Here is a 107347-nt window from a genome sequence, read left to right as displayed (position 1 = left end):
CCACAACCTGCAGAAACACAACAACCTGCAGAAACGCAGCAACCTGCAGATACACAACAACCTGCAGATACGCAGCAACCTGCAGAAACACAACAACCTGCAGAAACGCAGCAACCTGCAGATACACAACAACCTGCAGATACGCAGCAACCTGCAGAAACACAACAACCTGCAGAAACGCAACAGCCTGCAGAAACGCAACAACCTGCAGATACGCAACAACCTGCAGATACGCAACAACCTGTAGATACGCAACAACCTGTAGACATGCAACAACCTGCAGACACACAACAGACTGCAAATACACAGCAAGCTACAGATGCACAAAAGCCCGCAGATGCACAACAAACTGCTACTGCTGGTGAAACGCCAGCACAACCGGCTAATGATAAACCCAAACCAATTGATATTTGGCGTCAACAGCGTCCGGCTGAAGATACTTTATCAAAAACAGAAACGCAGTATGATGATAAGACTGTAGTAAGTGTGGATGTTACAGGTATTGAAACTTTGCCCCCAACAACTGTAAGTGATGTAATAAAATTGAAGGCGGGAGATAGCTTTAAGAGCAGTGCGGTAGAAGCCGATCGGCAAGCTATCTATGATACAGGTTTATTTTATGATAATTATCCTACCTTTGAAGTGGTACCAGAAGGGGTAAAAGTAACATACCATGTTATGGAAAATCCTGTACTCAGTAAAGTAAATATATCTGGCAACAAAGAGCTCTCTACTGAAAAAATAAGATCAATGCTGACTGTAAAAGAAGGCGAAATTTTAAACAGTAAGACTTTGAGCAATGATATAAATAATATTGAAGCGGAATATAGAAAAGAAGGTTATATTCTCGCTAAAGTTGATGATATGGCTATAGATGAAAATGGAGTATTAACGCTTAAATTTAATGAAGGGATACTTGAAGGTTATTCGGTAAAAGGGAATGATAAGACTAAAGAAAAGGTTATAACCAGGGAAATGCGCATGAAACCGGGCGATACTTTTAATGCAAAGCTTGCCAAACGCAGTATGCAGCGTATTTATAATTTGGGCTTTTTCGAAGATGTAAATATGAAACTTTTACCAGGACAAACCCCTAATGGCGTAATTATTGAAACTACAGTAGTAGAAAAGCGGACAGGGTCATTTGGTATTGGTGCAGGCTATAGTAACAGCGATGGTGTAATTGGTATGATTAGCTTGAGCGATAGCAATTTCCGTGGAACTGGGGACGCGACTAAATTAACTTACGAATTTGGCGGCAACGATGATGATGACCATGGTATTACTTTTAGTTATCGGCACCCATGGCTTGATTCCAAAGAAACTTCAATGTCATTAAATTTGTACAATCGTACATATGAATATTATGATTACAATACAGACGGACATGAAATCGAAGGCTATAAGCGTAAATATGAGGGCGGTGAAATTACCTTTGGTCGTCCGGCAAATGAATATACAACAAATTATATAACGTTAAAAAATAGAAAAGATGAATATGATGGACATGAAGAAGGGGACTATGACCGTAGTAATGAAACTGAATGGCTCAACAGTAATTTTGGCACGACACGTAGTATAACCTTCACACATGCCCTTGATACAAGGGATAATGTTTATAATCCTAAGCAAGGCAGCAGTTATAGTGTGGCTGCGGAATTTGCTGGGCTGGGCGGCGACTTTAATTACAATAAATATACGTTTAGCGGCCAGCGGTTCTATGATTTAGGCCATTCACATGTTTTAGCACTGCGTTTGGACGCAGGTTATTCTGACAATGATTTACCAGAAGCCGGCCAGTTCCAAATAGGTGGACAAGGGTCCCTGCGTGGTTATAAAGATAACCAGTTTAAGGGGAACAGTATGGTTACGAGTTCTATTGAATATAGGTTCCCAGTGGTCAATAAGGTGCAAGGCGCACTTTTCTTTGACATGGGCGATGCATGGAGCGGCAAGGATTGGGCATGGCAGTCCGTTGAAGATTCTTTTAGTCTCCATCATAGTTATGGTATCGGCATTCAAATCGAAACTCCTGTTGGACCGCTTCGCCTTGACTATGGTATAGGTGAAGATGGTGGACGGACGAATTTCTCTGTGGGCGGAACTTTTTAAAAGTTTAAAGGCAAGCTTATGAATTTTAGGAAGATATTTTTGCTTTTGCCAGTATGCGTATTTTTGTTCAGCTTCCATAATGTCAACGCTGCAGTAACGGATGATAGCAATATTGCGGTAGATGTAGTTTCGGCAGGTCCTTTGCCGGTAATGATAAAAAACAGGATGCAGGCAAGCGTTACTGTGATTGCCGAACAACTTATGGATGGGAAAAGTCCCGATGAAATCAATGCGGGAAAAGCGCAATACGAGACAGTAATAAAAGAAGTTTTTGACAAAATCCTCATAGGTTATACAGTGGATGGAGTTACTATAGCGACTAGTGATGAACAGGTCAATGTAACGGTTAATTTGCTACCATGGGATGACACTATAACGGCTGTTGATGTGCAAATAAAAACAGACGGGGTGTCACCGGAAATAGCTGCGCTGGCTATGGCCGATATAAAAGGCATGCATGATTTGTTCGCGGAAAATTTGTGCGGGCTGCCGGTGGATGCTGTCGATTGGAGTAATGGTGTCCTCAAACACAGCTTAGATGATTTTATGGAGAAAAATTTACCAGAATTCAGGGCTGATTTTGAGATGCAGCCAGGTGCAACGGCAAAAGTAGTGGTGACTATTTACCCGCGTATGCCGGTTATCCGCAATATTGATTTGATGATGAGGTCGGATACTGTGCCCAATATTTATCTGTTACAGGAACGGGTATTTTTCCAAAATCAGATAAATATACTTTTAGGTGTTCCAGTAGCTTTTGTTGATAGGCATAAGGAGTATTTCGCACAGAAATTTGCAGAGGCATTAGATAAGCGGTCATCCTTTTCATTGCTTGGCATGCACACAGATGTGGACATAAAGACAGGTGAGCAGACGACAATAACCAGTCACTCAAATACAGCTAAATATAATATTGGTATTGAAGGATGGGCAGATTTTGGCCGCCATAATAGTGAAGATGAAAATATAACGTATAGAGTTCACCTGGGGAGGTTTTTGACACCTAAAAATGAATTTTTTACGCAAATATTTTTTAAACCACAAGAAACCGAAGTTGATTGGGCAGCAGGATATTACTATCACTTTGATAAAAAATGGCGCCTTGGCGGACGCTACTTTTTTGAAGACCAATATTGGAGTATTGATGCACAACGTGTATTTAATAAAAAATGGCTGGCACGGTTTGAGTATGCACCCGCAAAAGATAGCTGGGAAGGTGCTATTAGATATAATTTACATGATTTTGTAAGTCTGGAATATGTATGGCAGCAAGCTGACCATGAGAAAGATAGGTGGCTGCGCTTGATAGGGCATTTCTAATGCGTTGCTTGAATAAAAAAGTTTTGTTTGCTATAATGAGTCTGTCCTTACGGACATATATAATACGCTTGAACAAAGGGAGAATAGTTGATGATCAATTTTGAGAAGAAACAGATAAAAATTATAAGCTTTATCATCGCGGCTGTGTTCGTGTTGAGTATCGTGGCAATTGGTGTGTCACAGTACGATACGGGGACGGCTTGGGCTGCATCTTCATCTAATGTAGGAGTGGTTGATTATCGCCAGCTTGTTTCCAGTTCACCGCAGTTGGCACAGGTACGCCAACAAATGCAGGATGAACAGAAAAAGGCAGAAGATGATTTTAATGCCAAGGCTGCCAGCATGAGCGACCAAGAAAAGAGCGATTATGCTAATAAAGTAAGAACAAGTATGATGGAAAAGCAAAAAGAACTGCTTGATCCTATTATGGAAACAGTAAAAGCCAATGTCCAATCTGTCGCAGATGCAAAAGGGCTGGCTGTCGTACTTGATAAAAACAGTGTAATTTATGGAGGACAAGATATAACGCAGGATGTAATGAGTAAAATGAAAAAGCAGCAGTAATTGAGGCATAGAAATTTATTTGCTGTGCCCAAATATTCATTTCAGCATTATTGCGGAAGGGGGAGGCGGTCACGGCTAAATATCAGTTAAAAAATAGAAAAAATGCTGTTGTCGGGATAATAGCGATTGCCATTGTTTTATTAGCAGCCTTTTTTTTGCTAAAGTATTTTCATAAACCGGCTGTAAAGACTTCCCCCACTTACAGTGCCGGTGTCATAAAACTCAATGAGGTGCTCAAAACGCATCCGCGCTATAATGATTTATTAAAGCTTTATAGTGAAAGAGAAAGCATTGCTGCAGAAATGAGAGCTTTACCAGCAGACCCTTCAGCGGCAAAGTTAACGGATGACATGGAAAATGCGTTTGTTGATTTTGCTCAGCAAAAAAATGATATGGGTATACAGATTATGAACAGTAATCTGCAAGATGAGATGATTGCTAAGGAAAAAGATCTGCGTGCACAAATTGCGGATAGCATGAAGGCAGACATAAAAAAAGAAAATGATAAATATGAAAATGCGATCGTCAACTGTTCTTTAAAATTGGATAATGCAGAAAGTTTGCGGCTCACTCCTGATGAAGTGAATAATCTTCAAGGGGAGATGGCCCAGTTGAAAAATGAGCGTGCTGCTAAAGTAAATGCTGTCGTTGGAAAATATGAAAATTATGTACAAGCGGAGTTGCATAAGTATTATGCAGAACGTGTGAAATATTTCCAGGGTGTTCTGGCGCAAAAAAATGCAGATAATTTAGCAGGTGTTGATGCTCAGCAAACAGCTTTCAAAGATAAAAGAGATGCCATGATAAAAGAGCAAACGGATGAAATTGCTGAACGTAAAAAATCGTATATTGCCCTTTGGAAAAAACTTGATGATAAAAATAGCGAAATAAAGGCATTGCGGGAAAGCATGATTAATGATATCGCTTCAAAAGCGTCAATGTTTGCGGTCATGTATCATTTAGATGTCATTTATGCTGATCCAGAAGATGAACTAAATGAAATATTTTCCACAGATGATGAATGGGACAGCCTTTTTGATAACCATGTGGTCACGACAGCATCCGTGCGTGATATTACAAGCGATGTCATAAAACAAATGCAAGATGCCGACTGAAACCGGCAGGGAGGAATAAGATTTTGAGTCATAAAATGAGATACATCTTGATATCATCTCTATTGGTTATAGCAATGAGTGTCCTATTGACGGGATGTTCCAATAAAGCCAAAATAGGTTATATTGATATAGATCGGGTAGCAACGGAAAGTCCACAGCTAAAAACATTGAACGATGCTTTTGAAAAAGAATATAAACCCTATAATGACCAAATGGAAGATTTAGCCAAAAAACAGGATAGTATGTCTAAGGACGATTACACAAAAGCAGCGCAGGATCTTCAGCGTAAAGCTTCTGGTGTACAGCAAAAATACAATGCCCAAAGAAAGGCAATAGTAGATAAAGTAATGGAACAAATTTCCAAGGAAAAAGATCTATCCGCTGTGACAGTTAAATCTTCAGTGGGTATTGACCCAACAGCACCGGATGACAACGCAGCAAATATTGATGGCGTTGTGGTGCAAGGGGGAATCGATATAACAGATGAGGTTATACAGAAGTTACAGTAAGGGGATAATTGTCTATGGAAAAGACATTAGGTGAGTTGGCAAAAATTGTAGAAGGACGGCTGGCAGGCGATCCAACAATTGTTATTAACGGAGTAAACAGTATTGATACTGCTGTGGATGGTGATATTACATTTGCTGTGGATGGGCATATCAGTGAAGCAGAAAAATGTAAGGCATCAGCAATAATACTGCCTAGCACAGTTAATGAATTTCCTTTACCGGCTGTTTTTGTCGATAATCCGCGGGAAGTATTTATAAAACTCATAAAACTTTTCACTCCCCCGTTGCAGATAAAGCGCGGCATAAGTGATAAGGCGTCAATTGGTGCTAATGTCACAATTGGCAAGAATGTTGCCATAATGCCCTTTGCAGTAATAGATGATAATGCTGTTATCGGTGATGATGTTATATTATATCCACATGTTTATATCGGACAGCACGTAAAGATTGGCAGTGGTACTCTGCTTTATTCTAGCGTGACAGTGCGGGAATTTTGTGAAGTGGGTAAAAATGTGATCGTCCATAGCTCAGCAGTAATTGGCTCGGATGGTTTTGGTTTTGTTACGAAGAACGGAAAGCATATAAAGGTTCCTCAGATTGGTAATGTAGTTATAGAAGATAATGTTGAAATAGGGGCACATACAGGAATTGATCGTGCTGCTATGGGATCTACTTACATTCGGCGAGGAACAAAGATTGATAATCTTGTACATATCGGTCATAGCTGTGATATTGGCGAAAATGTTTTGGTCGTGGCGCAGACAGGTATATCAGGGTCCACTAAGGTCGGTAATAATGTAACTTTTGGTGGGCAAACAGGTGTAGTCGGCCATATAAATATTGGTGCTGGCTCGGTGTTTGCGGCACGGTCGGGAGTTATAAACAACACACCGGAAGGTGTGTTTTATGCAGGTTTTCCAGCAAGACCACATCAGGAGTGGTTAAGGATTATAGCAGCTTCAGTGCATCTTCCCCAAATATTAAAAAAAATAAGGAAACGGCAGCGTTTGGAAAACACGGAAAAATGATTGTCTTTATAGTACATCGTGTTTTTTAAAAGTGTTTTATAAAAGCTTATTAAAAGTGACGCAGTCTTAGTAAGAGAAAAATTTAACGGGAATAGTGTTAAATAATGATTTCTAAAAAAAACGGCGAGTGCCGTTTTTTTTAGTTTAAGTGTATTATTATATACAGTATAAGAGATGATGGTATTGTAATCTGAAAGGACGTTATAATGACGCGGAAAATATGTATGCTAACGTTGATTTTAACAGCAATCCTGTTGCACGGGATACATGCAGAAGCGGCGCCTACAACATATGGTTCAACAGGTCTCATCGATATTCCCACGGCTGATGTCATAAGGACTGACCAGTTAGAGCTCGGCTATTATAGTATGGATAGAAAAAATTATGAAGTTTTTGCAGTGCCTTTGACGAGAAGTATCGAAATGAGCGGCTCATTGCGCGATGAAAATGAAGATCGTACATTGAAAACGTTGAGTACTAAAATAAATCTTAAACAGGAAAGTATTATTAGTCCCGGGGTAGCTGTGGGTGTGTATGATTTGATGAACAATGATAAACGTTCAGTGTATATCTCAGCGAGTAAGGCAATGCCTTTTGGCCTTAGGCTGACGGCAGGAGTGGGGACGCAGTATTACAAAAATGGTTTTGTGGGATTAGAAACAAAATTGATTCCATTATCAAAGGGCGGTTCCTTTCCCGATATGTCATTAATGATAGAACGTATTGATAAAAAGACATCGTATGGTTTGCGTATGGCAACAGCCAAAGGTTTACAGATAACGGCAGGGTGGCGTGACAGAGAACCTTTTTGGGGTATTACCTATACTATGCCATAAAAACAGGAAACATATCTGGCATATAGCAAAAGGACTTGCAGGAAGGAGAATTGTCTTGTAAAATATAATAATATCAGGCAGGAGGATTTTTAATGTGTTATCAAACAACTTTGGACCGGAAAATCTTGTGTGAAGGGATAGGCCTTCATTCTGGGAAAAATGTCAGTATGGAAATTTTACCAGCCCCTGAAGATACTGGTATTGTTTTTATACGGACTGATCTCCCCGGAGCACCAGAGATCCGTGCTGTGGCAGAGAATGTTACGACGACTCTTCGCGCGACGACTATTAGCAGCGGTGATGTGCGTATTTTTACTATTGAGCATTTGTTGTCAGCTTTGCATATTTATTCTATTGATAATTGCTATGTAAAAATAGATGGAGAGGAGCCTCCGGTCAAAGACGGCTGCGCTGCTTATTTTTTTGCTGCCTTACAAAAAGCAGGCCGCAAACGACAGCAGAAATTGCGCAAAGAAATAATAATAGATAAAATATATCGTATAGATGACGGCGAACGTTTTGTTGTGGCATTGCCTTATGACGGTTTTAGGATAAGCTTTACATCTTTAAATGAGCACCCTTTGATAGGGATACAATATGCGGATTTTATGCTTAATGAATCGGTTTATGCAAAGGAGATTGCACCAGCGCGCACTATTGCCTACGAAAAAGAGATAGAGCAGCTGCGTAAAATGGGACTTGGGCTGGGTGGTACGCTGGAAAATGTGATTGTTTACAATGATAGCGGCTGGCTGAATCCATTGCGTTTTCCCGATGAATTAGTTCGTCATAAAGTATTGGACATAATTGGCGATCTCAGATTGAGCGGAGGAATCGTAAAGGGGCATTTTATTGCCGTTAAATCAGGCCATCAGCTTAATACAGGCTTGGCAAAAATGATTAGGAGACATAGTCAGCAACTTTGACAAGTGGAGGAAAAAAAATGATTGATATAAATGAAATTCAGAAGGTACTGCCGCATCGGCCGCCTTTTTTACTTATTGATCGCATATTGGAAGTCGTTCCTTTTAAAAGTGCTATTGGCATAAAGAATATAACGATGGGAGAATCTCAGTTCCGCGGCCATTTCCCTGGACATCCGATTATGCCTGGCGTCTTGATCCTGGAAGCAATGGCACAGGTAGGCGGCTTTGCTATGCTGTATCCTGAAAAAAACCGTGGTAAGCTTGCTTTTTTTGGCGGCATGGAAAATGTTAAATTTAAGGTGCCGGTGGTTCCTGGTGACCAATTGGTGATGAAGGCAGAGCTTATAAAAGTACGCGGTGATTTTGGCAAACTTCATACAGAGGCCTTTGTTGATGATAAACTTGTAGCACAGGGGGATTTTACATTTGCTTTAAAAACGGTAAATGATGCTGATAAATAGTTAACTTGAGCAGGGAAAAGCTAAAAATAGATGAAAATTTCCTGAAAATGATCATTTTCGAGGAAATATGAAGGGTGGAATATTTTTCCTCATGTGGATTTTATCCATATAAAAGACGACAGGCAGGTTTTGGCGTCAGTGAGGAGTAGGATTATGAATGCAGAAAATAAAGTAATTGCATATATACATCCAACCGCTGTTATACATCCCCATGCGAAAATCGGTAAAAATGTTCAAATAGGGCCATATGCAGTAATTGATGAAAATGTTGAAATCGGAGATGGCACGAAAATAATGCCACATGCGATGGTAACAGGTTGGACCGGAATTGGCGAGAATTGTGTTATTTATCCAGGAGCCGTTATTGGAACAGAACCACAGGATCTGAAGTTTAAAGGCGAAAAATCTTATGTCTTTATAGGTGACCGTACTGTTGTCAGGGAATGCGCAACTGTTCACCGCGGCTGCGGAGCGGAAACTGAGACTCGCATCGGTGATGACTGCTTGCTGATGGCCTATACCCATGTTGCCCATAATTGTGTCGTTGGCAATCATGTAATAATGTCTAATTCCGCTATGATTGCTGGACATGTAGTGGTTGAAGACCGGGTGGTAATCGGCGGAATAACCGGTGTCCACCAATTTGTACGCATTGGTCGTAATGCTATGATAGGGGGCGCCTCGAAGCTGGTACAGGATGTTGTTCCTTATACCATCGTTGATGGACATCCTGCTAAGGTAAGCGGCTTGAACAATGTAGGAATTTCCAGAGCCGGCATATCCATTGACGCCAGACGTAATATCAAGAAAGCATATAAAATATTATACCGTTCAGGGCTTAGTCTGTCACAAGCTATAGAAGTGATAGAGCAGGATGTTGAATCATGCGAAGAAATAGAACATTTTCTGCGCTTTTTACGCAATGCAGAACGTGGCATATGCCGTACGCGTAAAGAAAATGTGGAATAAAAGGGGATTTGTATGGAAGCTGTAGGGTTATTAGCCGGGGCGGGCAGATTGCCCGTAGAATTCGCGGCAGCAGCCAGGAGCATAGGATTAAAAGTTTTTGCTGTAGGGTTATTAGCATCTGTCGATGAAGAATTGGCAACTACAGCGGAATGCTTTGTAAGAATAAATGTAGCAAAGTTAAATGAAATTATAAAATTTTTTAAAGATAATCATATAAATAAGGTAACAATGCTCGGAAAAGTGACGAAAGAATTATTATTTAATGGGCAGCATGAACAAATGGACAGCAGAATGATAAAAGTGCTGTCGTCACTAAAAGACCGCAGCGATGATACCCTGATGCTGGCGTTTGTGAAGGAACTTGCCGCAGAGGGAATAGAAACAGTGGAGCAGACGGCATTATTAAAAATATTGATGCCGGATGCAGGAGTATTGTCTAAGAGAAAACCGACGGAAACTGAAATTGCTGATATTCGGTTCGGTTTTTCTATGGCAAAAAAATTGGGGGAACTTGATGTCGGACAGACTGTAGTAGTTAAGCAACAGGCTGTTATGGCATTGGAAGCTATAGAAGGTACTGATGCCTGTATTTTGCGCGGTGGGGCACTTGCCCAAAGCGGAGCAGTAGTGGTAAAGGTTGCTAAACCACAGCAGGATAATCGCTTTGATGTACCGGCAGTAGGAATAAAAACGATCGAATCTATGCTCACTGTCCACGCTGGGGTATTGGCTGTCGAGGCTGGCAAAACTATTATAGTGGATAAAGAAAAAGTTTTGTCATTGGCAAATAATAATGGGATAGCAGTAGTGGCCTTATGATAAATAGACGCGGTGGATTTTCAAAATGGATTATCCTCGCGTCTTTTTCTGCTTGCTGCGTTTTTTAATGAGTCTGTTTGGTTGGAGATATGGATGCATAAAATAATGTTTTCCGCTGGTGAAGTATCCGGCGATATGCATGGGGCTAATCTGGCACTTGCTTTAAAAAAAATAGAACCTGATATAAGGATGTTTGGCTTTGGCGGGACAATGATGCAGCAGGCTGGGGTTGAATTGGCTGCGGATATGGCACAGTACAGCGTCATGGGATTTTATGAAGTTTTGCTGAATTTGCGTAGGCTGGTTAAGCTTCGCAATAAGTTAGGCGCTTTGATGGAACGGGAAAAACCGGATGTGCTGGTACTTATTGATTATCCAGATTTTAATTGGCGCTTGGCTTCAATCGCCAATAAGTTGAAAATCCCAGTATTTTCTTATATACCTCCCTCAGCGTGGGCATGGCGCAAAGGACGGGCTAAGAAAGTGGCCAAAATGGCTGATATGATTGCGGCAATTTTTCCCTTTGAAATGGCAGTGTATGAAAAAGCTGGAGCAAATATTGAGTTCGTTGGTAATCCGCTGGTTGAAACGGTAAGAGCTTCCATGCAGAAGGAAAATGCATATAAATATTTTTCTATAGATGGCACGAAAAAAAACATTTTGCTTTTACCGGGAAGCCGCCGTCAGGAAATAAAGAGTATATTGCCTGTAATGCTTAAGGCTGCACAACTGTTTGCCACAAAAAATGGCAATGCCGTCTTTCATATGGTCGCAGCGCAAAATATCGAAGTGCAAGAATTACATAAGATGACATTGAAGTATGGTTTAAAGATAAATTTTCATAAGGATAAACTTTATGATTTGATGAAAATTTGTGATATTGCTTTTGCCACGTCTGGAACAGTGGTTTTAGAAGCTGCATTGATGGGACTTCCTTCTGTTGTCTTATACCGTATGTCAAGAGTGACATACTATATTGCCAAAATGTTTGTTAGTGTGCAGTTTTTCAGCCTGCCGAATATTTTGGCAGGAAAAGGAATAATCCCGGAATTGTTGCAGAATAAAGTCACGCCAGAAAATATCGTGGCGGCAGCAGATTCCCTTATACAAAATGGCCGGGCAAAAAACAACGAAATGCTGGAGAGTATAAGATATAAGCTTGGTAAACCAGGAGTGTCAGCCCGCACGGCAGAACTGATAATAAAAACAGCGGATGGGCGGTTTACTCAGGCATAAAGGATAGTTAGCACAAAATCCAATGAATAGGAATAAAGAATAACGAATGAATAATAATTATAAGCGGCTTTTACTATTTATAAAACCTTATGTCCCGCGATTAGGGATGGCAGTTGTCTGTATTATTATGGCAGCGGCGGCGAATCTTTATGTCCCATGGATCATAAAGGATTTGATTGATAAGGTGCTGGCGCAAAAAGATATGATGACGCTTAACCTGCTGGGAATAGGAATTATTGTAGTCTTCTTTTTCCGGGGGATATTTTACTATGGGCAGACATATCTTGTGTCCTATGTTGCGGAAAGAGTCATTATTGATATAAGGGAAGTTCTTTATAAAAAGTTTCAGGAATTTCAACTTGCTTATTATGAAAAACAGCAAACTGGCACGATAATGAGTTATATAACTAATGATGTGGCTGCTTTGCAAGCAGCATTAGTTAACAGCTTGATTGATATGGTTACGGAGCTATCGATTTTTATTGGTTCTGTCTGCATGATGTTTTATCTTGATTGGAAGCTTGCGTTGGTAACGATAATAGTAGTCCCGCTCATCGGCAAAGCCATGAAGATTTTCGGCCGCAAGCTTAAGGATAATGGAGCAATAGTGCAGGAAAGGACAGCCGATATAACTTCACTTCTGCAAGAAACGATTTCAGCAGTGCGTGTCATAAAATCTTTTGTGCGTGAAGATTATGAGATAGAGCGTTTCCAAAAGCAAAATTACCTAAACTTCAAAGCTAATATGAAGGGTGTACAATTGATGTCGCTGCTCACTCCTACGGTGGAATTTTTAGCAGCCGTCATCGTCACCTTGATCCTCTGGTTCGGCGGTTATCAGGTAGTACATGGCAGTTTGACTGCCGGATCTTTGGTGGCTTTTTTAACATATGCCGTCAACTTATCAAATCCTGTAAAGCGTATCAGCCGTGTCTTTGGTAGTATACAGGCGGCTATGGCAGCAGCTGACCGTGTATTTAGTGTGTTGGATACAAAAGAGAAAATAAAGGACAAGGAAAATGCAATAGTACTTCCTGAGATTACGGGGAAGGTAGAGTTTAAGCATGTAGGTTTTTCTTACAATCCAGGGCGCGCTGTGATCACTGATTTGTCGCTAAAGGCAGCGCCAGGACAAGTGATTGCTATTGTAGGTCCAAGTGGAGCGGGTAAAACCACAATTGTTAATCTAATCCCGCGCTTTTATGATGTTACAGAAGGCGCTGTATGCATTGATGACATGGACGTACGTGATGTGAAAATCAGCTCATTGCGTGAACAAATTGGGATAGTCCCACAAGAAACGATGCTTTTCAGTGATACAATAATGCACAATATACGTTATGGCCGGCTCGATGCCACTGATGAAGAAGTTATAACTGCGGCAAAGGCTGCTAATGCGCATAATTTTATTTTAGAATTGCGCAATGGCTACGAAACGCAAATAGGTGAACGGGGCGTAACTTTGTCCGGCGGGCAACGGCAGCGTATTGCGATCGCCCGTGCCATATTAAAGAATCCACGTATATTGATCCTTGATGAAGCAACATCTGCCCTCGATACGGAAAGTGAAGAACTTGTCCAAGAGGCTTTGGATAAGTTGATGGTAGGGCGGACTTCATTCGTTATAGCCCATCGATTGTCTACTATTCTGCAGGCTGATAATATAATCGTCATGGAAAATGGGAAAATGGTCGAATCGGGTACGCACCGCGAATTGTTGGGAAAAAATGGCTTATACAGCCATCTGTACAATATACAGTTTAATGATAAAAAATCTAGGCAGGTGTGATTGATGCAGATACTATATGACATTGTAGTTGTAGTGCTCATAATTATACTGATGCCGTATTTTCTTGTCCGGTTGATAAGGGAAAAAGGATTTGGCGAGCGCATGAAGCAAAGTTTTGGCTTTTTGCCGAAACATGCGCTTGACAAGGTAGCAGGGAAGGACTGTATTTGGGTACATGCGGCGTCTGTTGGTGAAATTGTTGCTACAAGTCCGTTAATAAGAGAATTCCGCAAGGAATTTCCAGATACGCCTATTCTGATATCGGTAGTTACCTGTTCAGGTTACACTATGGCTAACCGCATAATAGATGATGCTGATAGTATAATATATTTCCCTCTTGATCTGCCCTTTTTAGCGGCAAATACTGTCAAGAAAATACGACCACGTATTTTCTTACCAGTGGAGACGGAACTTTGGCCAAATCTTCTCAAAGCAGCACGGCGTTATAATGTGGCAGTAATGATGGTAAATGGCAGGATTAGCGATAAAAGTGTCAAGAGATATCAGTATATGTTCAGTTTGCTCAGCGATATGATTGGGACAGTAAATAAATTTGCGATGCAGTCAGAAATAGATGCATCCTATATAATACAGCTTGGTGCTGATCCTAAATTGGTCGCAGTGACAGGTAACACAAAATTCGACCAAACTTATACCAATGTATCAACTGAGGAGAAAAAAGAGATTATTGAGGAAATGTGTTTGGCGGATGCAGAGGGAATAGTGATTGCGGGTAGCACACATAGAGGCGAAGAAGCTTATGTATTGAACGCATTCGCTAAACTGAGGGCGGAGTTTCCTAAAATAAAGTTAATTATTGCACCGCGTAAAATTATACGCAAAGATGATATAAAATCGATTTGTGAACAAAGTGGTTTTAAAACAGCATTTCGTACTGAATTGAAAGAAAAAGCAGCATATGGACATGATATTGTTATTCTTGATACAATAGGCGAGTTAGGCAAGATCTATAGTGTCGGGGATGTCATCTTTGTCGGTGGTAGCCTTGTACCACATGGCGGACATAATATACTTGAGCCGGCAGCCCATGGTAAAGCAATAATTGTCGGCAAGCACATGTTTAATTTCAAGGATACGTACATGCTTTTTAAAAACCGTAATGCTTGTATAACAGCAGAAGATGGTAAAATGCTGACAAGTGAAATGCTTGAGCTGTTCCGCCATCCGGAAATTCGTCATAGAATGGAAACGACAAGTCTGGCGATAATTCATGAAAATCAGGGAGCATCGCGTCGTTCGGCAATTATTTTACGGGATGTGTTGGACGAACTGGGGAAAAACCATAAGACCTTGGCAGTTCCTTCAACAGAAGCAATTGAAAATTTTCAGACGTATTTATTTGAATTAGTGCATGGTAAGAGGAAAAAAACTTTTTCCGGACGTATTTTAATTGCTGTCCTGCGGTTCTTTTCTTTTATCTATGAACAACTGGTAAACTTAAAATTATGGCTTTATCAATGTAATATTTTGAAACAGAAAAAAATTGATTGTTATGTGATCAGTATTGGTAATATTACTGTCGGGGGAACAGGAAAGACACCAACTTCACAGCGCTTGGCAAAAGAGATAAGGGCATTAGGCTATAAGGTCGCTATTTTAAATCGTGGTTATAGAGCTAAATGGCATGGCGATGTAGGTGTGGTATCTGATGGGAAGAAGTTGCTGATGACAGCGGCGCAAGCGGGGGATGAAGCTTTCCTGCTCGCTAAGAATTTACCAGATGTACCTGTACTTATTGGTGCGGACAGAGCTATTACAGGACGGTACGCCATTGAACATTTTGGCATAGAAATAGCTATTTTGGATGATGGATACCAACATTGGCAGTTAAAGAGAAATTTGGATATATTATTGGTTGATTCAATAAATATTTTTGGTAACGGGTATGTTTTACCGCGGGGAACCTTACGGGAATCCTTGACGCATCTAAACCGTGCAGATGTCTGTCTCTTGACAAAGGTGGACCAAGCGGCACCACATTCCTGTGAATATATAAGAAAAACCTTAGCTCAAAATAATAATCATGCTATGGTAGTTGAAAGTATACATAACCCTAAAGGTTTTGTAGAAATTGGTGATTGGTCAGATAATATTGGCAGTACAGGCAAGAAAATAACGGAAATGGCAGGTTGTAAGATAATAGCCGTATCGGCTATCGGTAATCCGGCTTCACTTGAGCAGACCTTGCAGAGTATAGGCACGATTATTGTAGAGAGCATCCGTTTCCCTGACCATCATGATTATACGGCGGCAGAGATAACGGCTGTGATGCGGCAGGCTGCCTCGCGTGGTGCAGAAGCTATCATCATAACTGATAAGGACGCGGTTAAGTTCCCGCGGCAGATTATTGAACAGAAGGATAGAATCCCAATTTATATAATCAGTATTGAAATAAAATTTAAAAAGGGTGCAGAGGAGTTTGACCGATATCTCAGAGAACATTTGCCACCTTTGAAAAATAAATGAAAAGTATGTGTTTTACCCAGTATAAATAGATTTATTCGTGGAGGTTAATGGACAGATGAAAATAATTTGTATAATACCAGCACGCTTTTCATCGACACGCCTGCCGGGAAAACCACTCGCCGACGTTGCAGGAAAACCACTTATAGTGCGTGTCTATGAGCAGGCGATAAAAGCCAGTGTTCCAACTGATTTCATTGTAGCAGTAGATGATGTGCGTATTTTTAAAGCGGTGGAAGCAGCAGGTGGAAAAGCTGTTATGACTCGTCAGGACCATTTGACGGGCACAGACAGGCTGGCGGAAGCGGCGGCACATTATCCGGATGCGGATGTTATTATAAACATACAGGGGGATGAACCGCTCATTGACCCTGAACTGATAGACCGATTGGGTAATTTGTTTATTACAAATGAAAATCTTGATATGGCTACGGTAATGACGCCTATGCTTGAAGAAGAGAAGAATGAACCGGGAAACGTTAAAGTGGTAACAGACCAGAAGGGTTATGCAATTTACTTTTCCAGGGCATTAATACCATATCCACGGAACGATACTGCAGTACCAGTATATAAACACATAGGCATATATGCCTATAAAAGAGCGTTTTTGCTTAAATATGCACAGATGGCTCCTACTCCGTTGGAAAAAACGGAATCACTTGAGCAGCTTAGAGCTATTGAAAATGGCTATAAAATAAAAGTAATAACTTCAGATAAACGGTTTATTGGTGTAGACACACCGGAAGATCTTATCAAGGTAAACGAATATTACAGAACAAAAGAGGGAAGAAAATAATTATGAATAATGTTAAAATAGCAGATTTTGAAGTAGGACCGGGAAATCCGCTGCTTTTATTGGCAGGCCCATGTGTGTTAGAAGGTTACGAGCGCAGCCTGTATATTGGGAAAAGAACAAAAGAAATAGCGGATAGGCTTGGTATTCCTTATGTTTTCAAAGCATCCTTTGATAAGGCAAATCGTTCATCATATAAAGGATTTCGTGGCCCCGGTTTAAAAGAAGGATTAGCTATTTTGAAGAAAATAAAGGAAGAATTAAATGTTCCTGTTATCAGTGATGTACATACAGAAGAACAGGTGGGACCAGCAGCGAAAGTATTGGATGTAATCCAGATACCGGCGTTCCTTTGCCGGCAAACAGACTTGCTTTATGCAGCAGCTAAAACAGGAAAAACTGTCAATGTAAAAAAGGGGCAGTTTATGGCACCTGGAGATATGAAAAACGTAATAGACAAAATAAAAAGCGCTGGCAATGAACGGATTATGCTTACAGAAAGAGGCGTTTCTTTCGGGTATAATAATCTCGTAGTAGATATGCGTGCTTTCCCTATAATGAGATCATTTGGTTATCCAGTGATTTTCGATGCTACACATAGCGTGCAGCTGCCTGGTGCTGGTGGAACATGTTCGGCTGGAAATAGTGAATATGTAGAATATTTAACACGTGCTGCCGTAGGAGCAGGGGTAGACGGCTTGTTTATGGAAGTGCATGATAATCCGAAAGAAGCACTTTCTGACGGACCTAATATGGTACGGCTTGATGATCTGGCTGGTATTTTAGAAGATGCACTGGCAATACATGAGATTACCAAAAAGCATTTTTGAATTATTGGTAATAGTTAACTGGCGTAAAAATTTTTAACTCAAAATTGGGATTGTCAATATAGATGAAATTTAATCGATGGCGGGCAGTTTTTGGTAAAACGTGGTATAAATTAAAAAACAGACAACCATCGAAGAAACCGGGAGGTTCATAATATGAAAGGGACAATAAAAGATAAAGCACGTGAGACACTAGCAATAGAAGCAGATGCCGTAAAAAATCTCACTTCGCATATAGATGATGAATTTGAAACAGCAGTAAAAGCTATTTTACATTGTAAGGGTCGTATAATATTGACAGGAATGGGCAAATCCGGGCATATTGGCAGAAAGATTGCCGCTACATTGGCCAGCACAGGAACACCATCCTTTTTTATGCATCCAGGAGAAGCTTTTCATGGAGATTTAGGCATGGTCACTGATGAAGACATTGTTATGGCATTGTCACACAGCGGTGAATCAGCAGAGGTTATAAATATACTGCCGATAATCAAAAGAATAGGAGCTTCTATTATCGCTATGTGTGGTAAAAGGGACTCTTCTCTTGGTAGAAATGCTGAATATTACATAGATGTGAGTATTGAACGGGAGGCTTGTCCGCTGGGATTGGCACCGACAGCCAGCACAACGGCAACATTGGCCATGGGCGATGCCGTGGCGATGGCTCTTTTATCAGTGCGTAATTTTACAGCGAAAGATTTTGCAGTCTTTCATCCAGGCGGTGCATTGGGACGGAGATTGCTCTTGACTGTGGAAAATGTTATGCATAGCGGAAAAGACAATCCAGTTATTGCTAAAGATAAAACAGCAAAAGAAGCATTGTTCCTGATGACCGATAAAGGGCTTGGTGCCACTTCGGTAGTCGATGCTGCAGGAGTGTTTATTGGTCTTATTACGGATGGTGATATTAGACGCGGTCTTTCTAAAGGGATTGAATTCCTTAATGAACCGGTTGAACATCTTATGACAAAAGCACCGCTTACTATTACCAAAAATAAAATGGCAGCGGAAGCGTTGAGGATTATGGAAAAACATAAACCACGCCCCATTACCGTTTTACCAGTAATCGATGAAGCCAATAATCCTATTGGTATTGTCCATCTTACTGATTTACTGCGGCAGGGTGTGATGTAATGCTTTTGAAAGAAGAGGCAGTAGCACATGCGGCAAAGGTGCGCATGATCATATTTGATGTCGATGGTGTTTTAAGTGATGGAAAATTATATTATGGTAGCGACGGAGAAATTTTTAAAGCCTTTTTTGTAAGGGATGGATTGGGTATAAGCCTGGCTAGACAAAGTGGCATAAAATTGGCTATAATAACGGGGCGTGCATCAGCTATAGTAGAGAAACGCGGTAAAGAATTAAAATTTGATGCGGTTTATCAAGGTAATTTATATAAGCTGAAAGCCTACGGAGAAATAAAGGAAAAGTTTTCTCTTAACGATGACCAGATCGCTTATATTGGTGATGATATAGTGGACTTACCAATTATGACAAAAGTTGGTTTCCCGTCTGCAGTGGCAGATGCAGTGCCGGAAGTAAAAAATACTGCTTATTTAGTTAGTGATTTTGCCGGAGGAGAAGGAGCTGTACGGCAAATAGTAGAATTTATCCTTAAAGCCCAAAAAAAATGGCAGCTTATAATAAAAAACTATCTTAATGATGGTGGCAGCTCAGCAGGGATGCTGGATAATCGCTCACAGTAAAGCAATTACTGGATAGATATAAGCAGTTATCATAATAGATGAAGAAACGGTTGGTTTGTCTGCACCGCTTACCGGAATAATGGCTGCAGTCGTGCAGAGGTGACTGAGAGGGGAAAGCGCCATTGCAATACTATATTTTAAAAATTTTAAGTTTTTGTGTGTGTTTGCTACCACACAAAGCCTTACTATATATGGGTAAAGTTTTGGGAATATTGTACTTTCATTTGATAGCCAAAGAGCGCAAAAGGGCAATTGCGCAAATGCGTGCGTCATTGTCTAATAGTGAAGAAGAGGCGGCAAGGCTTGTTCGTGAATCATTTATAAACATGGGCAGGACGTTTATGGAGATACTCTATATGCCGCACCTCAATAAGAATAATATAAATGATTTCGTTGATCCGCGGGGACTGGAAAAATTGCGGGAAGCCCTAAAGGAAGGACATGGCGTCGTTGTTTTGACGGGGCATGTTGGTAATTGGGAATGGATGGCAGCGTCAATGGCGTTTAATGGCATTCCGACGACAACTATTGTAAAACCACAACCCAATTCACAACATACACGAATATTGAATGAATATCGTGAAATGGTCGGAGTAGAGGTTTTTGCCCGTGGGACAAGTGAGTTGCTGGCTGCGGCCAGGGCACTGAAAAAAGGAAAAATCTTGGGCTTTTTGGCTGACCAGGACGCCGGCCCCGGTGGTGCATTTATTGATTTTTTTGGCAAACCGGCTTCAACCCCGCTGGGGCCTGCTGTATTTGCCCGTAAATTTCAATCACCGGTGGTTCCTTTATTTATTGTTCGCCGTAAAGATGGCAAACACAGGCTTATTGCTGGTGATATTATGCATTGTGAGAGCACGGATAATGCGGATGCGGATTTGCTGCAATTTACAATAAAAATGACAAAATTTGTTGAAGATGTTATCAGAGAAAATCCAACTCAGTGGTTATGGTTTCAAAAGAGATGGAATACAGCACCAGATGAGAAAAAAACAAAACATCATGTATCAGGAAGACGATAACATATGAAAATTTTAAGTGATAATAAAAATAAAATAGCGATATATGCATTCATCATAGCTGTAATTGCGATTTGTGTATGGGCAGTGACCACTAAGCCGGCAACACAAAAAAAAGCAGCTGATGACACTCCCAAACAACAGACTATGGATTATACAGGAAATACGATCGTTGAAGAGCGTGATGGCAAAAAAATCTGGGAAATAAGCGCGGACAGTATAGTGATGGACCCGCAGACGCAAAAAGCCGAAATGCAGAATATAACCGGTAAGTATTATGATGAAAATGGTTATACGCTGACATTAACGGCAGCACATGGTATTTATGATGATAAAGCAAAAAACATCACAATGGATACAGGCGTGCATGTAGAACGGGATGACGGCTTGACTTTTGATTCACAGTCACTGTCTTGGGACAATGATAGTCAGGTGTTTACTGGTGAGGGCAATGTAAAGATAGTAAAAGGTGACATGCAGGCTGAGGGTAATAAGATAGAAAGCAGTAATGCTTTTTCACAGTTTAAATTGTCAGGAAATGCTCATATCGTAAAAGGAAGTGCAGCAAAATGAAAATAGACTATGTAATAAAAATGTCAGTAGTGGTTCTTACAGCAGTTGCCTTGTACACTGGGACGGTTTCTGCTGATGCGGGTAAACCAACAGAGCTGAATGCAAATACTATTGAATATAGCACGTCTTCAGGTGTTATAACAGCTACGGGAAATGTTGTGATGTCACAGGAAAGCGCACGTATTAGTGGTGCCCAGGCAGTTTATAATTCTAAGACAGGCGAAGGCCATATAACTGGTAATGTCGTTGCAGATAAAGGTAATTTGCATATGACTTCTGACGAAGTATTTACGCAAGGCGCAAATATGCTCATTGCCAATGGTAATGTTGTTGCCCATCAGCTTGATAAGACGGTGACAGGTTCGAGGCTGGAATATAATACGGATACGGATTATGCGCTCATGCCAAGCGGTGGGACTATCGCGACTGGTGATGGCACTATAACAGGAAATCGTATTGAAGCTTATATGCAGGAAAATCATTTTATTGCGACAGGAAATGTCCATATAGTAAGTCAGACACGTAATATAGATGCATATAGCGATAATGCCAATTATTATGGCAATGACAGCGGTAAGGTCATTTTGACTGGTAATGCTGTGGCTATGCAGGATAATAATACATTACGCGGTGAAAATTTGACATTATACTTAGATGATACTGGCCAGGCTGCGGTAAAATAAACAGCTCTAAACAGCGGCGCGTTTTGCGCCGCCTTTGTATATAAAAAATACAGTTTTGTTGTAGCATTAGTAATTTATAATGGCACGTAGAAAAATGATTTCAAGTAAATTTGCATTTTGCATTGCAAAATTGATCATATTTGTTTATATTAAAAGTGCATATTCTATATGCACTTTTTAAATGAGTTTATTCCTGGCGGCTAAACTATCTGGAGGTACAAACTTGAATATAGAGGCGAAAGAGCTCATAAAGACTTATAAAGGGCGTAATGTGGTAAATAATATATCACTTAATGTAGAAAAAGGTGAGATTGTAGGACTGCTTGGACCAAATGGGGCTGGCAAAACAACAACTTTTTATATGATCATAGGTATTGAACGGCCGACTAAAGGACATGTTTTTTTATCGGATGTGGATGTTACGAAAATGCCTATGTATAAAAGAGCTGAGTTGGGGATCAGTTATCTGGCACAGGAATCATCTATTTTTCGCAAATTGACAGTAGAAGATAATTTAATGGCAATTTTAGAAACGACATCATTGACAAGAAAGGCCCAGCATAAAAAAAGAGATGAATTGTTGAAAGAATTTGGTCTTGAACGCGTTCGTACGCGCAAAGGGCTGCAACTTTCCGGTGGAGAACGCCGGCGGGCTGAAATCGCAAGGTGCCTTGCATTGGAACCGCAGTTTATTTTATTGGATGAACCTTTTGCCGGGATTGATCCGCTGGCAGTAGCTGATATTCAGGAAATAATAGCATATCTGTGCAAACGTGGTATGGGAATTTTAATTACAGACCATAATGTACGTGAAACTTTGAATATAGTTCATCGTGCGTATATAATGAATGAAGGGAAAATTCTTGTTGCCGGTGATAGCAAAACAATAGCCAACAGTCAGATTGCCAAAAAGTTTTATCTTGGCAATAATTTTACGTTATAGGAGCAGTTGTACATGCGAATTTTAGACCGATATATATTGAAAGAAATAATAGTAGCATTTTTATTTGGTATTTTTGCTTTTTCCGCTGTTTTTATCGGTTCAGGTACTTTGTTAAGAATTGCGCAGTATGTTACTCAATATGGTGCGTCCTTTTCATCGGTAGTGCGCTTGTTCATTTACAGCATGCCAGCAATAATGCTCTGGACCTTTCCAATGTCGATGCTTTTAGCGTCTCTTTTAGTCTTTGGTAAGTTATCAGGAGCAAGTGAAATAACGGCAATGAAGTCATGCGGTATAAGTCTTTACCGTATTATGCGCCCTATCTTAGTAATGGGTATTGTTGTCAGTATTTTTGCTATAGCTTTTAATGAGTATGTTGTTCCTTGGGCAAATCAAGCATATACGGATGTTATTAATTATGAAATAAAAAATAATACGGCTCCACAGTCAAGGGAGCATATAATTTTAAAGGAAATTAAGGACGGTAATATTCAACGGTTGGTTTATGCCCGTCGCTATGATGCAGAAAAGAACCGTATGGAATGGATTACCATGCAGGATTTTGAAGAAGGTAAACTGGTCAGGGTAGAAAATGCCGATTATGCCGATTGGGGCGATAATGAATGGCTGTTACATAATGGTGTTATATATTCAATTACTGACGGGGAAATGTCCCATACGATGCATTTTGACACGCAGAAACTGCCTGTACAGGAAAGTCCGGATAGTATTATTCGGGAACAGAAAAAACCAGAAGAAATGACAATGAAGGAACTGGAAGCACAGATTAAAATAATGCGCGGCCAATATGTTGATACGACAGATTTTGAAATTGAACTGTATCAGAGAATTACAGTACCGTTAGCAAGCTTTATCTTTACCTTAATCGGGGTACCTTTGGGACTTCAGCCTAACCGGAACAGCTCGTCTATAGGTTTTGGCCTTAGTATAATTATAATATTTATATACTATACACTTATGACGGTGTCCAATGTTATTGGTAGGGCTATACCGCCAGCTTATGCTGTATGGCTGCCAAATTTGGTAGGTGCTATCATAGGCTGTTATCTGATCAGAAAGGCAGGGAGAACGTAATAGACGCAAATTTGGGACAGTAAATTTTAAGGTTAGGATTTAAAAAGGAAATTGCTGCTAGAATTACTTAAAGATATTTAGAAAGGGGGAGTTTTGATGCATGGTATCGTGTTAATTGTAGTATTGGTTATAGTTGGCGGGATCATTGCATTCATTGGAGACCGTTTGGGTAGTAAGGTGGGAAAACGGAAGATGTCACTGTTCGGGCTTAGGCCAAGGCATACATCAATAATAGTGACAATAATCACGGGGATAGCAATCACAACTATGACTTTCGGCATTTTGGCCGTTACTTCTAAAGATGTCAGAACTGCCCTTTTCGGCATGGAGAAACTCCAGCAGAGAATACAGATGACACAGGAAGATCTTAATAGGGCGGATAATGACCTAAATGATGCGCAACAGAAACAAAAACAAATGCAGGCAAACTTAGAAGATACGCAAAGTGAGCTCACAAACGCCAAAGAACAGACTAAAAAAATGAAAGACCATCAAGCTAAATTACTTGCCGATAATGATGCACTTGAAACACAAAACACGGACTTATCAGGACAAAATGTTTATTTGAACGAAACAAATAACCAACTGCAAGTATATAATAATGGCTTAAAAGACAGCAATAATGAACTTAAAAATAATAATAGTGAGTTACAAGCGCAAAATAATGATTTAGTTAAGAGAAATGGTGATTTGAGCAGTAAACGGATAGTTTACCAGGCGGGTGAATTGATTTTTGGTGGAGTCGTTCCGGCAACTGTAGATCGTGCAGTAGCACAAAATGCCTTAGCAAAACTTATTGATATGGCAAATACAAAGGTTTCGGGAGTAACTGACAGCAACCAGTCCGGCCAGATCGGCATATGGACATATCCTGAAGAATACGAAAACGCAATTAATGAAATTTGTAGGGAAAATAAGGATATGGTCATAAGGTTTATCGCTGCGGCTAATTTGGTAAAGGGCGAACCTGTCAGGACTAATATAGAACTTTATCCTGATAAGGTTGTTTATCAAAATGGCAAAATGATCACAAGCAGGGAATTTGTCATGGACGGCAACCAAGGCACAGCCCAGAAAATACTTTTGGAATTCCTGCATGATATAAATGTCATAGCTTCTGCCAACGGGATTTTACCTGATCCGTTGCGAGGATCTATAGGTGTTATCAGTATGGATCAGTTATATACTGCAACCGAGTCGATGGCTCGTGTAAACGGCTCTATCCGTTTGACTGCTTATTCAAACGGTGATACGGATATACTGGGACCATTGCGTCTGATTTTACAGGTAGATGATTTGGGTAATAATGGATATTAAGCAGAAATGTATAATCGCCGTGGACCCGGGACGGGAAAAATGCGGTGTGGCTGTCTTGGCTTTAGATAAGGCAATGCTTTTTCATAAAACGGTGACTACCAAAAGCTTGCCTGCTGTTTTGCAGAAATTGGAACGGGTATATGCGGTACAAACTTTTGTGATAGGCAGCGGCACTACAAGTAAAGATAAAAAAAAGCTTATTGAAGAAACTTTTCCGACAATACAACTGGCTGTAATTGACGAATACAGGACGACAGATGCAGCTAGAAAAAGATATTGGCAGGAGAACCCACCCAAAGGAATTAAAAAATTTTTACCGCTAGGGATGCTTGTTCCGCCGGTACCGGTTGATGATTTTGCGGCAGTGATCATTGGCGAGCGGTATCTGGATGCTGGCAAGGATAAATAATATTATTGTTCTGTCAGATTTAGCCAGGGCTAAAAGCTGTTATAGCAGGAGATGAATAGTGTGCCAGAAGAAAAGAATTTAAAAAAATTGATTGATATAGCAGCAGGCAGACAAAAAGCAGAGCTGGTGCTGCGCAACTGTCGTATTGTCGATGTTTACAGTGCAAAGCTGCTTTGTGCCGATATCGCGATAAGTGATGGTATGATTGCAGGGATAGGCAGCTATAAAGGCCTTGATGAAAAAGAGATGGATGGAGCGATAGTTTTACCGGGGCTGATCGACAGCCATATCCATATCGAGTCCTCCTGCGTGAGCCCAGAGGAGATAGGTGCGCTGCTTGTTCCCCACGGTACGTCGACAATTATTGCCGATCCGCATGAAATCGTTAATGTTTGCGGGTTGACAGGCTTGGAATATATGCTGAAAGCCGCTGAGAAAACAAAGCTTGATATAAAATACGTGATGCCGTCCTGTGTACCGGCAACGCCTTTTGAGCATGCAGGTGCTGAAATTACCGCGGCAGTTATGGCAGAGGCGATGGCTTCAAAAAGAATCCTCGGTTTGGGTGAATTTATGAATTTTCCCGGTGTAATAAATAATGATAAAGCTGTTTTGGCTAAATTGATGACGGCAAAGCAAAATGGAAAAATTATCGACGGACATGCACCGGGACTTTCTGGATATGGCCTTAATGCGTATGTTGCCGCAGGAATAAGCACTGACCATGAGTGTTCCACTGTAGAGGAAATGCAGCAAAAAATAGAACGTGGTATGTACATAATGTTGCGCAGCGGTTCTGCCTGCAATGATTTGCAAAAGCTGGTCAAGGGTGTAAGAAGTGATAATGAACGGCGCTGTCTGCTTTGTTCTGATGACCGCCAACCCAAAACAATTTTTGCAAAGGGTCATTTAGAAGACCATTTGCGGCGCTGCGTACAGGCTGGTCTTAGCCCGTTTACTGCTGTGCGTATGGCATCCCTTAATGCTGCCGAATGCTATGGCTTGTCTGATAGAGGTGCGGTGGCACCGGGAAAAAGAGCCGATCTGACTATTGTAGACGATCTTGAACATTTTAATGTTTCACAAGTTTATATTGGCGGTATATTGACAGCAGTAAATGGTAAATATTTGCCTAAAATAGAAAAATATCCAATTGACAGTGTGGCCGGGAGTTGTCATGTGAAGGACTTTTCTGCCCAAAAATTAATTTTACATTTACGTTCAAATTATGTAAAAACTATTGATATTTTACCTGGGGGCGTGGTTACGGCAAAGGGAACTGCCAAAGTTAATCTGGATAAAAACGGCAACTTTTTATATTCACCGGCGCTTGATGTTGTCAAAATTGCCGTTATAGAAAGACATAAAAATACTGGTAATGCGGCAGTGGCATTATTGCGCAACTATGGTATAAAACAGGGAGCTATTGCAATTTCCATTGCGCATGATTCACATAATATCATTGTTGTCGGCACAAATGATACAGATATGGAATACGCGGTAAAAAAACTTATCGGGCAGCAGGGTGGCATGCTTTTAGCTTGTGGACAAAAGACACTTGCGGCAATGGCTATGCCCATTGCTGGCATTATGAGTGATAAAGACGGCGAATGGGTAAATGAAAGACTTACGCAAATCCATGAAATAGCACATAAAAAGCTGGGGGTCAGTAATGATGTTGATCCGATAATGACGTTATGTTTTATGTCTTTGCCGGTCATTCCTGAATTAAAGCTTACAGATATGGGACTGTTTGATGTTACCAAATTCGCTTTTACCAGTGTGGAAGCTTGAGAAATTGGTGCGAATAATATAAATGCTGATGTCCGGGGAATATGGAGTGATATTGATGAGAGAACTGGTAATGCTGGGCACGGGTAATGCGATGGTGACAAAGTATTATAATACGTGCTTTGCCATAATAGATAATGGACAAATTTTTTTGGTCGATGCAGGCGGTGGCAATACTATTTTGCGCCGGATGGAAGAAGCCGGATTAGCTTTTGCTAATGTACACCATATGTTTGTGACGCATGGACATACAGATCATGTACTCGGCGTGATTTGGGTGATACGCAAAATAGCTACACTTATGGGGAAAAACAAATACGAAGGAAATTTTTACATATATGGGCATTCGGAAGTACTGCATATCATAAAAGAAATAGCAGAACTCACACTTAAGAAGAAAGATCTTCAAAAAATGGGAGAACGTATTATTTTCCGTACAGTGCAGGATAAAGAGCAGTTGCCTATTCTCACCATGCAGGTGACCTTTTTTGATATACTTTCCACCAAAAAGAAACAGTTTGGTTTCAGTGCAGTTTTCCCTGATCACTACAAACTTTCCTGTCTTGGGGATGAACCTTATAATGAACATTGCCGGGATATCGTCAGTCATAGTGACCTTTTGATGTCAGAGGCATTTTGTCTTTATGCTGATCGGGATAAATTCAATCCATATGAGAAAAACCATAGCACGGTAAAAGAAGCCTGTACCGTAGCGGAAGAGCTGCAAGCACAGGCGGTTTTACTGTATCATACTGAAGATAAAACCTTTCCGCAGCGGAAAGAAAAATATATGGCAGAAGCCAAAGAATTTTTTAAAAAGACTATTTATATACCGGATGATTTGGAAAAGATTTCTTTTTAAGAAAAGATTTTTACATTGGAATAGGGGTAGGCTTAACCAAATGAAGTGTTCACAGCGATGTGGCAGCAGTTTGTCTGGTTGGTTCGGGAGAAAACGTATTGGTTGAATAACCGATGCGTTTTTTGTTTTTTTATAGTAAAGAATATGTTGATTATTTACTGTGTTTAGTGTATAACTATAGTATAGTTTTTTATTCGATAAAGACTTAACGAGAGAAAACATAAAGCTGTTAGGGAGGACTATTTGATGAGTAATCCAAAATTAAAAGATGAGCTAAATGATCACTTATGTGAAGCAGTGCTAAGTTTGAAAAATATTGAAGAATGTTATCAGTTTTTTGAGGATATTTGTACCATAAGCGAAATAAAAGCGATGGCCCAACGATTGGAGGTCGCGGCAATGCTCAGGCAGGGACATATTTATGAAAAAATCGTGTCCCGTACGGGAGCCAGCACAGCAACTATAAGTCGTGTGAAGCGGTGCCTGAATTATGGTGCTGATGGTTATAATTTGGTGTTGGACAGATTGGGTGTAGAAAAAAATATTATCGGGCGGAACGGAGAGAAAAAATAAGTGTGCAGGGATAAAAATTTTTTGTTGGAAATACCTTACGGCATGAGAGATTTTTTACCGCATGATGCTGCTATTAAGAGAAATATTGAAAATGTATTGGCTGATTTATTTAAAGTGTGGGGCTATGATGAAGTAATCACACCTACGGTAGAATATCTTGACACTTTGACGATTGGCAATAAAAATAGTATGCAGAGGCATATGTTTAAATTTTTTGATAAAAATAATAGAACATTGGCGTTGCGTAATGAAATGACCACTTCTATAGCGCGGCTGGTGTCAAGCCGGTTGCAGAATGAGGATGTACCGTTCAAGCTTTCTTATATTTGTAAGGTTTACCGTTATGAAAAGGCACAGACGGGTAGACAGTGCGAGTTTTACCAGGCCGGAGTAGAATTGATGGGGAACGGCGAACCGACTGGGGACGCAGAAATTGTTGCCTTGGCTATAAAAAGTATGCTGAAAGCAGGCTTGGGTAATTTTCAAGTCTGCATGGGGCAGGTGGCATTTATTAATGGGCTTATGCAACAATGGAATTTGTCAGCGGAAGAACAAAAATGTATTCGTACAGCATTAGAAAAGCATGATTTGGTGAAATTGGAAAAGGCCGTTTCTGAAGCCGCGCTGACAGATGATGCCAAAGCATTTTTGCGCTCACTACCAATGCTGCACGGTGATAAAACTGTTTTGGCAAGGGCGAAGGCTTTTGCTGTTAATGAACAAAGTCGGCAAGCTTTGCAAAATTTACAGAAAATCTATGAAGCATTGCAGCTTTATGGCGTTGCTGAATATGTCGTGTTTGATTTGGGGGTTATCCGTGATTTCAGTTATTATACGGGAATGGTTTTTGAAATATATGCGCCGGGTTTAGGCAGTCCTTTGTGCGGTGGAGGACGCTATGATAATCTTTTAGCAGACTTTGGTAGGAAATGTCCGGCTACAGGATTTGCCCTGGGCTTAGAAAGACTCATGCTGGCACTTAAAAATCAGGGTAAGGCAGAATGCCTTACCAACAACAAGGAAAACTATGTTGCCTATGCGGCAGGCCATCTTGCTGAAGCTGTGGAAAAAGCAATGGTCCTCCGGGCAGCGGGAGAAATAACCGAACTTGCGGGAACAGCGCAAAAATTGGCTGAAGCGGAAGCATATTGCCAGAAAAAAGGTTATGTAAATTTGGTTTATATTCAATGATACAAAGAATAGTACAATTTTTTCGTGCGCTTAATGCTACACTTTCGGCAGAAGACAATGCTTTTATTGCCGAATATTTGCATGACAAGGAATTGGCACTGTTCACCCAAATGAATGTATATGACAAGCGGCACGCAGTCCGTACAGCCTATACTGCCGTAAATTTGGCACAGCATATTGAAGTTGACAGGCAGCTTTTGATAAGGGCAGCATTGCTGCACGATATAGGACGGAGCGCGGCGGGCGTTTGTCTTATCGATAAAATATTGTTTGTGCTGTTATCTTCATTATCAGGTAGAATGACTGTTTATATTGCGCAAAATGGCCGAGGCGGCATTATTGGCAGGCGGCGCAATGCTTTATATATATGTATGCACCATGCAGCTATTGGCGCTGAAAAGCTGGAAAAAATAGATGAACAGGTTGTTGCGCAGTTAGTAAAGCGGCATCATGACAAGCCAAAGAAAAATGATAGCCAAGAACTCGTGCTGCTGCGTCAAGCTGATGAGATTAACTAAAGACAATAATAAATGAAATTTGTTTTGACAAAACTTTTATCCTATCTGGAGCTTGGTAATTATTTATGGAATATTTAGGTGGGATGGGTTATCACTACGAAAGAAAGGCGTTGGCTTAATGTCTGCAGAGAATATGGAATATTTAACTATTGCCCTGCCAAAAGGAAAAGTTTTTGGCAAGGCAGCTGAATTATTTAAGAAAATAGGTTATACGGCAGAAGGTTTGTCAGATAAATCACGCAAACTCATAATAACAAATGAAAGCAAAAAAATACGGTTCATCATAACGAAAACAGCAGATGTCCCCGTTTATGTCGAATATGGTGCGGCTGATATAGGCGTGATCGGTAAAGATGTATTGATGGAATCTGCTAAAGATGTATATGAATTGTTGGATCTCCAGATTGCGAAGTGTCATTTGATGATGGCTGTGGCCAAAAAAGCCAAAAGGAAACATCTTGCTGATTATGCAAATACAAGGGTAGCCACTAAATTTCCGCATATAGCAGCGGCATTTTTTAATAGCAAGGGCATGCAAATGGAGTATATAAAATTGCATGGCTCAATAGAATTAGGGCCTATTGTGGGATTATCGGAAAGTATTGTGGATATTGTGGAAACGGGCACTACCCTTCGGGAAAATGATCTGGTGGAATATGCTTTTATAGCAGATGCAACAGCACGGCTTATAGCTAACAGAGTGAGCTTTAAAATGAAATTTGCCAGAATCAGTAAATTGACTGAAGCACTTCGTCAGGTGGTAAACAGCGCGGACTGAAAAATGAGCGGGCAGCTACCGGATACTTTGGGGAGGAAAAGTTTATATGTTGAAATACCGTGCAGAAATAAAAAAATTGCCAACTTATGATGTTATTGAACGAGATTGGAATATTAAAATCAATGCAAATGAATGTAATATGAATCTACCGCCTATAGTGGAAGAACGGGTTATGGGACGCTTGTCACGGCTTGCTTTTAACCGCTATCCCAACACGGAAACTGAGTCGTTGGCCGAACAGCTGGCAGCTGCTTATCATGTACAGCGCCGTAATATACTTTTGGCTAATGGTTCCAGTGAAATTCTGGAAAAAATGTTTTTTTGTTTCGGCGGCCGCAATCATAAGATTGTTTATCCGCAGCCATCTTTTTCAATGTATAAAATTTATGCGGAATTGAGTAATTCAATAAGTATTCCCTTTGACCTTGATGAAAATTATTGTCTGGATGCAGAAAAATTTGTCGCGACTGTAAATGATAATAAGGCACATTTAGCGGTAATATGTGCACCTAATAATCCGACAGGGACGCATATACCGTTGGCAGATATAGAGTATATAGCAAAGAATATTAACTGCGCATTTGTAGTTGACGAAGCATATATAGAGTTTGACGGCAGGTCAGCCATGGAAATATGGCATAAGTATCCGCATATGATAATAGCACGTACTTTTTCAAAAGCGTATGGTTTGGCGGGAGCCAGAGTCGGCTATATGATAGCTGACGAAAAGATAACAGAAATAACTGGAAAGGTGTTTATGCCATATCATTTGAATATACTTTCAGCAGTTACGGCCGATATTGTCTACCAAATGAGGCATGAATATGAACCACGGATCGCAATGATGCGGTCGGAACGTGATCGTATTGCCGAGCAGCTAAAAAAAATGTCAGTTATACAGGTATATCCTTCGGCAACAAATTTTGTATTGATGAAGTATGATAAAGCTGTCGGCCTCAACGAATATTTGGCAAATATTGGTATTGGTGTACGCAGTTTTGGTGATGCCCCCAGACTAAAAAACTGTATTCGGGTTTCTGCTGGTTTGCGGGAGGAAAATGATACCTTCATGAAAGCCGTTAAAGATTTTGTAGAAACCCATACTGAGGAGTGAGAAAATGCGTCAATTTACAATAAAGCGCCAAACCTTGGAAACTTCCATAAAGGTAGCATTGGAGCTCGATGGAACTGGTAAGGCAGCGGTGAATACTAAAATCGGTTTTTTTGATCATATGTTGACACTGTTGAGTGTCCATAGTTTGATTGATCTTAATGTAGAATGTAACGGTGATATAGAGGTAGATGGGCACCATAGTGTGGAAGATACCGGCATCGCCATGGGGGATGCATTTCGTGGCGCTATTGGCGATAGAAAAGGCATCAGGCGTTATGGCACTTTTTATATTCCCATGGATGAAGCGTTGGCAATGGTTTCCCTTGATATAAGCAACAGGCCTTTTTTAGTTTTCGAGACGGGAGAATTAGCGCCGATGATTGGTTCCTTCGATACCCAGCTGGCTGAAGAATTCTTTCGGGCTTTTGCTTTTCATGCAGGAATAACGCTGCATATAAAAGTGCTATATGGAAAAAATTCACATCATAAAATTGAAGCGATTTTCAAGGCACTCGGCCATGCCTTGCGGCAAGCTATAGAAAAAGACCCGAAAGTGGACGGCATACCAAGCAGTAAGGGGGTATTGTGATGATTGCGATAGTAGATTACGGCCGGGGAAATTTGTTTAGTGTACAAAAGGCTTTCGCTTTTTTAGGGGCGGATGCTTGTATTACTGCTGATAAAAAACAGATAGAAGAAGCTGATAAAGTAGTTTTGCCGGGAGTAGGAGCTTTTGGCGACTGTATGGATACCTTGACAAAAACAGGACTCGTGCCTACTTTGCTGGCAGCAGCGGCGAATAAACCGTTCCTCGGTATCTGTTTGGGACTGCAACTGATGTTTGAAAGCAGTGAAGAAAGTCCCGGCGTGCAGGGCTTGGGGATTTTTAAAGGCATAGTAAAAAAAATAAATGCGCCGCAGCTGAAAATTCCACATATGGGTTGGAATAATATTTTTGTTAAAGAAGGTACAGCGCTGCTGGCAAACTTACCTGAACGTCCCTATGTTTATTTTGTACATAGTTATCATGCGGTTCCTGCTGACCAGTCGATAATAACCTCATGGACCGAATATGGAGAAAAGGTAACGGCTTCTGTAGGTAAAGGCCGTGTCGCAGCGACACAGTTCCATCCAGAAAAATCGGGAGAAGTCGGTTTGCAGATTTTAAAAAATTTTATACAGGCAGTATGAAAAATTGTTTAAAAACACTATGCGAAGGAAAATAGCGTTATGCTATAATAAAGATAAATATAAAGGTGAAATTTAAAAGGGGGTCATTTAGTCATGTCTGAAATTTACGAAATAAAAGAGCGCAGTGATGATAAAAAGCTGGAAGTATTTTTTGATTATACTTGCCCATACTGCTATCGCGGCCATAAAAATCTACAGGAACTTATGAAAAAATATCAGAATCTGGATATTATCTGGCGTCCTTGTGAAGCCCATCCGCGACCAGAAGAACACGGAGTGCATAGTGACCAGGCAATTTGTGGAATGTATTTTGTGCTGGAGCATGACGGTGATTTGCTAAAATATCATAAATTAGTTTTTGAAGCAGTTTTTGAGCATAACTTGGATATTTCGGATATTGCCGTTTTAGCTGATATTGCCGAAAAATGTGCTGTCCCTAAAAAGGCATTTGAAGAAGCTTTACAAAAAGGTATTTACCAGAAGTTGGTGACACGTGGCAACGTGTATGCATGGTCGGAAAAGGACTTTGATGCTGTTCCCAGCTATGCCAGAGGTAAGAAAAAAATTGGTTCGGGAAACGGCGTGATGGTGACAAAGGACGAGCTGGAAAAATTCATCAATGCTTAGGGACGTATGAGTAATTGTCCTTAAAAGTACAATAAATAAACTTTAGGAATACATAAAGATTGTGAGGTTATATTTATGTTGATTTTGCCTGCTATTGATATACGGGGCGGCAAATGCGTCAGACTTTTTAAGGGAGATTTTGCCAGAGAAACAGTATTTTCTGAGCAACCTGTGCAGACGGCAAAAAAATGGGCCGACATGGGAGCAAAGTATCTTCATATTGTGGATTTAGACGGTGCGCTTGCTGGTGCGTCGAAGAATTTACCGGTTATAAAACAGATCGTTGACGCACTTGATATCCCGGTTGAATTGGGAGGCGGCATACGCACAATTGAAAATATCGAAAAGATTTTGCAGATAGGTGTCAGCCGTGTTATTCTCGGTTCAGTGGCAGTACAGCATCCGCAGCTGGTAAAAGAAGCGTGCAAACTTTTTGGCGATAAAATAGTCGTTGGCATTGATGCTAAAGACGGTATTGTAGCAGTTGAAGGCTGGGGCGTATCAGGTAATGTGCATGCTGTAGAATTGGCTAAACGGATGGTCGCGGCAGGAGTCCAGAATATAATTTATACGGATATCTCAAGAGATGGCACATTGCTGGGAATCAATGTGCATGCGACAGTAAATTTGGCAAAAAACAGTGGCGCAAAAGTTGTGGCCTCAGGAGGATTGTCCTCCCTTGAAGAAATTAGTGAATTGAAAAAGTATGAAAATGACGGTATAGTGGGTGTTATTGCCGGTAAGGCTATCTATACGGGCGCGCTTGATTTGCAAGATGCGATAAAAATTGCCGAGGGTGAATGAAAATGTACACTAAAAGAATTATTCCCTGCCTTGATGTGAAAGAAGGCCGCGTTGTAAAGGGAACAAATTTTGTCTCTTTGCGTGATGCTGGTGATCCTGTAGAACTAGCGTGCCTTTATGATAAAGAATGTGCTGACGAACTTGTATTCCTAGATATTACCGCGTCCAATGAAAAAAGGAATACGATGGTAGATGTGGCATCAGGATGCGCGTCGCAGGTCTTCATCCCCTTTACTGTAGGCGGAGGAATACGTTCTACCGAAGATATGCGCAATATGCTGAAATCTGGAGCCGATAAAATATCACTTAATACAGCGGCCGTAAAAAAGCCCAGTTTGATAAGTGAAGGGGCAGAAAAATTTGGCAATCAATGCGTGGTGTTGGCTGTCGATGCTAAAAGAAACGGTGAAGATAGCTGGGAAGTATATATAAATGGCGGACGTACACCTACCGGCCTTGACTGTTTGGCATGGATAAAAAAGGCGGTTGCCTTGGGAGCCGGTGAGATATTATTGACTAGCATGGACGCTGACGGAACAAAGAATGGCTACGATATAGCCTTGACACGGGCGGTATCGGAAGCAGTGTCCGTCCCCGTCATTGCTTCAGGCGGGGCAGGTGAATTATCACATTTTTATGATGTGTTGACAGAAGGAAAAGCTGATGCTGTATTAGCTGCATCAGTATTTCACTATGGCCGGTTTCGGATCCGGCAGGTGAAAGAATATCTGTTGTCGCGCGGTGTGGAGGTAAGATTATGATAGATATAAGTAAAATAAAATTTGACGCAAACGGGCTGGTTCCCGCAGTAATTCAAGAAATTGACAATGACCAGGTATTGATGCTGGCCTATATGAATGAAGAATCACTCAAAAAAACTATAGATACAGGTTATACGTGGTTCTTTAGCCGCAGCAGACAAAAACTGTGGAATAAAGGAGAAACCTCCGGCAATAAGCAAAAAGTCGGTGAAATATTCTATGACTGTGACGGTGATACATTATTAGTGCGTGTACATCAGACAGGTTGCGCTTGCCATACGGGAACATATACTTGTTTCAGCGGCAGAAGGCTCCTTACTTCAAATAAGGAAATCGCTGTTGTAGAGGAACATCAGACATCAAGTTTGACGAGAGTATTGAATGAATTATATGATGTTATTCAGGACAGGAAAATCCATCCTGTAGAAGGTTCCTATACGAATTATCTATGGCGGCATGGGCAGGATAAAATTCTTAAAAAATTGGGTGAAGAAGCGGTAGAAACTATTATTGCCTCTAAAAATAACAATAAGAAAGAAATTTTATACGAAATGGGCGATCTGTGGTATCATTGCTTAGTGGCTTTGGCTTACCATAATATAGCACCTAAGGAACTGCTCGGAGAACTTTTGAGCAGACGCAGCGGCGGTGAATATCACAGCTTTATTGATCCTGATGATTTAGACCCGGAAGATAAGTAAGAATTACAGCAGGCAGGCTGAGGCCTCCCTATTTTATTAATTAATAAATAATGATTGCCAATTATGGAGGGCAAAATGGATAATGTAAAATCTGCGCAGGATTTTCTGCGGGAATCTGCATGGGAGCGAGGAAATGTAAAGCCGCAAGTGACAGAAAGGCTGCCGCTTGAACTTCCAGCTCTGGTAACAGATAAGATAATAGAGCTGCCGGAACCGGATTTGCTTGACGACCGTAATATTAATTTTCTGGAAATGGTGGAATTGCGCGCATCGGTTCGCCACTATAGCGATAAACCGCTTGCTTTAAAAGAACTGTCATACCTCCTCTGGTGTACGCAAGGCGTAAAAATGGCTAATGACAAAGCTACGCTTCGTACAGTTCCGTCCGCAGGAGCAACTCATTCTTTGGAAACATATATTTTAGTGAATAATGTAGAGAAGTTAGAAGCAGGTGTATATCGTTTTCTGCCTATTGAGCATGCGCTAGTCAAAATAAAGGCAGACAAAACGGTAATAAGCAATTGTTTTTCCACATATCAAGTAGTGCTTGGCAGTGCCGTTACTTTTATATGGAGTACTGTTATCAAAAGAGTGGCCAGCCGTTATGCTTCAAGGGGATACCGATATGCCTTTTTGGATGCAGGCCATGTGTGCCAGAATCTTTATCTTGCAGCCCAGACAATAAGTGCAGGTGTATGTGCTCTCGGTTCTTTTGATGATAAGCAGATAAATAAAGCACTTGATTTTTTACCGAAGGAGCAATTCGTTGTCTATGGTGCTGCCTTGGGAAAAGTATAATAGGTGAATGGTACGAAAAAAACAGCCATTATACTTATTCAGTATAATGGCTGTTTTTGTTTTGCTTTTAAAGGTGTGGGGTTATTAATTATTGCCCGCGAAAAATTCGTTGATACCGTTATAAATACCGGTCGCAAATTTGGTGGTGCCATCTTCAGAGGTGAGCAGAGCCTGCTCCGCAGGATTAGAAATGAAAGCAACCTCAGCAAGAATAGCCGGCATATTGGTATTCTTGATTACATAAAAATTAGCTGTTTTAGTACCTCTGTCGGGCGTGTGTACACTGGCAATAATACCTTCTCGGACACAGTCTGCGAGTTTCTTACTGTAACTACTGCCGCCTCCGTAGTAATAAGTGGATGTACCGTCAGTAGAAGTATCCGTGAATGAGTCATTATGGATACTGATGAAAATATCAGCATTAGCCTTATTAGCTATGTCACAACGGGCTTGCAGTTCTTCAACATCACTGGCTGTAGGAGCAGCAACAGAGGTATCCGTAGTTCTGGTCATAATAACAGTAGCACCGGCATCTTCTAACATTTTCTTTAGTTTCATACCAATGCGAAGGGTGGCATCCTTTTCTTCAGACTTATTATAACCAATTGCACCAGAATCATTTCCACCGTGTCCAGGGTCAATGGCAATTTTTTTGCCTTTTATGCCAGGCGTGGTGAAGATATCAGAACCTGGTGTGTCAGGTGTAGCAGGAACTACAGGCGCTGGAGCAGGCTGCACGTTACTACTGCCATTGTTACTGATCTTACCAAAATCCATTACGACGCGATAAGGATTGCTACTGTCAGCAGGAATCGAAAATACATCGTAAGAATCACGTTTTAGCGAAGTGTCAATGACTACACGGACTGTATCAGGAGAAAATTGGGCTACGCGGATATGGTTAATGTTTTTGTTGGAAACTGTGAAATCTTTTTTTACGGACGGGCTAAGCCAGGCACCCTTTAAATCGATGACAATACGGTTGGGTGAAGATAAACCAAATGATTCATAATCTACTTCTTTGTTAGCGTCAGCAACAAGACGCACTTTATCATTCGTAGAACTGATACGTATCGCCGAGATTTTTGCCAGAGATGCTGAGGCCGTAATAAAATTTCCGGCATGGGCAGTTTGTGTGAAAAATAAAGAAAAACTGAATATACATATATTTATCAGAAAGTAAGATACTGCTTTTGGCAAGAAAATCCCCCCTACCATGTTTTGCTGTGGAATAAGAAACAATATGGCACATAAACCCCATATTCTAATATTCTACAACAAAGCTACAAAAAACACAAAATAAAAATCTATTACTTGATATCTGGCACTGTCAATGTATATAATAATAATAGATTTATTATGCAGGAATAAAAGTTCATATTGTTATATACTAGTTTAGTATAGCAAAAATGGGGCAATGTTGTTAGTTTCGATGAAGTCAGTGGTAGAACCATGTCTTTCAATAATGAATATTGTTAAGGAAAATATGTACATAGTGCGAACATCGTCAATAAATGGATGACCTGATACAGTAGTGCTATGGTGTTTTTATATCTACCCACGGTGATAAGGGGGGATTTTTTTGCAGAGAGAAAATATACAAGGAACAGTTGTCAATATAAAAGTTGTCGGTGTTGGCGGCGGTGGTAATAGCGTTTTAAAACGTATAGCTGAGGGGGATCATCCCCAAATGGAGCTCATTGCTATAAATACTGATAGGAAACAGTTACAGACGTTGGAACGAAGTGGCATTAAGGTCCTACAGATTGGCGATAATTTGACACGTGGGCTTGGCAGCGGCGGCCGGGTTAGCCTAGGACAGGAAGCTGCGGCAAGCGAAGAAACTGCCATAAAGGAACTTTTGACTGGTGCTGACTTGATCTTTATTACGGCTGGCATGGGAGAAGGTACAGGAACAGGTGCTGCACCTGTGGTTGCCGAATTTGCCCATGCTATGGGAATACTCACCATTGGTGTCGTTACAACACCTTTTTCCTTTGAAGGATCACGTAAAAAAAAGACGGCTGCGGCCGGCGTTGATGCCATGCGTCCTTTCCTTGATGCGCTTATTGTCATTGAAAATGATAAATTGCTGGAATTACGCAGCACAAATAAACATATGTCTTTACTGAATGCTTTTCATATGGCGGACAGTGTTTTAAGACAGGCTATACGTTGCGTATCAGAGTTGATTTTGACAGTAGGCGTAATAAACGTTGATTTTGCTGATGTACGCTCTATCTTTAAACAGAATGGCAATTCCGAGGCACTGCTGGGGATAGGAGAAGGTAACGGGGCTGTAGATGCTGTAAAAATGGCTATAGAAAGTCCGCTGATAGAGCGCTCGGTAAACGGAGCCAGAGGTATTATACTCAATATAACGGGTGATCAAACTTTGAGCCTATTTGAAGTAAATGAAGCCACTAAATTTGTTTACGAAAGTACTAGTTCTGATGTTAACATAATACTGGGGACAGTAATAGATGAGCACCTGGACGGGAAAGTCAGGGCGACGGTCATTGCTACTGATTTTATGGATGATGAGATCAGGACGCAGCCAAAAGAAAATAAGGAAAAGGCTGAAAAAAAAGAAAAGGTGATAGCCGCCCCAGAGCTACCTGTTTTTATGCAAAAGAAAAATACTGATAATATTGATAAGCTGATTTTCGATATTGAAAAAATTAATAAAAAACATTGATTGTTAAAGCTGTGTTTGTGGCTTAAAGGGTGAGGTAAATACTACCCTTCCTGCATTTCAAAATAAAAGGATCCCTTAGTAAGGTAATCTTATAAATTGCCTGCTAGTAGGGATCCTTTTATTTGGGGATTTGTTTGGAAATAGTAATTTACACAGGTGTCTGTCGGTCTGGTATAAATTTAAACTTTAAAAACATTTATATCGTCGGCAAAATAACGTGCCAGTTTTTTAAATTCACCTATTTTGTCCATAAGGCCTTTAATTTTTTCGTTGTATATATGGATAGAGGCGTTAATTTCTTCTGTGGAAGCGGAATTATCCTGGGCAATATCAACAATGGATTCAATTTTTTCATACACATTGTTCATGCTGGTCATTTCTTGTTCTAATTGACCTATTATTTCTACTATGTTGTCAGAAACTGTTCGTATTTTTTTCAGATAAGCAGCATTTTCATTTACGACTGAAACCAGATTAGCATTTTCATCTGAGAGAATATCGTATTCAACATCAACATGTTCTACTACTTCTTCAATTGTTTTTGTTATTGTCTGCACATCTTCAGAAATGATTTGGGATTGTTCCTGGGACTGTTCGGCAAGCTTACGCACTTCTTCAGCAACTATGGCGAAGCCTTTGCCGTGTTCACCGGCGCGGGCAGCTTCGATGGCCGCGTTTAATGCGAGCAGGTTGGTTTGGCCGGCAATGGCAGCGACTGTGTTGGTAATTTCGGTGATCCGTTTTGTCTGGTTGCGCAACCCTTCGACGGAAGTATTGACCTTGGCGAAGTTAGCCATACTGGAGTTGATCTTTTCGCTTGAATCATGTACATTAGAGAAACAATTTTCGATTTCCTCTACAGCTGATTGTAAATGCGTGTTATTGTTAACCTGTTTTTCAACGACACTTTTCAAAGTGGAGATATTGTCATTTAAAATATTAACTGCCTGCGAGATTTTTTCAGAGGCGGTTACCGAGGCTTCTGCACGGCTGTTTACAACTTGGGCAATGGCATCAGAGGTTGTACTCATTGTGTTACCAAACTTATTAAAATCGTTGCCATAGCGGGCTAACTCATCATTGCGTCCCTTAATGCCGGTGAAGCTGCGGCGCATACTCACATTGTATAATTCTATTTGGTTGGCAAGCCGTTCAAATATATCCTTAGATTTTATTTTTACAGTAGTGGCATACTTGTGTTCGCCAAGTGTATTAAGTAATTTTTCGATAGTGGAGAACGGACGCAAAAATAAAGAAGCTGTCATTCCAGAAAAAATGCCGGCAAGAATGGGAATCCATAACGGAAACGAACCGTCAAAGGCTTTGGTGATAAAGGCAACGATAAATAAACAAAGTGCAGTCAGCAGACCAATCTTTGCTGAAAGGGAAGGCAAAAACCCAAGCAGACAGTTGGGACGATAGGTGTAATCACTTTGTATTTTATAGGGAAATTGCAGTTTAAGCTGCAAGAAATCACTGCCTTTTGCAAGTTCAGTAATGCCTAGTTTTTCATGATAATGTTCAGCTGCTCCATCCAGAAGGCCGCGGAAGTAATTAAATTTTTTTCGTTTAGAGCGATATGTAAAGACAGACTCAGTAGTGGATATGTTTTTTATTTCAATCACAGGTGGATTAGCACCAGGAATAAGCCTGGTTATTTCTACATGTATATCGTACAGGGAAGACAAAAAAGCGTGGAGGTTCTCTCGTTGGAAAAAACCGGGATAAAATTCAAAGAATGTTGTAATATTATCTTTACCGATGGCATGCCAGATCTCAGCAGATGATTTGCCCAATTTCTTGGCAAGAGTGTCACCGAGCGATTGTGCCGCTGTATCACTTATATCTTCACTGGGCATAAAAATATGGCCAGATCCGATTCCTATCTCATCCATGACATCCTTTACTAATTTGTCACCCCAAAGTTTTTTGCAGGTGCGTACCCATGTGCTTACTATTGTACCCTTCATAATATGCAATCTCCTTATGCAAATTCCTCTTCATCCTTATGCAGATAATTATATACTGTTTTGTATGGGGAGTAAATGATTATCTGTGCTAATCTTAGCCTAATCATCAAGGATAAAAATACGCAAAAAGCATAGAGAATGGTTAATTTAAACTTGAAAACAAGAAAAAAGCTTCTTTTTAGTGCTTTTGCACTATAAAAGAAGCTTTTGAAATAGCTGTCATCTAAAAAACTACAGCAAAAAATCTATGCAGAATGTTGTATCAGCACACAGATATTATTCAATATTTATATGTTTAGAATTGTCTGTAGGAGTGGTTTTCGGCAATTTTATAGTCAAAATACCATCCTTAAATTCTGCTTTGGCTTGAGCATCGTTAATGTTATCTATATAGAAAGACCGGGACATGCTGCCGCAACGACGTTCGCGACGAATATATTTTCCCGTGTCATCTTTTTCTTCATTTTCGTCTTTGGTGTTTGCTTCAATGGTCAAATAACCATTATCGTAGCTCAAGGAAATGTCTTCTTTTTTTACGCCGGGAAGTTCAGCGGATAGTTCATAGGAATCACCCACATCCTTTACATCAACTTTGAAGGAAGCAAAACCTGACATTGCGGTCTGCACTGGTGCAATGGCCGAATTAAAAAATGGTTCATTAAAGAAATCAAACAAACGACCGAAAGCATCATCTTTTTTAGCTGCATTGTTTTTTGCAAAAGGAACTAAACCAAACATAAGAAAACCCCCTTAAAATATACTATTGTAATTATAAAAGGTTGAGAAGCTATTTTCCAACGGCTCCTTCAAACCTTATATTTATATTATACTTATAAAAGTCAAAAAGTCAATATCAAATAAAAGAAAATTTTATTTATTGGCAATGGAAAAACTTTCTGTTAATATTATATGAAAATATATTTGTGGATAGGTGATTGGTATGGGTAAAATGTTGGGGCAATTGCTTATCTTCCGCGATTTTGCGAAAGATAAGGTGATTAGAGCATATGATGCAGCTGAAAATAGTGGTGATGTCAAAGAAAGACATGTGTTTTTTCATGAGCTGATCAGTAATGGTGAACTGCTGGGGTTGTCAGGTAAATTATTTCCAGCTTATCTGATATATTTACTTGCTAAGGGAAATAACATGATTGCCGATAATATCCAGCGCTATGGGAACGCAGGGGAAAGCATGGAAAGATTGCTGGAAATGGATATGCAGAGTATTTATCCTCATCTTTCGAGAAAATTGATAGAAGAAGGAGAAATAAATGAAATCCTAAATGAATATAAACCGGCAAAAAAATGTCATTTCGATGCCTATAATGAATTGCTTCGTACAATGGAAACGGCCAGTTCTGCTAATGAGGCAGCAAAACTGCTGATAGAACATTATAAAAGATTTGGGGCAGGGAAATTAGCATATTATCGGGCTTTTTGCTGGTCAACCAACACAGGACTGACGGGCATAGATTATTTTGAAAAAATTAATATGCAAGACCTGATCGGTTATGATAAACAGAAAAAAATGCTTATCAATAATACACTGGCTTTTTTGGCAAATAAACCTGCTAATAACATTTTGCTGGTGGGCGCACGTGGTACGGGAAAATCATCTGGTGTGAAAGCACTGGCCAATGAATATTATCAAAAGGGCCTGCGTCTTGTACAGATAACACGCGACCAAATAAAGACAATCCCTGCCCTTATGAAATGCCTGAGAAGTTTAGCGGGCTATAAATTTATTGTTTTCCTTGATGATTTATCTTTTAATGAAGGCGAACTGGATTATAAGTATTTGAAGTCCGTCATAGAAGGTGGCGTTTCTTCTGTACCACAGAATGTGCTTTTATATGCTACGTCTAATAGAAGGCATCTGATTAGGGAAACATGGCAGGATAGGGATGATATGCAGGAAGAAATTCACCGCAATGACAGTGTCAATGAATCTATTTCGTTATCTGACCGATTTGGTCTGATAATAAATTATGATGCACCTGACCAAGAAGAATATTTATCCATTATCAAGCACTATTTACAAAAGGCGGGAATTGAACTTAATAGTGAAGAGCTGCGCATTGAAGGACTTCATTGGGAATTAACACATTCAGGAAGAAGCGGACGCATTGCACGGCAATTCGTTAATTGGTATTTGGGACAACATAAATAAAAAATGTGTACAATTACAAGTGACAGTTGAATTTGTAATTGTTTTAATTAAAAATGTGCAGCAGTACTGTTTTATAGTCCATGGAGACTTGAGCAGGTACTGCTGTAAAAACTTGCGGATATGGTAAATTTTTGGTTAAAAACTTTTTATAAAAATGTAAAGAAAATGTTTACTTTTTGTTTTATAAGAGTTATAATTTGTATATAATCGTAAACGTTTACGGTATAAAAGTTTAATTTTTGGAAAATTATCAATGCAGTAAAAATAATTAAAATTTATTGGGCTTTTTGGTATTGATAGTTTTTAATTAAAAGGAGGTACTGTCGTATGTCAGAAAAAAGCCAACATATTCGGTCTCGACTTGCTTACTCGTTTGGTGCGTTTGGACATGACGCGTTTTATGCTACATTGTCCACATATTTTATAATGTTTATTACCTCACATCTATTTGATAAGGATAGTGGCGCAATGGGGGCTAAAATGATTGGGTATATTACCTTGATCATTATGGCTCTGAGAATTTTGGAATTGCTTATAGATCCATTTATTGGCAACGCAATTGATAATACTCGTACGCGACTTGGGCATTTTAAACCATGGATTCTAATCGGTGGTACTATTGGTTCTGTCGTATTAATGATTTTATTTACTAATATGGGTGGATTAAATACAAGTAATCCGTATTTATATTTGATTTTGTTCGCTGTTTTATACATTATGATGGATATCTTTTACTCTTTTAAGGATGTCGGTTTCTGGTCAATGATCCCGGCTATATCATTTGATTCAAGAGAACGGGAAAAAACAGCAACGTTTGCCCGTGTAGGATCTCATATAGGGCAAAATATTGTCGGCATCGTGGTTATGCCTATAGTACTGCTCTTTTCACAATATAGTAACCACGGACAGGGCGATTCACAAGGTTGGTTTGCTTTTGCCGTAGTTATCGGCTTGGTTTCGTGGATTTCAGCAATTGTTGTTGTTATTGGTACTAGGGAAAAGGAATCCAATTTACGTAAAAATAGAGAAAAAACGACTTTTAAAGATGTGCTAAAGGTTCTTGTCCGCAATGACCAGTTAATGTGGGTAGCCTTAGCTTATTTGTTCTATACTGCTGGCATCCAGATCGTTAATGCCGTTGAATTATATTATTTTACTTTTATCCTCGGAAATGCTGCACAGTTTAGTATTTTAGCTACAATTAATACAACTATCGGCATATTTATCGTCTTAACATTTCCTTCATTGGCGAAAAAGTTCAGCCGCCGCAATGTATTTTTTGCTTCGGTAGCTGTTTTATTGATAAGTATTTTGCTCTTTACCTTCGCAGGTAAGTCTTTACCTTTAGTTTTAATCGCGGGCGTATTATTCTATATTCCGCAGCCGTTGGTTTTCCTGTGTGTTTTAATGATTATGACAGATTCTGTTGAATATGGACAATTAAAATTTGGTCATAGGGATGAATCCTTGACATTGTCTGTGCGTCCACTTATAGATAAATTTGGTGGAGCTTTGACAAATGGCTTTATTGGTATCGTCGCTGTATGGGTAGGAATGACTTCAGGTGCTTCTGCAGAATCAATTACTGCGCATGGCCAGATGATTTTTAAACTGATGCTGTTCGGTGTACCGGCAGTCATGTTATTGATAGCATGTGTATTTTTCTACAAGAAAGTCACACTTACGGAAGAAAAACATGCAGAAATTGTTGATCAGCTGGAAAAGACATGGGCTAATAAATTAAAGAACGAACAAGCTGCGCAATTAGAAATAGGCAACATTGATCTGCTTATTCATGCTCCAGTAAAGGGAATGTTAATGCCATTGGACAAGGTTGCAGATAAAACCTTTGCTGCTGGAAAAATGGGACGTGGCTTTGCTGTAAAACCTACGGAAGATAAAGTATATGCGCCTTTTGACGGCACAATTGAAACGATTTTCCCTACTAAGCATGTTATGATTATCCGTTCTAGTGAAAATGCTTTAGTGCTTATCCATATTGGCATTGATACTGCACAGATGCACGGCGATGGATTTACCACACATTGTGGGCAAGGTCAGCATGTACATGAAGGCGACCTGTTAAGCACATTTTCTCGGGAAAAGATACAAAAAGCTGGTTTTGACGACACAGTGATGGTATCACTTACTAATGATAATGAAAAATTACATTTTGAAATGTTGAAAAATGATGGTGAAGTTGACCATGGCAGTCCTGTCCTTAAGCTGCGTTCATAAAAATTAAATAAAAAACTTGATGGGAGGGTGTATGATGGCAATTACAGTAGAAGAGAAGACGGGAGTCTTTCATTTACAGACGGATAATACCAGCTATGTTTTTCAAGTGATGGAAAACGGTGAGTTAGGGCAGTTGTATTATGGGAAAAAGATACATGTTCGTCCGCAATATCCTGATTTAACTATTCGTGAGCAGAGAAATATTACGCCTGCGTGGAAATTAGACAAGCCAGATTTTCAACTGGATGTGTTGAAACAGGAATATGCTAGTTTTGGTAAAGGCGATTTTCGTTATCCGGCATATAAATTGGTCTTGAAAGATGGCAGCCGTATTTCAGAATTTGGTTACGATCGGTATGAAAAAAGAAAAGGCAAGCAGCGGCTGCCTGCTTTACCGTCTACCTTTGATGAAATTGGGGATGATGCAGAAACTTTAACTATTTTCATGGAAGATAAAATGGCTAAGTTAGAATTGAAAATAGTTTATAGTGTTTTTCCGCATCAGGATGTAATTGTCCGGAGTGCATGTTTTGTTAATTCGAGCGAAACAGCAGTGCATTTAGCGACTGCTTACAGCGTACAATTAGACCTCCCAGATGATAGGTATGATCTACTGCAATTCTCTGGGTCTTGGGCAAGAGAACGTCATTTGCTCCGCACACCGCTTCGGCCGGGAGTGCAAAGCGTCGGCAGTTTGCGGACAGCATCAAGCGCCCAGCATAATCCTTTTATGATGCTGGCGCGTCCAGAAACAAATGAGGACAGTGGTGAAGTTTTTGGTTTTAATCTCATCTATTCCGGTAATTTCTTGGATCAGGTTGAAGTAGACCAATTTAGTACAGCCCGGATATTGATCGGTATAAATCCTGCTGAATTTTCTTGGAATCTAACACCGGGTCAATCTTTTCAAACACCGGAATGTGTACTCAGCTATACTGCAGAAGGAATGAACCGTCTCAGCCAACAACTGGCGCGTTTTTATAGACGGCATTTGCTGCCGGCTCGCTTTGCAGAAAAAAACAGACCTATTTTGATTAATAACTGGGAAGCAACTTACTTTGATTTTAATGAAGATAAATTATTGGGAATAGCCAGTAAGGCGAAAGATTTGGGTATAGAGTTATTTGTGTTAGATGATGGTTGGTTTGGTAAACGCAATGATGATACGACATCTTTAGGCGACTGGTTTACGGATGATGCTAAATTTCCTTTGGGACTGGGCCATTTTGCAAAGCAGCTTCATGCGATGCAATTGGCCTTTGGCCTATGGTTTGAACCGGAGATGATTTCCCTTGACAGCAAACTATACCGGCAGCATCCAGAATGGGTTATCCATGTGCCGGGACGGTCAATGTCTCCTGGACGCAATCAGTTTGTGCTTGATTTTACGCGGCAGGAGGTAATAGATTATCTTTTTGCAGCGATCAGTAAAATTATTGAAGGAACACAACTGGATTATATCAAGTGGGATATGAACCGCCATATTACGGAGATGTTCAGCACTCAGCTGGCTGCCGAACAGCAGCTGGAAATGCCGCACCGTTATATTTTGGGAGTGTACCAGCTTTATGAACGGTTGACAAGCAAATTCCCACATGTCCTCTTTGAATCGTGTGCATCAGGCGGCGGCCGCTTCGATCTGGGCATGATGTATTATGCGCCGCAGGCATGGACTAGTGACGATACGGATGCGGTAGAACGGATGTTTATTCAGTTCGGAACGTCATATGGTTATCCGCAGTCAATGATGGGTGCCCATATTTCAGATGTGCCAAACGGTCAAACAGGGCGGATGACACCAATGGCAACGCGGGCTGCTGTAGCATTCTTTGGTATTTTTGGCTATGAACTTGATATTACCAAGTTATCAATACAAGAAATCTCGCAGTTGCAAGATCAGGTTAAGTTTTATAAAAAGTATCGGCGTCTATTCCAATTTGGGACGCTGTATAGGATAGATAATCCCTTTGTTAATGGGGGGAATGTAATGAGCTGGCAGGTGGTCAGCGACGATAGACGGCAGTCCATCGCTTGTCGCTACCAAATTTTAAACCATGCTAATCCAGCGTATAAACGAATATATTTTAAGGGATTGCTCCCTGATCAAAAATATACTGTAAACAACAGCGTTGAGCGCTTTTATGGTGATGAATTAATGAATGCAGGCCTTTTTGTACGGCAGTTGATTGATGCATGTAAATGTGCATCGGCTTCTGTTGATTTTCATGCAGCCTTATTTGTAATTGAGGCGGTAGATTAGATATAGAAATTTACTTGCAAAAAGAATTTATTAAGAGAAAAGAGGTCGGTTGTTTTGCAGGCGGATATCAATTGGTTGGATGATCCAGAAGTATTTCGAAAAGGGCAGATACCGGCACATAGTGACCATCAATTTTATAAAGATTATGATGAGGCGCAAAATGATAAGAGTAGTTTTGAGCAGAGCTTAAACGGTGAATGGCAGTTTTGTTTTTCTTCAAATCCCATGGTACGGCCGCAAGGCTTCTTTGCTGAAGATTTTGACAGCAGTAATTTCGATACTATTAAAGTACCGGGTCATATTGAGTTGGCCGGATATGATAAAATCCATTATATTAATACACTTTATCCATGGGAAGGACATATTTACCGTAGGCCGGCATATACCTTAGGCGCAGACGAAACAGGCAAGGGCATGTTCAGCCAGGCGGAGGATAATCGAGTCGGTTCTTACCGTAAAAAGTTTATATTGCCACCGGAGTTTTATGATAAAAATGTTAGGGTACGGTTCGATGGTGTAGAAAAGGCAATGTATGTTTGGCTTAACGGTCATTTCTTGGGTTACGCCGAAGACAGCTTTACGCCGTCAGAGTTTGATCTGACACCTTTTATCAAAAAAGGGGAGAACTTACTAGCTGTCGAGGTGTTCAAGCACAGCACGGCTTCTTTTCTGGAGGATCAGGATTTCTTTAGATTCTTTGGGATTTTTAGGGATGTTACCTTGCTTGCCCAACCCCAGACACATGTTGAGGATCTGTTGATCAGGCCGACGGTGACAGATGACTTTAAAGACGGTCTGCTTGATGTGCACTGCCATTTATCCAGCAGTAATATTGATGCAGTAGTCAATGTTATTGTCAAGGATAGCGAAGGTACAGTACTTTTTCAGACGAAACAGCAAGCTGCGGAAAAAATAAAGGTAAATGGTATTCGTTTTAAACAGATACATCTATGGAGTAATAAAACCCCTTATTTATATCAGTTGATTGTTGAAATAAGCAAAGCGGATGGTACCGTATTGGAAATTGTTCCATACCATTTCGGGTTCAGGCGGATCGAAATAAAAAATAAAGTTATTTTATTTAATGGTAAGAGATTTATTATCAACGGCGTGAACAGACACGAATGGAATGCCCGTTCCGGAAGAGTCATAACAGCTGTTGATATGGAAAAAGACATCAGTATAATTGAAAAAAATAACATCAATGCTGTCCGTACATGCCACTATCCTGACCAGAAACTTTGGTATCGTCTTTGTGACCAGCACGGTATTTATGTGATGGCGGAAAATAACCTGGAATCGCATGGTTCATGGCAGAAATCGGGTGAAATTGAACCGTCTTATAATGTACCGGGGTCGTTACCAAAATGGCGCGATGTTGTCTTAGACCGGGCAAAAAATAATTATGAATTATTAAAAAACCATCCGAGCATTGTATTTTGGTCACTGGGAAATGAGTCTTATGCCGGTGATAATATTGCGGCGATGAATAAATATTATAAAGAGGTTGATACGTCAAGGCTTGTCCATTATGAAGGCGTGGTAAGGAACCGCAAATATGAGAGTGTTATTTCTGACGTCGAAAGTCGGATGTATGCTTCACCTGAAGAAATAATAGAATATCTGCAAAATAAACCGCAAAAACCATTTTTATTGTGTGAGTATATGCATGATATGGGAAATTCATTAGGCGGCATGAAATCTTATATGGACTTGCTTGAGCAGTTCCCTATGTACCATGGTGGTTTTATATGGGATTTTATTGACCAGGCTCTATTGGTTAAAGATGAACTTACCGGCCGGGAAGTACTGCGTTATGGTGGCGATTTTGATGATCGGCCGTCTGATTATGATTTTAGCGGTGATGGATTATTATTCGCTGACAGGACGGAGAAACCCGCGATGCAGGAGGTGAAATATTATTATGGAAAATACAAATAAAAAATTGAAAATAATATATGGTGATGCAACCTTGGGTATTGCCGGGAATCAATTTCACTATATCTTCAATTATGCAAGAGGCGGTCCTGAATCATTGGTCATAAATGGCAAAGAGTGGCTCTATAGGGAAGCAAAACCGACTTTTTGGCGGGCAGCGACGGATAATGACAAGGGAAATGGCTTTGTGAAGAAGTCTATTCAGTGGTTGGGCACAGATATGTTTATTGATACGGCAAGTATAGCCGTGCGCATAAATGAGAAACCGATAGCATTTCCTAAACCACCGGTAAACAATCAATATTCAGATGCTGAATATGCGGATAAAGTAGAAATAGTATATGTGTATCAAACACTTACTAAGCCTTCTACGAAGGTTAGTGTCAGTTATGCTATTGTACCGGGCGGTACAATAACTGTAAAAGTCCATTACTATGGGAATAATGAGCTACCGGAATTGCCAGTATTCGGTATGCGCTTTATTATACCTACCAAGGCTGATGGTTATGAATATGAAGGATTATCAGGTGAAACATATCCTGATAGGATGGCAGGCGGGGGATTTGGTACATACCAAATAAAAGGACTACCTGTAACACCATATTTAGTACCGCAAGATTGTGGCGTCCATATGAATACCAATTGGGTAAAAGTAATTCGTAGCACCACGAAAAATAATGCGGATAATTCACATGACCAATTTGGTATAAAAATATGCAGCTTGGATAAGCCGTTCGCATTTAGCTGTTTGCCATATACTGCTGAAGAATTGGAAAATGCTACTCATGTTGAGGAATTGCCACTGCCTAGAAGAACAGTTCTTTCAATTCTTGGTAAGGTCAGGGGCGTAGGTGGTATTGACAGCTGGGGAAGAGATGTAGAAAAACAATACCATATTCCAGCAGGGCAGGATATTGATTTTAGTTTTTCAATTGTAAAAGCTTAAAAATAGACATGCAGATAAAGAAGAGGAGAATACAATGGATATTGTGGAAGAAATAAAAAAAGTGTATAAAGAGAAATTTAAGGAACAGGCGCAGCATATATTCTATTCACCTGGAAGAGTAAATCTTATAGGTGAACATACAGATTATAACGGTGGACATGTTTTCCCATGTGCTATATCATTGGGAACATATGGAGCCGCATCGCTGCGAGAAGATAAAAAAATATGCTTTTATTCACTGAATTTACCGGAAAAGGGAATAATAACGGCTGATGTAGAAAAAATAGCGAACGATAAGGCTAATGATTGGGCCAATTATCCATTGGGGGTAGTGAAGACATTCCAAAACCACGGTTTTAAAGTCAATAAGGGCTTTAATCTGGTAATATATGGGAATTTACCGGACGGAGCAGGGCTTTCTTCATCAGCATCGCTGGAAATGCTTACGGCAATGGTATTAAAAAAATTCTTTTCATTTGTTATCGACACTTTGGATATGGTGAAGTTTTGCCAGGAAGCAGAAAATAAATTTGTCGGTGTGAATTGCGGTATATTAGATCAATTTGCAGTAGGCATGGGTAAAAAAGATAATGCCATGCTTTTAGATTGCAATACACTAAAATATCGTTATGTAAAAATATTGCTTAAGGGATACAGTATAGTCATAACCAATACTAACTGTAAGCATAGTCTTGTTGATTCGGCTTATAATTTGCGCCGCAGCCAGTGCGAACAGGCTTTAGCCGATATTCAGAAAAAACGGAACGTGAAGAGCTTGGGTGAACTTAATGAAGACGATTTCGCGCAGTTACAGACAGCAATAAAAGATCCGGTATGTATGCGGCGTGCCCGTCATGCGGTATTTGAAAATCAAAGAACAATAAAAGCAGTAACTGCACTGGAAAATAATGATTTGGAATTGTTTGGACACCTTATGAATGAATCGCATAAATCACTGCGGGATGATTATGAAGTAACCGGGCCGGAACTTGATGCCTTGGCTGAATTAGCATGGCAACAGGACGGAGTGATCGGCTCGCGCATGACAGGAGGCGGTTTTGGCGGTTGCACAGTCAGCATTGTGCGGAACGATTGTATTGATGCATTTAAGAAAAATGTAAGTAAAGGGTATGTACAGAAAATAGGTTACAAGCCGGACTTTTATATTGCCAATATAGGTGATGGCACAAAAGTCATTGAATAATGAAGAAAAGTCGAGTAGAATAACCTTGTAGTAAAAATAGAATTTGGTTTCGATATTGTAGCGGGTATTAGCCATTGCAATACCGAAAAATAGAAAATGTGAAACAATAAAACGCGGAGGTTTAAAATGGCAATTTTAGTATGCGGCGGAGCCGGTTATATAGGTTCACATATGGTGGATGAACTATTAAAAAACAATGAAACACCAATCGTAGTGGATAATTTACGCACCGGGCACAGACAAGCTGTACCAGCACAAGTAAAGTTTTATCAGGAAGACATTCGTGACAGCAAAGCAATGGATAAAATATTTACTGAAAACAAAATAGAAGCAGTTATTCATTTTGCAGCTTGTTCACTCGTGGGTGAAAGCATGGAAAAACCACTTTTGTACTTAAATAATAATGTATATGGCATGCAGGTATTGCTTGAAACTATGGTAAAGCACAAAGTAGATAAGATTGTTTTTTCTTCTTCCGCGGCGACTTACGGAGAACCGAAACGAATCCCTATAAAAGAAACAGATACTACAGAACCGACCAATCCATACGGCGAATCTAAACTCATAATGGAAAAAATGATGAAATGGGTGAGCTTAATACATTCTGTACGGTATGTATCCTTGCGTTATTTCAATGTAGCAGGGGCATCTGAAGACGGACATATCGGTGAAGACCATAAGCAAGAAAGCCATTTGGTACCAATTATTCTGCAAGTACCGTTAAAAAAACGTAAAGCTATAACGATATATGGACAGGATTACCCGACTAAAGATGGAACATGCATACGGGATTATGTTCATGTAGTGGATCTGGCTGATGCACATATGAGAGCGATAAATTATCTGCGCAAGGGTGGCAGCAGTGACATATTCAATTTGGGCAGCGGCAATGGTTTTTCCGTAAAAGAAATGATTGAAGCTGCACGGAAAGCTACAGGGGAAGAAATCCCGGTAATTGTGGGAGCACGCCGTGCTGGCGATCCGGCTAAACTTGTCGCTTCTAGTGAAAAAGCAGGAAAAATTTTAGGCTGGAAAGCAAAGTATACAGATATGGAAAGCATCATAAAAACGGCTTGGAAATGGCATAAAAAACATCCAAACGGATTTGATGAGTAACCGGGGATTAACTTATGGATATAAATTATGAGATAAATAGACTGCTCAATTTTGCACAACAGCAAAAGCTTATAGAAAAAACAGATAAGATTTATGCGGCTAATCTTTTGTTAGATGTTTTACGGGTAGATGCCTTTGCGGAAGAAGTAGTAGATGAACGTTTAGATGAAGCATCGGCTATTCTGACAAATATGCTGGCATACGCAGTAGAAAATAAACTTATTGAAGACACAACAGAACAAAAAGACCTTTTTGATACACGCATCATGAATTGTGTAATGATGCGCCCTTCAGAGGTTATTGGAAAATTTACAGGATTGTATGACCAATCGCCTAAAATGGCTACGGATTTTTTTTATAAATTGAGTATTGCCTCGAATTATATAAGAAAAGCGCGTGTAGATAAGAACATTATTTGGCAGACAAAGACAGAATACGGCGATTTGGATATAACAATAAACCTTTCCAAACCAGAAAAAGATCCACGTGATATAATAAAAGCGAAAACGGCAAAGTCATTATCCTATCCTAAATGCCTGCTTTGTCGCGAAAATGAAGGTTTTGCCGGAGGCATAGGGCATCCGGCAAGACAGACGATTAGATTGATTCCGTTGGAGTTTGGTGGACAGGAATGGTTCCTGCAATACTCACCATACACATATTATAATGAGCATTGTATAGTGCTAAATAAAAAGCATATACCAATGCAGATCACACAGAAAACGTTTCAAAATCTGTTGTCTTTTGTCAGTCGTTTTCCGCATTATTTTATAGGCTCAAATGCGGATTTGCCAATAGTCGGCGGCTCTATCTTAGCGCATGACCATTATCAGGGCGGTAATTACACCTTCGCAATGGCTAAAGCTCCTGTGGAAAAAACGTATACAGTTAATGGCTTTGCAGATGTAACTGTCGGCAGAGTAAAATGGCCAATGTCCACTATTCGTTTAGCAGGGAAAGATAGAAAACGTTTAACAGAACTGGCTGCATATATTTTAAAAACCTGGCGGCAGTATTCTGATGCGAGTGTCCAAATATTGGCTGAAAGTGATGGTACCCCGCATAATACAATTACGCCTATAGCCCGCAAACGCGGAGATTTATATGAGCTGGATTTAGTATTGCGCAATAATCGTACTACTAAGCAATACCCATTGGGTATATTCCATCCGCATAATGAAGTGCATCATATAAAAAAAGAAAACATTGGCCTCATCGAGGTTATGGGATTGGCTGTATTACCGGCCAGACTTAAGTCAGAGCTGGCGAAAATAAAGGAAGAATTACTGCGCGGCACAGCTGATATAAGTGGTGATCCTGAAATAAAAAAGCATGCTGAATGGTATAAAAAAATGCATGAAAAGTACAATAGTTCTATTGACAAAAATAATATTACTGATATCCTTAATAACGAAGTAGGTAGTATATTCATGCAGGTACTGGTTCATGCAGGTGTCTATAAACGAAACAGTATCGGCTTGGCAGCTTTTGATAAGTTTATGGCTGTCCTATAATTTTGTTTTGAGGATGATAAGTTGATGAAATCTACGACGATAATAGATGTGGCAAAATGTGCTGGTGTATCAGTAGCGACTGTTTCGCGTGTAGTGAATGGTAACTATCCCGTAAAAGAAGAAACTAAGAAAAAAGTATTGGACGCAATTAAGGAACTTCATTATGTGCAGAACATTCAGGCTCGCGAACTTAATACAAGACAATCCACTACTATCGGTGTAGTTGTCCCCAGCTTATTTAATATGTTTTTTGCCGAAGTTTTTGATGGCATTGAAGAATATATAAAGCACTATAATTATTCTATGCTCATTACTTGCGCAAAAGACAATCCGCTGAAAGAAAAACAATGTATGCAGGAGCTTTTATCACGCAATGTCTGCGGCATTATCAATATATCGCCTAACACATATGCAGTTGAAGCTGCTTTTTATGACCAGATAGCAGCCAGGGTGCCACTGGTATTTATAAACAGCTATGTAAAGAGGCCGGGAATATCATATGTTTCTAATGATGAGGCTTCCGGGACGAAAATGGCACTGAACCATTTATTGAAATTAGGGCACAGGCATATACTCTTTATTCGTGGTATGAGTAGTGACTCTTATGAAATAAAAGAAGAAATTTATAGAAAAATGATGTTTGAGTATAAAGTAAAACCATATGTGCTTAATATTGGTGAAGGCAATATTGAAAAAACTGTGGATAATACTTTAGCAAAAGTGATGATGGCGATACAAAGCGGCAGGAAGATAACCGCTATATTCGCTTGTAATGATTTGATGGCTGTAGGGGCGATTAACGGTTGTCATCGCTTGGGAATAAACGTACCGGAGGATCTTTCCATAGTTGGTTTTGATAATATTTCGATAAGCCGTTTTATTGAACCAAAACTCACTACGATAGACCAGAATATGTCTTTGCTGGGACAGTCAGCTACAGCTTTATTGATGGAGAAAATAGAGTCGCAAAATACTGTCAGCGATGAGATTATTTTGGAAAATACATTGATAAAGCGAAATACGACTGCACCTATAAAAACGGTATAAAGATGCTTAGTTAAAAAATGCTGCCATAGCTTCTAAAGCTATGGCAGCATTTTTTAGTACGATCATTTATATCAACGTGCAGATGCACATTCATCAACAAGATAAGCGATGGATTGATAACATATACCGCTCTTGGCAGCCAAGCCGACTTCACAAGTACGGCTGTTGGAGTAACCATGTGTACAACCGGAAGGAATTTCTTCATTGAGATGGTCAAGGGCAGATTCGTTCAATTCAGGCAGACTAAAGCCTTTGTCACCAGCAAAACCGCAACAACGAACTCTTTCTGGAATGACTACCTTTGTCGCACAAGCTTCTGCTATGGTGCGGAACTTTTCAATTAAGCCCATCTTTCTGGCACTGCAGGTAACATGAACCATGACAGTTTCATCAGTTTTTTTCAAAGCCAATTTATCAAGCAAGAAATCATGGATGAATTCTACAGTATCATAGATTTTGAGGTGTTCGCCCATTACTTTCTTCATGCGATATACGCAAGGACTGGTGTCGCATAAGATAGGATATTCGCCGTTATTGCTACAGGAGAGCAATAATTTTTCCAACTGTGCGCTCATACGGTCTGCTGTTTCAAACTGGCCTTCACTTTCAAATGGCATACCACAACAATATTTATCCATGTTTTCAGGTAATATTACATCGTAGCCTGCTTTTTGCAGTAATGAAATCATAACATCACCGAGCTGTCTTTGGTCATCGTCATTTTTAGCTGGTCCCATCATACGGGTAACACAGCTTGGATAATACACCACTTTAGGACCTGCAGCATTATTGCGTGAAGTTTTTGGTGTACTGCCGCTTTTCGGCATCCATTTTGTCCAGCGAGGCATTTTACCACCGCTGATATCACGCAGTTTACCTGTTATATATTCCATGGCATGTGTGCCGACTGTCGCATGTGCAATGTTAGCGCCAGTAAGACCAAGTTTTACGACACTGCTGACACCAGCAAAATGATCAGAGATAAAAGCTGCCGTGTTCTTTGCCCGAGGTGTGAGTGCCAAGGAACGTTTATATTTTGTAAAATTACCTGTGTTTATAGAAACTGGACAGGTAGTCTGGCATAAACCATCAACAGCACAGGTTTCGTTGCCGAAAAATTCGTAGTCCTTTTCAAAACGTTTTAACAAAGCCGGATCTTCTTTGGTAGCCTTGAGTCTTGCTATTTCACGCTGTGTGGCAATGCGCTGGCGCGGCGTGAAGGTGAAATTCCGGGAAGGACAATTGACTTCACAATAACCGCATTCAATGCATTTATTGATGATATCGTTTGTAGGCAGCATTGACTTGATGTTTTCGATGAACAAATTCCCGTTTTTAGTAATGATTACATCAGGATTTAAGAGGTTGTCCGGATCGAAAGCTTTCTTTAAACGGGTCATAATGCTATAAGCCTTTTTGCCCCATTCAAATTCAACAAACGGAGCCATATTTCTGCCTGTTCCATGTTCAGCTTTTAAAGAACCAGTGTATTTTTCAACGACAAACGAACAAATGTCTTCGATGAATACTTTATAACGCTCTTTATCTTCCTTAGTATTGAATGCCTGGGTGAAAACAAAATGGACATTACCATCAAGGGCATGACCATAGATAATGCCATCGCCATAGCCATGTGAGTTCATACATTCACGCAGTGTCATAACAGCATCTGCCAGTGTTTCCTTAGGAAAAGCAATATCTTCAATGATTACAGTCGTACCTATTTCACGAATTCCGCCTACAGCAGGGAATATGCCGGCACGTATATTCCAAAGGCGTTCGTATTCTTCTCTTACATCAGTAAACTCGATCGGCATTAACGTGGTCATTGATGAGAGTTTTTCTTTTACCTGGGCAATTTGAGTTGTCAAAGCAGCTTGATTTTCTGCGCGTATTTCTACGAGCAATGCCGCTGCGTTTTTGGGCAGGGTCTTTATATATGAAGGCACACCGGGCCAATCTTCAACAGATTTTAAAGAGATACGGTCAAGTAATTCAGCTGCGGATACAAGCGGTCGATAAAGTTTCATAACAGCCAGGCAGGCATCTCTCATGCTGGGGAAGAACATAAGTGCTGAAGCTTTATATTTATGGTCCAGAACAGTACGGTAAGTGATCTCTACAATGAGAGCAAGTGTTCCTTCTGAGCCAATAAGAAGATGCTTTAAGATATCAAACGGATCATCGTAGTCCACAAAAGCATTAAGACTATAACCGGTAGTATTCTTTATTTTGAATTTATGGGCAATAAGTTCTTTAAGTTCATTATCAGAATGAATTTCATCATGCAAATCCGTCAGTTCCTGTAACATCTTTTTATGGTTGGCATCAGCTGCCCAGCTTTTTCTGGAAGCTGCATCTGCCGTGTCAAGCAGAGAACCATCGGCAAAGACCAGTTTCATATCTTCAACGGTCTTATAGCTGTTATCTGCTGTACCACAGCACATCCCACTGGCGTTGTTAGCGGCCATGCCACCAATACGTGCATAGTTAATGGATGCTGGGTCAGGACCTATTTTACGGGAATAAGGACGTAGATACAAATTAGCTTCTGCTCCTATAATACCAGGTTGCAGAGTGATCTTATCACCATTATTGGTAATAAGGTGATCTTGCCATCCTTCTGAAATTACGACAAGAATGGAATCTGTCAAAGCTTGTCCGCAAAGACTGGTTCCTGCTGCCCTAAAGGTAATAGGCAGTTTTTGTGTTTTCGCTTCTTTTATAAGAACTGATACTTCCTGAAGGTTTCTTACCTTTACTACTACTTTTGGCGTTATATGATATAAGCTTGCATCAACGCTGTAAGCATACGTACGTACAGGATCGATAAAGATTTGTTTCTCTGGTATATGCTGAAGAATATTACGACAAAACGTTTGATATTGTGTAGGCAAATTGGAAAAATCGCTTTTGTCTAGTTTAAATTCCATAAAAGTTCACCCCTGAGTTTAAAGTTTACGACTGGATCGATAATTATCGCTGGGGAACAAAATAATCATTAATCAAAATTATCTATCCAGTATATAATTAAAAATATATTTAATACCTTAATGCTAGTATAATTCCCCTTTGATTCTAAGGTCAAGTGAAAGTTTTTACATAGTTTTTTTATGGCATGAAAAATGTACTTAGGCTGCAAACCAGTAAACAAAAGAATTGGAACGTTTTTGGGGGTGTTCATATAGAAGTAAAATAACAGTTATTTCACCTTTATATAAAAAAAATAAATTAATATATAAAAAAAAATCATATTAAATTGCTCATAGTGATAATAAATTTCCTATAATATACAATAGGAAACTTATTTACTTTGTAATATATTATGATAAAATAGAAGAGCCTGTAAAAAAGGAAGAATCATTTTAAGGAAAGAGATGAGTAAATTGAAGTTAAAATCACAGTCTGTAAAAACAAAACTACTTATATTTGTTCTGCCGATAATTATCATTGGTTTGATAATACTATCAGTAATAGCGTATAAATACATGGGCAATGTTTTACAAGAAACCTTGCTTGATAATGCGACTAAGCAAACGGCGGATGTGAGCCAAAACATAGATGCATGGCTTGATGCACGATTGCTTGAAACGGAACTTACTGCATCGAACCCGGTATCCCGCCATATTGCTGATGATCCTGGAGCAGCCCGGCAAAATAATATATATAGGTTGCAACTTTTGCAAAAAAGATATCCTGGTGTTTATGACAGCGTAAGCTGGGGTAATTTTGACGGTTCTGGCGTCTTGTGGGGACAGGCTTCTGACGGCCCTAAGGAGATGTACAATCAGGAAAAGGCGTGGTATAAGGACGCAATGAGCGGTAATAAAGATTACTTTATATCCTCGCCAGTTATATCACAAGCTACAGGAAAGATCATCTTCAATGCTATTTCTTTGATTAAGGATGATAGCAACAAGAATGTGGGAATGGTCTTAGCGGCTATTTATGTCGATGCTGTAAGCAAAAAGGTAGAAGATTTTAAACTGGGACAACAAGGCTATAGTATCCTTGTCGCCAATGACGGTACATATATTAACAGTCCAGATAAAGACCTGATCATGAAAAAGAAAATTACTGATGGTGACGACAAAGAATTAAGCGGTCTCGGACAAAAAATGCTGACCGGTGAAGCCGGGATGTATCGGTTTACTGATTCGTCGGGAGCAAATAAGATAGCTTTTTATGAACCAGTTCCAACCGCGGGCTGGAGTATGGCGGCTGTCGCTGATGAAAATGAATTCTTTGCACCGGCTAGGCAGGCGCTCAAGATAATGGCAGGAATATCCATAATTATTATTCTGCTGGTATCCTTGTGCGTCTTATGGGCGATACGGCGGCTGCTTAAACCTCTTTTACCGATGCTTGATGAAGTGGATGCTTTGTCGCAGGGCGATTTTGGCAAACGTGCAGCACAGATACATACTGATGACGAAATTGGTGCATTGGCTAAGGCTTTATATTATATGCGTGACAAAGTCAGAAATGTGCTGGTTTCTGTTTGCGAGTCAACAGAAACCTTAGCTGCTTCTGTTGAGCAGATTAATGCGACTACAGAACAATCTGTACAAGCATCAGACCAAGTAGCAAAATCAGTTAGCGATATTGCGGTAAGCGCGACGAGCCAGTTGAAGACGCTCAAGAATGTTGAACAGTCGGCAGTAAATCTGGCAGAAAGGATCCATCATATTTCTGGCAGGGCAGATGGTGCTGTTGTCAAAGGTAAAGAAGCGGAAAAAGCGGTAAATGCAGGTAAAAGTGAAATTGATGAAGCCGTATCGGAAATAAGGCATATTGAAAAAATTACAGAAAAATCAGCAGTGGATGTCAATTCCCTAGGAGAAAGATCCAAGGAAATCGGCAGTATTGTTGATACTATTTCTGCTATAGCTGCACAGACCAACCTGTTGGCGCTAAATGCAGCCATTGAAGCTGCCCGTGCCGGAGAACAAGGCAAAGGATTTGCAGTGGTAGCTGAAGAGGTAAGAAAGCTTGCTGAATCCTCTCAAGCGGCAGCACAGCAGATAGCAGATATTGTAAAGGTTATACAAGCAGATACGGACACTGCAGTTGCCAGTATCCAAAATGGACGTGACCAGGTAAAGATCGGTACTGAAAAGATAGTCAGCACGGAAAAAACTTTTGAAAATATAGCTGGTTTTATTCAGGCGGTATCAGCGCAGATACAGGATATTTCCACAGCGATCAGTGAAATGGATGAGCACAGCAAGATGATTGTAAAACATACCCATACATTGAGAGATGACAGTGAAAAAACCAGTGAAGCGGCAGAAAATGTTTCAGCTGCATCACAAGAACAGTCGGCATCTATGAATGAGATTGCCAATGCCAGCAAATCATTAGCACAGATGGCTGAAAATTTACAGACACAGGTACAAAAGTTTAAAGTCTAGACATAATATAAGCTTTAAAGAATTTTAAACAGCCCCCAGCGTTAGACGCAGAGTCTAATACTGGGGGCTGTCTTTTCTATTACTTTTCTATTGGTGGAATGATACGGCTGATGTTAATACAGCAGCAAAGCTCTTACCGCTGAAAACAGTTAGGGATAAGTCATTGACCACCACATGCAAAATATGATGTCTTATTTTCTGTCCGTCAATATCCTGCGTGTAACTGCCAAGTGCGTCAATTACATAAGGAACATTATCGACTTCACCCAAATACAGCATAACGTGACCGTCCATGAAAAATGCGTCGCCGGGACGACAATTTTTGGCTATGCTGTTATAAATACCGTTTTCATCAAGATCCGTAAAGGGGAAATGCTGTCCTGCTACGGTTTCTTGTTGGTCGGCATTTCGTGGCAGAAAAATGCCTACGGTTCTATACAGGTTGGCGATAAAGCTAGAGCAATCTACGCTGTTTTTGAGTCCGCCCCAGCCATATGGTTCATCTAAGTAATAAAAAGCTTCTTGGATTATATTGTTGCGCGTATATGGCAGGTATCCTTCATGGAGTGAGGCGGCAGAGGTGATAAAGGTGGATTTTTCTTTTAGATTTCCCTGTGCATCGCGTTGTGGAATAATGATGGTGTAACCAAATTTATTCTTTTTGGTGAAAGAAATCCGACTGCCCATTTGGTAAAAAAGCATCTCAGTGCCATTTGTTACTTGATAGGATTTACCAGTTACGGTCAAAAACTTTTGGGGATTCACGTAATTGAGCCATTGCTTGCGATCATTGGTCAGGGCGATATCTGCTGTCGCTACCCAGCCGCTGTAATTATACATCTGTATATAATAATATTGGCCGTCGTTGCTGGTGTGCAGGATCAGCACTGCCTCAGCAGGATCTATAGCTGTTTCTTGCAGACTGTCGAACATACTGGCCTGCGGTTCTTCAAATATGGGATCTGCGGTCGGCAATGTTCTAATACTACTGCGGCGGACTGTCACACCCATACGGACAGAAACTGTATCTGGGATATTTTCTAAACCTCTATTATGTAGTAAATCATCTATTGCTGATTGGCTGAGTGACTGTCCAAATTCATCATATGCTTCATCGGGGACAACTGAAGAAGCCTCTATTATTTGTTTCACGGTATCTCTGGATTCAGTTGTCGGGTAGTCCGCCATGTCTACCATTGCCGGAGAACTTTGCTGTATTGCATGGTTATAAGGCGCTTTTTGCGCCTCTGTAAGAACAAGTGAATCACCATCGGTATTATGCTGCTGCCAGAATGTTGCCGTGCGGAGAGGCCCGTCATTTACAAGACCGTCTGCATTGGCTTTGGGATAAGGAAAGACGGTTAAAATGGTAAAAAAGAGAAAAATAATGATACGAATCGATATTTGCATAGCTGGTCACTTTCCGTTTCTAAGTCTTTTAATGTAATAAATTTTTTATGTTAGGCTTTTTTACAAAAAAATGATGTTGGCATAAGCTGAATTTTGTTTACACCAACATTTATTATAGAACTAAGAATTGTTAAAAATTATTTTTTTTGGAAACGCTTAATTTGTCCTTTGATTAGTTCAGTGTCGTCAAAATAATTTATCCGCATAGCTTTTTTTACAGCGGCCAAAGTTTCGGCGGCGACGGCTTCGGCTTTGACACTGCCTTCCTGTAGCATTTTATATACTGCCGGAATGTCTTTTTCAAATTCAGTGCGGCGTTTTTTTATTGGTTCCAGATATTCCATTAGGATGGCATATAAGAATTTTTTTACCTTAACATCACCGAGGCCGCCTCGCTGATAATGTGCCTTTAATTCGTCGAGATTATTATAGTCCGGCAGATAACGCTTAAAGTGGTCATCGGTGCAAAAGGCATCGAGATAAGTGAAGACGGTATTACCTTCTATTTTTCCAGGGTCAGCTACACGAATATGGTCTGGGTCCGTATACATATTCATTACTTTCTTTTTTATTTCATCGGCAGTTTCTGACAAATAAATGCAATTGCCTATGGATTTACTCATTTTGGCTTTGCCGTCTGTGCCGGGCAGCCGTTGGCAGGTTTCATTGCCGGAAAGTAGAATTTCCGGTTCTGTAAGGGTTTCACCGTAGGTGGTGTTGAACTTGCGTACAATTTCCCTTGTCTGTTCAAGCATAGGCATTTGGTCTTCACCCACGGGAACGGTTGTTGCCTGAAAAGCAGTTATATCGGCAGCTTGGCTGATAGGATAAGTAAAAAAGCCGACAGGGATGCTTGTTTCAAAATTCCTTGCCTGAATTTCGGCTTTTACGGTAGGATTCCTTTGCAGGCGAGAAACTGTGACTAAATTCATATAGTAAAAGGACAGTTCGCATAGTTGGGGAATTTGCGATTGGATAAAGATAACAGACTTTTTAGGATCAAGTCCGCATGCTAGATAATCAAGTGCTACTTCAATAATATTCTGCCGTATCTTTTCTGGATTATCGGCATTATCGGTAAGTGCTTGGGCATCGGCAATCATGATGAAAACTTTGTCATATACACCTGAGTTTTGTAATTGCACACGTTCCCGCAAAGAACCTACATAATGCCCTATATGTAATCTACCGGTAGGGCGGTCGCCAGTTAAAATAATTTTTGCCATCGTTTTCTCCTGTTATAATAAGATTTTATATGTATCAAGGAAACCGGCAGTTGTAATAAACTGTTTTGTATAACAGTTAATCTTAAAGGTCAGCTTCCTAAATCAGCAATATTATATTAAGAAATAATGCTTAGGTACAGATGTACAGTGAATATGCCTCTTGTACAAATTCAAAAATCCTCAATACCATGCCTTTTTATTATATCAGTTTTTTTAATATAGTTCATAGAAAATAATGCAAATTTTTATAACTTGGCATAATGCTCCAGCGAAAAAGGCAGATTATAAAGTGATGGAGTAATCGAGGGCAAATGAATAATTGTTTGCTTTGCGGTTATTATTTACTTCTGCATCAGTTCTTTTTTGGTACCAAGCATAGGAAAAAGCAGCGGTAAGTTGTTGGTTTTTGCTTATATTCTGGGTAAGCTTTATTTCTGTGGAGGGAAGGAAAGAAAAAGGTTCATTATTATCGCGTACTGTACCGAGTTTAGTAGTCCACGACCAAATCCGTTTTTGTGAGTATACAGGCCAGTCACGGCGTAATCCTAAAGCGTAATAGTCATTTTTACTTGGTGTATCATATGCAGGGGAAAATTTGTCATAGCTGCCATGGCTATAATCAAAAAGCAGGGAATCTGCGTATGCGTTTGTGTGTTCAAGCTTATATATACCATTAAAAGAATAGTTTTTATATTGGTTACCATCGGAAAGGTTACTGATATCGTACCCAAGATCTAAAGTTAAACGGTCATTTATATTTTTTTGTAAGCCTAATGCATAAAAGTGTTCATATACATTTTGCAATATGGCACCGGGCGCGTTATGCGGCCGTTTCCCTGAAAAAAATAGTAATTCTGTACTGCTGTCAAATTGATATGAGCTGTTTATTGTAAAGCCATTCATATCAATATCACCTGTATAGTGGTCGTAAGATAAGCCGATTATACCTTTGTCAAATTTATATAAAAGACCACTTGTTTGCAGGTTATAATATGTTTTATACGTTTCATCACTGAGGTGGCGGTTAGTCAATGCGGAGGTGCTGTAGAGGTTTTTAGTCAGATGTTGCAGCGAAGCCAGCCCTATTTGCGTACTGTGTTCATTTTTATAATTGAAATCATTTCCAAAATGGGCTTGTAGTACATTTTTTTTGGAGGGATGGAAGGCATCAACAGTTTTAGCTAAACTGTATAAATCAGTACCAAAGGCTGGAGCAACATCTGTGGGTGTATTTTCAGTAAAAAATGATTCACTGTTTACTGGAATAGCAGGTAGCTGTTTTGCTGTTGGTTGTGCTGGTGGTGCCGCATTGGTTGCGGTTTGGGCGTGTGCAGGAACATTTTCTATAAGACAAAGTCCCAATAAGATAATGAGATAACGGTAGTTGAGCATTTTTAAACATCTCCCATAAAAAATAATTTACTGTTTTTTAGGTACAGCTTTATATAAACAAGCATACATAACCGGCAGAATGAGCAGGGTAAGGATTGTCGCACTGAACAAGCCTGCCCCCATCGCAACGGCCATTGGCCCCCAGAAAATGTTATTCATTAAAGGCAGCATTGCTAAAATAGCGGCAGCAGCAGTCAGTAAAATAGGGCGAAGCCGGTTGACCGCGGCGTTTATGATAGCCTCCCGAAGAGGCTGGCCTTCCTTTTGGAATATATCTATTTGGTCCATTAAAATGACGGAATTGCGAATTATTATACCAAACAATGCCAAAACACCCATTTGCACTACGAACCCCCAAGGTTTTCCTGTTAGTAAAAGCCCGAAGGAGACACCTATAATGCCCATCGGTGCGGTCAACAGGGTAATGAGCATTTTGGGTATACTCTGCAACTGCATCATTAAAAGGACAAGTGTAGCTATTATCATTAACGGGACAGGTTCCAAAAACAGTGCGGAATCAGTAATGCTTTCTTCGGTGGCACCGTCGTATTCAATAGCATATCCGGGTGGCAGCGAATGGCGAAGCTCTTGCAGGCTATTGTAAGTCTTTCGCGTAAGGTCATCGCCATTGGCATCACTGACAGTTTCCGCAGAAATTAACACAGCAGGACGATTATTCCTTCTGTAGATTATTCCATTTTCGTTGGAAAGGCTGATGCGGGCAATTTGCTCCAAGGGGATTGTCTTTCCGTCAGGCAGAGGAACAGCAATGCTGGCAATTTTGTTTACAGAATCAGTAGAAGTGGTATTTAGTTTAAAAATAATAGGTACCGTTCTGTCCTTTTCCTGGTATTCAGAAAGCGTGGTTCCCGACAATGCTGCTTGTAGGGCGTTGCTTAAAGAACTTGTCGTCAGTCCAAGGGCTGTGGCTTTATCCCGGTCAATGCTAAGCTTAATAGATGTATTCTTTTCACTCCAGTTAAGGTTTATATTGCGCAATGATTTTTCAGCACGCATTTTTGTCGCTACTTGCTGGGCGATTTCCTGCACCTTTTTTTCGTCATTGCCAACGACGCGCAGCATTACGGGATAATCGGCAGAAGAACCGGTCACAATGACTTTGGTGTGGACTTTTACATTGGGAAAATTAGCAGTGATAAGTGAAGGCAGCTCGTCTTGTAACTGCTGGCGCGCTTCTACATTTTTGGCAACAATAACAAATTCGGCCAGGTTTGGTTTACTGAGCGCAGGATCGAAGGTGAGCACAAAACGGGGGGCACTTTCACCCGTATGATAGGTAAAATATGAGATATTATTATTTTTTTCCAGATATTTGGCAAAATCGGCAGCAGTCGTTTCAGTGTCTTTTAGAGAAGCACCTGCTGGTAGTTCGAGGCGCACAATTAACTCGGGGCGTGTCGAGGCAGGGAAAAATTCTTCGGGAATATAAGCAAGAATTAATAATGCCATTATAAATAATACACCGGTTATGCAGAGCACACGTTTACGGTAATTTAGGCACCAGGTCAATGCCTTTATGAAAATTTTATATATCTTGTTGGTGTGCAGGTTGGTTTTCGCAATTTTCTTAGGAGCAGCTATGAGATTGTAGCCGGTGAGCGGGGTAACACTGCCAGCGACAATCCAGGAAGTTATAAGGGCGATGGAAATTACATAAAAAATAGAGGCGCAAAACTCTGAGGCACTTCCTTTGGCTAGACTGACAGGGATGAATCCGGCACAGGTGATAAGTGTACCTGTGAGCATCGGTTTGGCAGTTAGGGTATAGGCGGCTGTGGCGGCTTCTGCCCGAGACCAGCCTTCCTCCAGCTTTACGATCATCATTTCTGTAACTATCATGGCATCGTCGACTAAGAGACCTAAAGCGATGATAAGCGCACCTAATGATATGCGCTGTAAATCAATATGGGTTATATACATAATAGTAAACACGACTGCTAATACAAATGGTATGCAAAGAGCAACAACTGTGCCCGAACGAATACCGAGACTTACAAAACTCACAAGGAAAATAATAAAGACGGCTTCGATTAGAGATTCAATAAATTCATGGATGGAGTTATTGACAGTTTCTGCCTGATTAACCGTTTGTTGTAGTTCTAAGCCGGCACTGAGTTGTTTTTGTATACTGGTTATAGAGTTATGGACATCCTTGCCAAATTCAATTATATTTGCGCCTGGCTCCATCGAAACAGCGATACCGACAGCTGGTTTACCCTGATAAAAAAATTTGGGGTCGCTGGGTTCTATATAATCCCGTCTGACTTTGGCGATATCACCAAGGCGGATCATATTTTGGTTGCTGCCCTTGATAGGGAGCTTATTTATGTCTTCTAAATTATGAAATAAACCGTCTACCCGCAAATAAAGATTGGCATCGTTTGTTTCCAGCATACCGGCGGGAAGTGTGCTGTTTTCAGCTTGGATGGCGGTGTTTATGTCGGTTGGCGTAATACCTAACTGGGCAAGTTTTTCATTTTGTATTTCCAAATAGATGCTTTCGGTTTGGACACCGATTAATTCCACCTTTTTTGCATGTGGGACACCAAGCAGTGTTTGGCGTATTTGCTCAGCTTGCTGCCGCAGTTGCTCATAAGTATAACCATCACCAGTAAGTGCGTATATAGTGCCATAGACATCGTCAAAATGGTCGTTGAATTGCGGCGGAGAGGTGCCCGTTGGCAGGCTGCCTTGGATATCTCCGACAAAATTACGTACTTCAAGCCATTTAGACGGAATATCTTTTTTGTCGATAGTATCTTTAAGTTCGACATAAATGATGCTTTGTCCTGGAAGTGAATAGCTTTGCAGGTCTTTTAATCCAGAGAGGTCCTGTAATTTTTTTTCTATTTTGTCTGTGACTTGTTCCTCTGCTTGTTTAGCGGTAGCACCAGGCCATTGCGTCACGATAACCATTTCTTTTATTGTATAATCAGGGTCTTCCATACGTCCCAAATTATAATAGGAAAAACAACCGGCAATGGTCAAAAGGAAGATAAAGAAATATGTGAACTGCCGATGGTGTAATACCCATTCAGACATGTTGAACTTTTTCACGAAACTTCATCTCCTTCTGCGATGGATTCACCTTCATAAAGTTTATTTACACCGGCTGCTGCAATGCAATCACCTGGTGCTAAGCCGCTTAAAATATATACAGTTTTATTGTCATCAGCGGGTTTTCCTAAAGTTACCGGCTGGAATGAGAGCTTATGGTCGCGTATTAACCATACACCGCTGCCTTTATTTTCGGATTGGTAGACTGCTGTCAGCGGAATGCTGATAGCGTTTTGGTCTATAGGCTGGGCTAGGGATAAGGAGGCAGTCATGCCCAATTTGATTGTTGGGGGTGGTTGCAGGAGTGAAGCTCGGATTTTAAAGGTACGTGTGTTATTATCGGCAAAAGGCGTGATTTCCCGGATCGAAGCATTGAGCTTTAAGGCAGGTAAAGCCCAGAAAGTGACTGAGGCATTTTCGCCTACAGATAAGTAAGCAATCTTATCTTCAGGCACATTGAATTCTATTTCGAGGTTGTCCGGTTGGGCTATTGTCGCAATTGGCTGACCCGCTGACACTACTTGTCCCGCTTCAGTTTTGATGGCAGTGATGACACCGTCGTACGGGGCTGTCAGATCACTGTAAGCTAATTGATTGCTGTTTTGCGCGGTCTGTGCTTCGGCTTGCTTGACTGCTGCTACAGCATTTGTGTATTGTTCGTCATATTGATCGTATTCAGCTTTGCTGACGGCGCCTTCTTGGAAAAGCTGGTCATAGCGCTGTTTATTTTTGGCGGCTAATTCTAATTGGGCATGGGCGGATGTTTCTTGGGCCAGCGCGTTTTTTACACTTTGCTGCAAATCGCGTGTATCAATGCTGAATAATACATCACCTTTATGGACGACACTGCCGGATTGGACATTACGGGCAATGATTTTCCCACCAGTCTGAAAAGATAAGTCACTTTCATAGCGGCTGCGCACTTCACCAGAATAAGTAATTGTATTGCCGTCCGGATTTGTTTTTATTGTGAAGGTGTTTATTTTTGTGGGGACAGCAGAAGTTTTGTCATCGTTTTGATTCCTTAAATAATACTTACTTAAACCTAATAGCAGACTACCGGATATTAGAATAATTATGAATAAAATAAAAGATTTCTTATGCTTGAAGAGATAGTTTTTCAGCATATAAAATCACCTCCAAATACATTTGAACAACGTTCAAATAAAACTTATAAAAAACCGCATAAATGCGGTTTTTAGCGGTTGGCGTTGGTATAGATATGGATGCTTTTGTCTTTGCTGGATAGAGTGCTTTCTATGAGTTTTTCAGCCATCCTGATACGTGATGTTAATATACGCGGTGAAGTCCTTTGGTATAATGCCAGCGATAGAAATTCAAGAATCGTAAGAATATAATCAATTGCTGTCGGTATATACGAAACAGAAAATTGTTTTTGTTTTATACCATCTTCAATAATGGCGGTAAGCTTTGGTGAAAGGCCTTCTTCTATGCGCAAAAAAAGCTTTTGTTTCACTTGAAGATTCTGGACGTCATAGATCATGTTTAAAAGCAGGCCGTTTTTATACATAGCTTTTTGGAGAACCATTGAAAGCAGAGAAGCTATTTTTTCGGAAGGGGCTTGTACCGTAGTCTGAATGGTTGAAGCTTCAAATAATAAGACGTTGACATGTTTATCCAGAAGTGTTTCCAGTACATCTTCTTTTGATTTGAAATAATAGTAGAGCATTCCCTGGGCGACGCCTATCTTCTGGGAAATATCACGGATCGTCGTGGAATAATAGCCCTGCACAGCAAAAAGCTGCTCTGCGGCCTCAAGGATTTCGTTCATGCGAGCTTGTGGATCTTTTGTTCTAGCTATATTGCCCACTCCTTTTATACATTTGAATACTGTTCAATTATATGGAGCTGTATTTTATTTGTCAAGCGGATATTTTTTATAACTTAATATATATTTAGAGATTGATTTTTAGGCAGTACATTGCTATCTTTATTTATAGGTTTAATTTTAATATTGGTTCAAAATTAATGTGCAGGTAAAATAAAGAAAGGTGTTTAAGTCATGGAAATTACTGAAAAAGTAAAAACAGGATTAAAAAAAGAAATAAGTGGCAGTGTCACTGAGAAGAATACGGCGATAGCGATGAAAAGCGGCACATTACCCGTTTATGCAACACCGGCAATGATGGCATTGATGGAACAGGCAGCAGCAGAACTTGTTCAGGAATATTTACCGGAAGGTTGGACTTCAGTCGGCATAGCAATGTCAGTTGCGCATACGAGTGCTTCTCCCGTGGGGATGAAAGTGCGCGCCGAAGCAAAAATTACCGCTGTAGACGGACGGAAAATTTCCTATGAAGTGACGGCTTTTGATCAAAGTGGTGAAATCGGCAGAGGAACCCATGAAAGATTTGCAGTGAATGAAGAAAAATTTATGAAAAAGACAAACAGTAAAAAATAATATCCATTGAAATTTGCTATATGGATATGCCATAGATTATATAAAAGCGCTTTCTGTACTCTGGTATTAAAAGAGGGAGAGCGCCCTTTTATAATTATATAGAAATATATTGCCGGTAAATATTTTTGTCTGTAAAATTATTGATAAAGTATGTACTGCTGCCTGATTATTTTAAAATGGGGTTTTGCCTGAGACAGTGATACTAATTAATATAAATGTATAAAGAGTGAAAAGCTGCATAATATACAATAGGGTAAAAACTACATTATGTATATTGTAAAAAAATAAGTTACTATTTTATTTAAAGAATAGTAAAATGATATAATATGATGAAAATACATATGAGTATTAAACGGGTGAAATAAAAGGGCATAGTACAGTGCGCTTTAAATGTTTTTTCAGGAGGAAATATGACATTTGCACACAGGCTGAACTTGTTATTTATTGTCTTTATGCTTCTAGGCTGCGTAATCCAGTTCTTGATATTCGATAGAAATTTTTTAGAGCATACTAATTTTATGATGCTGGAGATAAGCAGACAGACAGCCAAGAGTAATAGTGAGCAGATAGAAAAAAGATTTACCGCAATATGCAGTATTTTGGATAGAATTTCAGCAGATGAGAAAATCATGGACGATAAGGATATTCTTGACGAAATTAAAAGAGTTACTCCGGATATAGATACCTTAATGTTTCTAGATGAAAAGGGAGAAATTACCGCAATATCCGGTGAGCAGGGTATAGTAACAGCGGCTGATCTGCAAAAGACGAAATATCTTGAAGAAACGAAGCAGCGAAAAGAATATATAAGTAATGTCCATACGACAGAATCGGGACAACGGGTAATTTATATTTCGGTGCCGATTATAAGAAATGGCGATGTTGTCGGTGCAGTAGTCGGCGTAATGAAATTATCCGGAGAAAGGATGAATGCTTTTTTTGCGGGCAGTGTTTCCAATGTTGAACAATATACAGTGATTCTCGACGCCAATGGAGAGGCTGTTTGTGGTTCTGAAAGAGGGCAAATGGAGGCAAGAAACAAACTGGTTGATAGTTTACGCGGCGAAAGCGGTTCAAAAATGACGCGGGATGCAGCTGGCGAAAAACGTTTTACCGGTTACAGCAAGATTGGCAGGACAGGCTGGATTATTCTTGTCAATACGCCTGTAGCGGATATTATAAAAAATAGGGATCTTGTTGTCTATGAAATGATCATGCTATTTATTTTAGAAAATATAATATTCATTACGATAGCAATGTATATTATAAAGCGCTATACAAAATCGATGAACCAATTATTAGAAGCTTTTAATTCACTGAAAAAGGGGAATTATAAAAAGTTAAAAGAAAGCGATTATAAAGAGGAATTTCGTAAAATAGTCGAAATTTATAATGCTGTACTCAAGAAAATAACTGTTGAGCGCAGTACTCTTTCGAAGGAAGCGAATATAGACGAACTCACAGGTGCTTATAACCGGCGGGCATTTGATAAAGTCTTGCAGATTATCGATGGTGAAGTACAAGAAAAAGCTACAAAAGAAGTAGGTTTTCTCCTGCTTGATTTGGATCATTTTAAAGAGCATAATGACAGCCAGGGACATCTTTTTGGTGATAAAATTTTGCATGATGCCGTAGCTATAATGAAAGAAACTGTGGGAGAACGAAATGTTTTTCGCTTTGGTGGTGATGAATTTGCTATAATAAAGAGAAATATTAAGGAAGGGGAGTTGTTAGAGGCCGCTGAAAATATACGCTTAAAAATAAAAGAGAGAATTTCTGGTTGTACAATAAGTATCGGCGCATCTTTGCTGCCGATTGACACACAAGCTGTGCATGACCTCTTACCAATGGCTGACAGAGCTCTTTATATAAGTAAGCTCCATAGGAACATGGTAACTATTTATCATGAGATGTTAGGAGAAGACGATGAAATTTGATCTGAATAATTTTTTACTTGCCGTGTCATTCGCGCTGGATTATGTAGAGCGGGACATCTTCGGAGTTCCCTTGAATCATGGTAAGCGTGTAGCATATACTTCTTTAATGATCGGCAGGCAGCTAGGGATGGCTGAAGACGATTTGGCTGACCTTGTTTCACTGGCAGTACTCCATGACAATGGACTCAGTGAATATATAGCCAATAAACGTCCCCAAAAAAAGGTGAAGCTTGAGAATATAAAAGCACATTGCACTATAGGCGAGAGAAATGTCAAGAACTATCCATTCTTGCGCAATGAAAGAGATGTTATTTTATATCATCATGAAAAAATTGACGGGTCAGGGCTTTTCCATCTGAGGGGTGCAAAAATTCCTTTTAAATCACAAATAATAGGTTTTGCAGATTATATAGATATTAGGTTTGCTGCGAATAAAATGTATGGGGCTTATAATGATAAAGTTAGGGAGATCGTCAATACACTAAAAAATAGAAAGTTCCACGCGTCTATCTGTGATGCCTTTTTGCGAGAGATTACGAAAACTCGCTATCGTTTGGACCAGGAACCAGAAAATATTGAAGAAGCAATAAGGCGATATACACCTGAAAAGTTTTTGGATTTAGATTATAAAGAGATACGCGGCATGTCAATGATCTTCTCTAAAATTATTGATGCGAAGTCGAAATTTACCAGCAGACATTCTAAAGGGCTTTCCGAAAAAGCGGGGATGATGGCAGCCTTTTATAAATATGGTGAAGAAGAAACGATTAAATTACATATTGCGGCAGATCTGCATGACTTGGGGAAATTGTTGATATCAAATGATATTTTGGAGGCGGAGAGAAAGCTTACAGACGATGAGTTTGCTAAAATACAGTCACATACATATTATACAAGAGTGTCATTAAGTAAGATAAGCGGTTTTAAAGAGATCACTGAATGGGCGGCAAACCATCATGAGAAACTGAATGGAAAGGGATATCCTTATGGGCTGACGGCAAAGGATCTCGATTTTAATTCACGGCTGTTGGGATGTCTGGATATTTACCAAGCCTTGACGGAAGAAAGACCATATCGTTCCGGTATGGGGCATTGTGAGGTAATGCCGATTCTTTATAATATGGCAAATGAAGGTTTTATTGATAAAGTGATAGTGGCGGATATTGATAAAGTATTTGGCAGTACGGATAAGTAAAGCAGAGGAGCAATGGGTAAACCAATGCAGGAGAAAATAAGAAATCGGTTGCAACAGATGGCTGAAATAAAATATCGCGCTTTTTCCGCAAAGCTGTTACCGGGTGTTGACAATATTTTAGGTGTACGTGTTCCTTTGCTGCGCAAGCTGGCAAGAGAAGTGAGCAGAGGAGACTGGCAAGATTATCTGGCAGTAACACAAGATAAGTATTTTGAGGAAACAATGCTGCGCGGTATGGTTATCGGCTATGCCGAATGTACGCTGGAAAAAAGATTAGAGTACATAAAAAATTTTCTCCCCCAAATAAATAATTGGTCAGTATGTGACAGTTTTTGCACAAGCCTTACTTTTACCATACAGTATAGGCCGGATATGTGGTGTTTTATTCAACCGTATATATTTTCTGCACATGAATACGAGGTTAGGTTTGCTGCTGTTATGATGCTTGAATATTATATTGATGAAACATATATAAATGATGTACTGGCAGCCTTAGATAAGATTGGCCACGCTGGATATTATGCGAAAATGGCGGCAGCGTGGGCTGTGTCTGCTTGTTATATTAAGCTGCCTGAGCTTACCCTGCCGTATTTGCAGAACAATAAGCTTGATGATTTTACATATAATAAAGCATTACAGAAAATTACAGAATCACTGCAAGTCGGTGAGCAGGAAAAGAATAAAATAAAAAAGATGAAACGTAAAAAATAAGCGGGTATGTATTTCAAATTAGGGAATTTAGTTATGGTATTTTTATTGTGGAGATAATGAGTAGAGGTGCTTATAAATGCATTTTAGAGTTAGAAGGATATTTTTAATTTTGACGGCGTTGTTCATTTTTACGACGCAGTCTGTTTGGGCGTTTAGCTTAATAAGTGATGATTCGGAGCAGATTATCAAGGATACATGGGATGCGCAGACCCTTGAGCAGATCCAAGACGGTGTAGTGGCTGTGCCACAGTCAGTTGTCAACAATTATTTGCAGTCGGTGCTGAGTGATTATCCGGCTATAAAAAGTGCAGAGGTTTCGATTCATCCAGATAATCGGATAGAAGCAAATATTGATACGGCTAAATCGGGGAAAGTGGTTTTAGAAGGAACTATTACTAAATTTGTACAAAATAAAGATACTTCCTCTATGACCGTCCATATTGATAAAAAGGAAATGGTAGACCAGCCTGTGACATCATGGTTTTTTTCTAATATGAGTGTTGGTCTTTTAACGAAGATGTTTGGCAATCCACTTAATGATAATAAATATGGCATAAAGACAGATATTGACGGCAACAATATAACTATTGATTTTAAACCTTTTATTGAACAATCACCGTTGGAAAGTGTCCAGGTAATGGGGAATAGCCTTGTCGATGCGGTTAATGTGGACAGTGTTTCTACAGATGAAGGAATACTATATCTACATACATCCTTTGATGCCGGTAATGTAGCGTTTAACGCTATTAAAAGCTTTCTTTAAAGATCACACTGTTAAAATAAAACTGCCCTCCTTTTCTTTTGCTGAAAAGGAGGGCAGTTTTTTATGGCTTAGTTTGGTATTTTTTGACGGTATTCGCTGGGAGTTTGTTGAAAAAGTTCTTTAAAAGCTCTGGAAAAAGTAGAATAATCACGAAAGCCGCAGTCAAAACATATCTTGGTAAGCGAAAGGTCAGAATGCAGTAAAGTACGTGCCTGTAAAAGTCTTTTGCTGGTAATGTATTGATGGATGCTGTAGCCGGTTGCGGTCTTAAAACGGCGCATCATATGAAATTTGCTTATGAAAAATTTTTCGGCCAATGAGTCAATTGAGAGTTCGTCAAAAAGATTATCGTTAATATATTTTAAGATTGGCAGGATTTTTTTGTCATAGACAGCAAAATGCATATCATCAATTTCATGACTGAGCAGGGCGCGATTTAGTAAGATCATAAATTCAATAAAAAGGATTTCGCTATAGAGGTCACTGGCAAATCCTTTTGCATGGAAGTTACGTTCAAGTTTTTCTAAGTGATAGAGGAGGTCATGGCTTTTTCCGGGGGTCAGGTGCATAACGCTGGAATGCTGGGCGGCAGATGAAAAACAGCGTGCCAGATCTTCATTGGCATGAGAATATTTTTGCAGGTATTCTGGAGAAATATATATTACTATGCGTTCGTAAAGCTTGTTACCAGTTGCGGTCGGGCGATGTATTTCACCTGCGCTGACAAAAATTATATCCCGTGGCAGTAAAGGATAAGATTTACCTTCGATGGTGTAAGTGACTTCGCCGCTGATGAAAATGATTATTTTGTGGAAAGAATGATAATGGAATTTTAACGGGCTGAGATAATCCTTTATGCGAAATATCTTAAATTGTTGAACGAGATAACCTCTTTTTTCGTAATTTGCCATTGCTGTATTTTCCTCAATAAATTTTTACATATAATAATTTCTTTTATTATAAAGCAGTTTTTGCAATATAAAAAGCATATTTAGCATTTTACTTGTGTATATTGCTTGGTATACTAGACATAATAAATCAGGAGGTGATTATAAAATGCAGGTTGTTATGAATTTTATATTAGAAGGAATTGAATATATGGTATATGAAACACACGGGTATGTACCAGGCCCTGCTGGTATAGAATTGCTCGGTAGTCGCAGATACGGTCTTGGCGCCGATCGCATATTGCTTTTGAGCAATGTGCAAAAGCAAACTGTTTTTGAAGTATTTACTTCTGATGGAGAGGCTGCGGCGGCATCTGAAAAGGATTATTTAATTCTCAAATATTATTTAGAGCAGAATGTTTTGGGTAAAGATACGGCTCAAGACAGACTGCTTGATACTGATGTGGTGAAAAATATATATGATGTTGCCGGAACAGATATTTTAAGCTGCGAAGTTCATTTGACGGACAATTTTATTGGCAGGATGCAGGCGGCTGATGATAAGCAGAGTAATGCTTCTGCCATGGAAAATAAAAGCGCATAATAAAATAGGCGAAATTAATGGTTGGCATTATTTATATAGAGGCATTGTACGCATAGAGAACGGCATTTAACTGAAAAATTTTTAACTTGTCTTGATAATATCTAGACAGACTGCTATAATACAAATTGATAATTTTAAAATGCGGTGATGGAGTTCACCGGAAACCCTGCTTGCGCAGTAATGACTCCTACCAATTTATGGTAGGGGTTTTTTTATTGCTTAAAATGGTTAATTCTTTGTAAAAAAATTATGGCAAGCAGTTAAAGAATGGGATTTATATAGTAAAAATTTATGGTTGATGGGGTGGAAATATGTTGGCAATTATTTTGGTCGCGATTGGTGGGTCAATAGGTTCGGTGCTGCGGTATTTGATATCGAAATGGGCTGCTGAAAAGATAGATTTTACACTGCCCTATGGAACATTTATTGTCAATATCGTGGGGTGTTTTATAATAGGCTTTTTTATGACGATGGTTACTGAGCGTGTGGTAGTCAGTCCTTATTGGCGTTTATTTGTAACAGTCGGTTTTGTCGGTGGATTAACAACTTTTTCATCATTTAGTTATGAAAGTATACAATTGCTATTGCAGTCAAATTTCTTTCAAGGATTTTGCAATATAGGTGGAAATATCATAATAGGTCTTTTCGCCACGTGGTTGGGAATTAGTGCTGCCAGATTGATTTGAAGTAAATTTATGTCGTTGTATTTGATTGAAATTATATCTAAATAGCTGGAATGGCATAAATGAATCATATTATAAATTTTTATCATATGATATAATAAAAGCAATTTGGAAGATGAGAATAAGAAAACAGCGGGAGGGTGAATATGGGAGTATTCGATATAATCGGACCGGTAATGATCGGACCGTCTAGTTCGCATACGGCAGGAGCTGCCAGAATAGGACTGCTTTCGCGTTATATATTGAAGGAAGAACCGGTAAAGGCGGATATAACTTTTTATGGTTCATTTGCAAAGACTTATTGTGGACATGGCACTGATAAAGCTGTCATCGCAGGACTTTTAGGCTGTGGGGCAGATGATCCGGCGATACGCAATGCCTATGAACTTGCTGCGGAAAAAAAATTGACGATAAAAATAAGGACGTCTGATGAAGATGTACAGCATCCTAATACGGTAAAAATAAATTTATTTGGCATAGATGGCAAGACTATGGAAATAGTTGGTGTTTCATTGGGCGGCGGAAAGGTTTCGATTCGTAAGATAAACGGTTTTATGGCAGATATAAGCGGTGAAACATATACGCTTCTGACTGTTTATAATGACCAGAGCGGAGTGGTGCCATTGGTTTCGTCTTTTCTGTCGAAAAATGATATCAATATATCACAGATGCGTGTATTCCGAAAAGGGAAGCATCAGCAGGCGGTCATGATCATAGATACGGATAGCAGGGTACCGGACGCTGTTGTGGAAGAGATAAATGCATTGAAGATAATGAAGTCTGTTATAGCAATTGATCCTTTGCGGTAAGATAAGAAATCATTTTTGGGAGATAGTTTATGTTTGAATATGCTACGGTAGCAGATTTATTGAATTTGGCCGAAAAATATAATACCTCGCTGGCACAGATTGTACTGCGTAGAGAAGCAGAAGAATACGAAATGGAAGAACAGCAGGTAATAGAAAAAATGCGGCAGCGGTTGAGAATTTGTGCCGATTCGATAAAAGAGGGCTTATATGACGACCGCTTGTCCGTGAGCGGAATGGTAGGGCGTGATGCGGTCAAAATAGAAAATATGGAACCTCTTTTATTGGGGAATATAGCGCATAGAGCGTTATTATATGCATTGGCTGTAAGTGAGGGTAATGCCAAGATGCATAAGATAGTAGCTTGTCCTACTGCCGGTTCCTGTGGAATAGTACCGGCGGCTGTTTTTGCTGCTGGTGAAGCCAAAGGCGCCAGCAAGGAAAAATATTGCAACGCATTTTTTACAGCTGCGGGTATAGGCAACATTATAGCGAAGAACGCATGTGTAGCAGGCGCAGTTGGTGGCTGCCAGGCAGAATGCGGCACGGCGGCTGCAATGGCGGCCGCGGCAGTTGTCGATATTTTAGACGGTACGAATGTGCAGGCAGCCCAGGCCGCGACATTGGCTTTGAAGAATACGCTGGGGCTTGTTTGTGATCCTGTAGCCGAATTAGTGGAAGTCCCTTGTGTAAAAAGAAATGGTTTTTATGCAGTCCATGCATTAACGGCAGCAGAAATGGCTATGGCCGGAGTGAAAAGCTTTATTCCCCCTGATGAAGTCATAGCTGCTATGTATGAAATTGGCAGAATGATACCGGTCGCCTTACGGGAAACATCTGAGGGCGGGCTGGCGAAAACACCTACGGCAAGAGGTATGCAGAATAAATTACAGAAACGGCAGAATCGCTGAGCTGTAAATTATACTAAATTCTGTATATGGAGATAAAGGATATTATGACACCAGTAATAATTGCGGTTTGTGCGTTTATAATAGATACAATCATTGGTGATCCGCAGAGCAGGCTGCATCCTGTGGCATTGATGGGAAACCTTGTGAGTATATTGGAACGTGCTTTAAGATGGGACCAGCAGGGAAAATATTTGAAGATAGCAGCGGGAACTATATTTGCCTTGATATTGCTTACTATTGCTTATGGTTTGGGCTGGCTTATTGTTTGGGCCATGGATGTATCGACTTTTGCATGGTGGGTTCGGGTATTTATTGAAGCTTTGCTTTTGAGTTTTATGATTTCACCGAAATCGCTGATGCAGGCGGGACAAGAGGTAATATACAGTTTACAGCGCGACGATCTGCTCGGGGCGAGGGAAAAGGTGCACTGCATCGTCGGCCGTGATGTTGAAAATATGGATGAACCGGAGATTGTCAGGGCAACGGTTGAAACTATTGCTGAGAATACTACTGATGGTATAATTTCGCCTTTGTTTTATTTTTTTATCGGCGGTTTGCCTTTGGCAATTTTATATCGCATGGCGAATACGTTGGACTCAATGGTCGGTTATAAGAATGAAAAATATTTGTATTTTGGGAAAGTATCGGCACGTATTGATGATCTTTTAAATTTGGTACCCGCACGTATAACGGGAATTTTAATTGTCGTGGCAGCGGCAATTTTACATTTTGATTATAGAATGGCATGGAAAATGCTTATACGGGATGCCAGAAAACATCCAAGTCCCAATGGTGGTTTTTCAGAAGCGGCCGTGGCAGGAGCGCTTAATGTAAGATTAGGCGGCAAAAACTTTTATTTTGGTTTGCCGCATTTTCGGGCTTATATGGGGGATGCGCTGCAAAAGTTGTGTGCACGCCATATTGTCGCCGCAACACAAATAATGTATACGGTAACGGTATTGTTTATTGCTTTAGTGATTGTATTAATGCCGGTTGTGCCGACTTGGTGGCATCAAGGATTTTAAGAGTGGAGGAAATAATGCGGACAAGAGGCTTGGTCATAGTCAACACAGGGAATGGCAAGGGAAAGACTACTGCTGCTTTGGGATTGGCTTTACGTGCCTGGGGACAACAGATGCGTATCCTGATAATTCAGTTTATAAAAGGCAATAGCCAGTATGGTGAATTGGAAGCATTACGGGCATTGCCAGGCGATAGAATAAAAATCGTGCAAATGGGAGAGGGTTTTACCCAAAAAAATACAGGTGTCAGCAAGGAAGAACATATAAAGGCGGCTCAGACGGCTTTGCACAAAGCTATAGAGGCAGAAAAAGACGACCTTTGGGATATGTTAATACTAGATGAAATAAATTATGCCGTTAAGTTTGGTCTTCTGACGGAAGAAGAAGTGTTGTCTTTGCTCGATAATAAACCTGACATGCTGCATTTGGTATTGACGGGACGTGAGGCAACCACTGCTGTACTGGCAAAAGCAGATTTGGTTACGGAGATGAAGGAAATAAAGCATCCATATAAGGCCGGCATTAAGGCGCAAAAGGGAATTGAATTTTAAAATAATGCCCTCAAATAGATAGCTGCTAAATTATGATGAAAGGAGAAAAAATTTGCTTCGCCTTGAAAATGTGAGAAAAACCTTCCTTTATAAAAATGCGAAGGGAAAAGAATCGACAAAAGTGGCTGTGGATAATATGAACCTGCGTATAGATGATGGAGAAATATTTGGTCTTTTGGGCCCGAACGGTGCAGGTAAGACTACTATTATAAAAATGCTTACTATGTTATCCAGACCGACAAAAGGGAATATATATTATGGGAAGTTGAATACACGCAATGATGCCCAGGCGATAAAGAAACTTATCGGCGTCGTGCCGCAGCATATAAACTTTGACCAAGACCTGACTGTCGGGGAAAATATGCAGCTGCATGGCCGCCTTCATCATATGCCGCGAAAAGATAGGGAGCAGTGTATTAGCGAAATGCTGCGTTATGTCGAGCTGTCGGAACGGGTAAACGACAGTGTCCGCGCCTTGTCGGGAGGAATGAAGCGGCGGCTTTTGATCGTGCGGGCATTAATGCATAAACCGTCGATCCTTTTTCTTGATGAACCGACAGTGGCATTAGATCCGCAGGTACGTCGGCGCATATGGGATTTGATAAGAAAAATGCACAAAGCAGGTGTAACTATTGTGCTGACGACACATTATATTGAAGAAGCAGAAGCTTTATGCGATCGGGTTGCCATCATCAATAAAGGCAAGTTGATCGCGTTGGATACGCCTAAAGCATTGCAGGAAAAAATTGGCAGCTATGCAGTTGAATGGGATAAAGAAAATGGTGAGCGTGAGTTTAAGATATTTCATAGCAAGGAACAAGCGAAGGCGTTTGCCAATAATCTTTCCCAGCAAAATATACTGCGCCGGCGGTCTAATTTGGAAGATGTTTTTGTCGAATTGACAGGAAGAAAGGTGAACAGCTGATGCTGTACGATATCATCACAGCTTTTTGGCGGGATTGAGTGGTGCTTAAACACCGCATGATAAAGTTCATTTTAAGCCGCATGGTGGCACCAATCCTTTATCTGGTGGCTTTTGGCTGGGGGCTGGGAAGAAGTATAAATACCGGCAGCGGTTCTTATTTGGATTTTCTTGTGCCGGGAATACTGGCGCTTAATTCAATGAATATAGCATTTAACAGTTTGTCGCCACTACATGGGGAGCGTGTTTACCATAAAAGCATAGAGGAATATTTTACTGCACCGATTAACCCGCTTTCTTTTGTCATCGGGAAAATTCTGGCGGCCATATTGCGAGGTATGATTTCTTCTGCTATTATTATTGTTCTTGCGTATCTTTTCGGCGCTAATTTTATGATAACGCCGTTATTTTTATTGGTACTGATATTGAATTGTGCTATTTTTGCAGAAATCGGTTTTTATGCGGCAATGACTATTGACTCCTATGAAGATATGGGGCGGTTTAATACATACATATTAATGCCAATGTCATTTTTGTGCGGAACCTTTTTTTCACCGGATAAATTACCAAAGCTTTTTTACTATTTTATACATGCGCTGCCTTTAACACATACAAGCCTCTTGCTCAGGGAAATAGGCAGGGGAGCTCCCCCAGAACTACTGTCGGTGCTTGTCTTGCTTTTGTATACGGCAGTTTGTTTTTGGTTATGTGCCCGGGTTACAAAAAAAGCACAGCAATAGATTTTAAATACTAAAAATGGAGAGGTTTTATGTCAGCTATTACTTATGAATTGATAAAGCGTTGCCCGGAAACAGGTGCACGTGCAGGTATTATCCATACACCACATGGTAGTTTTGAAACACCTATTTTTATGCCGGTCGGCACACAAGCTACTGTTAAATTGCTTGCTCCGGAAGAACTAAAAGAAATGGGAGCAGGAATAATTTTAAGCAATACATACCATTTGTTTTTGCGTCCGGGTTCAGAACTGATCCGCGAAGCCGGCGGCCTTCATAAATTTATGAATTGGGATAGGGCTATTTTGACGGATAGTGGCGGTTTTCAGGTTTTCAGTCTGGGGGCGCTGCGCAAGATAACAGAGGAAGGGGTTGCCTTCAGATCACATATTGATGGTTCAAAAAAGTTTTTGTCACCGGAAATAGCGACAAAAATACAGATGAATTTGGGCGCGGATATTATTATGGCTTTTGATGAATGCATACCATATCCGGCTGACCATGACTATGCGGAAAAATCGACGGCAAGAACCTTACGCTGGGCAAAGCGTTGTCAGGAAACACTTACTGCTGATAACCAAAGTATGTTCGGTATTGTGCAAGGTGGAATGTATAAAGACCTGCGCAAAAGCTGTGTAGATGAACTAGTCGATATGGATTTCCCCGGTTATGCTATCGGTGGCTTGAGTGTGGGTGAGCCCCATCAATTGATGTATGAAGTGCTCGATTATACGGCGGCCGCATTACCGGCAAATAAACCGCGTTATCTCATGGGCGTTGGTACACCGGACTGTCTTGTTGAGAGCGTGAAACGCGGCATTGATATGTTTGACTGTGTATTTCCCACACGTGTTGCCCGCAACGGTACGGCAATGACGTGGAACGGAAGGTTTATTATAAAGAATGCTGAATTTGAACATGATTTTCACCCTATAGATGAAAATTGCGGTTGTTATGCCTGCCGTAATTATTCACGTGCGTATATTCGGCATTTGGTTCGGGTAAATGAAGTTTTTGGACTGCGTCTTTTGACGATCCACAATCTGTATTTCCTTATTGATTTTATGCGGAAAATGCGGCAGTCTATAATTGATGGCAAATTTGTGGATTTTTATAATGAATTTGCTCCTAAATATGTATTAAAGTAAAGGAGTAATTTTTCTCTTTGTCGAAGTAAAAATAATGGTATCTTTAAGTTTTATAATGTAAATAATGAATATATTTAAGGAGTGTTTGATTAATGGATATGGAACAGTTACAGTCTTTTGCTTTCCCTGTACTTTTGGTAGTAATTTTTTATTTTTTGTTATACCGTCCGCAGAAAAGACAGCAAAAAAAACGGCGGGCTATGCTTGAAGCAATAAAAGTTGGCAGCCGAGTCACTACTGTAGGTGGGATTTATGGAGAAATAATGGCGATTAATGAAGAACGTGTTCGCCTTAAGGTTGCCGATAATGTTGAAATTGAAGTTTCACGCAGTGCCATTGGCAATAGTATAACGCAGGAAAAAAACGCAGAATCAAATGCAAAATAAGAAGGAGCTGCGCAGTAAGATTCTCACACGCAGGCGAGATTTAACCAAGCAGCAAATACGGCAAAAGAGCGATATAATATGTGGGAAGGTCTTGTCCTTAGCGGCATATAAAAAGGCAGACTGTGTTATGGCATTTGCTTCAATGCCAGATGAAGTACAGACGAAGCATATTATGGAGGATGTTTTGCTAAAAGGAAAACAGCTTTGTCTGCCATATATAGTTAATATAAAAGAAGGGCTGATGCGGGCTGCTGTTGTCAGTAGCTTGTCTGCGTTGGTTTTGGGGAAAGCGGGGATACTGTCTGTGCCGGAAACAGAACTGCACTTTGTAGAGCCAGAACAAATATCTTTGGTAATTGTGCCTGGTGTTGCTTTTACAAAAGATGGTTATAGGTTGGGCATGGGCGGCGGTTTTTATGACAGATTCCTGCCGAAAGCCCCAAATGCAGTGAAGATAGGCATAGGTTTTTCTGTTCAGCAAGTTGCTAGTGTACCCGTAGACAAATATGATTTTCCGCTTGATAAGGTTATTACGGAAAACAGCTAAAGTGTGTGGCCTGCGATTTGCTCATTTTAAATTCTTGTAAGGAAGTTCATTATCATGGAAATAAAAGTGGCTATTGCTAAAACGACGCGCTATGCTATGGAATTTTGCGGTGATACATGCGATGTAGCGGAAAGGCCGCAAGGGGGACTCTCCCTAATATTGGCTGATGGACAGGGACATGGACTGGCAGCACATCATACCAGCAGTCTTGTAGTGAATAAAGCTGTTTCTTTAATTGGTGACGGGACACGTGACGGTGCGGTAGCACGGGCAGTACATGATTATCTTTATGCTGTCAAAGACAAAAAGGTCTCTTGTACATTGACTGTCATAAGCGCTGATCTCGACACGCAGACGATGGTCATAAGCCGTAATTCAAATTGCCCAGTCCTCATCAAAACTGATGAATACACTTGTGTTTATGACGAAAATGTAAACCCGATCGGTGTACATCGGCATACAAAACCGCTTATGTACGAAGTTCCTTTGGAAGAGGGAATGATCATTGTCTCTTATACTGATGGCATCCAATCAGCGGGCAGAAAAACCAATGGCAGAACAGCAGATTTTGCCAAAATACAAGATATTGTGAAGAATAATGAAGCTAAAGACGCAGAGTTTATAGCAGACAGCATTATGGAATATGCACTGGCTCTCGATGAAAACAAAGCGGGAGACGATATGACTGTAGTCGTGATGGGAGTGTGTGGACAGGATAATACACCGGTAAAAATACGTAAGGTTAATGTTGTTTTTCCATTGTGACAGGGAGCCGTTATGAAAATTGTAGTTGTTGGTATTTGTGCTTCAGGTAAATCTACTTTAGTGGAAGGGCTTAGGGGAAAAGGATATGAGGCCTATAACATGGCACAGGAACATTCCTGCATACCTAAATTATGGGCTAAGAAACATCCGGATAAGCTTATAATGCTTGATGCCAAATTGCCGACGGTGCAGCAAAGACGCAGTGTTTCATGGACGCAGGAACGTATCGATATACAGCATGCACGTTTGGCGGATGCCAGAAAAAATGCTGATTTGTACTTGCTGACTGATGATTTGACGATTACGGAAGTTTTAACAGCAGTAATTCGTTTTATTTGTTGAATTGACATTGTTCTATTAATACGGCTATAATAAAAATAGTTGTGTTATTTGTCCTGCTGTGCTTGTCTTTAGGAAACGGGTGCAGAGGATGATTGTTCGTGGTACATTTTTTAAGCGGCGTTTGTAGCCGCATTTTATTTGCCAATTTGTGTACAAAAGTATTTTACTTTTTTGGAGGGATAATTTTTGAGGCGGGAAAGTTTTGTAAAACTCGCTGTCGTAGTCGTTGCTGTTATAGCGATTTTTATTTCTTTTATAAAACCGCTGGCATATTCGATACGGCAAGGGCTTGATCTGCAAGGCGGTACCCATGTGGTACTGGAAGGTGTCGATACTCCGCAGGCGCAGGTTAATGATGATGCGATGAATCGTGTAGTAAAGATAATGGAAACAAGGGTTAATGCTATGGGACTTACTGAACCTGTCATCCAGCGTGAAGGCCAGCGTCGCATAATCGTGGAATTGCCGGGAATAAAAGATCCTGATCAGGCCATTGAAGTTTTGGGAAAAACGGCAATGATGGAATTTAAGGATGAAGATGGCAATACCGTACTTACTGGGACAGATTTGAAAGACGCACGTGAAGAAACCGACCAACAGGGACAGAATGTTGTTTCTTTGGAATTTACTGATGCTGGTGCCCAAAAATTTGCTGAACTTACAGCAGAAAATGTCGGACGGACAATTTCCATATCACTTGATGGACAGGTATTGACCGCGCCTAATGTAAAAGAACCGATAACGGGCGGTAAAGCTGTCATAACAGGAAGCCGTTCTTTAGATGAAGCGCATAATCTGGCTTTGCTGCTTCGCTCTGGTGCATTGCCAGTAAAAGTGCAGATCGTAGAAACACGTACAGTGGGGCCTACCTTGGGACAGGATTCAAAGGATAAAAGTGAGTTCGCGTTCACCATAGGTGTCGGTGCCGTAGTTTTATTTATGCTGGTATTTTACAGAGTTTCCGGTCTTATCGCGGATATAAGCCTTATGGCTTATGTGCTGATTTTGTTGTTTGCTTTGAAAATGCTTGATGCGACGCTTACCTTACCAGGGATAGCGGGGATTATATTATCCGTAGGTATGGCAGTAGATGCCAACGTACTTATTTTTGAGCATTTCAAAGAAGAAATGAGATTGGGTAAAACGATAAGGGCGTCAATGGATTCTGGTTTTAGAAGAGCATTTGTTACTATTTTGGATTCACATTTGACGACAATATTAGCTTCTATCGTATTGTTCTTTTTCGGTACAGGGCCGATTAAGGGTTTTGCCATTACACTGGGATTAGGTGCCATATTGAGTTTGTTCACGGCCACAACTATGACACAGTATCTTTTGAAATGGCTTATTGCGTCCAATATAATACATGATCATCGCTTATTTGGCGCATCCTTATTTGTGGAAAAGGCGGTGAAAGAATGAACCGTTTTGATATTGTCGGGCACCGTAAAATATGGTATATATTTTCATCAACGATAATTATTGCAGGGCTTATCTGCATGTTTACTAAGGGTTTTAACTTAGGTATAGATTTTACCGGAGGAACACTGCTGAATCTGGAATTTGAGGAACCTGTTGATATTAATGACGTTCGTACGATTATGAACGATTATGTAGCAGGTAATACGCAGATACAGATGGCAGGCGCACAGAATGACTCAGTAACAGCACAGAACGTCATGATCAGGACAAGAGATTTGTCGCAGCAGGAACGTGAAAATGTACTACAAGGTTTTAAAGAAAAACTAGGAGATTATAAAATACTTCGTGAAGAAAAAGTAGGGGCAACGATCGGCAGTGAACTGATCATGAAAGCCGTATGGGCTGCGCTTATTTCTTGGTTGTTGATTATTATTTATATATCTTATCGGTTCGAATTTAAATTTGGCTTGGCGGCAGTTTTGGCCTTGGTTCATGATACACTGGTTGTGCTAAGTGTATTTTCGTTGACGCAGAAAGAAATAGATTCTTCCTTTATCGCGGCGATCTTGACAGTTGTAGGGTATTCAGTAACGGACACAATAGTCATTTTTGACCGTATTCGAGAAAATCTTAAACTTCATTTTAAGCGCGGTGGTGATATAGAGGCATTGGCTAACCGCAGTATATACCAAACGCTCACACGTTCTATTTATACTGTAACAACTATTTTGGTTACAACAATTGCACTGTATATTTTCGGCGGCGATACGACGAGAGACTTTGCTTTTGCGTTGATGGTTGGTTTTGCTTTTGGTTCGTATTCATCTATTTTCACGGCTACTCCTTTATGGGTAACATTCCGTGAATACAGTGAAAGAAGACAGGCAAAAAAACGCATGAAACCTCGTGTGGCAAAACAATAAACTCTTATTTTAGATGGAGACTTTTTTAAGCATTTTAAAATTAGAAGATTATTGTGCATTATGGAATGGTTGAGGCATACTGAATAACTCCGCGGGTGATTGTTGGCTGCGGAGTTTTTGGTGCATCTGATTCTCTATGGCAATTTGGATATAAATATAGATTTTGATAATGACTACGGAGAAAAAATGAAACAACAGAGAATGGCAATTGTCAATGATATTACCGGTTTTGGACGATGTTCAACAGTGGTGGAGTTGCCGCTTATTTCAGCGATGAAGATACAGGCATGTCCTTTACCAACAGCTATTTTATCAGCACATACAGGTTTTGCTGATTATTATATGGATGATTATACAGAACATATGAAACCATACATGGCAAACTGGCAAGCACTCAAGCTGCGGTTTGATGGTATTCTTACGGGCTTTTTGGGCTCGGAAAAACAAATTGATATTGTTATGGAATTCATAAAAAATTTTAAACGGCCTGCTTCTGAAATAGAAAAAGGAACATTGCTGGTTGTTGATCCTGTTATGGGTGATGGGGGTAAATTATACTCGTCATACACATATCAATTATGCAGGCAAATGAAAAAATTGGTCACCTGTGCCGATGTCCTTACCCCTAATCTTACGGAAGCGTGTAATCTCCTTGATTTACCATATCCGCAGAACGGGATTATCAGTGATGAAGACCTTTTTTCCATATGCAATAAGTTAGCGGCGTTTCGTCCCAATAGCACGATGAAGATAATAATAACAGGGATTGAACGCGGTGAGAATATAGGTAATTTTATTTATGAACAAGGGCAGGGCAGTATGCTTGAATTTGCCAGAATCGGGGGTGAGCATTCAGGTACAGGTGATGTGTTTGTGGCGATTGTGGCAGCATCACTGCTCAAAAATGAACCAATAGAATATGCCGTTGCCAAGGCAGCTAGATTTATAAATAAAAGTTTGCTTTTTACAGAAAAAATAGGTCTGCCGCGCAATGAAGGCATTTGTTTTGAAGAGTATTTGACGGAACTAAGATAAGGGAGAGTTGGCTATGATTTTGTATGCCGCGGAAAAAGGTAAATTTATTGAATTTGCTGATGCTGTGCAGGCAAATAGAGGAAAGAAATGTAATATTTATGTCAATATAACAAATAAATGTAACTGTTCGTGTACTTTTTGCCTGAGAAATTTAAAGAAGATGCAGGAAGACCATTCTCTGTGGTTAAAACAAGAACCAGATATACAGACTATTAGAAGTGCATTTGCGGCAATCAATAAGGACGCTGTCAATGAAGTTGTCTTTTGTGGTTTTGGCGAACCTACAATGCGTCTGGAAACATTGTTGTATAGTTTGCGTTATGTGCGTAGTATTTGGCCGGAAAAGAAGACGCGGCTCAACACAAATGGACTAGCTTCGCTGTACTATAAAAAAGATACAGCACCATTGTTTAAAGGTTTACTCGATGTAGTTTCAATAAGTTTGAATGCGTCGAATGCCAAAGCTTATCTTGAGCTTACAAAAGCCCCATTGGGATTGCAGGCATATGGGGCAATGCTGGATTTTGCTAAAGAATGTAAATTGTATGTACCGGAAGTTGTTATGACAATAGTTGATTCGATCGGTGCAGAAGAAATACAGGCATGTAAAAAAGTATGCAGTGAGAAAAATTTAAAATTGCGTATACGTCCGTATGAAGCAAATTAAAATATTGTAAAACGGACGATATTATGTTACTATATAGTCAAACAGTATTGAGTTTGTTATCAATCATAGGGGAGTAGCTGAACGGCCGATAATCGTCATGACGAGTAATTTTACTCCGGTGCGGCCGACATTATTGTAAGCAAGACCTTGTTTTATAGAAAATTTTCTATAAAGCAAGGTCTTTTTGTATATGAATTACTTTTGGAAAATTGGTTTAAGTACAATAGTCCTCTGGTTTAGCAGTATATGTAAAAGATAGAAAATGGCAGGTTAAAAAAGAAAGAAGGAATTATTAACTTGGAAGGAATTTTTTCACTGGAATGGTTTGCGGCATTAGGTAGTATCTTAGTATTGGATTTGGTACTCAGTGGTGATAATGCTGTTTTGATTGCGCTAGCATGTAAAAATTTACCGGTGCACCATCGTTTGAAAGCCATGGTTATAGGTTGTGCCGGTGCCGTTATTATTCGCGTTATTTTAACATTGTTTGCTACGGAGCTTTTATCAGTTGCGTATATTCAGTTTATTGGTGGGGTGGCGCTATTTTATATTGCTTTACGGTTGCTGAAAAATGACAGTGAAGGAAAAACTATGCAGGCGGCTTCCAGTTTGAGTGGAGCCGTAAAAACTATTATGACAGCAGATTTTATAATGAGCTTGGACAATGTTTTGTCAATGGCCGGTGTGGCCAACACGGTACCCACTGCCAAATGGAGCCTTATTTTGTGTGGTTTGGCCATCAGCCTGCCAATAGTAATCTGCGGTGCACAGTTGTTCCTGCTGATAATGAAGAAAATTCCTGCAATGGTTTATTTAGGCAGCGCCATCTTGGCATTTACGGCAGCAAAGATGATTTTGATGGACAAGGTAATAGGCGGTAAACTGCTATGGCTTAACGGCTGGTTGGAAGCAATTTTGGTCGTAAGTGTTTTTGTATGGGGTTTTTATAAAGCGAAAATGCAAAAAAATCAATAGGATATATTACCTGCATTTTATGCTAAAGCAGTAATGATTTTCCTAAGTCAAAATATAGGTTATAATAATATTAAGGAAGAGCTTTATTGATGAAGCTGTGATATATTTATGGAGGAGAATTAGATTATGAATATGCTGAAGACAACTGCATTGATGGCTTTACTGATGGCTTTGTTGATAGCTGTCGGTGGTTTAGTAGGAGGACAGCATGGTGCGTTATTGATGTTTATAGTAGCGCTTGCCATGAATTTTTTCTCATATTGGTTTAGTGATTCGATTGTTTTGAAGATGTCAGGTGCCCGTCAAGTAAATGAAGAAGATGCGCCCAGCCTGTATAAACTGGTTGCTGATTTGGCACAAAGGGCTGATTTGCCAATGCCGAAGGTTTATATCATTGATACTGATGTACCTAATGCTTTTGCTACAGGCAGAAATCCAAGCCATGCGGCGGTAGCTGTTACTACTGGGATCATGGGTACTCTTGAGTATGAAGAACTTGCTGGTGTTCTCGGCCATGAATTGACGCATGTCAAGAACCGGGATATATTGATCAGCTCGATAGCTGCCACTTTTGCAGCCGCTATTTCCATGCTGGCCAATATGGCTCAATGGGCGGCTATCTTTGGCGGCGGCCGTAGTAATGATGAGAATGATAGAGGCGGCGGGATAATAGGCCTTTTGGTAGCAATCATAATTGCGCCGCTCGCAGCTTCGATAATTCAGATGGCTATTTCCCGTTCACGGGAATATGCCGCTGACAAAGGCGGTGGGCAGATTTGTGGAGATCCGTTGGCTTTGGCGTCAGCTTTGGAAAAGATAGAGTATTACGCCAAGCATAAAACAATGCCTCAGGCATCACAGGCAACTGAACATATGTATATAATAAATCCCCTCGCTGGGAAGAATATATCGTTTGCCAGTTTGTTTTCCACACATCCGGCTACAGCGGACAGAATTGCCAGACTCAAAGAACAAGCCGCCCAAATGAGATAAAATATAATAAGTAATTTTTGTATCGCCAACCGTGCAATGGTTGGCGATATTTTAGTCTTGTCCTAAATAGGCGGATAAAATAAGGAAAACACAGTCAAGTCTGTAGCGTTTTGCAGATAGAAAAAAGCTGTCACTATTTGAAATCTTTTTCTTAGGGATAATGAAACTCTACCTGAAATAAGAACTTATTTATGTTATAATTTTAAACAGTGAGGTTGTGAGGAGGTAAAAAATGTTTGAGTTGTCAGTTAGAGATGATTTTGGCGCAGCCCACCGTATCATTGGTTATCCTGGTAAATGTAATAATTTACACGGGCATAATTGGGTAGTTGAGGCCGTGGTATGTGGCAGCAAACTGAATGAATTGGGTATGCTTATTGATTTTAAGAAATTAAAAGGGGCACTGAAAGAAATTATCGGTGAACTGGATCATCATTATTTAAATGAACTTGAACCGTTTTCAACTGCAAATCCATCAGCAGAGAATATTGCTGCATATTTATATCATAAATTGAGTCAGCATGAGAACATAAAAGGGAAATGCCATGTAAAGTTCGTGAAAGTATGGGAAACGGAAAAATCTGCGGTATCATATTGTGAGGAGGCATAAGCGTGCGCGCGCCGATAAGTGAGATTTTTTCTTCTATACAGGGAGAGGGAAAGTATGCCGGCTGCCGGCAGCTTTTCATTCGTTTTACCGGCTGTAATTTGGAGTGCAGCTATTGTGATACCGATTCTATGCTTACTACAAAAACCTGTGATTTGGAAAATGAGGGTATACTGTCTAACCCTGTTGAACTAGCCGCTATTCTTCCGTATATAAAAAAGACATTGTTAAAGCGGCATCAGGCCATCAGTTTAACCGGCGGAGAACCGCTGCTCCATACTGCTTTCATTCATGAATTGGCTGAATATGTTGATTTGCCGCTTCTCTTAGAAACCAACGGAACTTTGCCGGAAGCATTGGCAAAAGTTATAGATGATATCAGTATAGTAAGCATGGATTTTAAGATGCCAGATGCAGTACATACTGAGTTATGGCAACAACATGCGGCATTTTTGCGCATAGCTATGCAAAAAGATGTGTATGTCAAAATAGTTATAGCGCAGGAAACTAAGATAGAAGATTTTAAAAAAGCGGTAGATTTGTTGTGCGGAATAAATAAAAATATTATGCTGGTTTTACAGCCTATTACGCCGTATGGCGGTTATACTGCACCGGCACCGAAGAAAATGCTCGCGTGGCAGAGTATGGCTTTAGAAAAAATAAATGATGTGCGTGTAATCGCACAGATGCATGTAATGATGGGACAGAGGTGAAGTTATGAAGAAAATTTTATTGGTCAATGATGATGGAATTGATGCGCCGGGACTGCATGCGATGGCAGAAAACCTGATAAATGATTATGATTTGCGTGTAGTTGCTCCGGCAGTGCAGCAAAGCGGCATGTCGCAGGCATTGTCAGCGCATAGTAAAATAAAAGTAAAAAAAGTTGATTTCGGTTTGCCCGTTGAAGCTCATAAGGTGTACGGAACACCAGCTGACTGCACAAAGCTTGCTGTCGAAGTTCTCTATGAAAATGATCTTCCTGATATGATAATATCGGGTATAAATGATGGCGGTAATCTGGGAACTGATGTATTGTACTCCGGAACAGTGGGGGCAGCTATGGAAGGCCATCTACATGGTATTTTATCCATAGCCGTATCACGGGTAGTTGGTTCAGAACTCAGTTTTGCTGAAGTGGCACAGATATTCAGCCAAAAGTTACCAAAATTGAGAAATGAAAAACCATATATGTACAATATAAATTTTCCTAAGAAAATAGCTGACCAAAACGATATTTTCCGCTATACAAAACAAGGACGCCGTACATATCATAACGAATATGCGATAGAAATAAATGAACAGGGCGAAAAATGTTATTTTATGAATGGCACTCCTAATGATGCTGGAAATATTGAGGGCAGTGATATATGGGCAATACATAAGGGTTTTGTGTCAATAAATCCTTTAAAAGTCGGCAGGACGAATAAAAAACTATTGCGTGAACTTATTGATGGGTAAATAAATTTTTTTGGTTGAGCAGCGTATACATTTTATGAAAAATGGGAGGTTATTATGCCGGATATTGCAATAATTGGAGGGACAGGAGTCTATGACCCCTCTATTTTAACTGATGTACATGATGATAAAGTTATGACACCTTTTGGTGAAGTTATTTTCAAGGTTGGCACTTATAATGGCAAGGCGGTAGCATTTATTCCGCGGCATGGCAGCCATCACTCTATTCCACCGCACAAGATAAACTATCGGGCTAATATATGGGCTATTAAAAAAATCGGCGTGAAGAAGATATTTGCGACGACGGCAGTGGGATCGTTAAACCCTGATATGAAACCGGGAGATTTTGTCCTTATTGACCAATTCCTTGACTTTACGAAAAGCCGTATATCTACTTTTTTTGAAGGTGAAGGCGGTAAAGTAGTACATCTTGATGTCAGTGAACCTTATTGTCCGCATTTGCGGCAGGTGTTGAAAAAATCTGCTGAAAAACTTGGAATAAGGGCACACATGGGAGGTACCTATGTATGCACAGAAGGGCCGCGTTTTGAAACACCGGCAGAAATAAAGATGTACGCTAAATTGGGCGGCGATGTGGTAGGTATGACTAATGTACCGGAAGTGACTTTAGCACATGAAGCAGAAATGTGCTATTCTACGGTTTCTATGGTCACCAATCAGGCCGCAGGTATATCAAAAACCCCGCTGACCCATGCTGAAGTGGTTGCCACTATGGAAAAGAATGGGGCTAATATCAAAAATCTTATAATGAAAGCCATCGATCTGTTGGACTCGGTGGAAGAAACTTGCGGCTGTGCAAATACTATTGCAGAATTTGGCGGCTTTAAAATTTGATTTTCGATAAGAAAACAAATTTAAAATATTAGGAGGAATTATTATATGGAATCAATGGTTCGTGATATTAAACTTGCACCATCAGGACATGATAAAATTGAATGGGTAAAGAATTTTATGCCTGTTTTAAATCATATTGATGCGGAATTTTCTAAGACAAAACCATTTGCTGGTAAAAAAATGGCTGTAACAATGCATTTGGAAGCAAAAACCGCATATTTGGGATTAGTGTTTATGCATGCAGGGGCAAAACTTGCTATTACGGGCAGCAATCCGCTTTCAACGCAGGATGATGTAGCCGCAGCCCTAGTCGAAGAAGGTGCTGAAGTTTTTGCATGGCATGGTTGCACCAATGATGAATATGATATGTTTATCAATAAAGCACTTGATACGAAACCGGATATTATCATAGATGACGGCGGCGATTTGGTTGCCCACCTGCATGGTGACCGGGCAGAACTTGCCAGCAGTATCATGGGTGGCAGTGAAGAAACCACAACAGGTGTTATCCGTTTGCGTGCACTGGCGGAATCAGGAAAATTGAAATTCCCGATGATTGCTGCCAATGATGCATATTGCAAATACTTGTTTGATAATCGTTATGGGACAGGACAGTCTACATGGGACGGCATTATGCGGACGACTAATCTTGTCATAGCCGGTAAAAATGTTGTTATTTCTGGTTATGGTTGGTGCGGTAAGGGCGCAGCCATGCGGGCAAAAGGACTGGGCGCTAAGGTAATTATTACAGAAGTTGATCCAATAAAAGCAATTGAAGCTGTATTTGATGGTTTTAGGGTTATGCCGATGCAGGAAGCTGCTAAAATAGGGGATATATTCCTCACACTGACAGGCTGTAAAGACGTAATCAGAAAAGAACATTTCGCAGTGATGAAAAATGGTGCTGTATTAGCCAATTCAGGACATTTTGATGTAGAAATAAATAAAATAGACCTTATGGCTGGCTCCGTGTCAAAAAGACCAGTCCGCAAAAATATTGAAGAATATAAACAAAAAGACGGTAGAAAGCTTTACCTGTTGGCGGAAGGCCGTTTGGTAAATCTGGCTGCTGGTGACGGACATCCTGCTGAAATAATGGACTTATCATTTGGTGTACAGTTCTTTTCAGCGCTCCATATTTTACAGAACCACCAAAAGATGGAAAATAAAGTTTATCTGATGCCTAATGAAATAAATATAAAATTGGCACAAATAAAATTGAAGTCACTTAATATCGACATTGATAAACTTTCTGAAGAACAGCATAATTATCTGCATCAGGCTTAAGCGCAGATGCTCTATGGAGGCCCTGTGATAATTGCAGGGCTCAATTTATATTGTTTAGCAGTTAGGAAAAATTATATTTAAAGGCAGGAAAGCAAAGATGAATACCCTGATAAAAAATGTATTGGCCGTTTTACCAAATGGCAGTACTAAAAAAACTAATATTACCATAAAGGACGATAAAATTTTTTCTATAGGAATAGTTCCCGAACAATTTAATGCGGATAAAACTATAGACGGGCAGGGCAAGCTAGCCATACCGGGGTTTGTCAACGCGCATACGCATGTGTCAATGACTATGTTGCGCAGTTATGCCGACGATATGAAGTTGATGGACTGGTTAGAAAATAAAATTTGGCCAGTAGAAGCTAAGATGAAAAAAGACGATATATATTGGGGAGCAATGCTGGGAATTGCTGAAATGATAAAGACGGGTACGACTACATTTGCTGATATGTATGGCGATATGGATAAAGTGGCAGAAGCCGTAGAAGAAACAGGTATACGTGCCGTTTTATCACGCGGAATGATCGGGGCGGCACCTAATGGGATGGCGGCACTACAAGAAAATTGTACGCTCTTTGAAGAATATAATAACGGCGCAGATGGCAGAATCACAGTTATGTTTGGCCCGCATGCCCCCTATACCTGTCCACCGGATTTTCTTAAAAAAGTAATTGAAAAAGCACAAAAATATGATGCCCAAATTCATATCCATTTGGCTGAAACGGAAGACGAAGTAAAAGAATGCCAGACTAAATACGGGAAAACACCGATAGCTTTGATGGAAGATGTAGGGATTTTGGATTGCGGTGTGTTGGCGGCACATTGTGTTCATCTGAGTGATGCAGATATAGCAATAATGAAAAAATATAATGTCAGAGTGGCGCATAATCCGGGCAGTAATTTGAAACTTGCCAGCGGTATAGCTCCAGTAAAAAAACTGCTTGAAGAAAATATCTGTGTCGGTTTGGGAACAGATGGTGCTTCCAGTAATAATAATTTGGATATGTTGGAAGAAGTAAATCTGGCCGCGTTGATTCATAAAGCTGCTACACTTGATCCTTTGGCAATACCTGCCGCTGAGGCATTAAAAATGGGAACATATTATGGTGCAAAAGCTGTAGGACTTGCTGATACTGGAAAAATAGAACCGGGAATGAAGGCAGATATAACACTGTTTTCTATGCAGGGTACACAGTGGACACCATGCTATGATGCGGTATCGCTGTTGGTGTATTCGGCTAATGCGTCAATGGTTGATACTGTAATAGTAGATGGTAAGATACTTCTTGATAAAGGGCGGCTTACGACTATTGATGAAGAAAAAGTTATCTACGAAGCAAATAAATGCGCGGAAAAATTGACGGGTAAAACACTCAAAAATTGATGCTGTTTGGCAAATTATAGGAACAATTTATTGATTTTACAAAAGCAAAAAGGAAGAGATGATTTGGCCGCAAAGAAAAATTTTTATGCAGTGAAAAATGGAAGAAAAACAGGAATCTTTAAAACATGGGCAGAATGCAAAGAACAAATAGACCATTTTGCAGGAGCCCTTTATAAAGGTTTTGTATCATTGCCCGAAGCCGAAGCATACTTAGGTCTTGATAAAAGTGTGGCAGAGGCTAATGATGAAGACTTATATTATGTTTATGTTGATGGTTCGTATATAGCAGGAAAATACAGTTGGGCAATAGCCGTTTATTATAAGGGGCAGCTTATACATACTGATAGCGGTGTCGGCCAGTCAGCAGAAAATTCGAAAATGAATAACGTCGCAGGAGAAATAGAGGCTGCCATGCAGGCAGCTAAATGGGCAAAGAAAAATAAAATTGCGCCGATAGTTATTTGCCATGATTATATAGGCATCTCTGAATGGGCACAGGGACGCTGGAAAACCAATAAGCCGGGAACAGCACAGTATGCAACCTTTATGCAGGAGTATAAAGATATTGTGCGCTTTAAAAAAGTGACAGGCCATACAGGCGTGAAAGGCAATGAATTGGTAGATAAATTAGCAAAAAAAGAACTTGGTTTGTAAATATATATAGTAATGGTTAAAAAATACTTCTTTCATGTCTGCTAGAGCCAATTCTGCACATGAAAGGAGTATTTTGTTATAACTTATATAAAAGTGGAGAGCATTGATAGAGTTGGAATGTACAGCAATTATAATATGCGGTGCTTGAGTTGATGATGGAAAGAATGAAGAAATTATGGCAAAGAAAACAACTATTTATTACTTTAGTGGTACGGGAAATTCCTTTAAAATAGCCAGTGATTTAAGCAATGGCATCAATGATTCTGAGATTATCCGTGTTACATATAATAATTTGCGTATAACAGCAAATAAGCAATCCCTTAAAATAGGATTTGTATTTCCTGTCTATTTTAGGGGACTTCCCTGTATGATGGAGAAGTTTATCGAAAATTTGGTAGTTAATACCAATACATATTTTTTTGCAGTAGCAAATTTTGGTAGCAATGCGGCCTTAGCTTTTGAACAGATAAATACTATGCTTAAAAGTAAAGGTGCGCATTTAAATGCCAACTTTGGTGTGTCTATGCCGGGGAGCATGTGGTTTATGTATTATCCCCATCCGGAAAAGGATTTTAAAGACAGAATTAAAGCTGAACCTTATAGATGTGAAGATATTGCTGCTAAAATCGAGAAAAATTTTGAAAATGATTTGCCATTGCTGAATGATGCGGCAAACGATAGGAAAATGTATGCTGCATTTAAACCAAATGATACGGATAATAATTTTTGGACAAATGAAAACTGTACAGGGTGTGCTGTTTGTAGCAAAGTATGTCCGGCAGGAAATATAGAGATTGTGCATGGTAGACCGGCATGGAAGCATCAGTGTGAACAATGCCTCGCTTGTTTACATTGGTGTCCATCCCAAGCAATAGAATATAAACAAGACTCAATAGGGAAAAAGAGATATCACCATCCGGCAGTTCATGCCCAGGATTTGTTTGTCGGATGATAGAAGTAGGTTTAATTAGGTGTGAGAATGGTAAAAGATAATTCTCACTATTAACGATAACCCAGAAAATATATACCGCCGATTCTGTAGCTATATACAAAATCAGCGGCATTTTAATATACTATTTGATTTGCTTACTTATCATTGTAGTATGTAGAGTATTTACTAATTGCTAGTGATGGCTTTGCATTCCAATTCGCCATGTACTCTGCTGCCTTACGTTTAACCTTCTGGAGCAATGTGCTTTCTGGTTGTGCAGTGACCATTTGGCCTACGGGGCGAAGCCCCATTTCGTGTACAGTGTTTATTACGTGTCCTATGGTTCTTTCGGGATCGCGATAATATTCACTACCACGAATACGGATGAAACGCCAGCCAAGACGTTCTAAAATAGTTTGTCGTTCCATATCCTGTCGTATCTTTTCTTCACCACTGTGCCAACGCTCTCCGTCACATTCGATAGCAACTCTTTCTTGACCGTCGACAATAACCATATCAATGCGATAGGCACCGACTGGCCATTGTTGAACCACCTGATAACCTTTTTCTATCAGATTTTTTGCTACAGACTCTTCAAATGGAGATTCTGCTTCTTCAGTTGCTTTCTGTCGCGTAATATCTATTGCAGACGGTTCTGTTGCATAGTCAAGCAGGGTTTTCCGTATATCTCCCTGCTTTAAATCCTTCGATACATCCAAAGAATGCACTACCCAAAGCTGATCTTTTGCACGGCTCGCAGCAACATTATAACGTTTCTTAGTTGAATCGTCCGCTCCGAAGGCAGTCATACGTAATGGACCGTCACTTTCATTGCTGTCTACCATAGACAAAAAGATAACATCTCTTTCATCACCTTGGAAATTTGAAGCATCACCGCAAAGGATACGTCATTCCTCTAAGATTACAGGATCTAATTTTTCAAATAACAATTTTTGTATATATTTAGCCTGTTGGTCACCGAGGAGAGAAATTACACCAAAGGTTTTTCCTTGATATTCTGGTAAATCCAGACAAGCTATAAGTAAAGCTGTAATGTTTTCAGCCTCAATTCGATTGATCTTGTACTCGCGTATTCCGGCACTATAATAATTTACAGTTGCAGGCAAAAGTTTGCAGTCACTGGTGTCACGCAATGGTTTGATCTTATAATCATAGCTGAGCATATTACTAAAACCAATAATATCTGGTACGCAACGGAAATGCTCGTGCAGCATCAATGGCCGAAAGGCTGTCTTGGCAATATCGTAGAGTGATGAGGTAGCAGTGTATAACTGCCAATTGGGGATTTTATCTTTGATATACATATCAGCTAAGGCATTAACTTTGTCAATATCCATGCCAACAGCCATTGGGCTGACCTGTTTATCATCACCAACGACAATAATTTTTTTTGCCAGATAAGCAATTGGTAATGCAGAAATGTCAGCCTGGCTTGCTTCATCAATGATGATGACATCAAAAAGATTTTTTCCTGGCACGAGACTGTGCATCACTGTGTTGATGGTCATAATCCAGGCTGGTACCGCGTTTTGACATTGTGCCATGAGTTTTCGAGCTGCCATGCGTAAGCGTGGGACATTTTTACCGGTTCCTTTGCCAATTTTTTTCATCGTTTGCTTCCAACCTTGCAGGGCCTGCCGCATATCAAGATTGGTTTCTGTACGCTTCAGTAAATAATACCACGCGCTATATTCCGCTAATTCTGCCGTAATTCTTCGATAGCTTTGACTTAAGCTCAAGCTTTTACGCTGTAATTCAGAAAATGGTTCTTTCGTTAATTCCTGTAAAATTCCCGAATATTGTTTCCAATGCCAGGCTTCATCGATGGTATCTGGTACTTGCCCTTCTCCATGAATACCTATGCGATCTCGAATACTGTTTGACCATTCCGGTGCAACAGCATATAAACGCTGCAGTAATACTTCTCGTTCTTGCTGTATGGCGTATTTTGTATAAAGCTGCTTTAATTTTGAAAAACTTGTCGCATATGATGCAGCATCTTGTGCTAAGAATGCTTTCTGTAATGCGCTGCACACGTTGGAGTGGTTAGCTGTCAAGGTAGCAAACTGGACTTCAGCTTTGGAAAGCTCCTGCATTGCATCTGTGTAATGCAAAAGGGATGTCTGTAATTTCACAAAGCATGGCAGTGTTTGCTTCACTGCTTGCAGAATATGTTGCACAACTTCAATTTCAGAATCAAACTGTTCATGCTGAAAAACCTTTTCTTTAGCTAAACCCATATTTTCCATAAGAACAACTAGGTCACCAAATTCTTTTTTATACCAGTCTAGGTATCTGGTAATGGGTTTAATCATATTCCGGGCAATATGTTCTGGTTCTACACTATCGTTTAGCTCCATAAATTTTGGAACCTCATGTATTGCCAAGAGTTCATCCCAATAATTTGCACATTGCTCTTTGAGTTTCCTTAATTGAATTTCATTTAATACGGTTACACAATCTTGGGCTGATGAAATTGCCTGTGCATTAATTGACACCATATGATCAACTTGATCATAGTGTTTATTGAACATGCGTTTCCAGCGTCCAATTTTCCCGCTAGCAGAAAAGATTTTCTGCATTTTTTCAACTGTTGTAGAAAGCAGTGAGAAATCGCAACCTTCACTGAATTTTACCGTTTTACCAAAGGTCGTTTCAACAATTTCATCGGCAAAGGTACATGTTTTTTCGATACTATCTAGAAGAATTTCCCATCTTTTACGTGCACCACCGCCATGTTTTCCATCAACAGCTGCATAGGTCATCCAGTCTTTGATCTGTTCAAAAGTATTCAAATATGCATTTAGGGCTTGAATAGACTTACTATCTGATTTTTTTAAGGTCATTGTTGTTTTATCAGAAAATAAGATAAGCTCTCTGTTATAATCATCAAAGCGGTATTGTAACCCAAGCGATGCTGCTAGTTGCTGAATTTCCTTCCGCGCCTGTTCAGTGGAAGTTAGTAATTGTTGGAAATGTTCAGGAGCTAATATCTTTATTGGATCAGGTAGTACACAGTTCAATTCTTGTTCTTCTGTATTTGAGAGTTCTGTATTGCTATGATATAGTGTCGATAGCTCATCAAAGCTCAAAGGTAACGGACGATAAAGCACGACTTTCCCTGGAATATATGACAGACTATCACTATTTTCATGCACAAATCTTGCTGCGGCTGATGGTGATATATTATCGCCTTGATAAGTAATCGGTTTAAATTCACTAAATTTTATGGCATAAAGTTTTCCTCGTGTCTCTGCCAGTGCAGCTATAATTTCTTCACGTGAACGTTTGGCTGTTTCTGCTTTCTTTTGTAGCTCATTAGAGGTATAACGTGAAAGATATTCTGTAATACCGTCTATTGCTTTTTCCATATCATCATTGGAATCGTCTAGAACAGCCACACATAGATTCTGCAATGTTTCTGGTACTTGTCCCTTTAAAACCGATAGAGCTTTCTTGGTATAGCTGGTAATTAATACACTCCTGCCTCTTGCGAGAAAATGTCCCATAAGATTAGCTATTGTATGTGTTTTTCCTGTGCCGGGAGGACCTTGTACTAATACAGCATCATGACGTTCAATTTGCTGGGCAATTTCTAGCTGTTCTTTATTAGCTGGTTTGGCTAGCAAAATATCTGCGTCCTCACCACCAATTTCCGCCAATGCCTGTTCCAGTGTCTTTTCTTTATTAGGCTCTTTAGGAGGTAACATTCCTCCTCCAATAATATCAATCAATGTTGTTGGTATAAAATTCGTTTTTTTGATTGTTTCTAAAGTTTGTTCGATAAATTGCTCCAGACCATCTGTTTTTTTCCGTACAAACAATACTGGGCGAATTGATAAAAATAATTTATCCTCTGTACCATCAGGTATGGTTTCGTCTTTATATAAGAAAAGGCTCTCTGGACATAAGCTATGAATTGCAACCTTCAAAAAATTATATGCATCATGGCGATCTAATGGATGATAATCGCCAGCAAATAAATCTTCCTTTAATTTTTGGACAACAGTATGATTAATGCCATCAATATTACTTAATAACGTGGTATATAGCTCTGATTCGATATTGGTATCACAAATTGAGAGAGTATTTGTATCCGGATCAAATTTCATTTTTACTTTTTTTAATAAGATTGGATGGTTTACTATTCTTTTCTTTCCATCCATGAGGATACCATTACCTATCATTAATTCGATAGTTTCTGCGTCTCGTTCTAGATCAACATATAATTGGTATAAATCTACAAAAAAACGTCGAATCAGATGAATTTGCTGTTGCTTGGCAGCCCAAATATTGCGTTGTTTCAACCATTTGGTATAAAGCTTTGTCCTCAGTGCGCTGTCCCCAAAGTTTTCATAATAGCCCGATTCACTTTTATTATTATTGGGGAAAAATTTCTTTTTTTTGAGGGTTACAGAATTAAAAAAATTATTCCATCCATTTTCTAACCATTCTTTAAATATTTCATTTGGAATTGGGCAGGGCTGAAATGCAGGTTTATGGACAGACAGGATACTGTTGTCTTTTATCGCGCTCGTTTGACCGTCATTTTCAAAATGATCTCTATATTTTAATAGAATATTTTGTTCATCCTGTGGGATCATATCTAAAAAACGATACCAGTTTTGTTCATGAATATTCTTTACTATATTTGTTTTCAATGAACTTATCGAGCGAATAAACTGAAATAAGTCAAGTACTTTTCCTTTTTGCTGCTCATTCATAAGATAACCACCTGTTTTATTACTTCCAATAATGCTATTCTAAGCTGTGCTGGATATATTTCATAATAGCATAATCGTAAAATATCACTTATAAATTCTGAACAATATGATATTTTTTTATTATAACATAGTAAATTCTTATAATCTACGAGTCTTCATACTTTATGATTGTGCTGAATGCAAGGGATGGTTCATTTATTCGCAAACATTATTCTTGTATGGATGTCTAGCTGAAGGATAACAACAGAAATATTTAAGGCCGCATAGTGATCGTTAATAAATAAAAGTAAAAAATACATCATTATAAATATCGTAGCAAGTAAATTGAATAATAGGTAGTTTAATAAGAACGCATTTAAGTGTAATTTGCTTTTCTTTGAAAAAGAAAACCCACCCGTTAGCGGATGGGAATTTATACATTATTTTAAAATGAGCAGTGCTGCCTTACTTTCCTATTGAGCGACAATTTGCCAGATAATCAGTATCATCCATAGCTGATGATTCTACAGCCCGCTTGATGGCTTCAGACATTACATCGGCTGCTAAGGTTCCAATAGTGTTCAGATCGGCCTTTTGATCACCAACGGAAACAGCATAGATTGTATCACCATCGGCTAATGTACCAACCGGTCTAATACAACGGGCATAAGCATTACGCGTCATAGAAGCTATTTTCGTCAACTGTGTCTTATCAAAAGATGCATTGGTAATGATCGCACCAATTGTCGTATTGGTACGGTCACTTTTGATTTTTGCGCCAGCACGGTACATTTCCTGACTGCTATCAAGAAATGCCTTGCGGTCAGGTGTTTTTAGACCTGCAAGCTTTTGACCGCTTTCTGCATCATAAATATCACCAAGCGCATTGACAGTAACTACAGCCGCTATTTTTATATTGCCCATTTGCACTGCATAGATGCCAAGCCCGGATTTTTCTGATTGTTTCATACCATATAATTTACCCACTGTCGCACCGGTGCCGGCACCGACCGACCCCATACGTGGATTATTGTTATACATAGCATCTTCGCAGGCTGCATACCCCATTTTACTATCTGGCCGGATCTTGTTGCTGCCATATGATAAATCGTAAATATCACTCTGGCAGACGATTGGGACCAGTGCAAAGCCAGTATTAAAACCAATATTGTGTTCTTCTAGATACTGCATTACACCGTTAGCTGCTGCTAAACCATAGGCAGAACCACCAGATAATACCAACGCATTGAGTGGTGTTGGATTAGTTGTTGGTGACAACACGGGTGTCTCCCGTGAAGCTGGGCCGCCACCAGAAATATCTACACCAGCTTGTGCCCCCTGCGGAAAAATCATGGCTGTTACACCGGTCTTAGCTGCATTGTCTTGTGCATTACCAATATGGACTCCCTCAATATCCTGAATCTTGATTTCGTGCAGAGCTTCACTGTGCTCATGTGGAGCTGCCTCAATTGTACCATTCATTAAAAAAGTCAGAAACCCCATTAGTAAAAATCCTGTTAGCAATCGAATAAAATTCACTTAATCATCTCCCCAATGATTTTCTACCGTAATGAACAAATAGTCAAGCCTTGTCATATTTATGATCGTAAGGTTTCATCGTAAATAAGTTTAGTATGTTCATCAAACAGTACCCATAATATATCATCAAATGCTTTTGGATTAGCCTGCAAGAATTTCCTGACTGTATATACTGCTATTTTTGCCGCGGCTTGAACTGGATAGGAGTATACACCAGTAGAGATAGATGAAAATGCTACATTACGAATATTGTGATTTAGAGCTAACTGTAATGAATTACGGTAGCAGTCTGCCAGCAGTTCTGCCTCACTGTGTTTTCCACCATGCCAAACTGGACCTACTGTGTGGATTACATAGTCGCATGGCAGCTTATACGCCTTAGTGAGCTTTGCTTCTCCAGTTTTGCAGCCATTGAGTGTCCGGCACTCTGCCAGTAATTCCGGTCCAGCAGCTTTATGGATAGCTCCATCTACTCCACCACCACCTAGTAGACTGTTATTAGCTGCATTAACAATGGTATCGGCATAATGTCTGGCCGTAATATCGCCAAGTTCTGTTCGCAAAATTGTATTTGTCATGATTTTCACCTATCCTTTGTTTTATTGTTTAGTTCTATTTGATATAGTTTAAATTTAATATTTAACTTAGAGAGTTTTGTCTAAAATACTAAGTAATTGCTCTCTTACGACGGCAATGCAACCATATGTAACGCCAAGCTTTCCCAAACTTGAACAGTAGATGTTTAAAGATTCCCAATAGCGTTTTGGCAACATTTGAGAGACAATGGTATTTATTTTTTCCAACATTAGTGAAGCTTCTATTATCAAACCGAGATTACCGCCAATACATATACAACTTGGATTGAATATGTTAACGATATTGACTACAACAATTGCTAAATACTGTACTATTTCATAAAGGGACTCTATGACTATAGGTTCTTATTTTTTGACTCTTTTTAAAATTTCTTCGATGTATTTATGCTGCTGAGATTGTCCTGGATATAGTTTCTTAAATAGCGCACGAATGGATGCGTATTCTTCCAAACATCCCTTGTTTCCACATATACATTGTCGCCCATTTACATCAATAATGGAATGTCCAATTCTTCCAGCAAAGCCATGTTGCCCAGAAATCAAGTTACCATTTGAATACATGCTGGCACTGATCCCCCAGGTTCCAGAAATATATACAAGTTGTTCAAAAGGATTGGCCTTTCCAAAATGAATTTTCCCCATAGTAGCTGCCTGTACAGTAGATTGAATAAAAAATGGAATGTCTAATTTGCATTTCTCTAGTTCTTGCAGAATAGGAAATTGATTCCATTTTTGCATATTGGGTATGTTTTCTATTATGCCAGTTTTATGATTATAATTTGGAAAAGCAAATCCTATCCCTATTATTCCTAATTTGTAAGATTTATATTGTGCTTTCAATGTGGTTAAAGTTTTAATAAATTGTTGTATAAAGGATTTTGGAACTATTTCTATGTCGGAAAGAATAATATTTTTTAGTAGGGTTCCTGATAGATTAGTAACGATAATTCTTATAAAGGGAATGATCATTTCAATACCAATCAATACTCCAGAACGCTCAATGTCAAGGTAGTTGTCAGTAATTCTTCAAATTTTATATGTGCATCTACTGACTATGCTCCAGATTCGACTGTATGTTCGAAGTGGGCA

At 39.9% G+C, this 107347-nt stretch carries 97 protein-coding genes, 1 pseudogene and 1 riboswitch (1 of these 99 cut by a window edge); of the genes and pseudogenes, 82 read left to right on the top strand and 16 right to left on the bottom strand.

Features of this window, described 5'->3' with window-relative positions:
- The 39 genes from EDC37_RS03605 to EDC37_RS03415 all read left to right on the top strand — a co-directional run.
- A protein-coding gene (locus tag EDC37_RS03605) for a BamA/OMP85 family outer membrane protein (RefSeq protein WP_424449984.1) crosses the window boundary here: on the top strand, positions 1-2112 show its 3' portion. Its footprint begins 258 nt before the window's first position; only the last 2112 of its 2370 coding nucleotides appear in the window; its start codon lies off the left edge, out of view; its stop codon occupies positions 2110-2112.
- Between the two features lie 39 nt (positions 2113-2151).
- Entirely contained in the window at positions 2152-3432 is a 1281-nt protein-coding gene (locus tag EDC37_RS03600) for an acylphosphatase (protein ID WP_132548009.1), read from the top strand.
- A 90-nt stretch (positions 3433-3522) separates the two neighbouring features.
- Positions 3523-3996 carry an OmpH/Skp family outer membrane protein gene (locus EDC37_RS03595; protein WP_132548007.1) on the top strand — a complete coding sequence of 158 codons (474 nt, stop codon included), beginning with the start codon at positions 3523-3525 and terminating at the stop codon, positions 3994-3996.
- Between the two features lie 155 nt (positions 3997-4151).
- Complete coding sequence (locus EDC37_RS03590) at positions 4152-5111, top strand: hypothetical protein (protein ID WP_132548005.1); 960 nt, start codon at positions 4152-4154, stop codon at positions 5109-5111.
- A 23-nt stretch (positions 5112-5134) separates the two neighbouring features.
- Positions 5135-5620 (top strand): OmpH/Skp family outer membrane protein, encoded by a 486-nt coding sequence (locus EDC37_RS03585; RefSeq protein ID WP_132548003.1) that lies wholly within the window; start codon positions 5135-5137, stop codon positions 5618-5620.
- Positions 5621-5634: 14 nt separating this feature from the next.
- Positions 5635-6648 (top strand): UDP-3-O-(3-hydroxymyristoyl)glucosamine N-acyltransferase, encoded by a 1014-nt coding sequence (gene lpxD / locus EDC37_RS03580; RefSeq protein WP_132548001.1) that lies wholly within the window; start codon positions 5635-5637, stop codon positions 6646-6648.
- 206 nt (positions 6649-6854) lie between these two features.
- Complete coding sequence (locus EDC37_RS03575) at positions 6855-7484, top strand: YjbH domain-containing protein (protein WP_132547999.1); 630 nt, start codon at positions 6855-6857, stop codon at positions 7482-7484.
- Positions 7485-7576: 92 nt separating this feature from the next.
- Entirely contained in the window at positions 7577-8410 is an 834-nt protein-coding gene (gene lpxC / locus EDC37_RS03570; RefSeq protein WP_132547997.1) for a UDP-3-O-acyl-N-acetylglucosamine deacetylase, read from the top strand.
- A 17-nt stretch (positions 8411-8427) separates the two neighbouring features.
- The gene (gene fabZ, locus EDC37_RS03565) at positions 8428-8871 is read left to right on the top strand and encodes a 3-hydroxyacyl-ACP dehydratase FabZ (RefSeq protein ID WP_132547995.1); all 444 of its coding nucleotides are present in this window, start codon (positions 8428-8430) and stop codon (positions 8869-8871) included.
- A gap of 153 nt (positions 8872-9024) precedes the next feature.
- Complete coding sequence (gene lpxA, locus EDC37_RS03560) at positions 9025-9840, top strand: acyl-ACP--UDP-N-acetylglucosamine O-acyltransferase (RefSeq protein ID WP_132547993.1); 816 nt, start codon at positions 9025-9027, stop codon at positions 9838-9840.
- 12 nt (positions 9841-9852) lie between these two features.
- On the top strand, positions 9853-10659 hold the full coding sequence (locus EDC37_RS03555; RefSeq protein ID WP_132547991.1) for an LpxI family protein: 807 nt from the start codon (positions 9853-9855) through the stop codon (positions 10657-10659).
- 93 nt (positions 10660-10752) lie between these two features.
- Positions 10753-11895, top strand: a complete 1143-nt coding sequence (gene lpxB / locus EDC37_RS03550; RefSeq protein ID WP_132547989.1) for a lipid-A-disaccharide synthase — start codon at positions 10753-10755, stop codon at positions 11893-11895.
- Between the two features lie 46 nt (positions 11896-11941).
- Positions 11942-13684 (top strand): ABC transporter ATP-binding protein, encoded by a 1743-nt coding sequence (locus tag EDC37_RS03545; RefSeq protein ID WP_132547987.1) that lies wholly within the window; start codon positions 11942-11944, stop codon positions 13682-13684.
- 3 nt (positions 13685-13687) lie between these two features.
- On the top strand, positions 13688-16171 hold the full coding sequence (gene lpxK / locus EDC37_RS03540; protein ID WP_132547985.1) for a tetraacyldisaccharide 4'-kinase: 2484 nt from the start codon (positions 13688-13690) through the stop codon (positions 16169-16171).
- A gap of 55 nt (positions 16172-16226) precedes the next feature.
- A complete protein-coding gene (gene kdsB / locus EDC37_RS03535; RefSeq protein WP_132547983.1) occupies positions 16227-16964 on the top strand; it encodes a 3-deoxy-manno-octulosonate cytidylyltransferase in 738 nt (245 codons plus the stop codon).
- A 2-nt stretch (positions 16965-16966) separates the two neighbouring features.
- Complete coding sequence (gene kdsA / locus EDC37_RS03530; protein ID WP_132547981.1) at positions 16967-17791, top strand: 3-deoxy-8-phosphooctulonate synthase; 825 nt, start codon at positions 16967-16969, stop codon at positions 17789-17791.
- A 153-nt stretch (positions 17792-17944) separates the two neighbouring features.
- Positions 17945-18922: a KpsF/GutQ family sugar-phosphate isomerase gene (locus EDC37_RS03525; protein ID WP_132547979.1), complete on the top strand. Its 978-nt coding sequence runs from the start codon at positions 17945-17947 to the stop codon at positions 18920-18922.
- The gene (locus EDC37_RS03520; RefSeq protein WP_132547977.1) at positions 18922-19497 is read left to right on the top strand and encodes a KdsC family phosphatase; all 576 of its coding nucleotides are present in this window, start codon (positions 18922-18924) and stop codon (positions 19495-19497) included. Before EDC37_RS03525 ends, EDC37_RS03520 begins: the two co-directional genes overlap by 1 nt.
- A gap of 122 nt (positions 19498-19619) precedes the next feature.
- A complete protein-coding gene (locus EDC37_RS03515; RefSeq protein ID WP_132547975.1) occupies positions 19620-20519 on the top strand; it encodes a lysophospholipid acyltransferase family protein in 900 nt (299 codons plus the stop codon).
- Positions 20520-20522: 3 nt separating this feature from the next.
- Entirely contained in the window at positions 20523-21089 is a 567-nt protein-coding gene (lptC, locus tag EDC37_RS03510) for an LPS export ABC transporter periplasmic protein LptC (protein WP_132547973.1), read from the top strand.
- A complete protein-coding gene (locus EDC37_RS03505; protein WP_132547971.1) occupies positions 21086-21772 on the top strand; it encodes an LptA/OstA family protein in 687 nt (228 codons plus the stop codon). The genes lptC and EDC37_RS03505 overlap by 4 nt, the downstream gene beginning before the upstream one ends.
- A 223-nt stretch (positions 21773-21995) precedes the next feature.
- Positions 21996-22715: an LPS export ABC transporter ATP-binding protein gene (gene lptB, locus EDC37_RS03500; RefSeq protein ID WP_132547969.1), complete on the top strand. Its 720-nt coding sequence runs from the start codon at positions 21996-21998 to the stop codon at positions 22713-22715.
- Positions 22716-22727: 12 nt separating this feature from the next.
- Positions 22728-23810 (top strand): LptF/LptG family permease, encoded by a 1083-nt coding sequence (locus EDC37_RS03495; RefSeq protein ID WP_132547967.1) that lies wholly within the window; start codon positions 22728-22730, stop codon positions 23808-23810.
- Positions 23811-23906: 96 nt separating this feature from the next.
- A complete protein-coding gene (locus EDC37_RS03490; RefSeq protein WP_132547965.1) occupies positions 23907-25127 on the top strand; it encodes a DUF3084 domain-containing protein in 1221 nt (406 codons plus the stop codon).
- Entirely contained in the window at positions 25117-25536 is a 420-nt protein-coding gene (locus EDC37_RS03485) for a RuvC family protein (protein WP_132548168.1), read from the top strand. Before EDC37_RS03490 ends, EDC37_RS03485 begins: the two co-directional genes overlap by 11 nt.
- A 60-nt stretch (positions 25537-25596) precedes the next feature.
- Complete coding sequence (gene ade / locus EDC37_RS03480) at positions 25597-27330, top strand: adenine deaminase (protein ID WP_196589865.1); 1734 nt, start codon at positions 25597-25599, stop codon at positions 27328-27330.
- A 55-nt stretch (positions 27331-27385) separates the two neighbouring features.
- Entirely contained in the window at positions 27386-28189 is an 804-nt protein-coding gene (locus EDC37_RS03475; RefSeq protein ID WP_132547961.1) for an MBL fold metallo-hydrolase, read from the top strand.
- Positions 28190-28435: 246 nt separating this feature from the next.
- Positions 28436-28762 (top strand): YerC/YecD family TrpR-related protein, encoded by a 327-nt coding sequence (locus EDC37_RS03470; protein WP_132547959.1) that lies wholly within the window; start codon positions 28436-28438, stop codon positions 28760-28762.
- A 42-nt stretch (positions 28763-28804) separates the two neighbouring features.
- Entirely contained in the window at positions 28805-29953 is a 1149-nt protein-coding gene (gene hisZ, locus EDC37_RS03465) for an ATP phosphoribosyltransferase regulatory subunit (RefSeq protein ID WP_132548167.1), read from the top strand.
- Positions 29950-30471, top strand: coding sequence for an HDIG domain-containing metalloprotein (locus tag EDC37_RS03460; RefSeq protein ID WP_132547957.1), 522 nt, complete (start codon positions 29950-29952; stop codon positions 30469-30471). Before hisZ ends, EDC37_RS03460 begins: the two co-directional genes overlap by 4 nt.
- Positions 30472-30589: 118 nt before the next feature.
- Positions 30590-31249, top strand: a complete 660-nt coding sequence (gene hisG, locus EDC37_RS03455) for an ATP phosphoribosyltransferase (protein ID WP_132547955.1) — start codon at positions 30590-30592, stop codon at positions 31247-31249.
- Between the two features lie 46 nt (positions 31250-31295).
- Positions 31296-32363 (top strand): histidinol-phosphate transaminase, encoded by a 1068-nt coding sequence (gene hisC, locus EDC37_RS03450; RefSeq protein WP_132547953.1) that lies wholly within the window; start codon positions 31296-31298, stop codon positions 32361-32363.
- A gap of 4 nt (positions 32364-32367) precedes the next feature.
- Positions 32368-32952, top strand: coding sequence for an imidazoleglycerol-phosphate dehydratase HisB (gene hisB / locus EDC37_RS03445; RefSeq protein WP_132547951.1), 585 nt, complete (start codon positions 32368-32370; stop codon positions 32950-32952).
- Complete coding sequence (gene hisH / locus EDC37_RS03440; protein ID WP_132547949.1) at positions 32952-33554, top strand: imidazole glycerol phosphate synthase subunit HisH; 603 nt, start codon at positions 32952-32954, stop codon at positions 33552-33554. Before hisB ends, hisH begins: the two co-directional genes overlap by 1 nt.
- Before the next feature lie 93 nt (positions 33555-33647).
- A complete protein-coding gene (locus EDC37_RS03435) occupies positions 33648-34181 on the top strand; it encodes a DsbA family oxidoreductase (RefSeq protein WP_132547947.1) in 534 nt (177 codons plus the stop codon).
- A gap of 75 nt (positions 34182-34256) precedes the next feature.
- Positions 34257-34985: a 1-(5-phosphoribosyl)-5-[(5-phosphoribosylamino)methylideneamino]imidazole-4-carboxamide isomerase gene (gene hisA, locus EDC37_RS03430; protein ID WP_132547945.1), complete on the top strand. Its 729-nt coding sequence runs from the start codon at positions 34257-34259 to the stop codon at positions 34983-34985.
- 2 nt (positions 34986-34987) lie between these two features.
- Positions 34988-35746, top strand: coding sequence for an imidazole glycerol phosphate synthase subunit HisF (gene hisF / locus EDC37_RS03425; RefSeq protein ID WP_132547943.1), 759 nt, complete (start codon positions 34988-34990; stop codon positions 35744-35746).
- Complete coding sequence (gene hisIE / locus EDC37_RS03420) at positions 35743-36447, top strand: bifunctional phosphoribosyl-AMP cyclohydrolase/phosphoribosyl-ATP diphosphatase HisIE (RefSeq protein WP_132547941.1); 705 nt, start codon at positions 35743-35745, stop codon at positions 36445-36447. Before hisF ends, hisIE begins: the two co-directional genes overlap by 4 nt.
- 75 nt (positions 36448-36522) lie before the next feature.
- Complete coding sequence (locus EDC37_RS03415) at positions 36523-37245, top strand: SagB/ThcOx family dehydrogenase (protein ID WP_165874442.1); 723 nt, start codon at positions 36523-36525, stop codon at positions 37243-37245.
- An 84-nt stretch (positions 37246-37329) separates the two neighbouring features.
- Here EDC37_RS03415 and EDC37_RS03410 read toward each other — a convergent pair whose 3' ends face one another.
- Positions 37330-38445, bottom strand: a complete 1116-nt coding sequence (locus EDC37_RS03410) for an N-acetylmuramoyl-L-alanine amidase (RefSeq protein ID WP_231040065.1) — start codon at positions 38443-38445, stop codon at positions 37330-37332.
- Between the two features lie 382 nt (positions 38446-38827).
- On the opposite strand from EDC37_RS03410, the gene ftsZ reads away from it, so the two are divergent.
- Positions 38828-39943 (top strand): cell division protein FtsZ, encoded by a 1116-nt coding sequence (ftsZ, locus tag EDC37_RS03405; protein ID WP_132547937.1) that lies wholly within the window; start codon positions 38828-38830, stop codon positions 39941-39943.
- Positions 39944-40122: 179 nt separating this feature from the next.
- Here ftsZ and EDC37_RS03400 read toward each other — a convergent pair whose 3' ends face one another.
- A complete protein-coding gene (locus EDC37_RS03400) occupies positions 40123-41913 on the bottom strand; it encodes a heme NO-binding domain-containing protein (RefSeq protein WP_132547935.1) in 1791 nt (596 codons plus the stop codon).
- Between the two features lie 276 nt (positions 41914-42189).
- Positions 42190-42651 (bottom strand): Hsp20/alpha crystallin family protein, encoded by a 462-nt coding sequence (locus EDC37_RS03395; protein ID WP_132547933.1) that lies wholly within the window; start codon positions 42649-42651, stop codon positions 42190-42192.
- A gap of 202 nt (positions 42652-42853) precedes the next feature.
- Here EDC37_RS03395 and EDC37_RS03390 point away from each other — a divergent pair, with 202 nt between their 5' ends.
- The 9 genes from EDC37_RS03390 to EDC37_RS03350 all read left to right on the top strand — a co-directional run bounded on the left by EDC37_RS03390 (position 42854) and on the right by EDC37_RS03350 (position 56346).
- Entirely contained in the window at positions 42854-44083 is a 1230-nt protein-coding gene (locus EDC37_RS03390; protein WP_132547931.1) for an ATP-binding protein, read from the top strand.
- Between the two features lie 327 nt (positions 44084-44410).
- Positions 44411-46321: a sugar MFS transporter gene (locus EDC37_RS03385; protein ID WP_132547929.1), complete on the top strand. Its 1911-nt coding sequence runs from the start codon at positions 44411-44413 to the stop codon at positions 46319-46321.
- Positions 46322-46352: 31 nt separating this feature from the next.
- The gene (locus EDC37_RS03380) at positions 46353-48581 is read left to right on the top strand and encodes an alpha-galactosidase (protein WP_196589867.1); all 2229 of its coding nucleotides are present in this window, start codon (positions 46353-46355) and stop codon (positions 48579-48581) included.
- 54 nt (positions 48582-48635) lie between these two features.
- Positions 48636-50522, top strand: a complete 1887-nt coding sequence (locus EDC37_RS03375) for a glycoside hydrolase family 2 TIM barrel-domain containing protein (protein ID WP_132547927.1) — start codon at positions 48636-48638, stop codon at positions 50520-50522.
- A complete protein-coding gene (locus EDC37_RS03370; RefSeq protein ID WP_132547925.1) occupies positions 50506-51465 on the top strand; it encodes a beta-galactosidase small subunit in 960 nt (319 codons plus the stop codon). Before EDC37_RS03375 ends, EDC37_RS03370 begins: the two co-directional genes overlap by 17 nt.
- Before the next feature lie 34 nt (positions 51466-51499).
- Complete coding sequence (locus EDC37_RS03365) at positions 51500-52669, top strand: galactokinase (RefSeq protein ID WP_132547924.1); 1170 nt, start codon at positions 51500-51502, stop codon at positions 52667-52669.
- Positions 52670-52795: 126 nt separating this feature from the next.
- Positions 52796-53785: a UDP-glucose 4-epimerase GalE gene (gene galE / locus EDC37_RS03360; protein ID WP_132547923.1), complete on the top strand. Its 990-nt coding sequence runs from the start codon at positions 52796-52798 to the stop codon at positions 53783-53785.
- A 14-nt stretch (positions 53786-53799) separates the two neighbouring features.
- Positions 53800-55299, top strand: coding sequence for a UDP-glucose--hexose-1-phosphate uridylyltransferase (galT, locus tag EDC37_RS03355; RefSeq protein ID WP_132547922.1), 1500 nt, complete (start codon positions 53800-53802; stop codon positions 55297-55299).
- 24 nt (positions 55300-55323) lie between these two features.
- The gene (locus tag EDC37_RS03350) at positions 55324-56346 is read left to right on the top strand and encodes a LacI family DNA-binding transcriptional regulator (RefSeq protein ID WP_132547921.1); all 1023 of its coding nucleotides are present in this window, start codon (positions 55324-55326) and stop codon (positions 56344-56346) included.
- Positions 56347-56417: 71 nt separating this feature from the next.
- Here the strand turns inward: EDC37_RS03350 and EDC37_RS03345 are convergent, their stop codons facing one another.
- On the bottom strand, positions 56418-59279 hold the full coding sequence (locus tag EDC37_RS03345; RefSeq protein WP_132547919.1) for an FAD-binding and (Fe-S)-binding domain-containing protein: 2862 nt from the start codon (positions 59277-59279) through the stop codon (positions 56418-56420).
- A gap of 453 nt (positions 59280-59732) precedes the next feature.
- On the opposite strand from EDC37_RS03345, the gene EDC37_RS03340 reads away from it, so the two are divergent.
- Positions 59733-61760, top strand: a complete 2028-nt coding sequence (locus EDC37_RS03340; RefSeq protein ID WP_414153134.1) for a methyl-accepting chemotaxis protein — start codon at positions 59733-59735, stop codon at positions 61758-61760.
- A gap of 87 nt (positions 61761-61847) precedes the next feature.
- On the opposite strand, the gene EDC37_RS03335 is transcribed toward EDC37_RS03340, so the two are convergent.
- The 6 genes from EDC37_RS03335 to EDC37_RS03310 all read right to left on the bottom strand — a co-directional run bounded on the left by EDC37_RS03335 (position 61848) and on the right by EDC37_RS03310 (position 70658).
- The gene (locus tag EDC37_RS03335) at positions 61848-63170 is read right to left on the bottom strand and encodes a C40 family peptidase (protein ID WP_132547915.1); all 1323 of its coding nucleotides are present in this window, start codon (positions 63168-63170) and stop codon (positions 61848-61850) included.
- Between the two features lie 137 nt (positions 63171-63307).
- Positions 63308-64396 carry a tryptophan--tRNA ligase gene (gene trpS, locus EDC37_RS03330; protein WP_132547913.1) on the bottom strand — a complete coding sequence of 363 codons (1089 nt, stop codon included), beginning with the start codon at positions 64394-64396 and terminating at the stop codon, positions 63308-63310.
- 282 nt (positions 64397-64678) lie between these two features.
- The gene (locus EDC37_RS03325) at positions 64679-65788 is read right to left on the bottom strand and encodes a hypothetical protein (protein ID WP_132547911.1); all 1110 of its coding nucleotides are present in this window, start codon (positions 65786-65788) and stop codon (positions 64679-64681) included.
- Between the two features lie 27 nt (positions 65789-65815).
- On the bottom strand, positions 65816-68866 hold the full coding sequence (locus EDC37_RS03320) for an efflux RND transporter permease subunit (RefSeq protein WP_132547909.1): 3051 nt from the start codon (positions 68864-68866) through the stop codon (positions 65816-65818).
- Positions 68863-69993 (bottom strand): efflux RND transporter periplasmic adaptor subunit, encoded by a 1131-nt coding sequence (locus EDC37_RS03315; RefSeq protein ID WP_132547907.1) that lies wholly within the window; start codon positions 69991-69993, stop codon positions 68863-68865. The genes EDC37_RS03320 and EDC37_RS03315 overlap by 4 nt, the downstream gene beginning before the upstream one ends.
- A gap of 71 nt (positions 69994-70064) precedes the next feature.
- Positions 70065-70658 (bottom strand): TetR/AcrR family transcriptional regulator, encoded by a 594-nt coding sequence (locus tag EDC37_RS03310; protein ID WP_231040066.1) that lies wholly within the window; start codon positions 70656-70658, stop codon positions 70065-70067.
- Between the two features lie 231 nt (positions 70659-70889).
- Here EDC37_RS03310 and EDC37_RS03305 point away from each other — a divergent pair, with 231 nt between their 5' ends.
- From EDC37_RS03305 to EDC37_RS03285, 5 genes are all read left to right on the top strand, one after another.
- Positions 70890-71288, top strand: a complete 399-nt coding sequence (locus EDC37_RS03305; protein WP_132547905.1) for a thioesterase family protein — start codon at positions 70890-70892, stop codon at positions 71286-71288.
- A 410-nt stretch (positions 71289-71698) separates the two neighbouring features.
- A complete protein-coding gene (locus tag EDC37_RS03300; protein WP_132547903.1) occupies positions 71699-73225 on the top strand; it encodes a sensor domain-containing diguanylate cyclase in 1527 nt (508 codons plus the stop codon).
- Positions 73215-74420, top strand: a complete 1206-nt coding sequence (locus EDC37_RS03295; RefSeq protein WP_132547901.1) for an HD-GYP domain-containing protein — start codon at positions 73215-73217, stop codon at positions 74418-74420. The genes EDC37_RS03300 and EDC37_RS03295 overlap by 11 nt, the downstream gene beginning before the upstream one ends.
- Positions 74421-74432: 12 nt before the next feature.
- Entirely contained in the window at positions 74433-75131 is a 699-nt protein-coding gene (locus EDC37_RS03290; RefSeq protein ID WP_231040067.1) for a DNA alkylation repair protein, read from the top strand.
- Positions 75132-75207: 76 nt separating this feature from the next.
- A complete protein-coding gene (locus tag EDC37_RS03285; RefSeq protein ID WP_132547899.1) occupies positions 75208-75894 on the top strand; it encodes a hypothetical protein in 687 nt (228 codons plus the stop codon).
- 68 nt (positions 75895-75962) lie between these two features.
- Here EDC37_RS03285 and EDC37_RS03280 read toward each other — a convergent pair whose 3' ends face one another.
- On the bottom strand, positions 75963-76805 hold the full coding sequence (locus tag EDC37_RS03280; RefSeq protein WP_132547897.1) for an AraC family transcriptional regulator: 843 nt from the start codon (positions 76803-76805) through the stop codon (positions 75963-75965).
- A gap of 145 nt (positions 76806-76950) precedes the next feature.
- Here EDC37_RS03280 and EDC37_RS03275 point away from each other — a divergent pair, with 145 nt between their 5' ends.
- The 27 genes from EDC37_RS03275 to EDC37_RS03145 all read left to right on the top strand — a co-directional run bounded on the left by EDC37_RS03275 (position 76951) and on the right by EDC37_RS03145 (position 99420).
- Positions 76951-77385 carry a hypothetical protein gene (locus tag EDC37_RS03275; protein ID WP_132547895.1) on the top strand — a complete coding sequence of 145 codons (435 nt, stop codon included), beginning with the start codon at positions 76951-76953 and terminating at the stop codon, positions 77383-77385.
- A gap of 134 nt (positions 77386-77519) precedes the next feature.
- Positions 77520-77582, top strand: a riboswitch (Fluoride riboswitch).
- Between the two features lie 114 nt (positions 77583-77696).
- Positions 77697-78071, top strand: coding sequence for a fluoride efflux transporter CrcB (gene crcB / locus EDC37_RS03270; RefSeq protein ID WP_132547893.1), 375 nt, complete (start codon positions 77697-77699; stop codon positions 78069-78071).
- Positions 78072-78214: 143 nt separating this feature from the next.
- Positions 78215-78877: an L-serine ammonia-lyase, iron-sulfur-dependent subunit beta gene (gene sdaAB, locus EDC37_RS03265; protein WP_132547891.1), complete on the top strand. Its 663-nt coding sequence runs from the start codon at positions 78215-78217 to the stop codon at positions 78875-78877.
- 29 nt (positions 78878-78906) lie between these two features.
- Complete coding sequence (gene sdaAA / locus EDC37_RS03260) at positions 78907-79785, top strand: L-serine ammonia-lyase, iron-sulfur-dependent, subunit alpha (RefSeq protein ID WP_132547889.1); 879 nt, start codon at positions 78907-78909, stop codon at positions 79783-79785.
- 44 nt (positions 79786-79829) lie between these two features.
- Entirely contained in the window at positions 79830-80810 is a 981-nt protein-coding gene (gene cbiB / locus EDC37_RS03255; protein WP_132547887.1) for an adenosylcobinamide-phosphate synthase CbiB, read from the top strand.
- Between the two features lie 2 nt (positions 80811-80812).
- The gene (gene cobO / locus EDC37_RS03250) at positions 80813-81358 is read left to right on the top strand and encodes a cob(I)yrinic acid a,c-diamide adenosyltransferase (RefSeq protein WP_414153135.1); all 546 of its coding nucleotides are present in this window, start codon (positions 80813-80815) and stop codon (positions 81356-81358) included.
- A gap of 52 nt (positions 81359-81410) precedes the next feature.
- Positions 81411-82283 (top strand): ABC transporter ATP-binding protein, encoded by an 873-nt coding sequence (locus tag EDC37_RS03245; RefSeq protein ID WP_132547883.1) that lies wholly within the window; start codon positions 81411-81413, stop codon positions 82281-82283.
- A gap of 56 nt (positions 82284-82339) precedes the next feature.
- Complete coding sequence (locus EDC37_RS03240; RefSeq protein WP_243642165.1) at positions 82340-83020, top strand: ABC transporter permease; 681 nt, start codon at positions 82340-82342, stop codon at positions 83018-83020.
- Positions 83021-83049: 29 nt separating this feature from the next.
- Positions 83050-84165 carry a tRNA guanosine(34) transglycosylase Tgt gene (tgt, locus tag EDC37_RS03235; protein WP_132547881.1) on the top strand — a complete coding sequence of 372 codons (1116 nt, stop codon included), beginning with the start codon at positions 83050-83052 and terminating at the stop codon, positions 84163-84165.
- Between the two features lie 92 nt (positions 84166-84257).
- The gene (gene yajC, locus EDC37_RS03230; protein ID WP_132547879.1) at positions 84258-84551 is read left to right on the top strand and encodes a preprotein translocase subunit YajC; all 294 of its coding nucleotides are present in this window, start codon (positions 84258-84260) and stop codon (positions 84549-84551) included.
- On the top strand, positions 84541-85098 hold the full coding sequence (locus tag EDC37_RS03225) for a 5-formyltetrahydrofolate cyclo-ligase (protein ID WP_132547877.1): 558 nt from the start codon (positions 84541-84543) through the stop codon (positions 85096-85098). Before yajC ends, EDC37_RS03225 begins: the two co-directional genes overlap by 11 nt.
- Positions 85099-85152: 54 nt before the next feature.
- Positions 85153-85863 (top strand): PP2C family protein-serine/threonine phosphatase, encoded by a 711-nt coding sequence (locus EDC37_RS03220; RefSeq protein WP_132547875.1) that lies wholly within the window; start codon positions 85153-85155, stop codon positions 85861-85863.
- Positions 85864-85875: 12 nt separating this feature from the next.
- Positions 85876-86205 (top strand): hypothetical protein, encoded by a 330-nt coding sequence (locus tag EDC37_RS03215; protein ID WP_132547873.1) that lies wholly within the window; start codon positions 85876-85878, stop codon positions 86203-86205.
- 186 nt (positions 86206-86391) lie between these two features.
- A complete protein-coding gene (gene secD / locus EDC37_RS03210; protein ID WP_132547871.1) occupies positions 86392-87627 on the top strand; it encodes a protein translocase subunit SecD in 1236 nt (411 codons plus the stop codon).
- Positions 87624-88550, top strand: a complete 927-nt coding sequence (gene secF / locus EDC37_RS03205) for a protein translocase subunit SecF (RefSeq protein ID WP_132547869.1) — start codon at positions 87624-87626, stop codon at positions 88548-88550. The genes secD and secF overlap by 4 nt, the downstream gene beginning before the upstream one ends.
- Positions 88551-88736: 186 nt before the next feature.
- Positions 88737-89585: a pyridoxamine kinase gene (locus tag EDC37_RS03200; protein WP_132548162.1), complete on the top strand. Its 849-nt coding sequence runs from the start codon at positions 88737-88739 to the stop codon at positions 89583-89585.
- Between the two features lie 13 nt (positions 89586-89598).
- Positions 89599-90252 carry a TatD family nuclease-associated radical SAM protein gene (locus EDC37_RS03195; RefSeq protein ID WP_132547867.1) on the top strand — a complete coding sequence of 218 codons (654 nt, stop codon included), beginning with the start codon at positions 89599-89601 and terminating at the stop codon, positions 90250-90252.
- Between the two features lie 297 nt (positions 90253-90549).
- On the top strand, positions 90550-91227 hold the full coding sequence (locus EDC37_RS03190) for a YjbE family putative metal transport protein (RefSeq protein WP_132547865.1): 678 nt from the start codon (positions 90550-90552) through the stop codon (positions 91225-91227).
- Positions 91228-91353: 126 nt separating this feature from the next.
- Positions 91354-92220, top strand: coding sequence for a zinc metalloprotease HtpX (gene htpX / locus EDC37_RS03185; protein WP_132547863.1), 867 nt, complete (start codon positions 91354-91356; stop codon positions 92218-92220).
- A gap of 232 nt (positions 92221-92452) precedes the next feature.
- Positions 92453-92830, top strand: a complete 378-nt coding sequence (gene queD / locus EDC37_RS03180) for a 6-carboxytetrahydropterin synthase QueD (protein WP_132547861.1) — start codon at positions 92453-92455, stop codon at positions 92828-92830.
- Positions 92831-92832: 2 nt separating this feature from the next.
- On the top strand, positions 92833-93540 hold the full coding sequence (locus EDC37_RS03175; protein ID WP_132547859.1) for a 7-carboxy-7-deazaguanine synthase QueE: 708 nt from the start codon (positions 92833-92835) through the stop codon (positions 93538-93540).
- A 4-nt stretch (positions 93541-93544) separates the two neighbouring features.
- A complete protein-coding gene (surE, locus tag EDC37_RS03170) occupies positions 93545-94288 on the top strand; it encodes a 5'/3'-nucleotidase SurE (protein ID WP_132547857.1) in 744 nt (247 codons plus the stop codon).
- A 54-nt stretch (positions 94289-94342) separates the two neighbouring features.
- Entirely contained in the window at positions 94343-95140 is a 798-nt protein-coding gene (mtnP, locus tag EDC37_RS03165; RefSeq protein ID WP_132547855.1) for an S-methyl-5'-thioadenosine phosphorylase, read from the top strand.
- Between the two features lie 45 nt (positions 95141-95185).
- Positions 95186-96427 carry an adenosylhomocysteinase gene (locus tag EDC37_RS03160; protein WP_132547853.1) on the top strand — a complete coding sequence of 414 codons (1242 nt, stop codon included), beginning with the start codon at positions 95186-95188 and terminating at the stop codon, positions 96425-96427.
- A 97-nt stretch (positions 96428-96524) separates the two neighbouring features.
- The gene (locus tag EDC37_RS03155) at positions 96525-97814 is read left to right on the top strand and encodes an amidohydrolase (RefSeq protein ID WP_132547851.1); all 1290 of its coding nucleotides are present in this window, start codon (positions 96525-96527) and stop codon (positions 97812-97814) included.
- 30 nt (positions 97815-97844) lie between these two features.
- Complete coding sequence (locus tag EDC37_RS03150) at positions 97845-98468, top strand: ribonuclease H1 domain-containing protein (RefSeq protein ID WP_231040068.1); 624 nt, start codon at positions 97845-97847, stop codon at positions 98466-98468.
- 175 nt (positions 98469-98643) lie between these two features.
- The gene (locus EDC37_RS03145; protein ID WP_132547849.1) at positions 98644-99420 is read left to right on the top strand and encodes an EFR1 family ferrodoxin; all 777 of its coding nucleotides are present in this window, start codon (positions 98644-98646) and stop codon (positions 99418-99420) included.
- A gap of 134 nt (positions 99421-99554) precedes the next feature.
- Here EDC37_RS03145 and EDC37_RS03140 read toward each other — a convergent pair whose 3' ends face one another.
- From EDC37_RS03140 to EDC37_RS03115, 5 genes and pseudogenes are all read right to left on the bottom strand, one after another.
- Positions 99555-100304 (bottom strand): DUF559 domain-containing protein, encoded by a 750-nt coding sequence (locus EDC37_RS03140; protein ID WP_279388539.1) that lies wholly within the window; start codon positions 100302-100304, stop codon positions 99555-99557.
- A gap of 3 nt (positions 100305-100307) precedes the next feature.
- Positions 100308-104144, bottom strand: a complete 3837-nt coding sequence (locus tag EDC37_RS03135) for an AAA domain-containing protein (RefSeq protein ID WP_132547845.1) — start codon at positions 104142-104144, stop codon at positions 100308-100310.
- A 444-nt stretch (positions 104145-104588) separates the two neighbouring features.
- The gene (locus tag EDC37_RS03130; RefSeq protein ID WP_243642164.1) at positions 104589-105662 is read right to left on the bottom strand and encodes a P1 family peptidase; all 1074 of its coding nucleotides are present in this window, start codon (positions 105660-105662) and stop codon (positions 104589-104591) included.
- Positions 105663-105721: 59 nt separating this feature from the next.
- A complete protein-coding gene (locus tag EDC37_RS03125) occupies positions 105722-106240 on the bottom strand; it encodes an O-acetyl-ADP-ribose deacetylase (RefSeq protein WP_132547843.1) in 519 nt (172 codons plus the stop codon).
- A 66-nt stretch (positions 106241-106306) separates the two neighbouring features.
- Positions 106307-107227: pseudogene (locus EDC37_RS03115) on the bottom strand (ROK family protein).
- Positions 107228-107347: the final 120 nt, after the last annotated feature.

It is taken from the genome of Pectinatus cerevisiiphilus (genome assembly GCF_004341685.1).
Lineage (GTDB): Bacteria > Bacillota > Negativicutes > Selenomonadales > Selenomonadaceae > Pectinatus > Pectinatus cerevisiiphilus.
This window is presented reverse-complemented; position numbering and strand designations above follow the sequence as displayed.

What these genes read in the sequence shown, in the direction of transcription:
- EDC37_RS03595 (WP_132548007.1), top strand. Translation starts at nt 3,523, where the DNA reads ATGATCAATTTTGAGAAGAAACAGATAAAAATTATAAGCTTTATCATC.
- lpxD (WP_132548001.1), top strand. Translation starts at nt 5,635, where the DNA reads ATGGAAAAGACATTAGGTGAGTTGGCAAAAATTGTAGAAGGACGGCTG.
- EDC37_RS03575 (WP_132547999.1), top strand. Translation starts at nt 6,855, where the DNA reads ATGACGCGGAAAATATGTATGCTAACGTTGATTTTAACAGCAATCCTG.
- lpxC (WP_132547997.1), top strand. Translation starts at nt 7,577, where the DNA reads ATGTGTTATCAAACAACTTTGGACCGGAAAATCTTGTGTGAAGGGATA.
- fabZ (WP_132547995.1), top strand. Translation starts at nt 8,428, where the DNA reads ATGATTGATATAAATGAAATTCAGAAGGTACTGCCGCATCGGCCGCCT.
- lpxA (WP_132547993.1), top strand. Translation starts at nt 9,025, where the DNA reads ATGAATGCAGAAAATAAAGTAATTGCATATATACATCCAACCGCTGTT.
- EDC37_RS03555 (WP_132547991.1), top strand. Translation starts at nt 9,853, where the DNA reads ATGGAAGCTGTAGGGTTATTAGCCGGGGCGGGCAGATTGCCCGTAGAA.
- lpxB (WP_132547989.1), top strand. Translation starts at nt 10,753, where the DNA reads ATGCATAAAATAATGTTTTCCGCTGGTGAAGTATCCGGCGATATGCAT.
- EDC37_RS03545 (WP_132547987.1), top strand. Translation starts at nt 11,942, where the DNA reads ATGAATAATAATTATAAGCGGCTTTTACTATTTATAAAACCTTATGTC.
- lpxK (WP_132547985.1), top strand. Translation starts at nt 13,688, where the DNA reads ATGCAGATACTATATGACATTGTAGTTGTAGTGCTCATAATTATACTG.
- kdsB (WP_132547983.1), top strand. Translation starts at nt 16,227, where the DNA reads ATGAAAATAATTTGTATAATACCAGCACGCTTTTCATCGACACGCCTG.
- kdsA (WP_132547981.1), top strand. Translation starts at nt 16,967, where the DNA reads ATGAATAATGTTAAAATAGCAGATTTTGAAGTAGGACCGGGAAATCCG.
- EDC37_RS03525 (WP_132547979.1), top strand. Translation starts at nt 17,945, where the DNA reads ATGAAAGGGACAATAAAAGATAAAGCACGTGAGACACTAGCAATAGAA.
- EDC37_RS03520 (WP_132547977.1), top strand. Translation starts at nt 18,922, where the DNA reads ATGCTTTTGAAAGAAGAGGCAGTAGCACATGCGGCAAAGGTGCGCATG.
- lptC (WP_132547973.1), top strand. Translation starts at nt 20,523, where the DNA reads ATGAAAATTTTAAGTGATAATAAAAATAAAATAGCGATATATGCATTC.
- EDC37_RS03505 (WP_132547971.1), top strand. Translation starts at nt 21,086, where the DNA reads ATGAAAATAGACTATGTAATAAAAATGTCAGTAGTGGTTCTTACAGCA.
- EDC37_RS03495 (WP_132547967.1), top strand. Translation starts at nt 22,728, where the DNA reads ATGCGAATTTTAGACCGATATATATTGAAAGAAATAATAGTAGCATTT.
- EDC37_RS03490 (WP_132547965.1), top strand. Translation starts at nt 23,907, where the DNA reads ATGCATGGTATCGTGTTAATTGTAGTATTGGTTATAGTTGGCGGGATC.
- EDC37_RS03485 (WP_132548168.1), top strand. Translation starts at nt 25,117, where the DNA reads ATGGATATTAAGCAGAAATGTATAATCGCCGTGGACCCGGGACGGGAA.
- EDC37_RS03475 (WP_132547961.1), top strand. Translation starts at nt 27,386, where the DNA reads ATGAGAGAACTGGTAATGCTGGGCACGGGTAATGCGATGGTGACAAAG.
- EDC37_RS03470 (WP_132547959.1), top strand. Translation starts at nt 28,436, where the DNA reads ATGAGTAATCCAAAATTAAAAGATGAGCTAAATGATCACTTATGTGAA.
- hisZ (WP_132548167.1), top strand. Translation starts at nt 28,805, where the DNA reads ATGAGAGATTTTTTACCGCATGATGCTGCTATTAAGAGAAATATTGAA.
- EDC37_RS03460 (WP_132547957.1), top strand. Translation starts at nt 29,950, where the DNA reads ATGATACAAAGAATAGTACAATTTTTTCGTGCGCTTAATGCTACACTT.
- hisG (WP_132547955.1), top strand. Translation starts at nt 30,590, where the DNA reads ATGTCTGCAGAGAATATGGAATATTTAACTATTGCCCTGCCAAAAGGA.
- hisC (WP_132547953.1), top strand. Translation starts at nt 31,296, where the DNA reads ATGTTGAAATACCGTGCAGAAATAAAAAAATTGCCAACTTATGATGTT.
- hisB (WP_132547951.1), top strand. Translation starts at nt 32,368, where the DNA reads ATGCGTCAATTTACAATAAAGCGCCAAACCTTGGAAACTTCCATAAAG.
- hisH (WP_132547949.1), top strand. Translation starts at nt 32,952, where the DNA reads ATGATTGCGATAGTAGATTACGGCCGGGGAAATTTGTTTAGTGTACAA.
- EDC37_RS03435 (WP_132547947.1), top strand. Translation starts at nt 33,648, where the DNA reads ATGTCTGAAATTTACGAAATAAAAGAGCGCAGTGATGATAAAAAGCTG.
- hisA (WP_132547945.1), top strand. Translation starts at nt 34,257, where the DNA reads ATGTTGATTTTGCCTGCTATTGATATACGGGGCGGCAAATGCGTCAGA.
- hisF (WP_132547943.1), top strand. Translation starts at nt 34,988, where the DNA reads ATGTACACTAAAAGAATTATTCCCTGCCTTGATGTGAAAGAAGGCCGC.
- hisIE (WP_132547941.1), top strand. Translation starts at nt 35,743, where the DNA reads ATGATAGATATAAGTAAAATAAAATTTGACGCAAACGGGCTGGTTCCC.
- EDC37_RS03415 (WP_165874442.1), top strand. Translation starts at nt 36,523, where the DNA reads ATGGATAATGTAAAATCTGCGCAGGATTTTCTGCGGGAATCTGCATGG.
- EDC37_RS03400 (WP_132547935.1), bottom strand. Translation starts at nt 41,913, where the DNA reads ATGAAGGGTACAATAGTAAGCACATGGGTACGCACCTGCAAAAAACTT.
- EDC37_RS03395 (WP_132547933.1), bottom strand. Translation starts at nt 42,651, where the DNA reads ATGTTTGGTTTAGTTCCTTTTGCAAAAAACAATGCAGCTAAAAAAGAT.
- EDC37_RS03390 (WP_132547931.1), top strand. Translation starts at nt 42,854, where the DNA reads ATGGGTAAAATGTTGGGGCAATTGCTTATCTTCCGCGATTTTGCGAAA.
- EDC37_RS03385 (WP_132547929.1), top strand. Translation starts at nt 44,411, where the DNA reads ATGTCAGAAAAAAGCCAACATATTCGGTCTCGACTTGCTTACTCGTTT.
- EDC37_RS03380 (WP_196589867.1), top strand. Translation starts at nt 46,353, where the DNA reads ATGATGGCAATTACAGTAGAAGAGAAGACGGGAGTCTTTCATTTACAG.
- EDC37_RS03370 (WP_132547925.1), top strand. Translation starts at nt 50,506, where the DNA reads ATGGAAAATACAAATAAAAAATTGAAAATAATATATGGTGATGCAACC.
- EDC37_RS03365 (WP_132547924.1), top strand. Translation starts at nt 51,500, where the DNA reads ATGGATATTGTGGAAGAAATAAAAAAAGTGTATAAAGAGAAATTTAAG.
- galE (WP_132547923.1), top strand. Translation starts at nt 52,796, where the DNA reads ATGGCAATTTTAGTATGCGGCGGAGCCGGTTATATAGGTTCACATATG.
- galT (WP_132547922.1), top strand. Translation starts at nt 53,800, where the DNA reads ATGGATATAAATTATGAGATAAATAGACTGCTCAATTTTGCACAACAG.
- EDC37_RS03350 (WP_132547921.1), top strand. Translation starts at nt 55,324, where the DNA reads ATGAAATCTACGACGATAATAGATGTGGCAAAATGTGCTGGTGTATCA.
- EDC37_RS03345 (WP_132547919.1), bottom strand. Translation starts at nt 59,279, where the DNA reads ATGGAATTTAAACTAGACAAAAGCGATTTTTCCAATTTGCCTACACAA.
- EDC37_RS03335 (WP_132547915.1), bottom strand. Translation starts at nt 63,170, where the DNA reads ATGCAAATATCGATTCGTATCATTATTTTTCTCTTTTTTACCATTTTA.
- trpS (WP_132547913.1), bottom strand. Translation starts at nt 64,396, where the DNA reads ATGGCAAAAATTATTTTAACTGGCGACCGCCCTACCGGTAGATTACAT.
- EDC37_RS03325 (WP_132547911.1), bottom strand. Translation starts at nt 65,788, where the DNA reads ATGCTCAACTACCGTTATCTCATTATCTTATTGGGACTTTGTCTTATA.
- EDC37_RS03315 (WP_132547907.1), bottom strand. Translation starts at nt 69,993, where the DNA reads ATGCTGAAAAACTATCTCTTCAAGCATAAGAAATCTTTTATTTTATTC.
- EDC37_RS03310 (WP_231040066.1), bottom strand. Translation starts at nt 70,658, where the DNA reads ATGAACGAAATCCTTGAGGCCGCAGAGCAGCTTTTTGCTGTGCAGGGC.
- EDC37_RS03305 (WP_132547905.1), top strand. Translation starts at nt 70,890, where the DNA reads ATGGAAATTACTGAAAAAGTAAAAACAGGATTAAAAAAAGAAATAAGT.
- EDC37_RS03300 (WP_132547903.1), top strand. Translation starts at nt 71,699, where the DNA reads ATGACATTTGCACACAGGCTGAACTTGTTATTTATTGTCTTTATGCTT.
- EDC37_RS03295 (WP_132547901.1), top strand. Translation starts at nt 73,215, where the DNA reads ATGAAATTTGATCTGAATAATTTTTTACTTGCCGTGTCATTCGCGCTG.
- EDC37_RS03290 (WP_231040067.1), top strand. Translation starts at nt 74,433, where the DNA reads ATGGGTAAACCAATGCAGGAGAAAATAAGAAATCGGTTGCAACAGATG.
- EDC37_RS03285 (WP_132547899.1), top strand. Translation starts at nt 75,208, where the DNA reads ATGCATTTTAGAGTTAGAAGGATATTTTTAATTTTGACGGCGTTGTTC.
- EDC37_RS03280 (WP_132547897.1), bottom strand. Translation starts at nt 76,805, where the DNA reads ATGGCAAATTACGAAAAAAGAGGTTATCTCGTTCAACAATTTAAGATA.
- EDC37_RS03275 (WP_132547895.1), top strand. Translation starts at nt 76,951, where the DNA reads ATGCAGGTTGTTATGAATTTTATATTAGAAGGAATTGAATATATGGTA.
- crcB (WP_132547893.1), top strand. Translation starts at nt 77,697, where the DNA reads ATGTTGGCAATTATTTTGGTCGCGATTGGTGGGTCAATAGGTTCGGTG.
- sdaAB (WP_132547891.1), top strand. Translation starts at nt 78,215, where the DNA reads ATGGGAGTATTCGATATAATCGGACCGGTAATGATCGGACCGTCTAGT.
- sdaAA (WP_132547889.1), top strand. Translation starts at nt 78,907, where the DNA reads ATGTTTGAATATGCTACGGTAGCAGATTTATTGAATTTGGCCGAAAAA.
- cbiB (WP_132547887.1), top strand. Translation starts at nt 79,830, where the DNA reads ATGACACCAGTAATAATTGCGGTTTGTGCGTTTATAATAGATACAATC.
- EDC37_RS03240 (WP_243642165.1), top strand. Translation starts at nt 82,340, where the DNA reads ATGATAAAGTTCATTTTAAGCCGCATGGTGGCACCAATCCTTTATCTG.
- tgt (WP_132547881.1), top strand. Translation starts at nt 83,050, where the DNA reads ATGTCAGCTATTACTTATGAATTGATAAAGCGTTGCCCGGAAACAGGT.
- yajC (WP_132547879.1), top strand. Translation starts at nt 84,258, where the DNA reads ATGGATATGGAACAGTTACAGTCTTTTGCTTTCCCTGTACTTTTGGTA.
- EDC37_RS03225 (WP_132547877.1), top strand. Translation starts at nt 84,541, where the DNA reads ATGCAAAATAAGAAGGAGCTGCGCAGTAAGATTCTCACACGCAGGCGA.
- EDC37_RS03220 (WP_132547875.1), top strand. Translation starts at nt 85,153, where the DNA reads ATGGAAATAAAAGTGGCTATTGCTAAAACGACGCGCTATGCTATGGAA.
- EDC37_RS03215 (WP_132547873.1), top strand. Translation starts at nt 85,876, where the DNA reads ATGAAAATTGTAGTTGTTGGTATTTGTGCTTCAGGTAAATCTACTTTA.
- secF (WP_132547869.1), top strand. Translation starts at nt 87,624, where the DNA reads ATGAACCGTTTTGATATTGTCGGGCACCGTAAAATATGGTATATATTT.
- EDC37_RS03200 (WP_132548162.1), top strand. Translation starts at nt 88,737, where the DNA reads ATGAAACAACAGAGAATGGCAATTGTCAATGATATTACCGGTTTTGGA.
- EDC37_RS03195 (WP_132547867.1), top strand. Translation starts at nt 89,599, where the DNA reads ATGATTTTGTATGCCGCGGAAAAAGGTAAATTTATTGAATTTGCTGAT.
- htpX (WP_132547863.1), top strand. Translation starts at nt 91,354, where the DNA reads ATGAATATGCTGAAGACAACTGCATTGATGGCTTTACTGATGGCTTTG.
- queD (WP_132547861.1), top strand. Translation starts at nt 92,453, where the DNA reads ATGTTTGAGTTGTCAGTTAGAGATGATTTTGGCGCAGCCCACCGTATC.
- surE (WP_132547857.1), top strand. Translation starts at nt 93,545, where the DNA reads ATGAAGAAAATTTTATTGGTCAATGATGATGGAATTGATGCGCCGGGA.
- mtnP (WP_132547855.1), top strand. Translation starts at nt 94,343, where the DNA reads ATGCCGGATATTGCAATAATTGGAGGGACAGGAGTCTATGACCCCTCT.
- EDC37_RS03160 (WP_132547853.1), top strand. Translation starts at nt 95,186, where the DNA reads ATGGAATCAATGGTTCGTGATATTAAACTTGCACCATCAGGACATGAT.
- EDC37_RS03155 (WP_132547851.1), top strand. Translation starts at nt 96,525, where the DNA reads ATGAATACCCTGATAAAAAATGTATTGGCCGTTTTACCAAATGGCAGT.
- EDC37_RS03145 (WP_132547849.1), top strand. Translation starts at nt 98,644, where the DNA reads ATGGCAAAGAAAACAACTATTTATTACTTTAGTGGTACGGGAAATTCC.
- EDC37_RS03135 (WP_132547845.1), bottom strand. Translation starts at nt 104,144, where the DNA reads ATGAATGAGCAGCAAAAAGGAAAAGTACTTGACTTATTTCAGTTTATT.
- EDC37_RS03125 (WP_132547843.1), bottom strand. Translation starts at nt 106,240, where the DNA reads ATGACAAATACAATTTTGCGAACAGAACTTGGCGATATTACGGCCAGA.